Here is a 114,800-nt window from a genome sequence, read left to right on the forward strand (position 1 = left end):
GACGGGCTGGTTTCCGGCCAGGTCGAGAAGCTGGCCGAAGGCCGCGACATCCTCAGACGTGCGCTGGAAGCAGACCTCAACACCATCAAGGGTGTCGTCGCCGACCAGTCTCAGCAGCTGACCGACAATCGCGCAGAGTTTGCGCGGGCGCTGGAGGCCGACCTCGGCAGCGTCAACGGTCTTGTGAACAGCCACGCCGAGAAGCTCATCCAGGACCGCTCGATCCTGTCCAAGGCGCTCGAGGACGATCTCGCCAAGCTGGCGGAAAGCCGGTCGAGCATCGACGGGCTGGTTTCCGGCCAGGTCGAGAAGCTGGCCGAAGGCCGCGACATCCTCAGACGTGCGCTGGAAGCAGACCTGCAGAAAATTGCAGCGAGCCGCAGCGACATAGACGACATCATCGCCGGGCACGTCGGCAAGCTGACCGAAGGCCGCGACGCGCTGACCCGTGCGCTGGAGGACGACCTCTCCAAGCTCGCCGACACGCGCAAGGAAGTCGACCGTTCCCTGTCCGGCCATATCGACCAGATCGCCGCCAGGAGCACCGACATCTCGGACGCCATTGCCGCCGACGTCGAAAAGATCGAGCAGGCGTTCAGCCGCCAGACCGGCATCATCGAGGAGCGTGCCGGGACCATGGAGCGCGCGCTGTCGACCGGCGTCGACAACGTCCGCAACGTGCTCGAAAAGAGCGCCGTCTTCGTTGCCGGAGCGCTGCGCGAAAAGGTCATGGAAGTCACCAGCGCACTGCATGAGCAGGCAGGCGCGGCTTTCAGTGACGCCGATCGCAAGATCGCCGAACGGGCGGAGCAGACCTCTGCTGCCCTGCTCGCCAGGGCGGAGGATATCGCACGCACCTTCGAGGAAGCGGATCGCCGCCTCGCCGCACGTGCCGAAGACACGTCAAGCGCGCTCGTTGCCCGGGCGGAGGGTGCATCGAGCGCAATCATGGCCCGCGTCGACGACACCTCGAACTCGTTGCTGGCGCGCGCCCAGGAGACGGCCGACCAGCTGGCTGCCCGTGCCAGCGAGATCGCCGGTACATTCGATGCGGCGGACCAGAAGCTGGTTGCCCGCGCGGTCGAAACGGCGCAGTCGCTGGCGGAACGCGCCGGCGACATCCTGCGCAATTTCGAAGGCGCCGACGAACGGCTCAGCGTGCGCATCGGCGAATCGGCCGAAGCGCTCGCAACGCGCGCATCGGACCTCGGCCGCATTTTCGATGCCGCCGACCAGCAGCTGATCTCGCGCATCGCGGAAGGTTCGGAAGCGCTGTCGGCCCGCGCGTCCGAGATCGGCCGCATCTTCGATGAGGCGGATCACCGCCTGGTGTCGCGTATCGCCGACAGCACGTCGACGATCGGAGAACATGCCGACAACATCGTCGGGGCCTTCGCCAGCACCGAGCAGCGGGTTGCCGAACGTGCAAAGCAGACCGGGCAGGACCTGGCCGTCCACGCCCGTGAGATCGAGCAGGCGCTCGCCGGCGCCGACGAGCGCCTGGCCTCCAGCGCGGCGGCCGCGGCGGCTCGCGTCGAGGAACAGGTTGCCGGCGTCGAAAACCGTCTGGTCAACACCACCGAAACGATAGGCCAGAAGCTCAACGAGCAGGTTTCGACCGCTGAGGCGCAGCTCATTTCGCGCGCCAACTCGATCGCCGAAACCTTCACTGCGGTCGGCCAGCATATCGGCCAGAGCACCAACGACGCCGCCAAGACCATCGGCACCAACACCCGCGAACTCAACACCATGCTTGCGGCACGTTCGGCCGAGATCTCGAAAATCCTCGATGAAACGGCTCGGCCCCTGGTCGAGCGCTTCGCCCACGGCGGCTCGGAACTGCAAAAGAGCATGGAAGAGGTGACCGAACGCGCCACCGAGAAGCTGCGCAGCGAAAACGCCGCCTTGGTCGACGCGCTCGCCAGCCGCACGGCCGAAACATTGTCGGCCGTCGAAGGGGCGCGCTCGACGCTCGCCGACAGCGTCGCCGACCTCATCGGCCGCATGAGCACCTCGAGCGCACAGCTCGGCCAGCTGATCGAACAGGCGGCGGCCAATCTCGGCCAGGTCGACGAACGCCTGACCGGCAGCACGCAAAGCTTTGCGGCGACAACGGAAAAAGCCGCGCAGACTTTCGCCAGCTCGGCGCGTCTGGTCGATTCGAATACGACACGGCTTACCGAGCTGTCGTCCTCGACCTTGCGCGAGGTTGCCTCGATCGCCACCAAGTTCGACGAGCACAGCCGATTGCTGTCGAGTGCTTCGGACCTGTTGAGTTCGGCCCAGAGCAACCTCGAACACACGCTGGAAAGGCAGTCGTCGCTGGAGGACCTCGCCGTCGGCCTGGTCAAGAAGTCGGAGGATCTCGAAAAAGTCATGCGCTCGTTCGAGGGTCTGGTCGGCCAGACGTTGCAGAACGCCGAAGGCAAGACGCTGGAGTCGGCGGACAAGATCCGTACCTCCATTGCCGACGTCGTCGATTCGGCAACCAAGCGCTTTGCCGACGCGACCGAGGAGATGCGACGCACCGCCAGCTCGATCAAGAGCGAGCTCGACCTTACCCGCGCCGAGCTCAAGAAGGGTGTCATCGAGATGCCGGAAGAGGCAAAGGAATCGACCACGGCCATCCGCCGTGCCGTTTCCGAGCAGATCAACGCCCTAAAGGAACTCTCTGATATCGTTGCGAAATCTGGCCGCAGCACCGACTCCTCGGAGCCGCGCAACCTGCGCCCGGCACAACAGGCGCCTGCCCAGCGCGCGACTGAGCCGCTGCGCCGGCCTCCGGCCCCGGAACCTCTTGCCCCGCAGGCGCCGTCGGGTGACACCGCACTGCGCGGCGACCTGGAACGGCCGCCGGAGACGGCGCCGCGCCAGCGCGACCCGAATGGCCGCGCGCCGCAGGGCGGCTGGGTGCGCGATCTCCTGACCGGGGCATCGCGCGAAGAGGCCGCCAAGCCCGCGGCACCTTCGGAAGCGCCACGCTCGGCAGCCCCTGCCCAGCGCTCGCCGCTTCATGTCGTGGAGTCGCTCAACTCGCTTTCCGTCGACATCGCCCGCGCCATCGATCACGACGCCTCGATCGAACTGTGGAACCGCTACCGGAGCGGCGAGCGTGACGTGTTTACCCGACGTCTCTACACGCTGAAGGGACAGCAGACGTTCGACGAGATCCGCCGCAAATATCAGATGGAGGCGGAATTCCGCGCCGCCGTCGACCGTTACTGCGATGACTTCGAAAAGCTGCTCAAGGACGTCTCGCGCAACGACCGCGACAACATGATGGCGCAGACCTACCTGACCTCGGACACCGGCAAGGTCTATACGATGCTTGCCCACGCCAGTGGCCGCCTGCATTGATCAGACGATAAGCGAACAGAAAAAGGCGGGAAACTCCGCCTTTTAGGGCAATCGCTTCGGATTTGAATTTCACACCGTTACCGGCGTGGGGGGGGGGGCCCCGCCCCCCCCCCCCCCCGCCCAAGAATGGCCCGCGGGGGGGGGCTTCCCCCCCTCGGCGCCCCCCCCCGGGGGCCGCGTGACTGCATCACACCAAACCCAAACCCAAAACGCCGGCAACCACCCCATTTTAGGCCAAGCGCGGCGTAGTACATTTCCCCCCCGTCACCGCCGGCGGCGCGCCCCCGGGGGGGGCCCCGACTGCGACAATTGAGTGCCCGGCTGAGGTCAGATCACCGCATCGGTCCAGCGGACGATGTCCTTGGCGGCATCGCCGAACGCCCTGTCGAGCGCGTCGACATAGGCCTGGTTGCCGCTGCCCGAGACGGGCGCGGTCGCGTTGAAGCTCTTGGAGGCACGCACCTCGCCATTGCGGTCGTTCAATATCCGCACGAACAGCTCGACCTCGGCATGTTGGCCGCCGTCGACGCGGACTTCGAAGGAACGAACCTCGACGATCACCTGATAGTCGATCGCCAGGCCCTCGCCCGGCTTTCCGACGCCGGCGAAACTGCCCGAGCGCTGGAATGTCTCGGCTAGCCGCGCCTGCACGATCAGCGGCAGCCGGTCGGCCCATTGCGCTCCCTTGAGGTACTGGATCGAGCGCACCGACGGCTTGATGACGATGTTCTGGCTGTCCAGCGCCTTGAGCGCGGAAGGCTGGGCGATGAGGATCTGTTGGCGGCCGCGGCCGCGCGCATCGAGCGACGGCGCCGACAGTTCGAATGTGTCCAGGGGCGTCGGCCCGCCGCCCGGCAAAAACGCGCAGCCGGCCAGCGAAAGCGCAAGCAATGCCACACCCGCAGTGGGCCCGCCCGCTTTGACCTCGCCCAATCTAAGCACGCCCAATTTAAGCACGACCGACTTCACACGCGATCCCCGTTGTCCCCGAATCGAATGAGCAAATCGCATCCGCAGCGTACTTGCCTGCCGTTCTTGGGGCCGGCGAAAGCCGAAGTCAACGCCGCGCCCTGCCATCGAATTGCCGAACCTCGCCTTCGCCGCCTGACAGGATTCGCTGCGGATTGCGGCTGAGATCCGTCACCGCCTCTTCGATGCGGTTGATCGAACGACGGCTGTCCTGGACCAGCGCTTCGACGTCCTGCAGGCCCTGGCCGGAGAATCGCGCCAGATTGTTGGTGATGGTGCCGAGGCGGGCGTTCAGCGTGTCGGCAACCTGCTTGAACGATTTCAGCGTGTTCCTGGCATCGGCTATCATGCCGTCGGCCTGGCCTGAGCCGAGCAATGTATCGACCTTGACGAGAATGCCGTCGACACGCACCGAAGCGTCGTTGAGGCGCTCCGCGAGCTGCTGCGCGTCCTTGATCGTCTGGTCGATATCGTCGGCCCGGTTGGCGAATTTGTTGGTCACCTTGGCGATGTCTGCGGCAGCCTCGTTGGCGTTTTCGCTGGCCTTCTGGATGTTGGCCAGCGCGGTGCGGACCTGTGCCGGATCGATGCCGTCGAGAACGCCGTCGACCTTGGCCAGCGTGCCTTGCGTCCTTTGGGCGAAATCGTTGATCGACCCCACCGCGGTGTCGACATTCCTGACGACTGTATCGAACTGCTTGCTGGTTTCCTTCAGGTTCTCGGTCACCGTATCGACGTTGGCGACAATACTCTTGATCTGATCCTTGTCGACGGCGTTGAGCAGCCCTTCCGCCGCCTTCAGCGTGCCGTCAAGCTTGCCCGAGACGCCCCTCAGTTCCTCCGACAGCGAACTGACGCTGGCGAGGAATTTGTCGATGCCGTCAGAGTTCTTGGCCAGCGCATCGGAGAAGGTCTGCACATTGTTGACGGTCTGCGTCAGCGGCCCGCGAACGTCGCTGGTGAAGCCTTCGAGCTGGGAGAGAACCGTATCGGCGCGGGTGAAGATGTTCTGCGCCGTCTGCAACAGGTTGGTGACCGCCGACGGGTTGGCGACGATCTCGGCGACGCGGCCCTCCTGCTCCGCCTGGTCGAGAAGGTTGACCTCCTTGGGGTCAGCGCCCCTGAGCTCGATACTCGCTTGGCCGGCGAGGCTGACGATCCCGATATCGGCCTGCGTCGATTTGGTGATCGGCGTCGTGCGGCCTACTTCGGCTTCGGCTATGGCGTCGTTCGGATTAGCGGGGTCGATATAGACGCGCCTGACATCCCCGACCCTGACGCCGTTGAACAGCACGAAACTGCCGCGGCCGAGGCCGGAAGCCGATCCCGGAATGCGCACCCGCAGCATCGCCGTCTCACCCCTGTCGCCGATCGCGGCCGTCCAATAGACGAACGCGAATGCCGCCAGGATCGCGGCTAGCGTGAAAATGCCGACAATGACGTAGTTGGCTCTGGTTTCCATTTATCCACTTATGGCTACGCGCGGGCCGCAAGATCAAGTTGCCGCGCACGTTTTCCGCGAAAATAGGATTTCACCCAGGGTTCCTCGCTCTTAAGCATGTCGTCGATCGTGCCTTCGACCAGCACTTTCTTGTTGCCGAGCACGGCCACCCGATCACAAGCGGTGAACAGCGTGTCGAGATCGTGCGTGACCATGTATACGGTCAGATCCATGGTATCGCGCAGCTTGACGACCAGTTCGTCGAACTCAGCCGCGCTGATCGGATCGAGGCCGGATGTCGGCTCGTCCAGGAACACGATCTCGGGGTCGAGCGCCAGCGCGCGCGCCAGCGCCGCACGCTTGATCATGCCGCCGGAAAGCTCGGACGGGAATTTCTGCGCCGCATCCGGCGGCAACCCGACCAGTTCGACCTTGAGCATCGCCAACTCGTCCATCAGCTTTTTCGGCAGATCGAGATATTCGCGCATCGGCACCTGCACGTTTTCGAGCACCGTGAGCGCCGAAAACAGCGCGCCGTGCTGAAAGAGGACGCCAAGGCGCATGTCGATGCGAAGGCGCTCCCTCTCGCTCGCCTTTTCGACATCGACGCCGAACAGCTTGATCGTTCCCGACTGCTTGTGCACCAGGCCGAGAATGGTGCGCAGCAGAACCGACTTGCCGGCGCCCGGGGCGCCGCCGCACCCGAGAAATTAGCCCCGCCGGATATGGAGCGACAATTTGTCGAGAATGACCTTGTCGCCGAAGGAGACGGTGACGTCGTGCACAGAAAGCACGATCTCGTCCTCGTCGGCCCTTTGCGTAGTCGTGGTCGGCTTTGTGCCAAGCAGCGCCATGTCAGAACTCGATCGCTGCGTAGAACATGGCGAAAAGCCCGTCGAGGATAATCACCACGAAGATCGACTTCACCACCGAAGCAGTCACGTGCTGCCCGAGCGATTCGGCGCTGCCGCCGACCTTCATGCCTTCGACCGAGGCGATCGTGCCGATGATCATGGCCATGAACGGCGCCTTGATCAGCCCGGCAAAGATGGTGCTGAGATCGATGGCAACGCGCAGCCGGTCGATGAAGGCGGCCGGTGCGATGTCGGAGTAGAGCCATGCCGCCAGTATGCCGCCGCCGAGTGCGGCGAAATTGGCAATGATCGTCAGGCAAGGCAGTGCGATCACCAGCGCGACCAGCCGCGGAAACACCAGAACGCCGATCGGATTGAGCCCGATGACCTTCAGCGCGTCGACCTCCTCGCGCATTTTCATCGAGCCGATTTCAGCCGTGATGGCGCTGCCCGAACGGCCGGCGATCATGATCGCAGTCATCAGCACGCCGAGCTCGCGCAGGATCAGCACGCCGACAAGGTCGACGACGAAGATATCGGCGCCGAAATAGCTGAGCTGATAGGCGCCTTGCTGGGCGACGATCGCCCCGACGATGGCCGACATCAGCACAACCACCGGGATGGCGCCGACGCCCATGCGGTCCATCTGGTTGAAGATCGCCGCCGGATTGACCGCATGGCCGCGGCCAAGCTTCATCTGCGCGCCGCGTATCGTGGCGCCCAGTATGTTCATCGCGGCCAGGAAATCGTCACGCATCTCATAGACGCGGCGGCCAACCGCCTCGAGCGCGCGAATGACGATGTTCGGCGGCCCAACGATGCCGGAATCAGGTTCGCGTCGAACGGCGTCGCCGACGGCGCCGAGCAGGATCGAGGCAACCTCGCTTTGCCCCTGCATCGTGATTTTCACACCCTGCTTTTCGAAGGCGCTAACCAGACGGTCGATCACCCAAGCCCCGGCGGTGTCCATCTTCTCGATATGCGAGAGGTCGAGCGCCAATGTCTGAAAGCCGCTGCGTTGCTCGATCTTGCGCATCTCGGCATCGACGAGCGCCACGGTGCGTGTCGTCCAGGTCCCGGAGAAAGCGCAGCCGAGGACGCCGCCGTCCTCGCCGACCACAACGCGCGGCTGGTGGTCGGCCTCCTTGGCGGTCGTGCCGCTTGCGTCGCGTTTGCGGATCGTCAACATGGCGTCCTGTTTAGCCTGGCGGGCCGATCTGTTTAACCTGACAGAACCCACCTGTCGATTTGCCGACAAGCTTGTTGTCGCACAGCCGGAGCAGAAAAATATGGCGCGTGTCATTTCGGTCGAGTCCGAGCGCTTTCCTATCGCCGGGACCTTCACCATCTCGCGCGGTTCGAAAACCGAAGCCGAGGTCGTCACAGTGACGATCCGCGAGGACGGCCAGAACGGGCGCGGCGAATGCGTCCCCTACAAACGCTATGGCGAAACCATCGAGGGTGTGCGCGATGCGATCGAGGCGATGCGGGAGCAGATTGCGGGCGGCGTCAGCCGGGCCGCGCTGCTCGACGTCATGCCGGCCGGCGCGGCGCGCAACGCCGTCGACTGCGCGCTATGGGACCTGGAGGCGAAGATCGCAGGCAAGCCGGTGGCTTCCAGCATCTGCACGGCGCCGCCGAGGGCGCTCGAAACGGCTTACACGCTGTCGCTCGGCGAGCCCGAAGCCATGGCAGCCCAGGCCCGCGCCAATGCCCTGCGCCCGCTTCTCAAGGTCAAGATCGGCGGCGACAACGACATGGCCCGCATCCGCGCGGTCAGGGAGGCGGCACCGGCGAGCCGCATCATCCTGGACGCCAATGAGGGCTGGAGCGACGGCAACATCGTTGCAAACCTGGCCTTTGCCGCCGAGCACGACATCGCGCTGATCGAACAGCCGCTGCCGGCGGGCCGTGACGGCATCCTTCGCCACATCGCCCATCCGGTGCCGATCTGCGCCGATGAAAGCCTGCATGAGGCCAAAAACCTTGCCTCACTGGTCGGCCTTTACGATACGGTCAACATCAAGCTCGACAAGTCGGGCGGCTTGACCGCTGCCCTCGTCCTTCGCGATCGCGCCCGCGAACTGGGTTTTGGCGTCATGGTCGGTTGCATGGTCGGCACGTCACTGGCCATGGCGCCGGCCGTGCTGTTGGCCCAGGATGCCGATTTCGTCGATCTCGACGGTCCGCTGCTGCTGGCCCGCGACCGTGCGCCTGGCCTTGTCTACCAAGGTTCGCTGGTGTCACCGCCCGATCCGGCGCTGTGGGGCTGAACGCGCCGCAAGCCCGATCAGCACAAGGCCGACCAGGGCGATCGGGATCATGGCAAAAAAGCCGTCGACGCCGAGGCGGTCGTAAAGCGGGCCGCACAGGAGCGTCACCACAGCGGTGAAAAAGCCGTTGGAGAAATAGGCGATGCCTTGCGCGGCCCCGGTGCGCTCCTCCGCGACCGTCTCGCCGATCATTTTCTGCAGGCCGATCAGCACCAGCGCCACCGAAACCGCGTGCAGCGTCTGGACTGCGAAGAACCCGCCTACGCCAAGGCCAAGCGGCCAGATCAAGGGAAAGGCAATCCAGCGCACGATCGCGCCTATTCCCGCCATCACCATGATCGATACGACCGAGAAGGAACCGAAAACCCGAGTAAAGATCATGAACATGCCGATCTCGGCCAGGACACCCCAACCCCAAAGCAGCCCGACAACAGAATCGCCGATGCCGACCGATTTCCAGTAGATCGAGACGAAGCCGTAGAAAAACGCGTGGCTGGCGGTGATGACGCCGACGCCGACGGAGAAATACAGGAAATAGCCGTTGAGGAGTTTTGGCGCCGACTGCTGGATGTCGGCAGCCGAAAGCGGCGAGGCACGGCGGGGACGGCCGAGCCGCGGCGCGATCAGTGCGACGACAAGTGCGGCGCCAAACGCCACGAAAATGATCACCGGAACTGCCTGGGCGCCGGTCGCCGACAGGATAAAACCGCCGGCAAGATTTGCGCACAGATAGGAGATCGATCCCCATTTGCGCATGTTGGCATAATTCGAGCCGAAGCGGCGCACCCCCGACAGCGCCAGCGAATCGGCGATCGGCGAATGCGGCGTCCAGGCGACAGTGAGCGCCAGCGAAACGGCCAGCACCATGGCATAGCTCGGCGTCAGGAAATAACCGGCGGACAGCGCCAACGATGCGGCCGTCAGCGCGACATAGACATGGGCGCGGTCGCTCGCCCTGTCGGCCAGTGCCGTAAGCAATGGCGTCGTCACCACGCGCAGGAACATCGGTGCCGCGAGAATGATCGCTATCTGCTCGGCATCAAAACCATTTGCCTGTAGCCACAGCGGAAAGTACGGCAAATGTATCCCGAGCGGCACGAAAAGCGTGAAGAAGATCAGGCCCATGCGCAGCTCGAACTGACGCGGCTTGACGAGTTGTTCGGGTGAAAGCGGCGGCAGGGAGGACATCAACAGGCAATCCGTCGGCGCAGCATTCGACCGGCCGGCCAAACAACGCAAGCCGATCCCATAACATGGCGAAAAAAGCGATGAAACCGCTGCGCTAAAGCGCGTCGCGTTTGACCGGCCTCATGCGACGCGCTTTAGGTTCTTGTTTATGCATGTCGTTATCGCAAAACCGCTGCACAGCCTCGTGTCAGGCCCGAGGGCATGCTTTTGCGCGACATGCATGAACGCATCATCGCGTCAGGCAGCCTGGACTGCCCTGCCCTTGATGGCGACGATGTCGATCGGCACCAGCACTTCGCCGCCGACCGGAACCTCCGGCAGGACATGCGCCCAGTGCAGGATCTCCATCTGGCCGTCGAAATGCTCGACCACCGCGGTGCAGCTCTCCACCCAGTCGCCGGTGTTGATGTACTGCACGTCCTCATAATTTTCGATCGCGGCATGGTGAATGTGGCCGCAGATCACGCCGTCGACATGCGAGCGGCGCGCTTCCTCGGTCAGCATGGTCTGGAACGAGCCGATGAAATTCACCGCCTTCTTGACGTTGACCTTGGCCCAGGACGAAAACGACCAGTATGGCAGGCCAAGCAGTTGGCGAAGCCGCGTCACCACGCGGTTGACCAGCATTGCCGCGTCATAGGCGTAGTCGCCGAGATAGGCCAGCCAGCGCGCATTGTGGACGACGGTGTCGAACTGGTCGCCATGGATGACGAGAAAGCGTTTGCCGTTGGCGGTCTCGTGGACGACGCGGTCGGCGACGACGATGCCGCCGAAATGCACGCCCTGGAACTGGCGCGCGAATTCGTCGTGATTGCCGGCGATGTAGGTGATACTGGCGCCCTTGCGCGCCTTGCGCAGCAATTTCTGGACGACGTCATTGTGGCTTTGCGGCCAGTGCCAGTTCCGTCTCAGCCGCCAGCCGTCGACGATGTCGCCGACGAGATAGATGATATCGGCGTCGTGATGGCGCAGGAAATCGATCAGGAACTCGGCCTTCGCCGCCTTCGATCCGAGATGGACGTCGGAGATGAACATGCTGCGGAATGTGCGGGGCTCTGCGCCAGGCATTGGATTCTCACCGTTGCTTCCGAACAGGCTATGCCTCGATTCATGCAACAACCGTATGACGGTTGCGATTGGTCCAGCCCCAAGAGTAGGTTGCGACCCCAATCAGAGGAGAAATCGCCATGGATCTCGGTATTCGCGGAAAAAGGGCCATCGTCTGTGCTTCGAGCAAGGGTCTTGGGCGCGGTTGCGCCATGGCGCTGGCCGAAGCCGGCTGCGACCTCGTCGTCAACGGGCGCAACGCCGACCAACTGGCCAAGACCGCCGCCGAACTGCGCGAAAGATTTGGCGTTGAGGTGACCGAGATCGTCGGCGACGTATCGAAGCTCGAGGTGCAGAAGGCGCTGCTTGCCGCCTGTCCCGATCCCGATATCCTCGTCAACAACAATGGCGGACCGCCGCTTCGCGATTTCCGCGAGCTCGACCGCGAAAAGATCCTCGAAGGCGTCACCCAGAACATGGTGACCCCGGTCGAGCTTGTTCAGGCTGTGATCGACGGCATGGCCGAGCGCGGCTTCGGCCGCATCGTCAACATCACCTCGCTGTCGGTCTATGTTCCCATTCCAGGCCTCGATCTGTCGTCCGGCGCGCGCGCCGGCCTGACTTCGTTCCTGGCCGGCGTCGCGCGGACGGTGATCGACCGCAATGTGACGATCAACAACATGCTGCCGGGCAAGCTCGACACCGACCGGCTGCGTCCCCCGCAGGAAGCCGGCACCCCGGAAGATCCGGCTGCCGCCGCCGCACGCAAGGCCCAGGCAGCAGTCAACGTTCCGGCCAAGCGGCTCGGCACGCCGGAGGAATTCGGCCAGATCTGCGCCTTCCTGTGCTCGGTTCATGCCGGCTACCTGACCGGGCAGAACATACCGGTCGATGGCGGCCTCTACGTCAGCGCGTTTTAGTGGCAGAATCCAAGGTTGATAGCGGCTGGGAGCGGCGAGAAAAGGATGTTTTTCCGACCGTCTTTCACGACGGATCCCGAGGCTTGCTGCGGCCGCCCCTGATCCGCCTCCACGCTCTGATGAGAGTGCGACTAGTCTCGCCCCATCAGCGTTTTGATCAGCGTCTCGGCGAGCCAGCTTTCATATTCGTCCGAAGACCAACCCCGCTCCAACACGAGCATGCGATATACGTCGCGGCCGGTATACATCCATAGGATGTCGCGCACGCGGGCCAAGCCGAGTTGGCGCGCGACAGTGACGGATGCGACGAGAAGGTTGGCACGCGCTTCCTGGAGTTTGAAGCGGACGGTCTCCAACTCCGTCTCGATCGCCTTCAGCTCGGGAGACAGGGCCGAGACGCCTCGCATAAGGCCGATCTCCTCGCGTTCAGCATCAAGGATGACCCGAGAGATCGAGGCAGTAATACGCAGAATTTCCTCGGGGTCTCTCGCGTTCTCGACCTGCTTAGCTATCTCCGCATAGCGCGGGCCGAAGAAGGAACGCTCGACCACGGCTCTTAGAATGCCGATCTTCGACTGGAACAGGGCATAGACGGTCGGTGCCGAAACACCGGCGGCTGATGAGATGTCATTAATCGTGACCTTTTCCACTCCGCGCGCAGTAAAAAGCTCTTTCGCCACATCGAGAATGCGTTGGCGCGTGCCGGAAGCGCGCTCCGACCGCAACCGTGCGTCGTAGCGCCTGCGGGTCTTTGAATTGTCATTCATATTGGATATAGTAAGCTATACCCAATATAACCGCCAGATCATTGAATCAGTAGGCTGGAAGGAGGAGCAGCATGATCGAGTTTGTGCCGATAAACCTCTGGGGGATCGGAACTGCGGTACTCGCAGCCTGGGTCGTCGCTGGGCTTTGGTATTCGCCGCTGCTCTTCATCCGACCGTGGGCCGAGATGTCGGGCGTCGACGGCGTGAAATTCGCCGCCGGCCTGCGGCGGGCGATTGCGGTCGACCTTGCCTCGTTTGCGGTCATGGCGTTTATCCTCGATCAGGTACTTCAAGCCTGGGGCGCGCTGACGATCGTCTCGACCGTCCTCTGCACTTTCTTGCTCTGGCTCGGCTTCGTCGCTGTCACGCTGCTGCATTCGGTGACCTATGAGCACCGGCCTCTGCGCTATTATGCGATCAATGCCGGCTATCGCTTGGTCAGCATGGTGGCAATGGGTGTGATCCTGACCGTGTTACGGTAACAAAGGCGCTGTTGTCGACCTGTTCCAGGCATCCGGATTTGCTCGCACTGCGGCGCAAGTTGATCCAAAGGCGACCTTCCGGAACCGATTTTCCTTCCCGAAACCGGACTTTGAACGCAACCAGCGCTCATGACCCGAAGCGGCCAAATATCAGATGGAATATTCGACCATGTGCGGGGCAGCGCTAAAAGGTGACGAGCGGGTTTACGGCCGTGTCGCGATTCTAACGAAAAATTCCAAGCGCTGGCATTGGCACTTTATGGATGACGTGTGGCTGTTGCTGTCCGCCGGTTTTCTAGGCTTGATGAGAGGCTAGGTAAGCAAAATGAGCGATGTGGACGAACACCTCGATCTGACCATAAGGAGCCGATTTATCGTCCGAAAGTCTCAAAGACATCGGCTGCGCTGGCGAGGGGCCGGGTGTGGTGTTGAGCAGCGGGGCTATGATGGCCCCATCCTGCGCCGGCCGCCGCTACAGTGCATAGGGCCATTCGTCCGGCACGAAGCGATAGGCGTCGCCATCGCGCGCCACATGGCCGATGCCGGGGAACGGCAAATGCATGCCGGCGATCAGCATCCGGTCAGCAGCGACCCGGTCGAGCGTCCGCTTGCGCGTTTCGGTAGCCAGCTTGGAATCGACATCGAAGGCGATGCTCCAGTCCGGGCGCGCGAACTGGTAGGTCGCCATGTGCACGACATCGCCCCAGATGAACAGCGCCTCGCCGTCCGATTCCACGATGAAGCCGGCATGGCCCGGAGTGTGGCCGGGCAGCGGCACGGTGCGAATCGCGCCGACCGCCTCGCCCTCGCCACCCACCTGCCGCACGCGGTTCGCATAGGCGGCGGCGGCCTGGCGGGCGCCGATGAAGAACGGCCTTGCCCCATCCGGCGCCTGGTTCATGTTCGCGTCGTCATGCCAGAAAGCGTAATCGGCGGCGGTGACGACGAGCTCGGCATTGGGAAACAGCGCCTGGCCGGCGGGAGTCAGAACGCCGTTGATATGGTCGGGATGCATGTGGGTAATCAGCAATGTATCGATCTGGTCCGGAGAGACGCCGGCCGCCTCGATAGCGGCCGGAAGTCGGCCGAGTGACGGGCCCATGCTGTCCGACGTACCGGCGTCGACGAGCACCAGACGGTCGCCCAGATTGATAAGATAGGCATTGACCGGTGCGCGGCGCGGTCCGGGCTTCTGGAAGCTGGCCTCAGCCAGCCGCTCCGCATCGGCCTCAGCGAGCCCGATGACCAGCTCGGAACCAAGGTCGATATAGCCATCTAGTAGCGCCGTAACCTGGACCGATCCCACGTTGCGGCGCAGCGCGCCAAGCGTTGCGGCGTCGACCAGCGGCGCGCGGGCCACCGCCGGAACGGAGACATTGGCTAGGAGAGTGCCGCCGGTTAGGCCGGCACCGGCGAGAAAATGACGGCGGGAAAGCGGCATTGCATCGTCTTCAGTTGGGGATCTAGAGCTCCAGGCGGAGCAAGGCGGGTCTATGCCATAGGTTCAGCTTTTTGAACTTGCCAATTCCTTATATGTCTTATTACTCTTGTTTATTAATCACGACGGAGAGTTGCCATCATGGACCGCTTGACCGAGCTGACCAGCTTCGTACGCGCCTGCGATACCGCCAGCTTCTCGGCGGCAGCGCGCGAGTTGGGCTTGAGCCAGCCGGCCGTCAGCCAGCAGATCCGTGCACTGGAAACGCGTCTAGGCGTCCGGCTCTTTGACCGTACGACCCGCCATGTTTCGCCGACGGAAGCCGGCCGGCGTTATCTGGAGCGCGCCCGCGACATCATTGAGCGCCTCGAGGAGGCGGACCGCAGCGTCGGCTGCCTCGAATCGAAGATGTGCGGACGTCTTGCCGTCGGCGCGCCGGCCAGCTTCGGCGCCGGCGTGCTTGGCAGCTATCTGATCGAGTTCAAGCGCGCCTATCCGGAACTGTTGCTCGATGTGGCGCTGACCGACAGTTTCGTCGATGTGATCGCAGAGGGGCTCGACGTGGCGATCCGTATGGGGACCATCGATGACGACCGGCTGATCGTGCGCAAGCTCGGCGTGATCGGGCGCTGCCTCGCGGCGACGCCAGAGTATCTCGACCGCAGGGGCCGGCCGCGACGCCCGGAAGATCTCGCCGACCATGATTATCTGCTTTACGCCCACATCAGGAAGCGCGATGTCGTGCCGCTCACCGGCCCGGGCGGCGAAAAGGCCGAGGTGCGAATCCGGCCGGCCATGCGCTCCGACAATTCGCTGCTCAATCATCAGGCGTTGCTGTCCGGCGTCGGCATCGGCCTCGGGCACAGGGTGACACTCGATCCGCTCATCGCCGAAGGCTTGCTCGAACATGTGCTGCCGGACTGGCACTATGCGCCGCACCATGTGCATGCGGTCTATCCATCGAACCGCTTCATTCCGTTGAAGGTTAGGCGGTTCGTTGCCGGCTTCGCCGACCACCTCGCCGCGATGGGTGCGTTCATCGATGACAAAAAAGCATGTACATCCAAGGAAACGGCGCCGGCCCAGTGAAGTCTGACGTTTGTACGTGCAGGGAAATGGCGGAGACGGGGGAGTCGAGATGTGGCGCGGCGGAGATAGGCGTAGCCCCCGCAACCGCGCAGTGAGTAGCTGTCGGGTGGACGGTAGCCGCAAAAGCCTGGAGGCGGTCGACCTGACACCGTTGCGGCTGCTGCTCCCGCAGGACACATGAACTGCCCTTCATGGTCATTCCTCCTGCCGATCGAGAAACCGCTTCACGGCGCCGAGGAACACACCGCGCCCTGCCGCGTCGCGATCGAGATGCACGAAGTGGGTAGCGTCCGGGATGTTCAGGCGTTCCGCTTTTGGTGCTTCGTCCACAATTGCCTTCGCATCCTCCGGTCGGCTCCAGAAATCCCGTCCGGAACGGATGACGAGCACCGGCATGGTGAGCGCCGCCGCCGACCATTGCCGGCGATCGAAAGCGAGTTCGAAGCTGTCGGCCATGGCGCCGCTCGGTGACCGGAAACTCGGCGGCTGGCGCGTCGACGCCGTCTCGTCGGAGGCGAGTGCCGCATCACCATAGGCCGCGGCCACCGCGGGATCGCGCCACCGAGCCTTGTCCGCGACCGGGATGCTGTCGTCCCAGGCGGTGAACAGGCTCGGACGTGTATTCAGCCGATAACCGCCGAACGCATGCACATTGAACGTCCCAGGCCGATCCGGATTTTCGAGCGGCGAGCCGGTGCCAAGAGTGGGATGCTGGTCTGAGCCTCCATACAGGGTGTTGTAGAGGACGAGCCGATCAACCGTCTGCGGAAACCGGCTGGCATAGGCGCCGGCCCAATGCCCGCCGGTGGCCCAGCCGACGAGCCTGATCCTCGAAACGTCGCTCCATTTCGCGATGCCGTCGACCGCTGCGGAAATATCCGCCACGACGTCTTCGGTGCGCATCAGGGGAGCGGACTTGTCCGGCGGCCTGTCCATGGCCGCAGGACGGCTCGATGCGCCGTAGCCGCGAATATCCAGGACATAGACAAGGTGCCCGTCCGCCGCGAGGTCGGCGGCAAGCGATCCGCCCGCAACAGGCAGATCGAAGGACGCGACGCCGGGCACGCGTGCGCCATGGATGAGGAGGACGGCGGACTTGGGTTCGGACGCTGCGCCAGGACGGCGCACCTCCCGGACGAAGAGGCGCTCGCCCGTCGGCAGTTCGACGAACCTGTCGGCCCTGACGAGATCCGGCTCGCCTGCCGGGACTGGAGCCGCAGCCATCATGGCTGCGGCGAGCACAAGGGGAAAGGCGGTGAAATGGGACATGATGATATCTCCGATCGCAATCGCGTTTCGCAAAGATTGCCAGCTATTCGATATCTTATCGATGACGTATTTGAGCGCGTTTGATATCGTCAAGATATGGAACTTCGGCACTTGCGACATTTCCTCGCCGTTGCGGAGGAATTGCATATGGGGCGTGCCGCGCTGCGGCTGGCCATGGCGCAGCCTCCGCTTAGTCAATCGATCGGTCGCCTGGAGAAAGAACTCGGCGTCAAACTGTTCGAGCGGGCCAACCGCCGCCTGACCTTGACGCGCGCCGGCGCGGCCTTCGTGGAGGAGGCGCGGGCATCGGTACTGCACGCCGATGCGGCGCTTCACGTCGCCCGCGCAGCGCATGACGGCGAAGCTGGCGAGATCAGGATCGGCTTCGTGTCGGCGGCTCTGTACGAACATCTGCCGCATCTCCTATCCCGGCTTCGCGAGACATATCCGGACATCCATCCAAAGCTCATCGAGGTGTCCACCAATGAGCAGATTGCGGCGCTGTCGCGGAATGAGATCGACATCGGTTTCGTGCATCCACCGCTCGGTACTGACGAACGTCTCGACGTCCATGGCTATCCTGCTGAAGATCTTATCGCGGTTCTGCCTGATGACCGGCACACGCACGGGGTGACGCTGATGGACATCGCCCGCCACGGCCTCATCATGTTTCCGGCTGCACAAGGCCCGGCACTCCACGCCCGCATCATGGACACGTTCACCAAGGCCGGTCTCGAGGTGCGGATCGTCCAGGAGGCAGCGCGGGCACTGACCATGCTCTCGCTCGTAGCCGCCGGCTTTGGAGCGGCGCTGCTGCCACGATCGACCCAGCGCCTTGTGTTTCAGGGCGTCCGCTATGCAGCGATCGCAGACGTATCGCTGCCCGCCTGGCCACTTGCCGTGATCGCGAAACGGCGGCCACGGCCGGCGATTGTCGATAGCGTCTGGAAACTGCTTGAGGCTCGTTCAGACGTGAGTTGACCGCCCGCGACTGGACACGCCCGGCCGCGCGACGCGCTCGATGACATCCGCGCCGGCCGCGACAAGCAGGTGAGGATTTCAGCGCAGACAATCTGACATGGTATGGTTTTCCACGATCCTTCCCCCTAATGGCGGCTGCGTCATTTGGCATCGTGAAAAACCTGCGCTGCATGCTAAACCTCGACGCAGCCGCACTTTATTTCCACAAGCATCCACGCCCTGGAAAGCTTGAAATCCAGGCCAAAGCCGCTCGGCAACCAGCGCGACCTGGCGCTCGCCTATTCGCCCGGCGTGGCGGTGCCCTGTCTCGAAATCCGAGACTAGACGGCTGCCGTAAGTTCCTTGCATTGGCCCTCATTGCGTCTTACGTTTGGCGCATCGATCAAGTGAGGGTATGATAATGCCGGAGACTGCAACCCTGTCCTCGAAGTTCCAGATATCGATCCCCAAGGCGATCCGGACCGCCCAGCATTGGGAAGCGGGTTTGACCTTGGCCTTCATCCCGAAGGGAACGGGCGTGCTACTCGTCCCTGTGCCGAAGCGGGAAGCGCTGAAGGGGCTGGCGAAGGGCGCTTCGGCGACGGAATATCGCGACCGGTCGGACCGTTTCTGATGGTGCTCGTCGATACCTCGGCTTGGATCGAATGGCTGATAGGCTCTCCGACTGGAGAGCAGGTGGCAGAGCATCTGCCCGAGCGAGCCGACTGGCTCGTTCCGACCATTGTGCAGTTGGAACTCGCAAAATGGCTCACTCGCGAAGTAGGCGAAGACAAAGCCGATCAGACCATCGCCTTTACGCAGGTCTGTACGGTGGTCCCGCTTGACACGGAAATCGCCCTAGCGGCCGCCGAAGCCTGCCGGAAGCACAAATTGGCGACCGCAGATGCGATCATTTTCGCGACCGCTCGGGCGCATGACGCGACGCTCCTGACTTGCGACAAGCATTTCGAGAGCCTGCCAGTCGTCACCCTCATCGAAAAGATCTAGCGCTGACATTGTTGGGCCGCGGGGTGATGTCGGCTCCGGCAGTTCACGACCGAGGGCGTGTGAAAACTCGGCACGTCGGTCAAGACGTAGAATTTTCTCCTTTGCCCAAGCGAACAGAAGCGCGCTCGTATTCGATGCGGCTCGCGCGTGAAGGTCGTTTTCCACCCATTGCAGACATTCAAACTGGGATGTCGGCGTAGCTCGTCACAGCACCCCGCCCGTCATCCCAACATTCAATGGCAGACCACACAGGCCGGACCGGCGATGCGAAGCCAAAGGCCGCACTTTGCGACATATCACCTCTCGAAAAGCCTCGGCTGCATGCTAAGAGACTCAAAACAGCAAACGGACTGAGGAGCGGCCGGCATGCAAGGCGAAAACAAAAAAGCAGCCCGGTCGGACCTCGACGAAGCCGCACTTTATTTCCACAAGCATCCACGCCCTGGAAAGCTTGAAATCCAGGCAACAAAACCGCTCGGCAACCAGCGCGATCTGGCGCTTGCCTATTCGCCGGGCGTCGCGGCGCCCTGTCTGGAAATCCGCGACAATCCGGCAGCCGCCGCCGACTACACGGCGCGCGCCAATCTGGTTGGTGTCGTCTCCAACGGTACGGCGGTGCTCGGCTTGGGCAATATCGGCCCGCTGGCCTCCAAGCCGGTGATGGAAGGCAAGGCGGTGCTGTTCAAGAAATTCGCCGGCATCGACGTCTTCGACATCGAGATCGACGCGCCTGACATCGAGCGGATGGTCGAGACGATCTCGGCGCTGGAGCCGACCTTCGGCGGCATCAACCTCGAGGACATCAAGGCGCCCGAATGCTTTGAGGTCGAGGAACGGCTGAAGGCGCGCATGGCCATACCGGTCTTCCACGACGACCAGCACGGCACCGCGATCATCGTCGCCGCCGCCGTGCTCAACGGGCTGGAATTTGCCGGCAAGACGATCTCCGACATCAAGATCGTCACCTCTGGCGCCGGGGCAGCGGCACTCGCCTGCCTCAACTTGCTGGTTTTGCTCGGCGCGCGCATCGAAAACATCTGGGTCACCGACCGTTTCGGCGTCGCCTACAAGGGCCGCGTCGACGAAATGGACCGCTGGAAGGACCCCTATGTGAAGGACACCGAGGCGCGCACGCTGGCCGATGTGCTGCCGGGCGCCGACGTGTTCCTGGGCCTTTCGGCCGCCGGCGTGCTGAAACCGGAATTGCTCCAGCACATGGCGCCAAAACCACTGATCCTGGCCTTGGCCAACCCCAACCCCGAGATCATGCCGGAAGCGGCGCGGGCGGCGCGACCCGACGCGATGATCTGCACTGGCCGTTCTGATTTTCCCAACCAGGTCAACAACGTACTCTGCTTTCCTTACATTTTCCGTGGCGCCCTGGACTGCGGCGCCAGCGCCATCAACGAAGAGATGAAGATGGCTGCGGTGCGGGCGATCGCAGCCCTTGCCCGCGAGGAACCGTCTGACGTCGCCGCCCGCGCCTATTCCGGCGAAACGCCGATCTTCGGGCCCGATTTCCTGATCCCCTCGCCGTTCGATCCCAGACTGATCCTGCGCATCGCGCCGGCGGTGGCCAAGGCCGCCTGCGACACCGGCGTCGCGACACGGCCGATCACCGACTTTGCCGCCTATATCGACACGCTCAACCGCTTCGTCTTCCGCTCCGGCCTGGTCATGAAGCCGGTGTTCACGATGGCCAAGACGTCGAGCGCCAAGCGCGTCATCTATGCCGACGGCGAGGACGAACGCGTGCTGCGCGCCGCCCAGGTGGTGCTGGAGGAAGGCATCGCCGAGCCGATCCTGATCGGCCGCCCGCATGTCATCGAAGTCAGGCTGAAACGCTACGGGCTGCGCATCAAGCCGGGCGTCGATTTCGGCCTGATCAATCCCGAGGACGATCCGCGTTATCGCCACTATGTCGACCTTTTGATCGAGCTCGCCGGCCGGCGTGGCGTCACGACGGAGGCCGCGCGCACCATGGTGCGCACCGACAACACGGTGATCGCCGCACTGGCCCTCAAGCGTGGCGACGCCGACGCCATGGTCTGCGGCCTGGAAGGACGGTTTGAGCGGCATTTGCGCAATGTCACCCTGATCATCGGCCCGCGCGCCGGCATCAAGGATCACGACCTGTCGACGCTTTCCATGCTGATCTCGCAGCGCGGAATCATTTTCCTCACCGACACCCATGTCACCGTCGATCCGACCGCCGAGGAGATCGCCGAGATGACGGTGCTGGCGGCCGAAGAAATCCAGCGCTTCGGCATCGAGCCCAAGGCCGCCCTGCTGTCGCATTCGGATTTCGGCTCGCGCGATTCGCCAAGTGCGCTCAAGATGCGGCAGGCAGCGGCGATCCTGGCGCGCATCGCGCCGGACCTGCAATGCGACGGCGAGATGCATGCCGACTCGGCTCTGTCGGAGCCGCTGCGCCAGCGGGTCTATCCGCATTCGCGGCTGAAGGGCGAAGCCAATCTGCTGGTCTTCCCCAATCTCGATTCGGCCAACATCACGCTCACTGCGCTGCGCGCGATGATGGACGCGCTGCATGTCGGCCCGATCCTGCTCGGCACCGACAGGCCGGCGCATATATTGACGCCGTCGGTGACATCGCGCGGCGTCGTCAACATGACGGCGCTCGCGGTGGTCGAAGCGGCCCACAAGGCGCAGGCGGTCGTAACTCTGGGCTAAGGCAATCGCTTCAGGTCTGCGCTGCCCCTCATTGCCCTGCCGGGCATTTCTCCCCGTATAGTGACGGGGAGAAAGACGCCTTCGCAAACGATTTCGCCAATCTCCAGCGTTGCAAAAAGTGTGCCGAGGTTGCGGCCAGCCCCCTTCTCCCCGTCACTATCCGGGGAGATGATGCCGGCAGGCAGATGCGGGGCGGCGCCGACGTTGCATTGGTCACGCCCAACAAAACCCAATTTGACGGGTAAGCTAAATAAACAGTTAACCGCGGACGCGGTAACCTTCGCAACGGACGAGGCAAGCGGAGTTCCGTATGGGCGGAGGGTGGAAGCTGACGCGCGCCGCAGCACTGCTCGGTGCCCTGGCATTGTCAGGCTTTGCCGCCACCGAACTGCAGGCCGCCTCCGGTGTTTGCCGGCAGCTGGAAGCCGATCTCGCGGCCGCTTCGCGCGGTGGCGGCACCAAGCCAGCCCTGCTCAGGAAATATGACGATGCAATCGTGCGGCAGCGCCAGCAGATTTCAAAGGCCGTCAGCCAATCCAGCCGCGCCGGCTGCGGCTTTTCGCCGTCGCGCCGCAACGCCAACGCATGCGCCACACTCGACGCCACCATCGATCGCATGGCAGCCAATCTCGACGGCTTGCAAGCCACGCGCGCTGAACTCGCCGGCGACGGCTCGCACCGCAATCGCGCACGCATATTGGCTTCGCTCGACGCCAATGGCTGCCGCGATGATGCGGCGCCGCCAAAGCCGGCACCGGGCCGCGACGCCAGCCGTGGAACCGGCGAGAAAAACTTGCTCGACCAGCTTTTGGGCAGCGACGCAATTGGACCCGGCGCGTCCGACCGGCCTGAAGAGCCCGATCAAGCCGTGGGTCCGCGCGACATCCGCACCATGCTCGATAATGCCGACGACATGGGCCAGCCGCACGGCGAGTTCCGCACCATGTGCGTGCGCACCTGCGACGGCTATTTCTTCCCGATGTCGAACGCCGCCTCGCTGGGCGATTTCGAGCGCGACCAGAAGAACTGCGATTCGAGTTGCCCCGGCACCGAGATGCAGGTGTTTTATGCGCGCGGCTTCGGCGACGACTCGGGTGGCATGACGTCTTCGGTAACCGGCAGGCCATACAGCGAACTGCCGACCGCCTATCTCTACAAGCAGCCCGCGCGTCCGCCGGCCTGCGGCTGCAACGCCGCGCGAAATTTCGAGATCATTGCCGGCAACCCGCCAAGCCCGAAACAGGCTGCCCCCGCCGACCCCGAGAGTTTGGCCAATGTCGAAGGCCGGCTCGATCGCGAAGCCATCGAGCGCCCCGCCGCAAAACCCTCGCCGACGACCTTGCCGCCGCCGGAACAGCGCAAGGTCAGGGTCGTCGGGCCAACGTTCCTTCCCGACCCAGCAGCGGCAACAGATCTGCAAGCTCCGGCCCCGAGGGCTGGCCCGTAAGCGCCAGCCTGAGCGGCGTGAACAGCGCTTTGCCCTTGCGGCCGGTTGCTTCCCTGATCCTGCCGGTCCACTCCTTCCAGACCGACCCGTTCCAGGGGTCTTCCGGCAAAAGGTCGAAGGCCTGGCGAAGGAACTCGCGGTCGGGGTCGGAAAAGTCCGGCTGCTCCTGCGGGCCGTCGCGAAGTGTGCGCCACCAGATTGCTGCATCGGCCAGCCTGTCGAGATTGCCGCGCACCGCCAGCCAGAACGGCTCCGCCTGTTCGCCGGAAATGCCGAGCACGATCAGCCGGTCGCGCGCCTCGGAAAACGGCATATGGTGCAGCAGCGTGCGATTGAGCACGAAAAGCTCGTCCGGATCGAATTTGGCCGGGGATTTCGATGTCGCCGCCGGATCGAAGCGCTCGGCAAGCTCAGCCATCGTCTGCACCGCGACGACGTTTTCCGAGGTGCCGACGAGCACCGCCAGCGAGGCGACCGCCATCGGCTCGATGCCGGTCTCGCGCAGGCTTTCGATGGACAGCCCGCCGCTCCGCTTCGACAGGCCCTCGCCCGACGCGGTGGTCAAAAGATTGTGGTGGCCAAACACCGGCGGCTCGGCACCCAGCGCCTGGAACAAGGCCAACTGCACGCCGGTATTGGTGACGTGGTCGTCGCCGCGGATGACATGGCTGATCCCCATCTCGATGTCGTCGACCACCGAAGGGAGAGTATAGAGATAGGTGCCGTCCTCGCGCATCAGAACCGGGTCGGAAAGCGAGGCTAGGTCGACGGTTTCCTCGCCGCGCACCAGATCGTTCCAGTGGATTTCGGTGCGCTCCGGCTGCAGCGGATCGCTGGTGAAATTAGGCAGCAGAAAGCGCCAATGCGGCCGGCGGCCGTCGGCCTGGTATTCGGCGACCTGCTCAGCCGTCAGCGTCAGCGCCTCGCGGCCGTAGACCGGCGGCAGGCCGCGCGTGCGGCGCACCTTTCGCCTGAGATCGAGCTCTTCCGGTGTTTCGTAGCAAGCATAGAGAAGGCGCGCCGCCTTCAATTTCTCCACCGCCGCATCGTAAAACTCGAAGCGCCGTGACTGGTATTCCGTGGCGTCGGGAAAGATGCCCAGCCAATGCAGGTCGTAGAGGATGGCGTCGGAGAATTCCTGCGTCGAGCGCGCGACGTCGGTGTCGTCGAAGCGCTGGATGAAGCGGCCCTTGTTGTTCATGGCGAACAGCCAGTTGAACAGCGCAGTGCGGGCATTGCCGATATGAATGCGGCCGGTGGGTGATGGGGCGAAACGGACGGTAACTGTCATGAATGGGGCGTACCGGATGGTTTTGCTGTTGACAAGACACGCCCCCGCGCTTGGCCGCAGACATAAGACATGACGAAGGCGATGAAAAGGCGGCAGCGACGCGCGTTTTAGCGCATCGGCCCGAAAATCGGAACCGATTTGCGGAAAGCACTATCCGCAGATTCAAAGTTGTTGGACGCGCGCGGCGCTGCAAGTCGTCAGATCGCCAGCCCCTTGGTCAATTCGAGCGCCTGGCGCTCGAACAGCCGGCGGTAGATGCCGCCTTGCAGCCGGATCAGTTGATCATGCGAGCCCTCCTCGACAATGCGGCCGCGATCGAACACCAGGAGCCTGTCGAGCGCTCGCACCGTCGAAAGCCGGTGCGCGATGACCAGCGTCGTGCGGCCGACCATCAACCGCTCCATCGCCTGCTGGATCAGCACCTCCGATTCCGAATCGAGGCTCGACGTCGCCTCATCCAGGATGAGGATCCGCGCGTCGGCAAGGAAAGCCCGCGCGATCGCCACCCGCTGGCGCTCGCCGCCCGACAATTTCACGCCGCGCTCGCCGACCAGCGTGCCATAGCCTTTCGGCAGATCGACGATGAAGTCGTGCGCGCTTGCCAGCCGTGCGGCATGCTCGATCTCGGCCTGCGTCGCGCTCGGCCGGGCATAAGCGATGTTTTCGGCCAGCGACCGGTGGAACAGGATCGGCTCCTGCTGGACGATAGCGATCTGCCCGCGCAGCGACGCCTGCGCCACCCCGGAAATATCCTGGCCGTCGATCAGGATCGTTCCCGCGTTCACGTCGTAAAGCCGCTGGATCAGCTTGACGAAGGTCGTCTTGCCCGAACCCGAATGGCCGACCAGCCCGACGCGCTCGCCCGGCGCGATGTCCACCGAAAAGTCGCGATACAGCGGCAGTCGGTGGCTGCCATAATGGAAGGTGACGTTGTCGAAGCTGATGCGGCCGTCGGTGATGCGGATCGGCCTGGCGCCGGGCACATCCTCGATGCCGAGCGGCTCGAACTGGAAGTCGACCAGTTCCTCCATGTCGTTGATCGAGCGCTGCAGATTGCGGATATGCGTGCCGATATCGCGCAAATAGCCTTGCAGCACGAAGAACGAGGTCAGCACGAAGGTGACATCGCCGGCGCTCGCCTGCCCCCACGACCACAAAAGCAGCGAGAAACCGATCACCGCTGTTCGCAGAAGCAGCAGCATCGATCCTTGCGTGGTGCCGTTGATGGTGCCGCGCACCCAGGTGCGGCGCGTGCGGGCGCGCCATCTGGCGACGACCTTGGCGAGGCGTGTTTCCTCGCGTTCCTCGGCGCCAAAGCCCTTGACCACGGCGTTGCAGCTCACCGCATCGGCCAGAGAGCCGCCAAGGCGCGTGTCCCATGCATTGGCAAGCCTTGCCGCGGGCGCGACATAGCCAAGCGACAGCAGCGCCGTCACCGCGATGAACAGCACCGAGCCTGCGGCGACGACAGCACCCATCAGCGGCCAGAACCAGCCGAGCAGCAGCGTCGAGCCGACGAGCATGACGACGGACGGCAGCAGCGCGATCAGGATCGTGTCGTTGAGCAGGTCGAGCGCCCACATGCCGCGGGTTATCTTGCGCACGGTCGATCCGGCGAAGCTGTTGGCGTGCCAGTCGGTGGAGAAACGCTGGACCCGGTGGAAGGCGTCGGCGGCGATATCCGCCATCATCTTCAGGGTCAATTCGACGATGGCCATGAAGGCGAGGTTGCGCAGCACGACACCGGTGAGCGCCAGCGCCACCAGCATCGAAAAGGCCGCCATCGCCGCGTCCCAGGCGACATCGTCGGCCGCAGCACTGCTGGCGACGGCGTCGACCAGCCGGCCGGAATAGAGCGGCGTCAGCACGTCGGCCAAGGTCGACAGCAGGAATGTGCCCATGATGAGCGAAAGCCGCCACGGCTGGCGCCGCCAATGACTGAGCGTGAAGCCAAGGACGCTGCGAAAGGCGCCGGCGCGCAAATCGATCTGAAAACGAGCCATGATGTCATTCGGGCGCAAACGAGCCCGGTCCCGGTAAGGTCGAAATTGAGAAAACCGCGTTGGGCGCGTGAGAGCCCGGGAATGCGGAAGGTTCGGCATATTGGCGGCTCGCCCGAATACGGGCGGCGACCGGCATCGACGAATGCCTGTTGTCAGATTGCCTGGCCATGAAGGTGAAAACCTTCCGGCGCCCTCTGAAACCTAAGCTTCGCGGCCTCGCATAACGATGTCAAATCCTGGCATTCGGTCCTCCCGCAAGGGGATCGCGGAGACGCCTTTATAGAGACGCGTCAACGCCGCGCCAAGCCAGCAGGTTGCCGAAAGCGCATCTGGTCCAACTGGTGAGGCGATTTGCAACAATCGCGGGTTGTGCACTTCCTCGCGGCAGCCATTTTCACAGAGCAAAAAACGGCGATCTATCCGCCGTCCCTGAACCGGTTGGTGATGGGATAACGGCGGTCGCGGCCGAAATTCTTTTTGGTGATCTTCACGCCCGGCGCTGCCTGCCGGCGCTTGTATTCGGCAATGTAGAGCAGGTGCTCGATGCGCGTCACCGTTGCCCGGTCGTGGCCGCGGGCGACGATCTCGTCGACACCCATCTCGTTCTCGACCAGACACTCCAATATGTCGTCCAGCACAGGATAGGGCGGCAGCGAATCCTGATCCGTCTGGTTCTCGCGCAGTTCCGCCGACGGCGCCTTGTCGATGATGTTGTTCGGGATCACCTCGCCGGAAGGGCCCAGCGCACCCGGCGGCACATGCGTATTGCGCCAGCGCGCCAGCGCATAGACCTGCATCTTGTAGAGGTCTTTTATCGGGTTGAAGCCGCCATTCATGTCGCCGTAGAGCGTGGCGTAGCCGACCGACATCTCGCTCTTGTTGCCGGTGGTGACCACCATCGAGCCGAACTTGTTGGAGATCGCCATCAAAATGGTGCCGCGCGCGCGGCTCTGCAGGTTTTCCTCGGTGATGCCTTGCTTGGTGCCCTCGAAAAGCTGCGTCAGCGTATGCAGGAATCCGTCGACCGGCTCGAAGATCGGCACGATGTCGTAACGGCAGCCGAGCGCGCGGGCGCAATCCTCGGCGTCTTTAAGCGAGTCCTTAGAAGTGTAGCGGTAGGGCATCATCACGGCGCGCAGCCGCTCCTCGCCGAGCGCATCGACGGCAAGTGCGGCGCAGATCGCCGAATCGATGCCGCCGGAAAGCCCGAGCACGACATTCCTGAAACCGTTCTTGTTGACGTAGTCGCGCAGGCCCAGCATGCAGGCGCGGTAATCGGCCTCCTCCTTTTCCGGGATTTTTGACATCGGTCCTTCGGAGCAGACCCAGCCATCAGGACCATTTCCAAGTTGCGCGCCCGCCGCGGCGTTATTTCTATTTTGCGCGCCTGCGGCGGCGCGGTTGCGCTTCCAGGTGGTGACGTTGACCGTTTCCTCGAACTGGCTCATCTGGAAGGCCAGCGTCTTGTCGGCGCCGATGGCAAACGACGCGCCGTCGAAGATCAGTTCGTCCTGGCCGCCAAGCTGATTGGCGTAGATGATCGGCAACCCGCATTCGATGACCTGGCGGATGACAATCTGGTGGCGAACATCGACCTTGCCGCGATAATAGGGCGAGCCGTTCGGCACCAGCAGGATTTCCGCGCCGCTTTCGGCCAGCGTCTCGCAGACGCCGACATCGCCCCAAATATCTTCGCAGATCGGAATTCCCAGGCGCACGCCGCGAAAATTGACCGGCCCCTGGATTTCAGGGCCGGCCTGGAAGACGCGCTTCTCGTCGAATTCGCCGTAGTTCGGCAGATCGAGCTTGTAGCGCTCGGCAAGGATCTTGCCGCCATCGGCAAAGATGATCGAATTGTGCGTGCCGCTCTTGCGCTTCAGCGGCGTGCCGATGATGACGCCCGGCCCGCCATCGGCAGTGTCGCCAGCGAAATCCTGCGCCGCCTGCTCGCAGGCCTTCAGGAACGCCGGCTTCAGCACCAGATCCTCGGGCGGATAACCGGCGAGGAAAAGCTCGGTGAACAGCACGAGGTCGGCGCCTTGTCGAGCGGCATCCGCCCTCGCCTCGCGCGCCTTGGCGAGGTTGCCGGCGACATCGCCAACCGTTGGATTGAGTTGGGCGACGGCGATGCGCAATATGTCGGAAGCGGTCTTGTCGATCATGCCTGCTGACTTAGCGCGACGGAATTGGCCGGGCAATGGCGTTTGCTTGGACCACCCCGGACCGAATGACCTATGTCATTCGTGTCCAGACCGAATGACCTAGGTCATTCGTAAGACCGATCGGACCGCCGGATACCGATCGCGTCCTATTCGCCCATATATTCGCGCAATGCCTGCGGCGAATGGTTTTCGCCGATCGACATCGCCAGGATGCGCGAAATATGCCGGCGCGGCAGCCCGGTGTCCGCCGCCCAGGCATTGATCTGGTTCTGGATCTTGTCGAGATCGCGCTTCGAGGTCGGGTGTTCGGCGATGTCCAGGCCGGCGTCGCGCAGTGCGGCCGCCATGTCGCCTGAGATGATGAAGGCGTCCCACTCCAGCCACCTCAAAAAATACTGGCCGGTATTGCCGCCGAGCCGGCTGCCATGCTTGCCGAGATAGGCCATCAGTCCAGCCTGGTCGTCTTCTGGCCAGTCGGCGAGGAACCTGCCAAAGCCGCCGTGCTCCTTCGACACACGCTCGACGAAAGCCGCGTTGTCGCGAACCGACTTGATCTTCTGCGGATTGCGCACGATGCGCTCGTCGGCCGTCAGTTCGTGCCAGAAATCGTCAGGCTGGAACAACAGCCGCTTCGGCTCGAAGCCGAGGAACGCTTGTTCGAAACCCGGCCATTTCTGCTCGATGACGCGCCAGACGAATCCGGCGGCGAAAACACGCTCGGCCATCGTCGACAGGATGCGATCATCGGAAATGTCAGCCACCGCGGCATTGTCGGGCATCGGCCCCAGCAGCGATGCCAGCACCGCTTCCCCGCCCTTGCGTTTGGCCGCGCGGGCGCGGATTTTCTGAAAATCCATCATTGTTTCCTCACCCTGTCGCGTCAATCTACCACTTCCCGCACGAACCGGCAGCCTCTAGGTCTATGCGGACGCTGACGACGGAGGCGACAATGAACAAGACGATCGAAGATCTGGCAAACCGCTGGCTGCGGCGAAGGCCGGATGGCCTAAGCCAGGTCGAGAGCCAGGTGCTGCAAAGCACGCTCGAACGCACCACGATCGCGAAGGACACCAACAAGGCCGTCGCTTTTCACCAGACGTTTGGCGACCGCCTCGCCGATACCATCGCCCGGATCGGCGGTTCGTGGTCCTTCATCCTGGTCTTCATCGCCTTCCTGATCCTGTGGACGTCAGGCAATGCCTGGCTTTTGTCGCGCGACGCCTTCGATCCCTATCCCTTCATTTTCCTCAACCTTATCCTGTCGATGGTCGCTGCGCTGCAGGCGCCGGTGATCATGATGGCGCAGAACCGCCAGGCCGAGCGCGACCGCATCGACGCCGCCCACGACTACGAGGTCAATCTCAAGGCCGAGATCGAGATCATGGCGCTGCATGAGAAGCTGGACGAACTGCGCCACAGCCAGATCGTTGGCATGCGCGACGAGATCGCGCAGCTGGCCGAACAGGTGAAGCGGATCGACGATATCTTGTCGAAGCAGCGGACGCCTTCATGACGGATGCCATCCATAATCTCATCGAGCAATACGGGCTGATTGCCGTCTTTCTGGGCTGTGTCGCCGAGGGCGAAAGTGCCGCCCTCCTCGGCGGGTTTTTCGCGCATCAGCATGTTTTCGTCCTGTGGCAGGCGTTCCTGGCGGCGGCCATCGGCGCCTTTGCCGGCGACAGCTGTTTCTTTATCCTCGGACGAAGCTTCGCCGACCATCCGTTCGTGGTCAAACTGAAGGGCCGGCCGGGTTTCAGCCACGCCTATCGTCTTGTCTCCACCCATCCCGACATTTTCGTGCTGACGAACCGCTTTATCTATGGCCTGCGCCTTGTCGGCGGCATCGCGGCCGGATTGTCCGGCATGGCCGTGACGCGCTTTGTCATTCTCAACGCCATTTCGTCGATGGTCTGGGCCGGATTGTTCACCACCGTCGGCTATGTGTTCGGGCTGGGCGCGGAGCGCATCGTCGGCCAGGCGCTGGTCCGTCACGAGCGATTGTTGATCGCCCTGGCGATTGGCCTGGCAGCAGCGATCCTCGCCTGGTTCATCGCTCATACCATTGCCAAGAAGGAGCGTAGCAAGGAGACGTGATGATCAGTCGATGCCGAGCGCCCGGTCGCCGCGATCAAGGATCAGCGGGATGATCAGGTCTTCCTCGTCGGCAAGGTGCCGGGTCAGCATGGCGATCAGCCGGCTGTTCTCGTCGGCATAGGCATCGGCGGTAAAGCGCTGCTTGTCCTCGCTCTCGCTTAGCGTGCGGATGAAAGCGTTTGCCGCTTCGGCATTGCGCTCCAGCCCTTCATGGATCGTATGATGATCGGCATCGAGAATCTCGAAGCCGCGCTTCAGCCGGGTCTCGGCCTTGGCGAAGACCGGAAAATAATGGATATCCTCGACATTATGGTGGCCGTCGAGGTGCCCAAGAAAATGGTTGAGCCGCGGCGCGAACCAGCCCGCGAACTCCGGCGCCGTCAGCCTGCCCTCGCGATAGTCGTCAGTGCCGTTGGTCAGCATGCCGCCGAGCTCGCGGAACATGTCGTGCCGCTGCAGCCACATAGTGGCGATGCCATGGATATTGGCGTGGCCCTGCCATACCTCGCGCGGGTATTTTTCAGCCAGCCAGCGCAAATCGTCCGGCAGGCCTGCGCGTTCGAGCAGCAGGGAATCGGCGGTCATGTCGGTCTCCTCAGACCATGATCCCGGAAAGTGGATACCGGTTTTCGGAACAGATCATGGGATCAGGTTGTGGTGACCGGCATGTAGGGGTTTGATGGCTAGATCGGTAGCCCCATGATTCGCTCGATGATGGCGATGCCCCAGACGCCGGCAACGATCACCACCGAAATCAGCACCGCCAGCGAACCGCAGTCCTTGGCGAGCTGGATATCGACGTTGAACTCCCGGCTGAACGCATCGCATGCGGCCTCGATGCCGGTGTTCAGCACTTCGACCATGATCAGCAGCAGCACCGCGCCGATCAGCAGCGCATAGCCGCGCCACGACACCGAAACAAACCAGCCGAGCGGCAGCGCCAGCACGAGCAGCATCAGCTCCTGCTGGAAGGCTTTTTCGCTGGAAGCCAATTTGCGAAATGCCCGCACTGAATTGTAGAAAGCATCGATCAGCCGCTGCATGCCAAACCTTTCCGAACCACCGGCAGGGGATAGCGCAATGGCCGGATCAAGGGAATAAGGCGATCGCTGCAAAAATCGTTTGCCGGCGAGCTTGTCACTCATCGGCGACCTTGATCGACGACGTCGACTTTTCGAACTGCGGCAGCCCATCGTCGATCATGTAGTAGTCGCCCTTGTCGCCGACGAATATGTGGCATTGGCCCTGAAGTCCGGTGGGCTTGTCGAACAGTCCGGCGAGAACCGAGACATATTCATCATCCTGCGGCTTCCAGAACAGCAACGAGCCGCATGTCTTGCAGAAACCGCGCCTGGCAAACGACGATGCTTGGTACCAGGTGATGCTTTCCGCGCCCATAATCGTGATGTCTGCGTTGGCAACATTGGTTGCAGCGTAGAAATGCCCGCTCTGCTTCCGGCATTGCGAGCAGTGGCAGTAGATGACGCCGCGCAAGGCCCCTCGCGTCTTGAACCGCACAGCCCCGCACAGGCAAGAGCCGCTATGTGTGTTGTCCATCTCGGGCCTCCCGACGCAGCCGTGATCCTCGGCGTCCCTTGCCAGGATTCCAGTTTTGCAGCGGCCGTGCTCAAGCGAATGCGACATTCGACGGGCGTGTTCCGCACAGCACGGTTTGGACAAAGCGGCAGGCCGCGCCAACAGCCTCTCGACGGTCCGCCAATTGTTAAAGCAACACCTTTCCATATGAATTTTTGTGCGATATATTTTCATCAGAAAGGAGACGCTGCCGACAATGCAACCCAATCTCGCCGCCAACACGGCCGAAAATGCAGTGCTGACCAAGGCGACGCTGCGCGCCGCCGACCTGCTGGACATTACCGCCAGGATGCTGGCCTCCATCATCGGGGTTTCGGAAGCCACGGTTTCGCGCATGCGCAGGCAGGAATTCCTGCTGGAGCGTGGAACCAAGCCGTTCGAGCTTGCCGTGCTGTTCGTCCGCCTGTTCCGCTCGCTCGACGCCATTGTCGGCGGCGACGAGACCGTCGCCCGGGCATGGCTGAAGAATGCCAACACGGCCTTCGATGGCACCCCGCTCGAAAAAATCGTGACGATATCAGGGCTTGTCGATGTCATCGCCTATCTGGACTCCCGACGCGCTCTCGTCTGAAGCCGCCAAACGAGGTGGCAAGCATGGGCTCGATGGCAAATACTGGCGCATCGTCGAGGCGCAGCACCGCGTCTCGACATTGAAAGTCGTTGACACGCTCGACGAGCAGGCCGTCCTCGAAGACCTGATCGAGGAAACCAAGCCGCAAATCCCCTTGGAATGCCGGCATCTGCATTATCTCCTGGCAACGCCCTTCCGCTACGGCTCGATCTATCCGCACGGTTCGCGCTTCCGCCGCGCCGGCAGGACCAAGGGCGTCTACTATGCGGCGGAAACCATTATGACCGCCGTCTCTGAGATGGCTTTTTACCGCCTGCTGTTCTTCGCCGAATCGCCGGCTACGCCGTGGCCACGCGACGCCGCCGAATACACCGCCTTCGCCGCAGCGATACGCAGCACAAAGGTGATCGACCTGACGCGGCCGCCGCTCGACCGCGACGCAGCGGCGTGGACGCACCCGACCGACTATGCGGCCTGCCAAAATATTGCCGATGTCGCGCGCGAAGCCGGGCTGGAGGCGATCCGCTATCGCTCCGTGCGCGACCCGAAAGGCGCTAACGTGGCGCTGCTGGCATGCAGCGGCTTTGCCAAGCCGAAACCGCTGGAACCCCACACCTGGCGCATCCGGCTGGGCGCCTTCGGCGTGCAGGCGATCTGCGAGTTCCCGCAAAACCGGATCGAGTTTTCCAGGACGGCGTTTGCCGCCGATCCCCGGCTCAACGGACTGCGCTGGGAGCGCGGCCGCTAGCCGGATCCTGACTAAAAACCGACGGGTGCGTAGCGCAGCAGCGTCACGCCCTGGGTTAGGCTTTCCTTACCAAGCGGCTTCAAGCTCAGCGACAGGCCGGACTTGAAATACGGCTTGCCGCCGCCAAGCACGACCGGGTGGATGTAGAGCCGGTACTCGTCGATCAGACCGGAGCGTGCGAGATGCAAGACCTAATCGATGACGACTGAAATCAGCCGTTGACGGCCTGCTTGTGCTGGACCGGGTGGCTTTTCTTGAGCAGGTCCGAGACCAGGAACGCCAGTTCGATCGCCTGGTCGGCGTTGAGGCGCGGGTCGCAATGGGTGTGGTAGCGGTCCTGCAATTCCTCGGCGGTGATGGCGCGGGCGCCACCGGTGCATTCGGTGACGTTCTTGCCGGTCATCTCGATATGGATGCCGCCCGGATGCGTGCCTTCGGCGCGATGCACCTCGAAGAAGCTCTGCACCTCCTTCAGGATGCGGTCGAACGGCCGTGTCTTGTAGCCGGCGGCCTCGATCGTGTTGCCATGCATCGGGTCCGACGACCACACCACGCTGCGACCTTCCTTCTGCACTGCGCGCACCAGCTTCGGCAGATGCTCGGCGACCTTGTCGGAGCCGAAGCGCGCGATCAGCGTCAGCCGGCCGGGCTCGTTTTCCGGATTGAGCAGGTCGATGAGCTGCAACAAGCCGTCCGGCGTCAGCGACGGGCCGCATTTCAGGCCCAGCGGGTTCTTGATGCCACGGCAGTATTCGACATGGGCATGGTCGGGCTGGCGGGTGCGATCGCCGATCCAGATCATGTGGCCGGAGGTTGCATACCAGTCGCCCGAGGTCGAATCGACGCGGGTCAGCGCCTCCTCGTAGCCGAGCAGCAGCGCCTCGTGGCTGGTGTAGAAGTCGGTCTCGCGCAGCGCGTAATTGGTCTCCGAGGTGATGCCGACAGCCTTCATGAAGTCCATCGTCTCGGTGATGCGGTTGGCGAGCGACTCGTATTTCTCGCCCTGCGGGCTGTCGGACACGAAGCCGAGCATCCATTGATGCACGTTCTCCAGGCTGGCGTAGCCGCCCTGCGCAAAAGCGCGCAACAGGTTGAGCGTCGCCGCCGACTGGCGGTAGGCCATCTCCTGGCGTGCGGGATCGGGAATGCGTGACTTGGCGTCGAACTCGATGCCGTTGATGATGTCGCCGCGATAGCTGGGCAGTGTCACGCCGCCCTTGGTCTCGGCGTCCGACGAGCGCGGCTTGGCGAACTGGCCGGCAACACGGCCGACCTTCACCACCGGCTGCGCGCCGGCGAAGGTCAGCACCACGGACATCTGCAGGAAGACGCGGAAGAAGTCGCGGATGTTGTCCGCGCCATGTTCGGCAAAACTCTCGGCGCAATCGCCGCCCTGCAGAAGGAATGCGTCACCGGCAGCGACGGTCGCAAGCTGCTTCTTCAGCTTGCGTGCCTCACCTGCAAAAACCAGCGGTGGAAAGGTGGCGAGTTGGGCTTCCGTGTTCTTCAGCGCGGCAAGATCCGGATAGGCAGGAACCTGCTGGATCGGCTTTGCTCTCCACGAATTCGGCGACCATTTCGTCATCGTTGCACCCAAAATTCTTTCCAGCGGGTGCTGTCGCCCGCCATTTCGCCCCAATATGGGGATCGCGGCTCCATACACGAAGCCGATTTCCTATTCTAGACCGGAATTTCGGTGGTGGCGAATGGCACAAGCTCGCCGCCTGTCTTTCCTTCTCCCCTTGTGGGAGAAGGTGGATTGGCGCGCAGCGCCAAGACGGATGAGGGGTGTTGGCCGGAGCGCGGTTTTGCCAAGCTGGAACACCCCTCATCCGACCGCTTCGCGGCCACCTTCTCCCACAAGGGGAGAAGGGGGAGCCGGCCGAGCCGCGCTAAGCCGCCTTCTCCACCAGCCTTGCCAGCTGCGTCATGACGACCGCTGAACCGGCCAGCCGCTTTTCAGGTGTCGGCCAGTCGCGGACGAAAACGACGCTGTGGTCCGGCCGGATCTTGGCCAGCGAACCCTGCTCGCCGATGAAGGTGACCAGCCCGACGGGGTTGGAGAACTCGCGCTTGCGGAAATGGATGACGACGCCCTTTGGTCCGGCATCGAGCTTTTCGACATTGGCCTTGCGGCACAGCGCCTTGATGAAGACGATCTTCAAGAGATGCTTCACTTCCTCCGGCAGCGGTCCGAACCGGTCGATCAGCTCGGCGCCGAAAGCGTCGATCTCCTCGGTGTTTTCGAGATCGCCGAGGCGGCGGTAGAGCGCCAGCCGCAGCTGCAGGTCCGGAACATAGTTTTCGGGGATCATCACCGCCGTGCCGACGGCGATCTGCGGCGACCAGCCGCCATCCTGCACCTCGCCGGAATCCTTGACCTCGGCGACGGCCTCTTCCAGCATCTGCTGGTAGAGCTCGAAGCCGACCTCCTTGATATGGCCGGACTGCTCCTCGCCGAGAAGATTGCCGGCACCTCGGATGTCGAGATCGTGGCTGGCGAGCTGGAAACCGGCGCCGAGCGTGTCGAGCGACTGCAGCACTTTCAGCCGGCGCTCGGCGGTATCGGTCAGCTTGCGGTTGGCCGGCAGCGTGAACAGCGCATAGGCGCGCACCTTCGAGCGGCCGACGCGGCCGCGCAGCTGGTAGAGCTGCGACAGGCCGAACATGTCGGCGCGATGCACGATCAGCGTGTTGGCGGTCGGGATATCGAGGCCGGATTCGACGATGGTGGTCGACAACAGCACGTCGTACTGGCCGTCGTAGAAGGCGTTCATGATGTCGTCGAGCTCGCCGGGCGGCATCTGGCCGTGAGCGACAGCCACCTTTAGTTCGGGCACGGATTCACGAAGGAAATCATGAATTTCCGCCAGATCGCTGATGCGTGGCACGACATAGAAGGAATGACCGCCGCGGTAGCGTTCCCGCAGCAGGGTCTCGCGAATGACCAGCGGGTCGAAAGGCGAGATGAAGGTGCGCACCGCCAGGCGGTCGACCGGCGGCGTGGCGATCAGCGACAGTTCGCGCACCCCGGTCAATGCCAGTTGCAGCGTGCGCGGGATCGGCGTTGCCGACAGCGTCAGCACATGCACGTCGCTCTTCAGGTCCTTCAGCCGTTCCTTGTGCTTGACGCCAAAATGCTGTTCCTCGTCGATGATCAACAGGCCGAGATTCTTGAACGAGATCGACGAGCCGAGCAGCGCGTGAGTGCCGATGACGATGTCGACGGTGCCGTCGGCGATGCCTTTCTTGGCCTCCGCCAGTTCCTTGGCGCCGACCAGCCGCGAGGCCTGGGCGACGCGGATCGGCACGCCGGAGAAGCGCTGCGAGAAGGTCTTGAAATGCTGGCGCGACAGCAGCGTCGTCGGCACCACCACCGCGACCTGAAAGCCTTCCATCGCCGCAATGAAGGCGGCACGAAGTGCCACCTCGGTCTTGCCGAAGCCGACATCGCCGCAGATCAGCCGATCCATCGGCTTGCCGGCGCCCAGGTCGCCCATGACCGAATCGATCGCCGTCTGCTGGTCGTCGGTCTCCTCATAGGGAAACCGCGCGGCGAATTCGTCATAGAGACCGTCTGCCGGCACCAGCGAAGGGGCAGCGCGCATCTGCCGCTCGGCGGCGATGCGGATCAACTGTCCGGCCATGTCGAGCAGGCGTTTCTTCAGCCGCGCTTTTCTGGACTGCCAGGCGCCGCCGCCAAGCTTGTCCAATGTCGCCTCAGTCGAATCCGAGCCATAGCGCGACAAAAGCTCGATGTTCTCCACCGGCAGGAACAGCCGGTCGTCGCCGGCGTAATGGATTTCGAGGCAATCATGCGGCGCGCCGACCGCCTCGATGGTGCGCAGCCCGATGAAGCGGCCAATACCGTGGTCGCTATGGACGACGATGTCGCCGGAGGACAAAGCCGAGGCCTCGGCGATGAAATCGGAAGGGCGCTTCTTGCGCTTCGAGCGACGGATGAGCCGGTCGCCCAGAATGTCCTGCTCGGCGACGACGACCAGTTTCTCGGTCTCGAAGCCGGATTCGAGCGGCAGCACGGCAAGTCCCGCCTGTCCCGGTTCGAGCTTTTCCGCCTCGGCCAGCGTAGCCACCGGCTCGAGGCTGCCGAGATGATGCTCGGCCAGGATCTGGCCGAGCCGGTCGAGCGAACCTTCGGTCCAGCCGGCGACGACGACGCGGCGGCGGGCGGCGCGCTCGTCGCCAATGTGTTTTACAACGACGTCGAAGACGTTGACGTTGGGGTCGGCGCGTTCCTCGACGAAGCTGCGGCCGTGCCGCGACCCGGCATGGTAGATTTTCCTGGCGCCGGCGTCGGGCGCGTCGAACGGCGTGAAGTCGATCGCCTCGCGCGGGCCAAGCGAGGCGATGAGGTTTTCCGGCGACAGATAAAGCAGGTCGGGCGGCACCGGCTTGTAGGGGACGGCGTCCTTCAGCGCGCCGTCGGCCTGCTTCCTGCGCGCCTCGTAATGGTCGAGGATCAGCGCATGGCGCTCGGCCAGTGCCTCATGTGCCAGATGGTCGAACACGACAGCCGTGTCCGGCAGATAGTCGAACACCGTCTCCAGCCGCTCGTAGAAGAACGGCAGCCAGTGCTCCATGCCGGCAAAACGCCGTCCCTCGCTGACCGCCGCATAGAGCCCATCGTCACGCGAGGGCGCGCCAAAAGCGTCGATGTAGGAGCGGCGGAAGCGGCTGATGGTCTCCGGCGTCAGCGCCACTTCGCTCATCGCCTGCAGCGCCATCGACTTGCGCTGGCCGGTGGTGCGCTGCGTGGCGGCGTCGAAGACGCGGATCGATTCCAGCGTATCGCCGAAGAAATCGAGCCGCAGCGCTTCCGTCCAGCCCGGCGCCAACAGGTCCAGAATGCCGCCGCGCACGGCGAACTCGCCGACGCCGCGCACGGTCGGCACCCGCTCGAAGCCTGATATCTCCAACCGCGACGCCAGTGCGTTCATGTCGATCTGGTTGCCGGGTTTGGCGTGAAATGTCTGCGCCTCGACAAGGCTTGCCGGCGGAATGCGCTGCAGCAGCGCGTTGGCAGTGGTCAGGATGACGGCGCGGTGCGGATTTTTTGCCAACGCGATCATCGCGGTGAGCGCGTCCAGTCGCCGCGCGGCTGCATCCGGGCCGGGCGAAACGCGGTCATAGGGCAGACAATCCCAGGCCGGCAGTTCGAGCACCGGCAGGCCAGGCGCGGCGAAGGAAAGCGCCTCGACGATCGAAGGCAGGCGCTGGCCGTCGCGTGCCACGAACAGCACCGGCTTGTCGGGCGCGATCTCGTGCGCGGCCTGCACCAGCGCGAAGGCTTCGTAACCGTCGGCGACGCCGTCGACGATGAACTGGCCGGCGCGGCCTTTCGGCAGGCCGATTGTGGGGATCAGGCTCATGAAATCACGTATTTCAGAATGTCATCGCCTGGCGCGACGCCAGGATTTTTTGCAGGACGGCACAGTCGATGTCAGCCGGAATCGGCCGCTCGCCGGTGATCACGGGCAGGAATTCGGTATCGGCAATTTCGAGGAGCCTCTCATATTGGTCGAGTTCGTCGCCGGTCAAGGCGCCGATCTCGGCGTCGGCGAAACTGCCGAGAATAAGGTCCATTTCGCGCATGCCGCGATGCCAGGATCGAAACAGAAGCTTGCGGCGGCGGGCGTCGAGCCCCTCGCTTGATCGTCTCGTTCCGGTCATTGTCCAGCATCCTTGCCTGAAGCGGCGCATATAGCGTGGATAGAGCGCGGTGTCAGCCTTGCAACGGTCCGGTGGGTGTCTAACATCCCGGTGTGACATACACTCCTGACACCGTCGGCGCTAAGACCCCCCTCTGTCCTGCCGGACATCTCCCCCTCAAGGGGGGAGATTTGCCGTCGCGACTGATTTCGCCAATCTCCACCGCTGCAGGATGGGCGATGAGGCCAAAGCTGCCGATCTCCCCCCTTGAGGGGGAGATCGCCGGCAGGCCAGAGGGGGGTGAGCGCCGACACCCATGAGACCTTCCCTCCTCGATCCGCTGTTTGTCCCGATCACCTCGCTTGCCGGCGTCGGGCCGAAGGTCGGCGCACTGATCGAGAAAATCGTGCCGGCCGATCTCGGCGACCGCCGCCCCGCACGTGCCGGCGATCTTCTGTTCGTGCTGCCGCATTCGGTGATCGACCGCCGCAACCGGCCGGGCATCGCCGGTTCGGCCGAAGGCGCGATCGTCACCCTGGAAGTGCGCATCGATCGCCACCAGCCGCCGCCGCGCGGCAACAGATCGGTGCCGTACCGGGTTTACGCCCATGACGACACCGGCGAGATCGCGCTGACCTTCTTCCATGCGCACGCTGCCTATCTCGAAAAAGCAATGCCCGAGGGCGAGCATGTCGTGGTCTCCGGCCGCATGGAATGGTTCAACGGCCGCCCGACCATGGTTCATCCCGACCACATCGCGCTGGCCAGCGAAGCGGAAAACCTGCCGCTGGTCGAGCCGGTCTATCCGCTCACCGCCGGGCTCTCGGGAAAAGTGCTGCGCCGGGCAATCGGCCAGGCGCTCGCTCGCTTGCCGGTGCTGCCGGAATGGCAGGAGGATGAGTTTCTGCGCCGCCGCAGCTTTCCCGCCTTCGGCGATGCGCTCGCCCGCATCCACAATCCCGCCGACCCGGTCGACGTGTCGGTCGACGGCGCGGCCTGGCGGCGTCTCGCCTATGACGAGTTTCTGGCAGGCCAGGTGTCGCTGGCGCTGGTGCGCGCAAAAGTCCGCCGCCTGTCCGGCCGGCCGCTGGTCGGGGACGGCCGCTTCGTCGAAAAGCTGCGCGCCGCGCTTCCCTATTCGCTGACCAATTCGCAGGAAATGGCGCTTGCCGAAATCAATGCCGATCTCGGTGACCCCGAACGCATGCTGCGCCTGCTGCAGGGCGATGTCGGGTCAGGCAAGACGGTTGTCGGGCTGCTCGCCATGGCGCGCGCTGTCGAGGCCGGCGGCCAGGCGGCATTGATGGCGCCGACCGAAATCCTGGCACGCCAGCATCTTGCGACGATTGCGCCGTTGGCCGAACAAGCCGGCCTGCGCATCGCCATCCTCACCGGGCGCGAAAAGGGCCGCGAGCGCACCGAGACGCTGACCAGTCTGGCCAGTGGCGAGATCGACATCGTCGTCGGCACCCACGCGCTGTTCCAGCAAACGGTGACGTTCCACGACCTGGTCCTTGCCGTCATCGACGAGCAGCACCGGTTTGGCGTCCACCAGCGGCTCGCCATCACCGCCAAGGGCGACGCGCCCGACATGCTGGTAATGACGGCGACGCCGATCCCGCGCACGCTGGTGCTGACCGCCTTCGGCGACATGGATGTGTCGAAGCTGACGGAAAAGCCGGCCGGTCGCCAGCCGATCCGCACCGTCACCGTGTCGCTCGAGCGGCTCGACGAACTTGTCGGCCGCATGCGCGACGCCGTCGCCGACGGCCAGAAGATCTATTGGATCTGTCCTCTGGTCGAAGAATCCGAAGAGATCAAGCTGATGTCGGCGGAGGACCGTTTTGCCTCCTTGAAGCCGCTGTTCGGCGACCGGATCGGCCTGGTGCACGGCCGCATGAAGGGCGCCGAAAAAGACGAGGCGATGCGCGCCTTCAAGGCCGGCGAGACACGCATCCTGATCGCCACCACGGTCATCGAGGTCGGCGTCGATGTGCCGGATGCGACGATCATGGTCATCGAGCATGCCGAGCGCTTCGGCCTCGCCCAGCTGCACCAGTTGCGCGGCCGGGTCGGTCGCGGCGAAAAACCGTCGTCCTGCGTGCTGCTCTACAAGGACCCGCTCGGCGAGACGGCAACGCGCCGGCTGTCAGTGATGCGCGAGACCGAGGACGGGTTTCGCATCGCCGAGGAAGATCTGAAACTGCGTGGCGAAGGCGAGTTGCTCGGCACCCGCCAGTCCGGCACACCTGGCTTCCAGGTGGCGCGCATCGAGGCGCATGCCGACCTGCTCGAAGCCGCCCGCGACGACGCGCGGCTGATCCTGTCGCGCGATCCGGAACTGCAATCCGAACGCGGCGCCGCCCTTCGCATGCTGCTTTATTTGTTCGGCCGCGACGAGGCGGTGCGGCTCTTGCGCGCCGGCTGAGGCCCGGCGTCGACCGGCGGATTGCCGACCTGAACGCCGATCGGCTTGCCGTTCAACGTCACCATGTTCGTCTTGACCGCCGGCGCCACCAGCCCTGCCGAAACGATCAGCTTGGCGCCGTCCTCGATCGTCATGTCGAGCAGCACGATATCGGATTTCGGCACATACATCAGGAAGCCGGTGGTCGGGTTGGGCGTGCACGGCATGAACACCGCGATCAGCGGATCACCCTCCTGGTCGAGCTTCTGGTTGATCTCGGTTTCCTTCTCGCTGGCAACGAAGACCAGCGACCAGACGCCCTTGCGCGGGTATTCGACCAGCCCGACCTGGCGAAACATGTCGCCCTTGTTCGACAGCACGGTCTCGAAGATCTGCTTCAGCGACCCATAGATGCCGCGCACCAGCGGCATGCGGCCGAGCAGCCGCTCACCGAACAAGACGATAGCCCGGCCAACGATATTGGCGGTCAGGAACCCGATCAGGGTGATCAGGATCAAGGCGACGATCAGCCCGAATCCCGGAACCGGCGCCGGCAGATAGCTATCGGGGTTGTAACGCGCCGGAATATAGGGTTTCACCCAGGAATCGACCCAGCCGATGAACGACCAGGCGATGTAGGCGGTGATCGCCAGCGGCGCGCAGACGACAAAGCCTGTCAGAAAGTAATTCCGCAGCCGGGTCATGCCTGAGGTCTTGGAAGCATCGGACATGGTTCACCGCAGCGCTGATTGCGGCGCGACATTAATGAACCGCATCCGGCTTTGGAACTGCGAATTTTTTAAATGATCAACTATGCCGCGACTTCCAGCGGCTCGATCTTCTCGAGCTCAGGCGCGAGTTTCCGTGCCTCGGTTTCGAGCTCATAGGCCTGCTGAAAATTCATCCAGAATTCCGGCGTGGTGTTGAAGAACCTGGCGAGGCGAAGCGCGGTATCGGGAGTCAAGCCGATCTCTTGCTTGGCAATGCGTTCGATACGAGTGCGCGGAAGATTAAGCTTCTTCGCCAGCGCGCCAGCGCTCATGCCAAGCGGGAGGAGATATTCCTCGCGCAGGAATCCTCCGGGGTGAATTGGACGTGCGAACTTGAGCATGGTTCAGGGACCTCGAAGGATTAGGGCAAGTGCCCACTCAATGGTAGTCGACGATCTCCACATCCTCGGCGCCAGCATCAGTGAAATATGTATCAATAACTGATACTAACCGTCACCGGACCTATCGGCAGCTGGTCGAAACTTGCCAGCCCTTACTCCACCGTCACCGATTTCGCCAGGTTGCGCGGCTGGTCGACGTCGGTGCCCATGAACACCGCGGTGAAATAGGCCAGCATCTGGATTGGCAGCGCGTAGATGATCGGCGAGATGATTTCCGGCACGTCCGGCAGCACGATCGTCTCCATCGTCTTCACCGTGGCGTGCGCGGCACCCTTGCTGTCGGTGATCAGGATGATCTTGCCGCCGCGCGCCGCCACTTCCTGCATGTTCGACACGGTTTTTTCAAAAATCCGGTCATGCGGGGCAATGACGATCACCGGCATGTTCTCGTCGATCAGCGCGATCGGCCCGTGCTTCAGCTCGCCGGCAGCATAGCCCTCGGCATGGATATAGGAGATTTCCTTGAGCTTCAGCGCGCCTTCCATGGCCAGCGGGAAATTGGTATCGCGGCCAAGATAGAGCACGTTCTTGTAGTGCGAGAGGTCGCGCGCGACCTTTTCGATCTGGCCGTCGAGTTTCAGGACCTGGTTGGCATAGCGCGGCGCTTCCGACAGTTGGCGGACCAGCGTCGTTTCCTGTTCTTGCGAAATCGTACCGCGCGCCACGCCGGCCCGCACGGCAAGCGAGGCCAGCACCGACAATTGACAGGTGAAGGCCTTGGTCGAGGCGACGCCGATCTCCGGTCCGGCCAGCGTCGGCAGAATAACGTCGGATTCGCGCGCCATCGTCGATTCGCGGACATTGACGACTGCGCCGATCTTCATGCCCGCTTTGCGGCAATAGCGCAGCGAGGCCAGCGTGTCGGCGGTCTCGCCCGATTGCGAGATGAAGAAGGCGGCGTCTGTCTTCGACAGCGGCATTTCACGGTAACGGAATTCCGAAGCGACATCGATGTCGACCGGCAGCCGCGCATAGCGCTCGAACCAGTATTTGCTGATCAGGCCGGCCAGATAGGCAGTGCCGCAGGCCGAAATCGCCAGCCGGTCGATTTTGGCGAAATCGAACGGCAGGTCGAGCGGCTTCGAGACACCGCCAACGAAATCCACATAATGCGCCAGCGTGTGCGAGATCACCTCGGGCTGCTCATGGATTTCCTTCTCCATGAAATGGCGCCGGTTGCCCTTGTCGACCATGAAGCTGGTGCTAAGCGACTGCTGGCGCTTGCGCTCGACCTTGTTGCCGTCCATGTCGAAGATGGCGACGTCGTTACGGCGCACCACCGCCCAGTCGCCGTCCTCCAGATAGGTGATCGAATTGGTGAAGGGGGCAAGCGCGATAGCGTCGGAGCCCAAAAACATCTCGCCATCGCCATGGCCGACGGCCAGCGGCGGGCCGTTGCGCGCGCCAACGATGAGATCCTCGTCTCCCCTGAACATGATTGCCAGCGCAAAGGCGCCTTCCAGCCGCTTCAGCGCCTGGTGCGCGGCCTCGACCGGCTGCAGGCCCCTGGTCAGTTCGCGCCCCACCAAGTGTGCGACGACCTCGGTATCGGTCTGCGATGAAAATGTGTAGCCGTCGCGCATCAGCTCGTCGCGCAATTCGGCGAAATTCTCGATGATCCCGTTGTGGACGATGGCGACGCCATCGGAAAAATGCGGATGCGCATTGGTCTCGTTGGGCACGCCATGCGTCGCCCAGCGCGTGTGGCCGATGCCGATCATGCCGTCGAGCGGTTCGTCCTTCAGCCGGCGTTCGAGATTGATCAGCTTGCCCTCGGCGCGGCGACGCGCCAGCTGGCCGTGCTCGACGGTGGCGACTCCGGCCGAATCATAGCCGCGATATTCGAGCCTTTTCAGCGCATCGACGATCAGTGGCGCGACCGGCGAGTGACTGACAATTCCGACGATACCGCACATAGACGTTGCCCCCGATTCCGGCATGAAAACCCGGCGCCATTTAGGGTTGGCCGGGCTGCCGCGAAAATCACATTGCGCTTCGTTCCGTATCAGCCGGAACGGTTCTGCACAAATGCACCATGACCGAGTGCGCTTGCAATCCGGTTACAGCAGCCAGGCTAGCCTTTTTTCCGGGCCGCCGCAGCCGCAGCAAAACGCTCGCGCAATTCCTTGCCTTTGCCAGGCAGCGTCTTCTGGCGGGCGCGGCCGAAGGCGAGCGCATCGTCGGGCACGCTTTCGGTGATCACGCTGCCCGAAGCGACGTAGCCGCCCTTGCCGATTGTGACAGGCGCCACCAGCGACGAATTCGAGCCGACGAAGGCGCCTTCGCCGATGTCGGTGAAGAATTTCGAGTAGCCGTCATAATTGCAGGTGATGGTTCCAGCGCCAATATTGGCGCCGGCGCCGACGCGGGCATCGCCGATATAGGTCAGGTGATTGACCTTGGCGCCCTCCTCGACCGTCGCCTGCTTGACCTCGCAGAAATTGCCGACCTTGGCTTTTTGCTTGAGATCGGAACCCGGCCGCAGCCGCGCAAACGGACCAACAGCGCAATTCGAAGCGATCGTGGCGCCTTCAATATGGCTGAAGGCATGGATCCTGGCACCGGTGGCGATTGTCACGCTCGGCCCGAACCAGACATTGGGCTCGACGATCGTGTCGGCGCCGATCTCGGTATCGTGCGAAAAGAAGACGGTTTCGGGCGCGATCAGCGAAACCCCGGAGAGCATGGCTTCGCGCCGCCGGCGCGCCTGCCAGATGCCTTCCGCCGCAGCGAGTTCGGCGCGGTTGTTGATGCCGAGCACATTTTCAAAGCCAGCTTCTGCGGCGATGACATTAAGGCCTTGCCCGCCTGCGATCTCGACGATGTCGGTGAGATAATATTCGCCCTTGGCGTTGTCGTTGCCGACCTGGTCGAGCAGCTGCAGCGCGTGCTTGCCTGCAACCGCCATCAGCCCGCCATTGCAGAAGGTGATTTTCTTCTCCTCGTCGGTGCAGTCCTTTTCCTCGCGGATGGCGATGAGCTTGCCGCCTTTTTCGATCAGTCGGCCATAGCCGGACGGATTTGACGTGCGGAAGCCGACCACAACGACGGCAGCGCCTCCGGCCAGTTTCAGACGCGCAGCACTCAGCACCTCCGGGTCGATCAGCGGCGTGTCGCCGAACATGACGAGGATGTCGTCGTAACCCTTTGAGATCGCGTCGCGAGCCGCCAGAACGGCATGCGCCGTGCCGAGCCGCTTGTCCTGGACGAAGATCTCCGCCTTCGGCGCGAATTTTTGCGTGGCCTTGCGCATCTCGTCCGCGCCATGGCCGATCACCAGCGCCAGATCACCGCTGCCTGCGGCTTCCGCAGCCTTGACGACATGGGCGACCATCGGCAGGCCGGCGATCGGGTGCAGCACTTTTGGCACAGCGCTTTTCATGCGCGTGCCCTCGCCGGCGGCGAGGATGACGGACAGGCAGGTTCTCTGGCTCATGGAATGCGACCATATAAAGAGGGTTGGGAATCAAGGCATGGATTGGCGCCATGCTGCACCAATGCGGTTAAATTCCGGTGAGATTTGCGGCAGTCCAATTTTCGAACTCGGCGCTGCCCCTCATCCGCCTGCCGGCACCTTCTCCCCGTATAGTGACGGGGAGAAGAGGGCTGGCCGCAACCTTGGCGCTCTTTCTGCAGCGTTGGAGATTGGCGAAATCCTCTGCGAAGGCGTCCCTTCTCCCCGTCACTATACGGGGAGAAGTGCCCGGCAGGGCGATGAGGGGCAGCGCAGACCTGAAGCGATTGCGGGCCGGCAACACCAATTTGCGACAGCATTGATCCAATTTCACCCCAACTGCCCCAGCACCGGGAAATTCTCCAGCAGCCAGTAGGATGCGGCCTGCACGCCGCCGGTCAGGAAAAACACGCCGGCGACGACCAGCAGCGCGCCCATCGCCTTTTCGACGCGGCCGAGATGGACGCGGAATTTTGCGAGAAAGCGCATGAAGGCGCCGGAAAACAGCGCCGCGACCAGGAACGGTATGCCGAGGCCGAGCGAATAGGCGGCAAGCAGAGCCGCGCCCTCGCCCACCGTCTCGCGGCCGCCGGCCAGCGTCAGGATCGGACCCAGCACCGGTCCGATGCAGGGTGTCCAGCCGAAGGCGAAGGCCAGTCCCATGACATAAGCGGCAACGATACTGGCCGGCTTGCCCTGTGACTGGAAGCGCGCCTCACGCGACAGCAGCGGGATGCGCAATATGCCGAGAAAATTCAGCCCCATCAGGATGATGAGCACGCCAGCCGCCATCGCCAGCGGCTCCTGCCAGACGCGCAGCAGCCGGCCGATGGTCGAGGCGCCGGCGCCCAGCGCCACGAACACGGTCGAGAAGCCGAGAACGAAGGCGATCGAGGCAAAAAGCAGCGCGCTGCGTGCGTCGGCCCTGGCGGTGGCGCCGGCATTGCCGCGGAAATCATCGACCGACACGCCGGCCATATAGCAGAGATAGGGCGGCACCAGCGGCAGCACGCAAGGCGACAGGAACGAGATCGCCCCCGCCCCGACCGCGCTGACATAGCCGATATCCAACGCCATTCCCGAACTCCTGATGGTTTGCGCTGCCATATAGCCGCGACCGCGCCGATCCGCCAATCACCATCGCGTGGCAAGTCGCACGGCCGCTTGCCACGCCCGTCTCGCCCGTCAACGTCGCATCATGCCTGCCGTCTCTTCAAACCAGGGCTGGCGCGTGATCGATGTTTCTCTTATATCGGCGCAAGTATTTGTCCCGTTCTCCCGGATTCATTGCCGGTTTGTCCAACGATCAGGGCAGCCGCTCTCCCTATCCAGGATTGCGGATATCACATGACGCACCCCTCAATGCAGGACTGCATTTTGGGCGCTTGCCCTTGACCGGATGCAAAAGCACGGCCATGTGAGCGACAATTATACGAGATTTCGTCGCGCGCAGCGGAATTCTTCTGCCGCACCACAGCTGATATGAGACCTCATGGACGTCGTCGTCGTCGAATCGCCGGCCAAAGCGAAGACAATCAACAAGTACCTCGGAAAGAACTACAAGGTCCTGGCCTCGTTCGGCCACGTCCGCGATCTGCCGGCCAAGGATGGCTCGGTGCGTCCGGACGAGGATTTTGCCATGTCCTGGGCTGTCGACACCGCCTCGAGCAAACGTCTTGCCGACATCGCCAAGGCGGTCAAAGACGCCGACGGCCTGATCCTCGCCACCGATCCGGACCGTGAGGGCGAAGCCATTTCCTGGCATGTCCTTGAAGTGCTGAAGCAGAAGCGTGCGCTGAAGGACAAGCCGGTCAGCCGCGTCGTCTTCAACGCCATCACCAAATCGTCGGTGCTGGAAGCGATGGCCAATCCGCGCCAGATCGATGCGCCGCTGGTCGACGCCTATCTCGCCCGCCGCGCGCTCGACTATCTCGTCGGATTCACGCTGTCGCCCGTGCTGTGGCGCAAGCTGCCGGGCGCCCGCTCCGCCGGCCGCGTCCAGTCGGTGGCACTGCGCCTCGTCTGCGACCGCGAATTGGAAATCGAGCGCTTCATCCGCGAGGAATACTGGCAGATCGCCGCCATTCTCGGCACGCCGCGCAAGGATAATTTCGAGGCGCGGCTGACTGCCTTCGATCGCAAGAGACTGCAAAAGCTCGACATTTCGAACAAGGCGCAGGCCGACGACATCAAGGCGATGCTGGATGGCGCGACCTTCAAGGCGCTGTCGGTCGAAGCCAAGCCGACCAGGCGCAATCCAGGCCCGCCCTTCACCACCTCGACGCTGCAGCAGGCCGCCTCCTCGCGCCTCGGTTTTTCGGCAAGCCGCACCATGCAGGTGGCGCAGCGGCTCTATGAAGGCATGGACATCGGCGGCGAGACCACCGGCCTGATCACCTATATGCGAACCGACGGCGTGCAGATGGCGCCCGAGGCGATATCAGCCGCGCGCGATGCGATCGCAAAAGAGTTCGGCCCAAAATACCTGCCCGAAAAGCCGCGCAACTACACGACCAAGGCCAAGAACGCCCAGGAAGCGCACGAAGCGATCCGCCCGACCGATTTCATGCGCACGCCGGCTTCGGTCAGGCAATATCTCGATGCCGACCAGGCGCGGCTTTACGAGATTGTCTGGAAACGCGCCATCGCCAGCCAGATGCAGCCGGCCGAGATCGAGCGCACCACCGTCGAGATCGAGGCGGTCAACGGCGCCCGCAGCGCGGAGCTTCGCGCCGTCGGTTCGGTCGTTCGCTTCGATGGCTTCATTGCCGCCTACACCGACCAGAAGGACGAGGATGCGGAAGACGAGGAAGACCGCCGTCTGCCCGAGATCCGTGCCGGCGAACAGCTCGAGCGCGAGGCGATCAACGCCACCCAGCACACCACCGAACCGCCGCCGCGCTATTCGGAAGCCTCGCTGATCAAGAAGCTGGAAGAGCTCGGCATCGGCCGGCCGTCGACCTACACGGCGATCCTGAAGACGCTGGAGGACCGCGACTACGTCAGCATGGACAAGCGCAAGCTGTTGCCGCAGGCCAAGGGCCGGCTGTTGTCGGCCTTCCTCGAAAGCTTCTTCGAGCGCTATGTCGAATATGATTTCACCGCCTCGCTCGAGGAAAAACTCGACGAGATTTCCGACGGCAAGCTCGCCTGGAAGGATGTGCTGCGCGATTTCTGGAAGGATTTTTCAGGCGCCGTCGCCGATATCAAGGAATTGCGCGTCACCGATGTGCTCGACGCCCTCAACGAGGAACTGGCGCCGCTGGTGTTTCCGGCGCGGGAAGACGGTTCGAACCCGCGGATCTGCCCGAAATGCGGTACCGGCAACCTGTCGCTGAAGCTCGGCAAATTCGGCGCCTTTGTCGGCTGCTCGAACTATCCCGAATGCTCCTTCACCCGCCAGCTCGGCGACGCCGCCAACCCCAATGCCGAAAACGGCAATGGCGAGGACGGCACCAAGGTGCTGGGCAAGGATCCCTATACGGCGGAGGAAATCACGCTGCGCAGTGGTCGTTTCGGGCCCTATGTCCAGCGCGGCGACGGCAAGGAAGCCAAGCGCTCCAGCCTGCCCAAGGGCTGGACCGCCGATTCGATCGACCACGAAAAAGCCCTCGCCCTGCTGTCGCTGCCGCGCGACGTCGGCAAGCATCCGGAATCCGGCAAGATGATCTCGGCCGGGCTGGGGCGCTACGGCCCGTTCGTGCTGCATGACGGCACCTACGCCAATCTCGACAATATCGAGGACGTGTTCTCGATCGGTCTCAACCGCGCCGTGTCGGTGATCGCCGAGAAGCAATTGAAGGGCCCCGGCGGTCGCAATGGCGGCACGCCCGCCGGCTTGAAGGAACTTGGCGAGCATCCGGCGGGCGGCGGCAAGATCGTCGTGCGTGATGGCAAATACGGGCCCTATGTCAATTTCGGCAAGGTCAATGCGACGCTGCCGAAGGGCAAGGACCCGCAGTCGGTGACGATCGAGGACGCGGTGGCGCTCATTGCCGAGAAGGAAGCCAAGGGCGGCAATGGCGGCAGAAAGCCCTTCCGCAAAGCGGCCGCACCTGCCAAAAAGCCTGCGGCCAAAAAACCGGCGGCCCAAAAAATGGCGGCCAAGAAAGTGGCCAACAAGAAGGGATAGTGCATCGTGGCGCGCAGGGAATCCGGAAGAAGTCATGGCGATCTGCGCACCGCCGACACCCGGGCCAAAGTCAAGGATGATTACCGGCCGTCCCGCGACGAAATCCTGCGCTATATCGCCGAAAATCCGGATCGCTCAGGCAAACGCGACATCGCCAAGGCGTTCGCGCTGCGCGGCGAGGACCGTATCTGGCTGAAGGACGTATTGCGCGACTTGCAGGATGAAGGCCTGCTGACCAAGGAGCGCAAGCGGCTCGCCCGCGTCGGCTCCCTCGCCCATGTCGCCGTGCTCGACATCTTTGGCCGCGATGCCGACGGCGTGCTTTTGGCGCACCCAACCGAAGCGGTGGGCAACGGCGAGCCTCCTGTCATAGCGATCCGGGTGTCGCGTGGCGGCGGCGGCCCGACCCCGGGCATTGGCGACCGCGTGCTGGCCAAGACCTTTCCAACCGATGATGCGACCGGCCCTGCCTATACCGGGCGGGTGATGAAGATCTTCGAGAAGCGCACCGATGCTGTTCTCGGCGTTTTTCGCGTGCTGCAGGACGGTACCTTCCGCATCGAGCCTGTCGAAAGGCGCCAGCCGGAGTTGGTCGTCGACAAGGAATTCCAGAACGGCGCCAAGAACGGCGATCTGGTCGAGGTCGAGCCGGCGCGGGCCTCCCGCTACGGGCTGCCCAGGGCCAAGGTGCTGGCGGTGCTGGGTTCGCTGACCAGCGAAAAGGCGGTCTCGATGATCGCCATCCACGCGCACGACATTCCGCATATTTTCCCGGCAGACGTCACCGCCGAGGCGGAGGCGGTCAAACCGGCGACGCTGGCCGGCCGCGAAGACTGGCGCGAGCTGCCGCTGGTCACCATCGATCCGGCCGACGCCAAGGACCATGACGACGCCGTGTTCGCGACAGCAGATCCGGACGAGAAGAACCCCGGCGGCGTGGTCGTTACCGTGGCGATTGCCGATGTCGCCGCTTATGTGCGCTATGGCACCGCGCTCGACCGCGAGGCGCTGAAGCGTGGCAACTCGGTCTATTTCCCGGATCGCGTCGTGCCGATGCTGCCGGAGCGCATCTCCAACGACCTTTGTTCGCTGCGCGAAGGCCAGGACCGCCCGGCGCTGGCGGTCCGCATGACCTTCTCGGCCGATGGCCGCAAGCTCAGGCATTCGTTCCACCGCATCATGATGAAATCGGCGGCAAAACTCGCCTATCGCCAGGCGCAGACCGCGATCGACGGCGCGCCGGACGACAAGACCGGCCCGATTCTCGACACGGTGATGAAGCCGCTGTGGGACGCCTATGCCGTGGTGAAGCGCGGTCGTGAGACGCGCCAGCCGCTCGAGCTCGAACTGCCGGAGCGGAAGATCCTGCTCAAGGAGGACGGCACCGTTGACCGCGTCGTCGTGCCGGAGCGGCTTGACGCGCACAAGCTGATCGAAGAATTCATGATCCAGGCCAATGTCGCGGCGGCCGAGACGCTGGAGGCGAAACGACAGGCGCTGGTCTACCGCATCCATGACGCACCTTCGCTCGCCAAGCAGGAATCGCTGCGTGAATTCCTGCAGACGCTTGGCCTTTCGCTGGCGCGCGGCGCCCAGATGCGGCCAAACCAGTTCAACGGCATCCTGGATCGCGTCCGCGGCGCCGACCATGAGGGGCTGGTCAACGAGGTGGTGCTGCGCACGCAGATGCAGGCCGAATATTCGCCAAGCAATATCGGCCATTTCGGCCTCAACCTGAAACGCTATGCGCACTTCACCTCGCCGATCCGCAGATATGCCGACCTGATCGTGCATCGCGGGCTGATTGCCGCGCTCGGCTTCGGTGCAGGCGGACTGACGCAGGATGAAGCGGAGCGGCTGGAAGAAGTTTCTGCGCTGATCTCAGCCACCGAGCGCCGCGCCATGGCCGCCGAGCGCGACACGGTCGACCGGCTGATCGCCGCCTATCTGGCAGAGCGTGTCGACGATTGCTTCGATGCACGCATTTCGGGCGTCACCAAATCGGGACTATTTGTCCAATTGCCGCAGTATGGCGCAGATGGTTTCATTCCGGTGTCAAGTCTGGGCGGCGATTACTATATATGCGACGAAACTGCCCGATCGCTTTTCGGAGAACGCACCGGCAAGGGCTATCAGCTTGCCGACCGCGTCGAGGTTCGCCTGATCGAGGTGGCGCCTATGGCCGGCGCGATGCGTTTCGAGATGCTGACCGACCCAAAGCCGCTGCCCGGCTCCAAACGGTCGTTTCACAAGGCCAAGGGCCGCGCCCGTGCGTCGCAATCGCGTCCAGGCTCGCGCGGCAGGAGACGGTAATGCCAAGCGATCTGAAAATGAACGAACAGGTTTTCGGCGGCGAACAGCACACGGGACGGATCGCCCGCCCGCTGTGGACGGCGATGAAGCGTGGCGCGTTTGGCCGCTGCCCACATTGCGGCGAGGGAAAGCTGTTTCGTGCCTTCGTCAAGACCGTCGATACATGCGATCATTGCGGTGAGGCGCTTCATCACCACCGCGCCGACGACCTGCCGGCCTATCTGGTGGTGGCCATCGTCGGCCACATCGTGCTCGGCGCCTTCATGGGTGTCGAAGCGGCCTCCACTCTGTCCACATGGCAGCACGTCGCCATCTGGGTGCCGCTGACCATCCTCATGGCGATCGTCTTGCTGCAGCCGGTCAAGGGCGCCGTCATCGGCCTGCAATGGGCGTTCTATATGCACGGCTTCGGCGGGGAAGAAGATCTGATCGAGTCGCATCCCGAGGCTTGAAATCGAGGCTGGCGCAAATCGGCATGGCTGGACGCCACTTTCGCATCGAAGAAGATTCCGCTAGGTCGTGCGCATGGACGTTATGACCAAGGCGGAAGTCGACAAGGTTGAGCCGATCGCGCTCGACGCCAGGCCTATACGCCCCCGCGACGCCGCGACGCTGATCCTGCTCGACCGCAGGGGCGCCGAGTTCCTGGTGCTGATGGGCAGGCGCCACGCCCGTCACGCCTTCATGCCGGGGAAATTCGTCTTTCCCGGTGGCCGCACCGATCCGGCCGACAGCCGAATTCCCGTTGCCACAGCGCTGCACCCTGAGGAACAGGCGAGGCTGACCGCCGGCGTCGGCCGCACCAGCCCGGCCCGTGCCCGCGCCATCGCCCTGTCGGCGATTCGCGAGACCTATGAAGAAGCCGGCCTGCTGATCGGCCAGAAGGGCGCCTTCGCCACGACCAGACGCGATTGGCAGGGTTTTGCCGAGCACGGCGTAAGACCGTCGCTGGAAGCGCTGCGCTTCATCGCGCGCGCCATCACCCCGCCAAACCGGGTGCGGCGCTTCGACACGCGCTTCTTCAGCGCCTGGCGCGAAGACGTCGCCGTGGAGCTGCTGGACGGCGGCCCGACCAACGAGCTGGAGGAACTGGTCTGGCTGCCGCTCGCCAAGGCCAGAGAAGCTGATGTGCCCGACATCACCAGGGCCATCCTGGGGGAGCTGGAAAAGCGGCTCGTCGACGATCCGCTGCTGCGCCCCGGTGGTTCCGTGCCATTCTACCGGCTTGTCGGCAATCGCTTCGTTCGCGAAATTCTTTAGAGCATAGAGCATTCACATCCCATGACAGTCGATACCCAGCAAGAGGTCGAAGAACGCGTCCATTGGCTGCCGATGATCGCGGCGATCTCGTCGATCAGCGTCGTCGGCATCGCCATCGGCCTCGGCATGCCGCTGCTCAGCGTCATTCTCGAAACGCGTGGCCATTCGGCGTCGATGATCGGCTTCAACACCGCTGTCGCCGGCCTCGCCTCGATCGCCGGCGCACCGCTCGCCACCCCGCTGGCGATGCGGTTCGGCGTCGCCAGGACGATGCTCGCCATGATCGCCACCGGAGTGCTGGCCTTTGTCGGCTTCCATTTCGCACCGGACTTCTGGATGTGGTTTCCGCTGCGCGTCCTGCTGCACATCGCGCTGACGGTGCTTTTCATCCTGTCGGAATTCTGGATCAGCACATCGGCGCCGCCGCACCGGCGCGGTCTCGTCCTCGGCATCTACGCCACCGTGCTGTCGCTCGGCTTTGCCGCCGGGCCGTGGCTGTTCGCCCAACTCGGCAGCGCTGGCTTCCTGCCCTTCGGCGTCATCATGGCGCTAGTGACGCTGGCCGCCATTCCAGTTCTGGCGGCCCGCAACGAGAGCCCGACGATCGTCTCCAACGGCGAAACCAGCAACTTCCTGCGCTACATCTGGCTGGTGCCGACAGCGACAGCTGCGGTGCTGGTGTTCGGCGCGGTCGAGACCGGTGGCTTTGCGCTGTTCCCCGTCTATGGCAATCGTATCGGCTACTCCGAGGCCGATGCCGCCCTGCTGCTCACCATGATCGGCCTCGGCAACGTGCTGTTGCAGATCCCGCTCGGCATGATCAGCGACCGGGTCAACGACCGCCGTTATCTGCTTCTGGCCTGTGCAACCATCGGGCTTGCCGGCACCATCTTCATGCCGCACTTCGCGCAGAACTGGCATCTGATGGCGGCGCTTCTGTTCGTCTGGGGCGGCGTCGTCGCGGCCATGTACACGATCGGCCTGGCCCATCTCGGCTCGCAGCTTTCCGGCCACGACCTGGCCTCGGCCAACGCTGCATTCGTGCTCTGCTACGGTGTCGGCATGGTGCTCGGCCCGCAGGCGATCGGCATCGGCATGGACCTTTTCGGCCCCTCCGGTTTCGGCTGGGCGCTCGGCTTGTTCTTCGCCTTCTATATCGCGCTGGTCGGCGCCAGGCTCATCCGAAAAATCCTGTAAAAGACCCGATCGATGCCTCAGGTGGCGCAAGGCTGCTGACATAACCGTGTCAGCAGCACCTGGGTAGATTGTCAGCAACACGCCACGAATTTGAGGATGCCGCCATGATCGACTCCGGGTTTGAAACGAAATCGCTGCGGATGGAATTGCTGCTGCTTGTGACCTTCCAGGCGCCGGCTTCCGATGTCGACCGTATCATGGAAGCGGTGGTCGCGATCGCCCCGCTCACCACGGGCAAATACGACAGCAATGCCTACCAGTCGGCGCACGGCATCGAGCGCTACCGGGCGCTCGAAGGTGCTGCCGCCGGCGCCGAGACCGAATTGCGCCGACGGCATGGCACGGTGGAAGTGTCGTTCGAGCTGCCCGACGACCAGGCGTTGGCCGCCCGCATCGTCGAGGCGATCTTCCAGGTCCACACCTATCAGGAGCCGGTGATCCGCATCCAGCCGATCCTCGCCAGCCGATCCAAGGGATTGGACGACCGCTCGAACCCGAACCGCTGGTGGAACACCACGGGAGACTGGAAGAAGGCCGCTCCAGTTAAAGAAGATGCGTAGAATCGGAACGCGGCCGGATGAGGGGAGCTCCGGCTTGGCACCGACAGCACTCCGTCCAACACCCCTCTTCCGTCTCGGCGCTACGCGCCGATCCACCTTCTCCCACAAGGGGAGAAGGAAGAGGTCGCCTCACAGGGTTGACTTTCCGGGCGCGTTGTTTATGTGTCGCGCCAAGTTTCCCGCGTCCGGGTGTTTTCCCGTGCTCCAGCGGCCAAGACTCCACGAACATAATGGACTGATACAATGGCCAAAGCCGCAAACATCAAGATCAAGCTTCTGTCGACCGCCGACACCGGTTTCTTCTACGTCACCAGCAAGAACAGCCGCACCAAGACCGACAAGCTGTCGTTCCGCAAATACGATCCGGTCGCCAAGAAGCACGTCGAGTTCAAGGAAACCAAGATCAAGTAATCTAATCTGCTTTCCTGCCTAGACAAAAACGCCGCCCCGTGGGCGGCTTTTTTGTTTTCAAAGCTCGAAAAGTCCAGAATTTCCAATGCTTGGCGCAGAGACTTGATGTTATTTTGAGAATGGGGGCCGGCCGGCGTTTGGCAGCGGTACGAGGAGGCCACTATGTGCCAGCGCCGGCCGGCCGACCCCACGGACCCAGGAGATGCGGCGGACCTGAATCATGGGGTATTCTTCGGATCGATCCGGCGATCTGCCCTCGCGCCGGTCCCGTCATCGGCCTGCACATTTGCGCAACAGCCTGCGAAAATCAACAATTTCTTAACCAAGCCCGGCGAATCGCTTGCGTTAAGGTAAATTCGTAACCCTGTCACATTGACAGGATAATCGGACTTTTACGCCGCCTTGGCGACGACCCGGTTGCGGCCGGCGCTCTTGGCTTCGTAGAGCGCGAGGTCGGCCCGCTTCATCAGCCCGGCAACCGAGTCGACACCCTTCAGCACCGACGACACGCCGACGCTGACGGTAACCTCGATCGTCTTGCCGTCCTGACCGACGGCAAACGGCATCTGGGCGATTTCGGCGCGAATCCGCTCCGCCACCTTTTCGGCGACGGCGCCGTCCGTGTCCGGCATCACCACGACGAACTCCTCGCCACCGAAGCGGCAGGCGAGATCGATGCCGCGCACATTCTTGCGCAGCCGCCGCGCGAATTCGCGCAGCACCTCGTCGCCGCCGTCATGGCCATGCGTGTCGTTGACGGTCTTGAAGCGGTCGAGATCGGTGATCATCACCGACAGCGGCCGCCGCCGCGCCACGGCGCGGTCGAACAGTGTCTGCAGATGGCTGTCGAGGTAACGGCGATTGTGCAATCCCGTCAGCGGGTCGGTCACCGCCATCTCGATGGTCTGGGTGACGCTGGCGCGCAACTGGTCGTTGTAGCGCTTGCGGCGCACCTGCGTGCGCAGCCGCGCGGTCAATTCATGCTGGTCGATCGGACGCATCAGATAATCGTTGATGCCAAGCTCGAGGCCGCGGACGATGCGTCCCTCCTCACCCTGCTCCGCCAAAAGGATGATCGGCACGAAACGGGTGCGATCGAGCGAACGCAGTTGCGAGCAGAGCCTGAGCGGATCGAAATCGGCAAAACCCGTCGAGATCATCACGCATTCATAGGGCGTCTCGGCGGCCTGGAAGAAGCCGGCATGCGGATCGGTGGCGATGTCGAGGTCGGCGCTGCTGCGCAGCATCTTCTGGACGCGCTCAATGGAGGATTTGCGCTCGTCGATCAGCAGAACCTTCGGCGTGGTGTCCGCGGACGCGAAGTTGCGGCTCAACAGCTCCTCGATGCCGATATTGCGCGTGGTCGAGGCGCGCAGGCGCAGCTCATCGGTCAAAGTCTTCAGCCGGACCAGGCTTTTGACGCGGGTCATCAACTGCAGATCGTTGACCGGCTTGGTCAGAAAATCGTCCGCACCGGCCTCGAGGCCGCGCACCCGGTCCGAAACCTGGTCGAGCGCGGTGATCATAACAACCGGGATGTGCGACGTCGCCGGATCGCTCTTCAGCCGGCGGCAGACTTCGAACCCGTCCATGTCAGGCATCATCACGTCGAGCAATACGACATCGACCTTGCCGTTTTCACAGGTCTCGATCGCGTCCGGCCCGTTGGTGGCGGTCAGCACCTCGAAATATTCGGCAAGCAGCCGGACCTCGAGCAACCTGACATTGGCAGGGATGTCGTCGACGACGAGGATCCGTGCAGTCATCTCATAAAGCTCCGGCTCGGCTGGAAGGGCGCATCAGGCGTCGCCCAGGTAGGATTTGATGGTTTCGATGAAACGCGGCACCGAGATCGGCTTGGAAATATAGGCTTCGCAGCCACCCTGGCGGATACGCTCCTCATCGCCTTTCATCGCGAATGCGGTGACGGCAATGACCGGGATGACATGGAGGTCGTCGTCCTCCTTCAGCCATTTGGTCACTTCCAGCCCCGACACTTCGGGCAGCTGGATGTCCATCAAAATGAGGTCCGGCTTGTGCAGTCGCGCCAGATCCAGCGCTTCCAGACCGTTGCGCGTGCGTACCGTCTCGTAACCGCTCGCTTCAATGAGGTCGCGAAAGAGCTTCATGTTGAGCTCGTTGTCCTCGACGATCATGACCTTCTTAGGCATCAAATTCCCGTCCCGGCCTGCCTTCCGCTCGAAGGATGCCGCCATGCGCCCTCGCCGGTACGCACCAAACCCTGCTCAACTCTACCGCGAGATAATTGACGAAACGGAAACCGGCTGCCGGAAAAGCTTCGGATTTCACCGCGAACTCCGCATTGCAGAGACAGATGGCTTGCCGCAGGCGACGCTTGCGATTACTGCCAAAAACAGACTCATTCAACCCACAAGAAGGTAGTGATGGCAAACCCAGGGTCAATGCGCGAGGAAGCGGAAACCATTGCCGTCAAGGCATTGGGCTTCGTCGCCGCCGATCCGGAACTTCTGCCCCGCTTCCTGGCGATCACCGGCATCGAGGCGCATTCGATCCGCCAGGCCGCCGGCGAGCCGGGATTCCTGGCCGGCGTGCTGCAGTTCATCCTCGCCCACGAGCCGACGCTCATGCGGTTCGCGGCGGAAACCAGCACGCCGCCGGCTTCCGTCGGCAAGGCGCTACGGGCGCTGCCGCTTGGCGACGACGACCATGAGCATTCGATATAAGCGACGATCGGATCGCCAAAACGCCTACGGCGTCGCTTCTTCTTCGCCGTCGTCGCCTTCATCATTCGCAACCGGATCGGCCGGCTTCACCATGACACCATTGACGGTGACCGAACCGTCCGGCTTGCCGTTGACGACCCATTCGATGCGGCCGTCCGGCAGCGTCTTGCCGAATCCCTTGATCGCAAGCGCCACCGGCACATATTGCGCGGCTTCCGGCTCCGACTTCGCCGCCGCCTGCAGGCTTTCCACGATCCTGTCATAGCCTGCGATATCGATGGTCACATTGGCCTCCGGCTTCATGCCGGCGAACGTCATCTCGCCTTCCATCGCGATTTCCATATCGCCGTTTTTCACCGTGCTGTGGCCGATGACAAATTTCGGCATCTTGGCCATGAAATCAGCGGTCAAGGTGTCGCCGAAGTCGGCCGGCAGCGGTGGATTCTTGTTCAGATCAAAGGCTTCGATCGCCTTTTTCGCCATGCTGTCGAGATCGATATTGGCGCCGCCGAAACTCAGATTGACATCGGTCGGCAGCAGCGCCGTGCTCCAGGCGGGCGCGAGATTGTCAGGGATCTTCAGTCCCGCGGCCCTGATCGAGTAGTTGATTGCTCCGTTCTGGGCGATGCCGTCGGTCCCGAAGCCTGTGTCCAGCTCAGTCGCCCCGAAAAGCCCGACTGGGCTTTCGACGGTGAGATCCTTGAACCCGTAGGTTCCGTCGATCCGCTCCCACAGCGGCAGCGCGGCGAGCAGCAGCGATTTGAGCTGCGCCTGGTTGGCCTTCAGTCTGGCCTCGTCTTCATTGGCGACGGCAAATGCCAGCAGATCGAGAAGCGGCCTGGTCCGCACGCCTTTGCCGGTCGCGTTCACCGACAGCTTTGGCGATTTGATCGTGAGCGGGAATTTCAGCCCGCTCTTGGGATCGTCAAAGTCGAGCGCTTCGGCGAAATCGGCGAGCGACTGCGTTGCGGTAAAATCCACGCCGCCATTCACAGCTTTGCTTGCGTTCATGGTGGCCGTACCGGCGCCGGTGCTCACCTTGGCGCGCTGCACGGCGTCCCGGGAATTCATCGTCATCCCGGCTATCGACTGTGTGGCGCTGGTGAAAGCCGCGAGTTCGGGATCGTAGACGCCGGAAAACTTGCCGTTTGTAATCGAGAACTCCATGCTCTGCGGGCCCTCTGGCCCCTTGAACTCGAAGGACCCGCTTTGCGACACGTCCGCCGAGACGCTCCATGTCCCGTTGCTGCCTGGCTTGACGAGCAATGCGTAGGGGCTGAAGTCGAACTTGAAGGAATTCTGCGCCGCCAGCAGGTCGACGACAGGTTTGAAGTCGACGGCGAGTTTATAGGCGTCGCCTTCCACCGAAACCTTCAGGAAGCCGCTGTCGATCGCCTTGCTGCCGAAATAGCGGGACAGATTTTCGGAGAGCTGCTTGGCACCCTCGCCGTCGACGGTCTGGCCGAAGGCAGGCGCGCTGAGCGCGAGGACAAAGACGGCCGGCAGAACACGATTCACGCAGAATCTCCGTTGCTGTTTCTGTGGTAAAAACTCCAGCCGCAACCGTAATCGGAAACCGTTGGGGTGCAATCCCCTCGTTGGGGCTGGAAGCCGGTCTATAACCAGCCTTCGCCCTCCGCGCTATCCTCCGGCATCGACAGTGGAGCTTCAGGTCGCCTTCTTCGACGTGACGAGGCAAGCGGCGCTGGCATTGAGCAGGCCCCAGCCGAAGACGTCGTCCTTGCCCGGCGCGCCGAGATCTTCCGCCGACTTGCCGAGCGCGTCTTGAATGTCGGCTGCGGTGGCGTTGCTGTTTGCCGATTTCATCAAGGCAGCGGCTGCGGTGACGAAGGGCGCCGCGAAGGAGGTGCCGGTCTTCGGCCGTGCGCCGCTGACCGACGCGGCCGTCCACACTTGGACGCCGGGAGCGGCCAGGTCGATATGCTCGCCGCGGCCGGCGCGCCTGTATGGGCGTTTCATGCGGTCGACCGCCGTCACCGCGATCACTTCAGCATAGGCCGCCGGATAGGCAGGCCCGGCTTTTGGGCCGCCATTGCCGGCGGCGGCGACGATCACCATGCCGCGTTCGGAGAGTCTTCGGACAACCTGCTCGAGAAGCGCATTCGCAGGACCCGACAGGCTCATATTCGTCACCTGCACGCCGCGCGCCGAAAGAAGATCGAGCGCGCGAAGCAGATCGTAGGCGTCCGAGCGGTCATCCTGGCGATCGCCCCGATGAAACGCATCGACCGCGATGAGCCTGGCGTGCGGCAGCAGGCCGGGAGTACGGCTGTCGGCGCCGCCGACAAGCAGGGCCGCGACGGCGGTGCCGTGCTGGCGGCCGGACTCGGGAACGCCGTCGTCCGACAGGCGAAGAACTTCGACCCGGCCTTTCGAGAAGGCGTCATGCGCAGGATTGATCGCGGTGTCGATAAGGCCGATCGTGACATTGCCACCGCAGCCGGCTGGCAGTCCGCTACCGGCCGGCCAGCCGATCAGGCCCGCGGCGGCGCAGTGCGGCCCGGCACATTCAGCTTCCTGTCCCGGCCGGTAGTAATGCACGAAATCTGCCGTCGACTGCGGAGCGGCATCGATGACAAGATCGCGCGCAGCCTCCAGCGGCATGTTGGGTGGAATGCGCAGCCGAATCAGCTCCGATCCAAGAAGCTGAATGTCGGCACGGTCCAGTACGGTGAAGCCGGTTGCCTGAAGCCGACCGATCTCAGCCGAACTCAGCCCGGTCGCCACGATCTGGCCCGGTACCCGAGACGGCAAAGGGGCGGCTGGCCGTTGCGCGCGCCTGCCGCTGCGCCTTGGCGGGCGCGGAAGAAACCGATCCGTCAGCGCGCGAAACAGGTTCGGGCCGGTCGATCGGCTGGACGTCGTTCGCGAGCCACCGGGCGAAGCGCCGGACTGACCGCCGTCATCACCACCGCCATCGTCGCCACCATCGTCACCGCCACCGTCGTCATCGGCCAACGCCGATCTTGGTCCGAACTCGCCGAGCGCGAGCTGGCCGCCCGGCGCCTGAGGATCGACGAGCAATGCGACGGCGACCCAGAAAAGCAGCAGGGCTTTTGGTCTCAACCAGGAGGTGGCGCGCATGGTCTCCCTCACATTTCCGGCCATCGCCGATTTTCAACATCGCGAGGCTAGCGGAGCTGTCTGGCAATAAGCTAGCCTTGCGAGGAACGGGCGCGGGGCCGCTTTATTCCAGAACCTGGAGCAACATGCCGGAAAAAGCCGACCGCGTCCAAGATCAGCTTGTCGCTTTTCTGCCGAATCTGCGCCGGTTCGCGATTGCGCTGTGCCGGTCCCGCGACATCGCGGACGATCTTGTCCAGCGCGCCTGCGAACGGGCGCTCGCCAACGAGCAGCGTTTCGAGCCAGGGACGCGCTTCGACGCGTGGATGTTCACGATCCTGAGAAACCTGTGGATCGACGACATCCGCAAGCGCAAGGTCGCCGGCCCGCAGGACGATATCGACGGGCGCCATGACATCGCCGGCGTTTCCGGTGAGCGCGAGATGGAGGCGCGGCTGGCGCTGAACAGCGTGGCGCAAGCCATAGGCGATCTCGCCGCCGACCAGCGCGACGTGCTGCTTCTGGTCTGTGTCGAAGAGCTTTCCTACAAGGAGGCCGCGGAAGTCCTTGCCGTGCCGATCGGGACGGTGATGAGCAGGCTGGCCCGGGCGAGGAGGAATCTGGCGGAGGCGACTGGAATAACTTCGGCGCCCACCCGTTCTCCGGTCACAAAAGGGGCTGCAAAATGACCGAAGAGACTTTTTCGGACGAAATCCTGATGCGGTTCGCCGACGGTGAGCTTGATCCGGACATGGTCGCCAGGATCGAGCAGGCGATGGAAACGGACGACCGTCTGGTGGCCAGGATTGCTGTGTTCATCGAAACCAGAGCGCAGGCGCAGGCCGCGCTGAAGCCGCTGCTCGACGAGCCGGTTCCCGAAAAACTTGTCGCGGCCGTCGAGCAGATGATCGAGGCCAGGCGTGCCGGCGAGAAAGCGGCGACGGCATCGATACTGCCCTTCGGCAACAGGCGCTTGGCAGGGCCTGCTTCGAGGTCTCGATGGATGCTGCCAATTGCCGCCTCTCTCGCGGCGGCAATTGGCGGCGGGCTCGCCGGCTATTGGGCAGCAGGCAGCAACGAACGCACGCAGGGCGGCTTGTGGGTTGCCGGCGTCATCAGGCCGGGCCTGGCCCAGGCCCTTGAAACGGTCGAGTCCGGCAAGGAGATCAAGCTCGCCGGGATCAGCGACCGGTTTCGGGCCATCGCTACGTTCCGTAACGATTCGCAGGATTTGTGCCGCGAATTCGAGGTCGACTCGCAGGACCGCTCCACGGTGATGTCGGTCGCCTGCCGTTCCGGCGACGAATGGCGCGTCAGCTTCGCGGTCGTGGCGCCGGGCGACGCCGGAGGCTATGCCCCGGCCTCGTCGACCGAAGCCCTCGACGCCTATCTTTCGGCGATCGAAGCAGGCGCTCCGATGTCAGCCGAGGAGGAAGTCAAAGCGCTGGACGAGATCCGTCAGAAGGACCGGAAGTGAAACTGCGACGGCCCGGCTGCTCTGACCCCGCTTGCTCTGGCCCGGCTTGCTCTGAAATGGAATCCAACTTTCTTTGAATGGAATAAAGCCGGCGATCGCCCGTTACTCCGCCGGGCCGCAACTGCCGGTCCGGTCTGAAACAAGGAGTAACTACCATGACAAGACACTGGAAGCTCAAGTCGACACTGGTCGCAGGAATGGCAGCGCTCGCGAGCACCACGGCGCAGGCGAAGGAGTCTCCCGCGGGGGCGCCGGAAACCGAGCGTCCGCCGGCGGCAATGTCCAGCCAAAGCGACGGTTCCTTCATCGTCGCTGGCAACAGCTCTTCAAATTCGAGCTCCAATTCGTCGTCCAACGGTTCGTCGAATTCCAGCTCTAATTCGTCGAGCAATTCGAATTCGAACTCGTCTTCGAACTCCAGCTCCAATTCCTCGAGCAACTCGAATTCGAACTCATCGTCGAACAGTTCCTCCAACTCGAACTCGAACGGTTCGGATCGCGGCTGGTCGCGCAACTGGCGGCGTTGACATAGGCCGGACGATAGAGCGGCGGCGCGCTTCGACTTGTGTCCGCCGCTCTAAACTATCGAAAGACAAACGGGGGCCAGCCGGCCCCCGTTTCGCATTCGCTGGCGATTGGCATAGGCCACCACGAGTTCGTAATCTTAGGGTGGAGCAAGGAGCGAAGCGACGCGGTGCAGACCCTGGGATCCATTCCGTGACATCCGCCGAAGAATGCAGAATAAAAGCGCTCTGTAGCGATCCTTCGCGCCCCCCTCTGTCCTGCCGGACATCTCCCCCACTTGGGGGGAGATTGGCAGCTTCGCGGACAGCATTCTTTTTGCAACGCTGGTGGTTGGCGAAATCAGTGATGAAGGCCAATCTCCCTCCTTGTGGGGGAGATGTCCGGCAGGACAGAGGGGGGCGCTGTCCCTCGGCGATCAAAGGTTCTGCACCGCAGCAGCGCTCCAAGGTAACGGTATGTATCCCAGGGGTCTGCGTCGCTTCGCCCTAGGATGACGAGGGAGGGGTGTTTTCGGCCAATCTCAAAAGTCTGCGATTCGGCTGAAAGGGATTGTGCACGTTCGCTGCCGACCGCCCCCGATGCGTCAAGACAGAGCGACGGTTCGCTTCGACTTGAAAATCATCCGCGCTTGGCAATCCACAAGGAAACGGGGCCTAGCGGCCCCGTTTTCGTATTCTTCTCCAGAAAAAGTCTAGCGGGCCGCGCGGGCCCATTTGCGATACCAGCCTTCGCTGGCAATCGTGTTGCGGTAGACCGTTTCGCGCTCGGTCGCCTCGGCTCCGGTCTCCGCCTGGATCTCGGCCTTGAGCGCCGCATCTTCGCGGCGAAACGGTATGACCTGGACCAGCGGCGTTCCCTTTTCGATGACGTAGAGGCCATCCGGCGCCGTCGCAAAGAACGGAAAATGGATGTGGGCTGCGTAGGTGTCGGTATCGACGATGCCGGCGACGCATTCAAAAGGCTGAGCCGGCCGATTGAGCGGCGGCAGGAACAGACAACTCCAGCCCGGCGGGGTACGGATCGACCAGTAATTGTGAAACTTGCATGGCGGTGCCGGTTCCTTCGGATTGCCGGCGACCTGATGGGCGCCATGATTGCTCACCATCACCCTGTCGAACTCCCAGCCGGCATCGACGGCGCTGCCGCCATCCTTGACCTCAAGGCGGACGGTCGCCGCGAGCGGCAGGATCCAGCCGGTTGTCATCGCGTCGAGAAACGGCATGCAGCGCTTGACGGTCAGGCCATTGTTGGTGGCCGAGGCTTGCTGCGCATCGACCGGCGGCAGTTTGCGGAACCAGTCCGGCAGGACCGTCTTGGCCGCCACTGGCGGCGCGATGACGCCATGATCTTCCGGCCGACAGGCAAACCGGATCGAGCGAGAGGTCTTCTGAGAAGTCTGGGAAAAATGAAACATCGATGGCCTCCATGGAAAAATCCGAGGAGGAACGGGCCGCAGCCGGATTTATTCCCGGATGGGCGTCTGATATGCAGGCCGACTACGATAGTTCGGTCGCCGCGGCGCGCACAGCAGCGTTGTCTAAAGCACCAATCGCATCAGCGGCCGGCCCGCCTTGCGCTCGACCAGCCTCTCGAAACCGGCTTTCTCGAAGACCCGCGACGAGCCGACGAACAGCCCGATCGAACGCGAATCTCTCGACAGGTCGATCGGACATGCCTCGACCAGCCGCGCGCCATTCTGGCGAGCAAATTCGATCCCCCCTTCGACCAGCCGGTGCGTCACGCCCCTGCCGCGCGCCTTGACGCGGATGAAGAAGCAGGAAATCGCCCAGACGCCCGGATCGGTGGCGTCGGCGGGATCGACCGGCGCCGACCCCCTGCCCTTGTTGTTCCATTCGGGCACGTCGGCGCGCGGGCCGATCTGCATCCAGCCGACCGCCTTGCCATCCTCGAACGCCAGCACGCCCGGTGGCGGCCCGGCCTCGATCCGCGCCTTGATGTGGTCCTTGTTGCGTTCCCGGTTGCTGGCGCGGCGCGCGGCCGGCGACAGCCGGAAATGCGTGCACCAACAGCCGTAGCAGGCACCCTGCTTACCGAAAAGATCTTCAAAATCCGCCCAAAGCTCGGGCACCAGCGGCGCTATGGTCGTATTCACGAACTCTCTCCCGGCCCACCGCCTTGTCGTGGCGTCCGTCCTGACGTACCATTGCTTTTGTTCTCTTTATGTTCGCAGCGATGGCGGTTCCTGTCAACAATCCCGATCACGGTTTTTGCCGCGACTGCCTGACCTTTCAGCGCGGTGCGGTACGGCGCTGTGAGCGCTGCGGCAGTCCACGGCTGGCCCGCCATCCGGAGCTCTACCGGCTGCATCTCGCCCACATCGACTGCGACGCGTTTTATGCGGCGGTCGAAAAGCGCGACAACCCGGCGCTGAAGGACCGGCCGTTGATCATCGGCGGCGGCAAGCGCGGCGTCGTCTCCACCGCTTGCTACATCGCCCGCATCCACGGGGTGCGCTCGGCGATGCCGATGTTCAAGGCGCTCGAAGCCTGTCCGGAAGCGGTCGTCATCCCGCCTAACATGGAAAAATATGGTCGCGTCGGCCGCGAGGTGCGCGCCATGATGCAGGCGCTGACGCCGCTGGTCGAGCCGATCTCCATCGACGAAGCGTTTCTGGACCTTGCCGGCACCGAGCGCCTGCATGGCTTGCCGCCGGCGGTGGTGCTGGCACGCTTCGCGCTCGAGGTGGAGAAGGAGATCGGCATCACCGTTTCATCAGGCCTTTCCTACTGCAAGTTCCTGGCCAAGGTGGCGTCGGACTTTCGCAAGCCGCGCGGCTTTTCGGTGATCGGCGAGGCCGAGGCGACCGGCTTCCTGGCCGAGCAGCCGGTGACGCTGATCTGGGGGGTGGGAAAAGCCTTCGCCGCCACGCTTGAGCGCGACGGCATCCGCACCATCGGCCAGTTGCAGCGCATGGAGCGCGGCGACCTGATGCGCCGCTACGGCGTGATGGGCGACCGGCTGTACCATCTTTCACGCGGCGAGGACGACCGCCGCGTTCACCCCGACCAGGATGCGAAAAGCGTCTCGGCAGAGACCACTTTCGACACCGACATCGCCTCCCCCGAGCAACTGGTTTCGGTGCTGAGAGCGCTGTCGGAAAAAGTCTCGGGGCGGCTGAAGAAGTCCGGCATTGCCGGGCGCACCGTCGTGCTGAAGCTGAAGACGCAGGATTTCAAGACCCGCACGCGCAACCGGCAGCTCGGCGACCCGACACGGCTGGCCGACCGCATTTTCTCGACCGGGCTCGAGCTGCTGCGCAAGGAGGCGGACGGCACCAGATACCGGCTGCTCGGCATCGGCGTCAGCGACCTCTCGAAGGACGAAAAGGCCGATCCGCCCGACCTCGTCGATATCCAGTCACGCAAGCGTGCCATGGCCGAAGGCGCGATCGACACGCTGCGCGACAAGTTCGGCCGCAGGGCGGTGGAGACCGGCTACACCTTCGGCAAGGGCCGCAATGCCCACCCGCCCGAGCCGATCGAGGACTAGTTTTAGTTTGAGCTAAGCATGACCCCGAACCGAGATTGGCTTCCCCTTCTCCCCTTGTGGGAGAAGGTGGCCGCGAAGCGGCCGGATGAGGGGTGTTCCAGCTTGGCAACGCCGGCACTCCGTCCAACACCCCTCAACCGTCTCGGCGCTGCGCGCCGATCCACCTTCTCCCACAAGGGGAGAAGGCAAGACCGCGCTTCAGGTGCGTCGCAGATCGATCCGGCTGGTCGTCACGCGCTCGCCGGTTTTTGGGTCGACGTCGATAACGGTCAGCCGCATGCCGTCCTCGCCGTTTTTCTCGACGGTCATTTGCGCGGTACGATCGCCGTTGACCTCCTTCGCCCAGCGGATGCCGAGATTGATCGCATTGCCCGAGCGCCTGCCGCTGAGCTGCGCCGGTCCGGTGCGGGATCCGACATAGGTGCCGGTGTACTTCGTCCCGCTGGACCTCAGATCGGCACTGATGGCGCGCGTCACCACGACGAGACCGCGGCAGGTGCCGTCCAGCGACAAGGAACTCGATGTCGCGTCGGAATTGAAGCGGCAGGAGACGTTCACCGTCGGCGCCTCGGTGGTTACCTTGACGGTGCCCTTGCCGGCAAAATTCCCCTCGAACGAGCGAAGAAAATCGGCCTCATCGGCATGAGCCGCGCCGGCGGCAGCCGCCAGGCAGCCGGCAAGTGCAAATCGTGCACATGATTTCATTGGATCTCTCCCCTTGATCTGGCTGTTGGACCAACGCTCGCCGTGACGGCAGGTTCCGCCTTCAGCATGACCGTTTTGCAACGCGCCGCTCTGGCCCAGCCGAATGCGTCGACTAGCGGTTGCGGTGAAAGTCCCGACTTGCGACATAGCGCGCATGGCACCCTCGCCCTCGATCCCCAAGGCTGCGTTCTGGATGGCGCTGTCGATCGCATCGTTTCTGACGATGTCGGTCGCCGGCCGCGCCACGACGGCCGAGCTCAATGTCTTCCAGGTGCTGGAGCTGCGCTCGGTGATCGGCCTGTTCATCCTCCTGCCGCTGGTGATGATGTCAGGCGGTTTTGCGGCGATGCGCAGCATACGCCCCACCGCCCATATCGCCCGCAACGTCGTCCATTTTGTCGGCCAGGCGGCATGGCTCTACGCCTTGACATTGATCCCGCTGGCCGTGCTGATCTCCATCGAATTCACGACGCCGATCTGGACGGCCATTCTGGCGGTCGGCTTTCTTGGTGAAAGACTAAGCCGGCCCAGACTTGCAGCGATCGTGCTCGGGCTGATCGGTGTGCTGATCATCGTCCGCCCGGGCGTCGGCTCGGTCGATCCGGGACATGTTGTCGTGCTGGGTGCCGCGGTCTGCTTCGGCATATCCGTGGTCCTGGTCAAATCGCTGACGCGGACGGACAGCGTCGTGTCCATCATCTTCTGGATGCTGGTCATCCAGTCCGTGCTCGGCCTTGTCCCGGCGCTCTACGAATGGCGCAACCCGCCGCTCGAACTGTGGCCGTGGATCCTGCTGATCGCCTTCACCGGCATGTCGTCGCATTTCTGCATGGCGCGTGCACTCGCCTATGCCGACGCCACCGTCATCTCGCCGATGGACTTTTTGCGCGTGCCGCTGTCGGCGCTGATCGGCTGGCTGCTGTATCAGGAGCAGATCGACGCCTTCACCGCCGGCGGCGCCTTGCTGATCCTGCTGGGCAATCTGCTTAATCTGCAGAAAAAGGCGACCAAACCAGCGGAAGTGGCAGCGTCTTAGCATTTTGCAGCCAAACGGCTTCGTTTGGCGTCCGACAAAATGCGTCAAAGCAAAGAGCTACCGCGCGGTTTTGTTTCCACAAAACCGCGCTTAGCCTCGCATTTCAGTCGCCTTCGTCGGGTATGTTGAGGAGATGCCCGCAGGCCTTGCAGTGGACGGCGTCGGCTTCATGCCGCTGAAGGCCGCATTGCGGGCACGGGAAGAAGACCTTGTTGGGACGGAAGAGCGCCTGTGCCAGCCTGACGAACAGCGATATGCCGATGATCATGGTGACGATCGCGGTGAGCTTGCCGGCTATTCCCGGCAGGACGATGTCGCCGAAGCCGGTCGTGGTCACCGTGGCGACGGTGAAATACAGCGCATCGACATAGCCTTCGAGACCGGCCCCGGTGCGGAAGAAGAAGGTGTAGACGAAACCGGTGACGACAAACAGGAATGTCAGGAGATTGATGACTGCATGGCTTGCCTCGCGCCATTTTTTGAGGCCGCGCATCTCGAAAAACCGCCACAGCGCGCCGCTGCGCGACAGCGACCACAGCCGCAATATGCGAAGAAAACCCAAATTGGCCAGCGCCGAAGGCATCAGCAGCGTCAGCAGGATGAAGCCGTCGACCCACGACGTCGGCTGCTTCATCAGGCGCAGCATGTCGTTTGACGCAAGCAGCCGGGCAATCATGTCGGCGGCGACAAGCGCTGCCACTGAATAATCGAGCCAGAGGAACGAGGACGAGTCCTGGATCACCGGTGTGGCGATGAAGAAGGCGATGATGGCAAGGTCGATGATAACAGCCGCCAGCTGAAACCGGAAAGCCGCAGGCGTGCGCCCGTGATAGAGTTTGCGCAATGTGTCGCGCAGCCGCGTCAAGGCTGAAAAATCCTGCACTCCGTCCCTTTTCGGCGCCTTCATGACAACTGCGATAACGCTCGCTGCGACAGCCGTCCAGTGGGCAGAGCAGGGGGAAGCCACTGTGGCTTGAGAACATCCGCAGCGTTCCAGGCCCGGAAAGCAATCAGACCGGTTCCGCCTCGATGATGCTGATGCGAGGTCCGGCTTCAACGATATTGGCGACCCGAAAATCCGACGCCGCAAGCAGCAACCTGAATTCTTCCGCCGTGCGCTCCTGCCCGCCCGGCATGACCAGCATGTTCAGATCGCCGAATTTTGCGACGGCGCCTTCATTGGGCGGCCCCAGAATGCTCTCGAGCACCAGCAGTTTGCCTTCCGGGCGAATCGCCCGGCGGCAGGTTTTCAGGATCCGGGTGTTTGTGTCGTCGTCCCAGTCATGCAAGATCCATTTAAGCACAATCGCATCGGCTCCTTCGGGCACCGAGACGAAGAAATCGCCGGCGACGATGTCGTAGCGATCAGCCACAGCCGCAGCGTCAAAGACCGGGCCGGCCTTCGCCACGACCTGCGGCTGATCGAATAGAATGCCGCGCTGGCCGGGATTGCGGCGGAGGATTTCGGCAAGCAGCGCGCCCTGCCCGCCGCCTACATCCATAACGACAGAGAACCGCCGGAAGTCATAGGCCGCGAGCACCGCGCCGGCGACGCCACGCGACATCGCCGTCATCGCCCGGTCGAAAACGACGGACTCTTCCGGATGCTCTGCCCGGTATTCCCAAACGCCCTTGCCATAAGCGTGGCGAAAGGCGTTTTCGCCGGTGCTGACACTGTGCAGCAGATCGCTCCATGCCTGACGGAAATACGGCCGTCCGGCCAGAATTGCCCACGACGCGACCGAATGCTGAACGTCGGATCGCAACGCGCCGCCAACCGGGGTCAGCGAGAAGGACCGGTCTTCCGCTTCATGGAACACGCCGGCCGACGCAAGGGCGCGCAGCAGCCGGTAGAGCGCCTGCGGATGGGTATTGGTCAGCACGGCCAGTTCGCCGCTGGTGCGTTTTCCGTCCTTGAGATGGTCTGCAATGCCCAGCGTGGCGGCGACGCATATCGCCTGAGATACCTGGAAGCCATTGACCATTTTCTGGAGTTCGGCAGCGGCATCCCGCTCATCCATGACGCACTCCCCCCGGCCGCCAAAAGACCCAGGCCGCCGAGCCCACAATACCAGCGGCATCGTCACCGGGCAATGCGACCGGGCTGGCGGAATACGGTCGTTAGCTCACACCAACTCCACCTCCACCACGCCCGGCACCGCCCGCATGGCCGAGGCGATCTGTGGCGAGACGCGGTAACGGTTGGGCAGTTCGATCTCGACCTCACCCTGCCCCTCGTCCTTGATGACGATAATGCTCACCAGGCTGTCGCCGCGCTGGGTAAGCTGCGATTGAATCGCCGACGCCGGCCGGTCATCCCTGACAAAGATGCGCAAGGCTTTTTGGATGCGGCTTGCCTCGTCCTCCAGCGACTGCACCGTCTGGATGCGCAGATTGACGCCTTCGGGCCTGTCCTCGGCCGAAACTGTGACCACCACCGAACGGCCGGGCTCGAGCAGGTCGCGATATTGCGCCAGACCTTCGGAAAACAGCACGGCTTCATACTGGCCCGACGTGTCGGAGAACTGCACGACGCCCATCTTGTTGCCGGTGCGCGTCTTGCGCTCCTGCTTGGTGGTGACCGTCCCGGCAAGCCGCCCGGCGGCAGCGCCGCGTTTGACGGCGCCCGAGAACTCGGCCCAGGTCTGCACCCGCATCTTCTGCAGCGCCGCCTTGTATTCGTCCAGCGGGTGCGCCGAGAGATAGAAGCCGACCACCTGGAATTCACGGTGCAGGCGGTCGGCGGCAAGCCACGGGTCGGTCGCCGGCAGGTTGAGCGCCTGCGACTGCGCGCCGAGCGAGGCGCCGAAAATGTCGTGCTGGCCCGACATTGCATTCTGCTGCGCAAGCGACGCCAGCCCCATCATCCGCTCGACGCCCGCCATCATCGCGGCGCGGTCGTGACCGAAGCAGTCGAGCGCGCCGGCCATGATCAGGCTTTCGAAGACGCGCTTGCCGACGATCTTCGGGTCGACCCTTTCGCAAAAATCGGCGAGGTTCTTGAACGGTTTTTCGCCGCGCATGGCGACGATATGCTCGACCGCCGCGTCGCCGACGCCCTTGAGCGCGGCCAGCGAATAGAAGATCCGGTTCTCCGCGACTTCGAAGGCGCGGAAGCTTGATATCACCGACGGCGCCACGACATCGATACCGAGGCGCAGCGCATCCTGGCGGAAATCGGCGAGTTTATCGGTGTTGCCCATGTCGAGCGTCATCGACGCGGCCAGGAATTCGACCGGGTAGTGCGCCTTCAGATAGGCCGTCTGGTAGGAAACGACCGCATAGGCGGCGGCATGCGACTTGTTGAAACCATAGTCGGCGAACTTAGCCAGCAGGTCGAAGATGAAGTCGGCTTGCGGCTTGCCGACGCCGCGCTCGATCGCGCCCGAGACGAAGCGCTCGCGCTGCTTGTCCATTTCGGCGCGGATCTTCTTGCCCATGGCGCGGCGCAGCAGGTCGGCTTCGCCCAGCGAATAGCCGGCAAGCTCCTGCGCGATCTGCATCACCTGTTCCTGGTAGACGATGACGCCTTGCGTCTCCTTCACCAGATGGTCGATCTTCGGATGGATCGACGCCATCTCCTCCTCGCCGTGCTTTCTGGCGTTGTAGGTCGGGATGTTCTCCATCGGGCCCGGCCGATAAAGCGCGACCAGCGCAATGATGTCCTCGATGCAGTCGGGCCGCATGCCGATCAGCGCCTTGCGCATGCCGGCACTTTCCACCTGGAACACGCCGACCACTTCGCCGCGTGACAGCATGGCATAGGTGTCGGGGTCGTCGAGCGGAATGTGGGCAAGATCGATCTCGATGCCGCGGCGGCGGATCAGCTTGACCGCGGTCTCCAGCACCGTCAGCGTCTTCAGGCCGAGGAAGTCGAACTTCACCAGGCCGGCCTGCTCGACATACTTCATGTTGAACTGGGTGACCGGCATGTCCGAGCGCGGATCGCGGTACATCGGCACCAGCTCCCACAGCGGCCGGTCGCCGATGACGATGCCGGCGGCATGCGTCGAGGCGTGGCGGTAGAGCCCTTCCAGCTTCTGCGCCATGTCGAGCAGCGTCTGCACGATCGGCTCGCGCTCGGCCTCCTCGGCAAAGCGCGGCTCGTTGGCGATGGCGTCGGCGAGCTTGACCGGATTGGCCGGGTTCGACGGCACCATTTTGCTGAGCTTGTCGACTTGGCCATAGGGCATCTGCAGCACGCGGCCGACATCGCGCAGCACCGCGCGGGCCTGCAGCGTGCCGAAGGTGATAATCTGGCCGACCTGGTCGCGTCCGTATTTCTGCTGGACGTAGCGGATGACCTCCTCGCGCCGGTCCTGGCAGAAATCGATGTCGAAGTCGGGCATCGACACGCGGTCGGGATTGAGGAAGCGCTCGAACAGCAGCGAGAAGCGCAGCGGATCGATGTCGGTGATGGTCGTCGAATAGGCGACCAGCGAGCCGGCGCCCGAGCCGCGCCCCGGCCCGACCGGAATGCCCTGCGCCTTCGCCCATTTGATGAAGTCGGCGACGATCAGGAAGTAGCCGGGGAATTTCATCTTCTCGATGATGCCGAGCTCGAATTCCAGCCGTTCGCGATATTGCTCGACCGTATAGCCAGGGGCCAGGCCGTGCGCGGCGAGCCGCGCCTCCAGTCCTTCATGCGCCTGTCTGGCAAGCTCCTGCGCCTCCGCCTTCACCGCCGCGTCGGCGTCGGCGACATCGCCGCCGGCAAAGCGCGGCAGGATCGGGTTGCGGGTCTTGGGATAGTAGGAGCAGCGCAGCGCGATCTCGACGGTGTTGTCGATCGCCTCCGGCAGATCGGCGAACAGCCTCGCCATCTCGGCCTGGCTTCTCAGAAAATTGTCGGGCGACAGCCGCCGGCGATTGTCGACGGCGACGACCGACCCTTCGGCGATGGCGATCAGCGCATCATGCGCCTCATAGTCGTCGCGCGAGGAGAAAAACGCCTCGTTGGTGGCAACCAGCGGCAAGTCATTGATATAGGCGAGGTCGACTGACGATTTCTCGATGGCCCGGTCATAGCCGGAAACCCGTTCCAGCTCGACATAGAGCCGGTCGCCGAACAGCGCCTTGAGCGCCAGAAGCCGCGTCTCGGCGAGGTCGCGGCGGTCCTCTTTCAGCGCGTTGCCGATCGGGCCGCGCGGGCCGCCGCTGAGACAGATCAGGCCGTCGCAATGGCCTTGCAGCATGTCGGTCGTCAGATGCACGGCCTCGCCGGGCGGCGTTTCCAGATAGACCCGGCTGACCAGCCTGACCAGATTGCTGTAGCCGGCCTCGGTCGCCGCGATCAAAACCACCGGCCGCATTTCCGGACCTTGCCGCCTGCGGTCGCGCTGGCTGTCGCTGGCTTCACCGGAAAAAGCGAGAGCGGTCTGGCAGCCGATGATCGGCTGGATGCCCTCCTTCACCGCCTTTTGCGCAAATTCGAGCGCGCCGAACAGATTGTTGGTGTCGGTGACGGCAATGGCCGGGGCGTCATCTTTGACCGCATGGCCGACAACCGTGCCCAGTTGCAAGGCGCCTTCGAGCAGCGAATAGGCCGAATGCACGCGCAGATGAATGAACGGCCGCGCCGGCGCTTCCGGCCGCGACGCCTTCACAAAGGCCTCGCGCCGCAACGGATCGCGGGGAAGTGTCTCATTCGCCATTTTTTTATCGCCGTTTGAGAGGACTCAGTCGATGAGGATGTATTGTCCGGCACCGGACGATGCGAGTCCAGCGACAGGCGCCGTCGGCGAAGCTGCCGATCTCCCCCCTTGCGGGGGAGATGCCCGGCAGGGCAGAGGGGGGTGCTGTCCCTCCGGCCTGTCAACCAAGCGGTATCACGCCCCCAGGCTCGTTCCAGTGGGAATGAACTAAATCGAGAGTTCGCGATCCTTCACACCCCCCTCTGTCCTGCCGGACATCTCCCCCGCAAGGGGGGAGATTGGCCGTCATCGCGGCTTTCGCCAATCTCCAAAGTCCCAGACCGGCGTCGAGCATGATTTTTCAGCCTCACGCAAATTCCATGATCACCGCGTCGACGGCGAGACTGTCGCCCGGTTTTGCCTTGAGTTTCGACACGGTGAGATCGCGCTCGGCGCGCAGCACGTTTTCCATCTTCATCGCCTCGACGACCGCCAGCGTCTCGCCGGCCTTGACCTCCTGCCCTTCGGCAACGGCGATCGACACGACAAGGCCGGGCATCGGGCAGAGCAACATCTTCGACGTATCCGGCGCCACTTTTTCCGGCATCAGCCTTTCGAGTTCGGCGGTGCGCGGCAGCATGGCGCGTGCGCTCACCGACATGCCTTTCCAGGCGACGCGAAGCCCGTTCAGCACCGGCCTGACCTGCGCAGCGATCCTTCGGTCGCCGACCATGCCGCGCCAGACGAGATCGCCCGGACGCCAGTCGGAGGCTACCGTCAGCGCCTTGCCGCCGTCGATCGACAGACCGAGCTCCATCGGAATGGAGATCATGCCTTCGAGCACCGAGGCTGAAAGATAGTCCTTGCCGATCTTGATCACCCAGTCGCGTTTCAGGACACCCGAATGCGGCGCCAGCCGCCCGCCGAGCCGGTCGAGCCGGTCGCGGCGCAGCAGTTCGACCGCGGCGGCGATCGCTGCGAGAACGGCCTTTTCCTCGCTGTCAGGCACGATCGGCGCGAAGCCGTCGGGATATTCCTCTGATATGAAGGCGGTCGATATCCGCCCTTCCCGCCAGCGCGGATGCTGCATAAGTGCTGCCAGGAACGGCATGTTGTGCTCGATGCCGTCGACGACAAAACTGTCGAGCGCTTCCGACATGGCGTCTATTGCCGCGAGCCGAGTCGGCGCCCAGGTGCACAGCTTGGCGACCATCGGGTCATAGAACATCGAGATTTCCGAACCCTCGGTAACCCCGGTATCGTTGCGGACGACGACGTCGCCGAACTGTCCCTCTTGCGGTGGCCGGTATCTCGTCAGCCGGCCGATCGACGGCAGGAAATTGCGATACGGGTCCTCGGCGTAGAGCCGGCTTTCCACCGCCCAGCCGTTCAGCTTGACGTCGCTTTGCTTGATGGCGAGCTTTTCGCCGGCTGCTATGCGGATCATCTGCTCGACCAGGTCAATGCCGGTGACGAGCTCGGTCACCGGATGCTCGACCTGCAATCGTGTATTCATTTCAAGGAAATAGAAGTTCTTTTCACTATCTACGATGAACTCGACCGTGCCGGCGCTCTGGTAGTCGACCGCGCTGGCCAGCGCCACCGCCTGCTCGCCCATGGCTTTCCGGGTCCTGGCGTCGAGGAAAGGTGAAGGCGCCTCTTCGACGACCTTCTGGTTGCGGCGCTGGATCGAGCATTCGCGCTCGCCGAGATAAAGCGCATTGCCATGCGCGTCGGCCAGCACCTGGATCTCGATGTGGCGCGGATCGACCACGAACTTTTCGATGAAGACGCGGTCGTCACCGAACGAGCTTTTGGCCTCCGACCGCGCCCGGTCGAACCCGTCGCGCACCTCGGCCTTGCTCCAGGCGATGCGCATGCCCTTGCCGCCGCCGCCGGCCGAGGCCTTGATCATCACGGGATAGCCGATCTCGCCGGCTATTTTCTCGGCATGACCGGCATTCTCGATGACGCCGAGCCAGCCGGGCACCGTGCTGACCCTGGCTGCATTGGCGAATTTCTTCGATTCGATCTTGTCGCCCATCGCCCTGATCGCTCCGGGTTTCGGGCCGATGAAGACGATGCCTTCGTTCTCCAGCGCTTCACAGAAGGAGGCGCGTTCGGATAAAAACCCGTAGCCGGGGTGCACGGCTTCAGCACCCGTCGCCTTGCAGGCGGCGATGATCTTCTCCGGCACCAGATAGCTTTGTGAGGCCGGCGAAGGCCCGATATGGACAGCCTCGTCGGCCATCTCGACATGCACGGCGTCACGATCGGCGTCCGAAAAGACCGCGACGGTGGCGATGCCCATCTTGCGCGCCGTCTTGATGACGCGGCAGGCGATCTCGCCACGATTGGCGATCAGGATTTTTGTGAACATGCGGGTTTTGTTCCCTCGGCTGCCTTTCTTTTATGGGCTTGGCCCGGCCGGTCAAGGCACGTAGGCGCATATCCGGGCGCAAGTCGCCTGGTGACGACCAAAACCCGGCACCGAACTGTCAATTCGTCCCATAGTCCAGAACCTGCAGATACGCTAAAGCTCGCCTCGATTGCCGATTTGGCTTGAGAGGAGAGCCCCGATGAAAACCCGTGCCGCTGTCGCTGTCGCCGCCGGAAAGCCGCTGGAAATCCTGGAGGTCGACCTCGACGGCCCGCGAGCCGGCGAGGTGCTGGTCGAGATCAAGGCGACCGGCATCTGCCACACCGACGAGTTCACGCTGTCGGGCGCCGATCCCGAAGGGATTTTTCCGGCGATCCTCGGCCATGAGGGCGCCGGCATCGTCGTCGATGTCGGCAAGGGCGTCACCTCGGTCAAGAAGGGCGACCACGTCATCCCGCTCTACACGCCGGAATGCCGGCAATGCCCGTCCTGCCTGTCCAGAAAGACCAATCTGTGCACCGCGATCCGTGCCACGCAGGGGCAAGGCCTGATGCCGGACGGCTCGTCGCGCTTCTCGATCGGCAAGGACAAGATCTTCCACTATATGGGCTGCTCGACCTTCTCCAACTTCACCGTGCTGCCCGAGATTGCGGTGGCCAAGGTCAATCCCGACGCGCCCTTCGACAAGATCTGCTACATCGGCTGCGGCGTCACCACCGGCATCGGCGCGGTGATCAACACCGCAAAAGTCGAGATCGGCGCCACGGCCGCCGTCTTCGGCCTCGGCGGCATCGGCCTCAACGTCATCCAGGGGCTGCGCCTTGCCGGCGCCGACATGATCATCGGCGTCGACCTGAACAACGACAAGAAGGAATGGGGCGAGAAATTCGGCATGACGCATTTCGTCAATCCGAAGGAGATCGACGGCGATATCGTGCCCTATCTCGTCAACATGACCAAGCGCGGCGCCGACCAGATCGGCGGCGCCGACTATACGTTCGACTGCACCGGCAGCACCAAGGTGATGCGCCAGGCGCTTGAGGCATCGCACCGCGGCTGGGGCAAGTCGGTGGTCATCGGCGTTGCCGGCGCCGGCCAGGAGATCTCGACGCGGCCGTTCCAGCTGGTCACCGGACGCACCTGGATGGGCACCGCGTTCGGCGGCGCGCGCGGCCGCACCGACGTGCCGAAGATCGTCGACTGGTACATGGACGGCAAGATCGAGATCGACCCGATGATCACCCACACGCTGAAGCTGGAGGACATCAACAAGGGTTTTGACCTGATGCATGAGGGCAAGAGCATCAGGAGCGTGGTGGTCTATTGAGAATTTGCGACGTGGCCGGGAGGAAGCAAGGCAATCGCTTTAGGTCTGCGCCGCCCCTCATTGCCCTGCCGGGCATTTCTCCCCGTATAGTGACGGGGAGAAAGACGCCTTCGCAAAGGGATTTCGCCAACCTGCAGCGTGGCAGAAAGCGTGCCGAGGCTGCGGCAAGCTCCCTTCGCCCCGTCACTATACGGGGAGAAGGTGCCGGCAGGCGGATGAGGGGCAGCGCCGACCTTTGACCGCTCGAACATCAATCCAGGCACAATCGCCCGGCTTCATAGGCTTGGAACGAACCATGCCCGCACCCGCCATTTACGTCGATGCCGATGCCTGTCCGGTGAAGGCCGAGGTCGAGAAGGTCGCCGAGCGCCATGGCGTCGTCGTCACCTTTGTCTCCAATGGCGGGCTGCGTCCGTCGCGCGACCCTATGATCCGCAACGTCGTCGTGTCCAAGGGCGCCGACGCGGCGGACGACTGGATCGTCGACAATGCCAAGCCCAACGACATCGTCGTGACATCAGACATCCCGCTTGCCGCCCGCACGGTGGCGCTCGGCGCCCATGTGCTTGGGCCGACCGGACGCCCGTTCACTCCGGAAACGATCGGCATGGCGGTAGCGATGCGCGACCTCAAGCAGCATCTGCGCGAGACTGGCGAAAGCAAGGGCTACAATGCCAGTTTCGCGCCGCAGGACCGCTCGCGGTTTCTTGGCGAGCTCGACCGCATCTTGCGGCGTGCGCTGAAATCCGCCGCACTGGGCTAGCGCTTGACCCCGAACCGGAGGTCAGCGCAGCAAAACCGGAATCGATCTTCGGCATCATGCGCACAGTCAAAAGTGCTATAATGTTCGAGCCCTAAGAGACGAGCGGCGGTAAGACGGACCGCCATCAGAGGCCGGGCCATGACGACCGAGACTCCCCTGAAGACGCCACTGCACCGCCACATGCAGTTCGCGGTGTCGGCCTGCATCGGTGTAGTGGCACTGGCGATCGCGCTGGTCTTGCGCACTCCGCTCGCCTTTTCGATCGGCGCCAATGCGTTTTTCGCCGCCTACACCGTCATCGTCCTCGCCCAGATGCCGCTGCTCACCGGCCGCTTTTTAAGCAAGAACGCGCGGGCCACCGACCAGCCGGTGCTAGTCATCTTTGCGGTGACGCTGATTGTCGTCACCATTGCCATCATCTCGCTGTTCCAATTGATCAATCGCGAGGGCAGCGCGCATCCTGTCGAACTCACCTTCGCGCTGCTGTCGATCCCCCTCGGCTGGTTCACCATCCACGCCATGACGGCGCTGCACTACGCCCATGTTTACTGGGTCAACGATGAAGAGACCGACCCCGGCAGCAAAGCGAAACAGAAAAAGCCGGTCGGCGGCCTCGTATTTGCCGGTAAGGAGCGGCCGGACGGCTGGGATTTTCTCTATTTCTCGACCACCGTCGGCATGACCTCGCAGACCTCCGATACCGCGGTCTCGACCACGCAAATGCGTCACATCGTGCTTTTGCATTCGATCCTGTCGTTCTTTTTTAATACAGTGATCGTCGCCGCCGCGGTCAACCTCGCCGTCAGTCTCGGGAGCCGGTAGCACCGGGCAGTCTGTAATAATTCCGTGATCGGATGAAACATCGCTTTGGCTGGCAACGTATTGGGAGGAGAACGATCGGAAAGGCCGACTGAGCGGCCGGAAGGACGCGAAAAAATGCAATCGGTTGCCAGGAGCCAATCCACTGTCGGGCCAGATACTGCCGCGCCGAAAGATGCAACGCTGATCTACCGGCAGTCGCGCTGGACGCGGCTGACGCACTGGCTTTGGGCCATTTCGCTGTTCTTCATGCTGCTTTCCGGCCTGCAGATCTTCAATGCCCGCCCCCAGCTTTATATCGGCAAGGAATCGGGATTCGCATATAACAACACCATCTTCGCCATCGGCGCCGAGAACACCGCAAACGGCCCGCGCGGCTACACCGAAATCTTCGGCAAGCGCTTCGACACAACCGGTGTGCTCGGCTGGTCGGGGCCGGCGGGTCGGGAGACGTCCCGCGCCTTCCCGTCCTGGGCGACAATCCCCTCCTATTACGACCTCGGCACCGCCCGCGTGGTCCATTTCTTCTTCGCCTGGATACTGTCCACGACCCTGGTCGTGTGGCTGGTCGCCAGCCTGGTCAACGGTCATCTGCGCCGCGATCTTGTCCCGCGCATCGACGATCTCAGGCGTTTGCCGCGAGACATCATCGATCATGCCAAATTCAAGTTTCATCACACGCGCGAATACAACACGCTGCAGAAGATGGCCTATGGCGGCGTGATGTTCGTGCTGCTGCCGCTGATGATCATCACAGGCCTTGCCATGTCGCCGAGCATGAACGCGGCGCTGCCATTCCTCAACGATTTGCTTGGCGGCAGGCAGACGGCGCGGACAATCCATTTCGTCGTGATGCTGCTGCTCGTCGCCTTCTTCATCATCCATATGGTGATGATCTTCGCTGCCGGCCCGATCAACGAGCTGCGTTCCATCATCACCGGCTGGTACCGAACCGATCCGCCGGCGCATGGCAGCAAGACGCCGCAGAGGGGTGCGTGAGATGGCGAAGTTTGTGATCAGCCGCAGAAAATTCCTGACCTCGGCCAGCCTCGGCGTCACCGGCATCATGCTGTCGGGTTGCGATGCATTCGACAGCCAGCTTCGTGTCGGCGACGGACTGCGCAGTTTCCTCGAAGGCGCCAACGGCCTGACCTGGCGCGCGCAGCGCCTGCTCGGCGGCGATTCGCTGGCGCCGGAATTCACCGAAGCCGACATTCGCCAGCCGCAGCGGCCGAACGGCGTCACCGCGCCGGACGACGATGTCTACAAAAGCCTGCTCGCCAACAATTTCGCCGACTGGCGGCTCGACGTCTCAGGCCTCGTCGAAAAGCCGCTGTCGCTGACCCGCGAGCAATTGATGAACATGCCAAGCCGCACCCAGATCACCCGCCACGACTGCGTCGAAGGCTGGAGTTGCATCGCCAAATGGACCGGCACGCCGCTGTCGCTGGTGCTTGATCAGGCGGTGGTCAAGCCACAGGCGCGCTACGTCGTGTTCCATTGCCTCGACACGATCGACCGCAGCCTGTCCGGCGACATCAAATATTACGGCTCGATCGACCTGATCGATGCCCGTCACCCGCAGACGATCCTTGCCTATGGCCTGAACGGCAAGCCGCTGCCGGTCGAGAACGGCGCGCCGCTGCGCGTCCGCGTCGAGCGCCAGATCGGCTACAAGATGCCAAAGTATCTCCGCCGGATCGAACTGGTCGACAGTTTCGCCGCTATCGGCGGCGGCAGGGGCGGCTACTGGGAGGACAATGGCTACGACTGGTACGGCGGCATTTGACGCCATAGCTCCGCCATTTCCGATCAGTGTTTGGTGCTTTGCTCAGGCGACCTTGTCGATCAGCGGCTTGAGCACCGGATGGATTTCCGGCGAGGCGTGCTTGATCAGTGTCAGCAGCGCGCGCTCGTTCTCATGCAGCGGCCGGTCGCTGCCGATGCGCTCGGCCAGCCATTTCGCCTCGCACGCGTCGATCGTTTCGGCGCGGCGTGCCAGTGCTTCGGCTGCCTTGTTCTTCGACCCCATTCGGATTCGATATCGCCCGGCGCGCAGTAGGCTTTCATGATGCCGGCGAGGCCACCCGAAACCATGCGGCCGAAGAAACCGCCGATCTCTGGATCGGCCTGCTCCAGGAAAGCATCTTGCCGCAGCGCCACGTCGCGCACCGGAGCTTCGTAGCCGGCCGAGCACATGACGTAATTGGCGAGCGCCTTGACGAACAGATCATTCCACGATGGATCGTTGTTGGCTGCCGCGGTCCGCTCGTTGATCTTGAACAGCACCTCTGCCTCGGCGCGGGTGATGGCAATGTTGCCGTCGCCGCCATAGGCATAGAGAATGCGGCGCAGAAGCTCGACTTCAGCCTTGGCGATCAGCCCGGGAACCAGCTTACCGCCGTGCATCAGCGGCCCTTTGCCGTCGATGATGGCATGGGCGACCTGCTCCAGCGCATAGGCGCAAAGCCCGTTCGGCGAGGATTTCGCCTTTTCCAGCACATGCACGAGCAGTTCGAGTTCGGTCAGGCTGTCGACCATGCCGTCACGCGAAATCGCTTGGACCAGCCAGTCGGCATTGTCCTGCGAGATATAGCCCGCCGGCTTTTCCTGATGAACGATGAGGTCGGTGATGGCTTCGATGAAAAAATCCGGCCATTCCGCGCATTTGTCCCCTTCTATCGCGTCGAGCGCAAACAGCGCCTCGGCCTCGCTCCGCGTCACCACCCCGTCGCCGAATACCTCGCGGCGCAGCATGACCACGTCTTCCGCTGTGACCCGATTTTTCGAGGCCAGTTCGGCCACCGGAACGCACTTCAATTCGCCCATTTCGTTTCCCCTCCATACGTCACTTGGACCCAACATATCGGCAGTTCCTTGAGAAACCGGCAAACCGCGTGGTTAGCGAAGACTTGTCGGTAAGCTGTCGCTAGCAGGTGACAAGGTGTTGCCGACAGGCTATGGATGACGAGTCGAGGGCTCAAATTGAGTCCTACCTGTTTGCGGGAGAGAGCAGCGAGAGCTGCCGCCGAAGGGGAAATCGCCCGAAATCTCTCAGGCAAAAAGAACCGTAGACGGGAAAGACACTCTGGAAAGTCGGGGCTTTTTTCGCCCCGCGCCGAAGGTGTAAGCGCTGCCGACAGAGTTACGGGGCGCGAGTCTCTCAGGCTTCAGACAGAGGGGCACGGACTGGTCGCCATTCGCGGCCGATTGCGTGCGACTCTGGAGACGACATGACGGGCGACGACACCAAACACCTTCCCCTCGAAGACCTGCACGTGGCCGCCAATGCGCGCTTTGGCGCGTTCGCCGGCTGGTCGATGCCGCTCACCTATCCGGCCGGCGTGATGAAGGAGCACCTTCATACCCGCGAACATGCCGGCCTGTTCGACATCTCACACATGAAGCTGTTCGAGATCAGTGGCTTGGGCGCTGAAGCACTGCTCAATCGTGCCTGCCCGTTCGACGCCGGCGCGCTTGAGATTTCCCAGTCCAAATACACGTTCTTTCTCAATGAAGCCGCCGGCATCATCGACGATCTGATCGTCACTAGGCTCGGCCGGCAACGCTTCATGGTCGTCGCCAATGCCGGCAATGCTGAAGCCGACGAAAAACACCTTCGTGAGCTTGCCGACTTTGATGCCAAGGCGGACTTTGACGCCAAGATTGAAGCACTCGACCGCGTCTTCCTGGCAATCCAGGGTCCCGAAGCCTGGGCCGCCCTGTCGCGCGCCGGCATCGAAACCGGATCGCTGCTGTTCATGCACGGCTTCGAGCCGCGCGAAAACTGGTTCATGAGCCGCTCGGGCTATACCGGCGAGGACGGCTTCGAGGTCGGCCTGCCGGAAGCGGATGCGCGAAATCTCGTCGCCAAACTGCTCGAGGACGAGCGAGTGATGTGGGTTGGGCTGGCCGCCCGCGACAGCCTGCGGCTCGAAGCAGGGCTGTGCCTGCACGGACTGGACATCACGCCTGAGATGGACCCGGCCGGCGCCGGGCTGATGTGGGCGATCCCGAAGGAGGTTCGCGCCTCTGGCGCTTTCATCGGTGCCGACGCCTTGCGTTCAATCCTGGAGCGCGGCCCAACGCAGAAACGCGTCGGCCTGAAGCCGGAAGGCCGCCAGCCGGTGCGTCCCGGTGCTGCCCTTTTCGATGCCGACGGCAATCCCGCCGGCCACGTCACCTCCGGCGGCTTCGGCCCCTCGGCCGGCCATCCGGTCGCCATGGGCTACGTCCAGGCGTCGCTGGCCAAACCCGGCGCAAAACTCTTCGCCGACGTTCGCGGGACCAAAATCCCGGTCGATATCAATCCCCTGCCCTTCACACCGCATCGCTACCGCAAAGGATGAACTTCATGGCAAAGACCTATTTCACTGAAGATCACGAATGGCTCCGCGTCGAAGGCGGTATCGCCACCATCGGCATCACCGACTACGCGCAGGAACAACTCGGCGATCTCGTCTTCGTCGAATTGCCGGAGCCTGGGAAAAAGCTGGCCAAGGGCGATACCGCCGTCGTGGTCGAATCGGTCAAGGCGGCATCGGACGTCTATGCGCCGGTCGACGGCGAGATCACCGAGGCCAACACCGCGCTTTCGTCTGATCCGTCCCTGGTCAATTCGGCGGCGGCCAGCGACGGCTGGCTGTGGAAGATGAAGCTGGCCGATGAAAGCCAACTCGAAGGTCTCCTGGATGAGGCCGCCTACAAAGCCCATATTGGTTGAGAGAGCAGGACCAGGAAAGATGACCGCAGCACCCTACTCCTTCTCGGCCCGCCATATCGGCCCCGGCCTCAATGATGTCAGAGCCATGCTGGCGACGATCGGCGTTCCGTCGGTCGAGACGCTGATCAGCCAGGCTGTGCCGAAATCGATCCGGCTCGACCGGCCGCTGGCCTTGCCGGCCCCGGCGAGCGAAGCCGAGGCGCTGGCCGAGCTGTCAGCGACAATGGCGAAAAATACAGTTTTGAAGAGCTTCATCGGCGCCGGCTATCACGGCGTCCACGTGCCACCGGTCATCCAGCGCAACCTGTTCGAGAACCCGGCCTGGTATACGGCTTACACGCCCTACCAGGCCGAGATCAGCCAGGGCCGGCTCGAAATGCTGTTCAATTTCCAGACCTTGGTCACCGAACTGACCGGGCTGCCGGTCGCGTCGGCCTCGTTGCTCGACGAGGCGACGGCGGTGGCCGAAGCAGTCGGCATCGCGTTACGCCACCACCGCGACAAGCGGACCAAAGTGGCGCTGGCCGGCACGCCGCATCCGCAGACGCTTGACGTCGTGCGCACCCGCGCCGAGCCGCTCGGCATCGAGGTCGACGGTGACACGATCGACGACAACACAGCCGCTCTGCTGGTCTCCTGGCCCGATACGTTTGGCGTCTATGGCGACCACAGGGCGGCAATCGAGAAAGCTCGCGCCACCGGCGCGCTGGTCGTCTTCATTGCCGATCCGCTCGCCCTGACGCTGACCGACGCGCCGGCTGCGCTTGGCGCCGACATCGCCGTCGGCCCGATGCAGCGCTTCGGCGTGCCGATGGGCTTTGGCGGGCCGCATGCCGCTTATTGCGCCGTTTCCGACAGGCTGACGCGGCTGATGCCCGGCCGCCTGGTCGGCCAGTCCACCGACAGCAAGGGCCGGCCCGGCTATCGCCTCGCCTTGCAGACGCGTGAACAACATATCCGCCGCGACAAGGCGACCTCCAACATCTGCACCGCGCAGGCGCTGCTCGCCAACATGGCGACCGCCTATGCGATCTGGCACGGCCCTGCCGGGCTGCAGGCGATTGCCGGCCGAATCCATGCATTGGCCAACCGGCTGGCTGCCGGTCTCGACGCAGCAGGAATTTCGGTGCTTGGCGCAAGCCGCTTCGACACCGTGGCGGTGGAAGTGAAAGGCAGAGCCGGGGCGATTGGCGCCGCAGCCGAAAAGACCGGCCGATTGCTGCGCGTCATCGACGCCGACCGCATCGGCATCAGCTTCGACGAAACCTCGACCGAGGCCGATCTGGAGGCGATCGCGGCGCTGTTCGGCGCCAAGCCGGGCGCAGCCGTCGGCAGCACCATGCCCGGAAAACCGCGCGGCAAGGCGTTTCTCACGCAGCCTGTCTTCCGCGAAAACCACTCGGAAACCGACATGATGCGCTTCCTGCGCCGGCTGGCCGACAAGGACCTGGCGCTCGACCGCGCCATGATCCCGCTCGGCTCCTGCACGATGAAACTCAATGCCGCCGCCGAGATGATGCCGGTAAGCTGGCCTGATATCGCCAATTTGCATCCCTTCGCCCCGGCAAGCCATTCGGCCGGCTACCGCGCCATGATCGACGAACTGGAAGCCTGGCTGGCGGAGATCACCGGGTTCGACGCGGTGACCCTGCAGCCCAACGCCGGCAGCCAGGGCGAGTATGCCGGGCTGCTCGCCATTCGCGGCTATCACCGCTCACGCGGCGAAGCTCACCGCACGGTCTGCCTGATCCCGTCATCGGCGCATGGCACCAATCCGGCGAGTGCGGCGATGGCCGGCATGAACGTCGTCGTCGTGCGCTGCACCGAAGACGGCAACATCGACGTCGATGACCTGAAAGCCAAGGCGGACGAGCATGCGCAAGACCTTGCGGCGCTGATGTTCACCTATCCCTCGACGCACGGCGTTTTCGAGGAAGGCGCGCGCGACCTCTGCGCCCTTGTCCATGAGCATGGCGGCCAGGTCTATTTCGACGGCGCCAACCTCAACGCGCTGGTCGGTCTTGCCCGCCCCGGCGACATCGGCGCCGACGTCTGCCACATGAACCTGCACAAGACGTTCTGCATCCCGCATGGCGGCGGCGGTCCCGGCGTCGGCCCGATCGGCGTCAAGGCGCATCTGCAACCCTATCTGCCCGGCCACGTCGTCGAAGGCTCGGGCCATGCCGTGTCGGCTGCACCGTTCGGCAGCGCTTCGATCCTGCCGATCACCTGGATGTATATCCGGATGATGGGCGCTTCGGGCCTGAAGCAGGCGACCGAGACGGCGATCATTTCCGCCAATTATGTGGCGACGCGGCTCGGAGCGCATTTCCCGGTGCTCTACAAGGGCAGGCACGAGCGCGTCGCGCATGAATGCATCCTCGATACCCGCGTGCTCAAGGACAGTGCCGGCATCAGCGTCGACGACGTCGCCAAGCGGCTGATCGACTTCGGTTTCCATGCGCCGACAATGTCGTTTCCGGTCGCCGGCACGCTGATGGTCGAGCCGACCGAGTCCGAGCCCAAGCGCGAGCTCGATCGCTTCTGCGAGGCGATGATCGCGATATCAGGCGAGGCAGCCAAGGTGGCGAAAGGCGAATGGCCCCTGGCCGACAATCCGCTGGTCAATGCGCCGCATACCGCCGCCGAGGCGCTGGCCGGCCAGTGGACCCATCCCTATTCGCGCCTGGAGGCGGCCTACCCCGCCGGCGATGCCGACACGTCAGCCAAATACTGGCCGCCGGTGTCGCGCATCGACAATGTCGCCGGCGACCGCAACCTCGTCTGCTCCTGCCCGCCGCTGTCGGAATATCTGGGGGCGGCGGAGTAGACCATGATCCCGAAAAGTGGAATCCGGTTTTCGGACAAGATCATGGTCTAACAAGAAGATAGAAGCCTCAATCAGGCAGAACGCAAGGCCGGCGCGTCGGCCTTGCTCGCCTTGTTCTGGGCGACGACGCGATTTCGCCCGGCGCGCTTTGCCGCATAGAGTGCGGCGTCGGCTTCGGCCAGCACATTGTCGAGACTGGTGCCATCCGTCCCGCCAAAGCCGATGCCGCCACTGACTGTGCTGCGCAACGGACCAAGCTGGGTGGCGACGACTTCCGTGCCGAAGGCGACGCTGATCTTGCTCGCAATGTCGTAAGCCTTCTCTTCAGTCATCCGCGACATGACGAGGACGAATTCCTCGCCGCCCAGCCGGAAGGCGTCGACGCCGGTCCTGGAGTATTTTCTGACGACAGCGGCGAAGCGGCGCAGAACCTGATCGCCGACCGGATGACCGAATACATCGTTCGTCTTCTTGAAATGGTCGAGGTCGAACATGGCGACAGACATGAACGGGCCGAAAATCCGCTCGCCGTAGAATGCCGTCAACGCCCGCCGGTTCATCAGCCCGGTCAATGGGTCGGTCATGGTCTCGGCCTTCAGTTCGATCTGCGCCTGCAAATGGTGCAGGGAGAGCGTCAATGCGCCGAGCCCCGTCATGCAGGCGACCGCCACGGCGGAATTCAACCGTTCGGCCCAGTTGTCGGGCGCAACGCCGAGCACCCATTGGCCCTTGACCAGCAGGACCGCGCCGCAAAGTCCGAAGGACAGCGCACAGACGCCGCTCAGGAACGAAACGACCAGCAATATCCGGCGATCATGACCACCTTTGATCCAGAACATCACCCCGATAAGCGAGAGCAGCGCCGTTACCGTCGCGTAGGTGACGATGAAGCCGATGCCGTCAAAGCCCAGCGACGTCGCGCCTGCGCAAACCGCCATCGCAGCCAGGGTCGGCAAGATGGCGCGCCTATAGTCGTGGACGCCGAGATATTGCATGGCCGATAGGCAGAGGGTCAGAAGGCCCAGGCTGAGAAGCGCAAGTACAATCTGGCAAAGCCAGGGGCTGGGATGCTTGGCATAGTGCCAGAACAAGACCACATGTGCGACGAGCACGAAAATGCCGCACGCCACCGTCAGCACAAAGCGTGCCTGTGGCGCGGTGCACCAGATCGCAAACAGGGTGATGCTGAGGCACGTGCCCGACAGCGCTGCCGCAAGCAGGAGCGAACTGTAATCCAACATGCGTAAGCGACAGCCTCTTCTCGGGTTCTGCCGCATTCTAGGTCAGCAGCAATCCGCGAATACCCTTTTTCGGCCAACCTTCCGGCGTAACCTCCGGACAAGGTTTACAAAGCGTCGATGCCCTCGGCCCATTTCCGCCGCTTGGTTGTCGAATGGTTTTGCAGTAAGAGGCTCTATCCTCGAACGTAACGGGAACCTCCGTCGCCTGCCCGCAAAAAGCGTGGCAGTATCGGGTGGTGATTCGCAGCATCGCAATCCAGGACCAGCATGAACGACAGCAACGATCTTTTCGGCAATTTGGACAAGCAGCCGCAACCGGTTCGCGCCACCGCGCGCCCGGCCGACCCGCTGGTGCAGGCGGCGAAGCGCCCGGCATCCCGCGACGGCAGCGAGAGCTACAGTGCCGCCGACATCGAGGTTCTGGAAGGGCTGGAGCCGGTGCGGCGGCGGCCCGGCATGTATATCGGCGGCACCGACGACAAGGCGATGCACCATTTGTTCGCCGAGGTCATCGACAATTCGATGGACGAGGCGGTCGCCGGCCACGCGACTTTCATCGATGTCGAGCTTTCGGCCGACGGATATCTGGCGGTGACCGACAATGGCCGCGGCATTCCGGTCGATCCGCATCCGAAATTCAAGAAGCCTGCGCTCGAAGTCATCATGACGACGCTGCATTCCGGCGGCAAGTTCGACAGCAAGGTCTACGAGACCTCGGGCGGCCTGCACGGCGTCGGCGTCTCCGTCGTCAACGCGCTGTCGGACCATCTCGAGGTCGAGGTCGCGCGCGGCCGCCAGCTCTATCGCCAGCGCTTTTCGCGCGGCGTTCCGGTGACCGGCCTGGAGCAGCTCGGCGAGGTGCATAACCGCCGCGGCACCAGAATACGCTTCCATCCCGATGAGCAGATCTTCGGCAAGGGTGCGGCATTCGAGCCGGCGCGGCTCTATCGGATGACGCGCTCGAAGGCCTATCTGTTCGGCGGCGTCGAGATCCGCTGGACCTGCGACCCCTCGCTGATCAAGGAGAAGGACACGACGCCCGCCAAGGCCGAGTTCCATTTTCCCGGCGGCCTCAAGGACTATCTGAAAGCCTCGCTCGGCGACGAATTCCAGGTCACCCGCGAAATCTTTGCCGGCAAAAGCGACAGGCAAGGCGGCCACGGCTCGCTCGAATGGGCGGTGACCTGGTTCGGCGGCGACGGGTTCCTCAACTCCTACTGCAACACCATCCCGACCGGCGAAGGCGGCACCCATGAGGCTGGCTTCCGCAACGTCTTGACGCGCGGCCTGCGCGCCTATGCCGAGCTGGTCGGCAACAAGCGCGCGTCGATCGTCACCTCGGAAGACGTCATGATCTCGGCGGCGGGCATGCTGTCAGTGTTCATCCGCGAGCCGGAATTCGTCGGCCAGACCAAGGACCGGCTGGCGACGATCGAGGCGATCAGGATCGTCGAGGCCGCGATCCGCGACCCCTTCGACCACTGGCTGGCCGACAACCCCCAGGAAGCTTCGAAGCTGCTCGAATGGGTGATCGCGCGTGCTGACGAGCGGGTGCGCCGCCGCCAGGAAAAGGAAGTCTCGCGCAAGAGCGCGGTGCGCAAGCTGCGCCTGCCCGGCAAGCTCGCCGACTGCACGCAGAATGCAGCGGCCGGCGCCGAGCTCTTCATCGTCGAGGGCGATTCGGCCGGCGGCTCGGCGAAACAGGCGCGCGACCGCGCCAGCCAGGCAGTGCTGCCGCTGCGCGGCAAGATTCTCAACGTCGCCAGCGCCGGCAACGACAAGCTGGCTGGCAACCAGCAGATTTCCGACCTGATCCAGGCGCTTGGCTGTGGCACGCGGTCAAAATACCGCGATCAGGATCTGCGCTACGACCGGGTCATCATCATGACCGACGCCGACGTCGACGGCGCCCACATCGCTTCGCTGCTGATCACCTTCTTCTATCAGGAGATGCCGAGCCTGGTCCGCGACGGCCATCTCTACCTGGCGGTGCCGCCGCTCTACTCGATCCGCCAAGGCGGCAAGGTCGCCTATGCCCGCGACGATGCGCACAAGGACGAACTGCTGCGCACCGAGTTCACCGGGCGCGGCAAGGTCGAAATCGGCCGCTTCAAGGGGTTGGGCGAAATGATGGCCGCCCAGCTCAAGGAAACCACCATGGACCCGAGAAAGCGCACGCTGCTCAGGGTCGATGTGATCGACGCCGAGGCGGCGACCAAGGATGCGGTCGACGCGCTGATGGGTACCAAGCCGGAAGCCCGCTTCCGCTTCATCCAGGAACGCGCGGAATTCGCCGAGACGGAAGTGCTGGATATCTGAATTTCTTCGGCTCGGCGAACCGCAACGGCAGGTAGTGTCTCAGTTTGAAATTTCAAAGGCGATAGTCGAACTCCCAGCGCCCTAGTCTGGTGAGTTGCGCGCCGATGGCCTGCCAAGTTTCCCCCTCGGTCGCAGCACAACGATCCCTGAGAAACTTTTCGAGCTCGACGTGGTCGAAACGCGGCATGAAAATCACACTTTCCGCCGCAAATACCTTGCTGCCCTGAGATCGAAGGAACCAATTGGGAGAGCAGACAGTCGCTGTAAATGCGTCGGCGCTGTTATCTCCTTCTGGACCGGCATAGAAATCAATAGTGACGGAGAAGTCAGTGGGATCGCGCGGGTTCCACGTATCGAGGGCAAAAGCTCCGGCATCGGTATCTAGAATTCGGTGGCCCTTGTACTGTGCTCTCATGGCAGCAATTTTTCTTGCTTCTTGTACGGGCCGCGCTTGCCGGGCTTCGGTGCAACAGCGTCCATCTTCTCGCAAAGGTCATCCATTGACCAGAGAGTTTGCGACACGCCAGCGGCCATTGCCGGGGTCATTTTCAGCGCCCTATGCACTTTGGTCTTGGTCGCGCCAGTGCAAACGGCGGGGCTGTAGCGGCGCTCTGGCGAGGTCCTCTTGCCTTCTGTGGAGCGCATCGAAGAACCCTCGCAAAGCACGGTGAGGATTTGGACACGGGTTTCAGGGGCAGCTTGTGCCAAGCATGAAAGTTCATCACACCTTCCGTAGACCTACCCGGCCGGTTGGCTTGGGCGGCGTCGGATCGCCCGTCAACCCAAACACTAGGTTTTCAAGCTCCTCGGGAGGCAAATGAAGGTCTGCCGCGATGCGATTTTTTGGGACCTTCTCGCTCCATAGCGTCGTGAAGACAGCCTTCCACACGACCGATTCTTCACGAGGCACGCTATTCGGCTCATTGTGTCGATAGCCGCGCTCATTCATCTGAATGCAGAACGTGCGATACTGCCAATCGCTAAGTATCCCAAGCTTGTGCAACCGGTAAGCTAGCGCCGCTGTAGAGACTCCCCAACGCTTCTTTGCGATAACGAGATCGTCCAGTCGAGCGACCGAAGGAACCCGAGATTTGATGTCGGCTGCCGGCATCAAAAACGAGGAGGCGAAGCTGTTGGCCTCGATTTCGGCTTCCCGCCCTTGCTGAGGCCCGCCATGCCGATGCAGTACCAAATGTGCCAGCTCATGAGCAGCATCTAGCCGACTGCGGTCCGCCGACTTGAAGGTGTTCAGGAAGATGTAGGGAACATCGTTCCGCCAGCACGAAAAAGCATCCACGTTCTTGGTGTTCTCAGCCAGAGAGAACACGCGCACGCCTTTCGACTCCAACAACTTGATCATGTTGCTGAGAGGTTGTTCGCCCAATCCCCAAACTTCACGAAGCGTTCGTGCCGCCGCCGCTGGGTCGCGCTCGTGCGCCAAGTCTATCAAGACTGGTTCGGGTAGGTTGAATCTCTCTGAGATGTAGTCCGAAAGGAGATACGCGAACGACCCCGATGCAAGCGCTGCGTCGCGCTCGCGGGCTGTCATAGTCGTCAGGCTGCGAAAGCTGGCCGCGTCCTTGGTGACTTCGTCAACGTCGTCGCCGAAAAAGAACTCGCGCGGAAACCGCAACACCGCCGCGATGGCATCGACCGTCTCGGAAGACGGTTCATTCTTCTCTCCCTCAAGGCGCGTAATGGTAACTGGCGACATGCCAAGCAGTTGAGCGAATCCTCTGCTGGTGAGCCTCCGCCGTTTCCGAGCGAGGCTCATTCTCTGACCACTGAACATGGCTGCTACTTCTTGCGTGTGACGTTGATTTCGAAATCCTGGGCAGGGGTTTCGTCGTCATCCTTCTTGGGCATGATGCTAGCCCACTCGCCTGGCTTGATGATGTAAATTCGTTCGTTGAACTCTTTGAACTGCTTTTCCTCGATGCTCTTGGGGAACGAAAGTTCCGCCCGAACATCATCGCCGTTGATATAGACGCAGAAATACCAGAGCGAGGCGTTCTCGCGCGACTTGCGCTGCTCGTCTTCCGCATCAAACTCTGGGAATAAGTTTTTCTGCCCGAGATCGACCGCACGCGTCGCCGCCGGCCCTTTGTCGGAAATAGCCTTGGGGTCGCGTGCGTCTTCGCAGGCGCTGTCCGCATTCTGGAAAACGATCTTCATCCCGGTCTTGGGATTATAAACCGCTTCAATATTTCCGGTGCGGTCGATTTCCCAACCTTTGAGCCGCAGGGTATCGCGCAAGGCACCTGTGCCGTGGATGTAGGAAAGTTGACCGGCTGCATTGAGCGGGAAATTGAGCACGAAGCTCGCCTTGGCCGCGACCGCGCGCTTTGCCACCTCGATAAACTCGCCAGCCGTCAGGCCGAAGTGATCGAGGCGGGAGCCGACTTCATAGTCCTGAGAAACAATGCGGGTTGGCACGAATCGACCTCATGTTAATTTTTTCTTCCTCATTTGTGGAGGAGAAAATTAACATGGTCAAGCGCCATCTACTTTCTCCAGCGACTTTCCGCCGCCTACTTGGCGGTCTCGGCTCGCCGCTCTGGCGTCACGTTGACGGCGCGTTTCTTACCACCCTTGGAACCAAGCTCTTGGCGGCGGCGCTCTTGCCGTCGTCCTGCACGTCATCGGCTTCCTCGCCGGTGGCAATGCGCGTGACGCGGACGGCATTGCCGAGCACGTCAGCGGGGCGCTTTCTGGCCTTTAGGACCTCTAGGCATTGTTCATTCGCTTTTTCAACGCAATAGCGTTGGTAAGGTGACCGACGGCTTCCTCCATATCGGCCAGTTGCTTAGCGGTGAACTTGGGGCCAATCTTGCCTACCATCCGCGCGCATTCTTTTGCGGCGGAAATCGTCTCTTTTGCATCATCGCCGCAGCGAACAGTGTGACGCCAACGCCACCGAATTGCCAGAGAGCTAGCGATTCATTGAATAGCGTCCGATATGTTGGGAAATCGGGGAGCGCGACCGCGATTTGCGCGGCTGGATTCGCCAACTGCATGCGTAGCGCATGAGGCTGCGCCAATAGGGAAGGATTGGTGGGCTTCGGCTAGGCGCATGGATCCGCGCAAATCTTTGAACCCCACGCAGCTTGGCTACGGACATCCCGTTACGAGGGCACTTACTTCCAGAAAGCCATCTATAGTCCTGTATTTGTATTCTAACTCACCGCCTTTCTGAATGAAGTCGGTCATTCCCTCTGGGCTACACACCCTTCCCTTTGTCGCCACAAGCAGCCCATCGTTGTAGTTTGCCTGCGAGACGCCAAGAGACTGCACATATGCATCCATCTGGGCTTTTGTCTCGGACCACACCGCATAGACGATCAGCCTCCTGCCTGTTGCCGCAACGGCGTTGATCGTGAGCGTCGAATTTATTGCTTTCGGCAGCGTGGGTGCCAATGTCTCCTGAAGGCTAGCGGCGAATTTACAAAGATCGTTCGTTTTGTCCTTAGATTGGCAATCGTCGTCTGCCATTGCTGAACTGGGCAGCGTTAGCGCGTTTAGCACCATAAACGAGGTCAACAGCAAACTGCTCACACTGTACTTCAACCCGTCCTCCTGCGCATTGGCACACCTTATCGAGTCGCCGGAACGTTAGCTATGCACCCAACAGATGCCTACCGCCTCGGCGTCAGGCGACCCGATGACCCGTCACTTCACAGCGACAGGAATGGAGCTGGTGGGCGTCGTGACGCTCGATGTGAATGGCCTCTTAAATCGCCAGCGCCCGGATAACCTGCTCGCTCAAATAGGTCGCGTTTTCGGGACCCGGATTCTGCCCGAAGGCGTGCGTCCCTGATGCACGATCGCCAACCGAAGGGCACTAGCGATGGTCCGGTGGTCAGACATCCAGTTGGCGCCCGTCCCGCGCGACGTCATACGCGATCGTATACCGCGAACCCCAGCTTGCCGCCAATTCACTCGACGTGGTCGAGAGGATTGTGGCAGGAATTCCGACTTCATGCTGAATCGTCCAACCGACGAGCGGATCGAGCAGTTCCGGCGTGGCGTCGTTGGGCAAAGCAACGAGAACATCCCAGTCGCTGTCAGGTCGATTGTCGCCCCGCGCTCGGCTGCCGAACAGCCATATAGAATCGGGGCTCAACCGAAGCCTGATCTCATCGATCAACGGCTTGATCTCTGCCGGAACCTTAAGGCGTTTCGAAGCAAAATCGTGCATGGCCCTAAAATAGTAGCAGTTTTTTGCGCCTACAACGCAACGCAATCGCGGCTACCAAACCCAAGCTAGTGGTGAAGACCTGACGCTTGTACCCATGTAGAAGGACGCGAGACGACCTTGCCGGTCAGCGCATAAGCTCGGTCGATAAGAAGTCTGAGGGACTGGAGCCGAGATGCACGCCCGCTGGATCGAGACCTTTGGCCTACCAGCCTTCCTTCGAAAGGCAGCCAGACTACTCTTGTGCGGTATCATTGGTTGTCTTGGAGTTTTTCATTCGCATGCCGGCCAGTTGGTGAAGTTCAAAAGCGCCACATCCCAGCTGACACCGTTTCAGACGCGCATGGCGCGGCAGCGAGGCGAAGAACCAAAGATTTTTCCCGGCGTGCCGATACAAGGATTCCTGGGACGCCCAGCGGGGGATGGACCGTTCCCGGCTGTCGTCCTGCTTCACGGCTGTGCCGGCCTTGGCCTCCGAGAAAGAGAGGCCTGGTCAAGAAGATTGTCGTCCTGGGGGTATGTCGTATTAGCCGTCGACAGTTTCACGACGCGCGGCATCCGGCATACCTGCGACCGGCTGTTTTACGATCGGGTCAACGACGCCTACGGCGCCTTGGAATTCCTCACCACGCTCGGCTTCGTCGACTCTCGACGCGTCGCGGTAATGGGGTTGTCCGCTGGCGGAATCGCTGTGCTGCAAGCCGTCCAGCTTGGCGCTGCGGAAGCGCTTATGAAGCAGAAATTCCAAGCTGCGATTGCCTACTACCCCTCATGCTCGGTGACGAGTGGTGAGATGGCCGTTCCGACCTTGATCCTAGTCGGCGAACGCGACGATTGGACCCCGGCGGCGGCCTGCCGGAAAATGATGGAGCAACGCAGCGGCAAAGGGAGCCCCGTCAAACTTATCGTCTACCCGGACGCCACGCACTCATTCGACGCCGAGAACCTGAAAACGGGCATCTCGTCCTTCGGCCACTTCCTGCAATACAATGAACTCGCCGCCAATCGCTCGTTTCAGGATTCACACGTTTTCCTGAGTGAAACGCTTGGACACTGATCCAGACAGACACTTGTGCCGCAAGGCCGCTTTCCGTCACCCCGTTGCGGACCTTAGACGTTGTCGCGATGCGCCACTTCTGCGACGGTACAAAATCGATACGAAACCGTCGATTTTAATCTGGATGTTGCTAAGGGAAGAACATTGGTGCCTGCTATTAGAATCGCTGTCGCTGGCGCGCAGGGCCACATGGGCAGAGCATTACTCGCTGCAGTGGCCGCAGCACCTGCCTTTTCGCTCGTAGGAGGCTTCGGACGCCCCGAAAAAGTCGTCGACGGATTGATTGATGTTGACGCAGCGCTCCGCGCTGCGGATGTCGTCGTGGATTTCACGACCGGCCAAGCATCGGCGGCGCTTGCAGAAAAGTGCGCCGCGATGGGTCGACCAGCAATGGTGATCGGCGCAACAGGGTTTGAGGACACTCACCTCGCTCGGATCGCCGAGGCGGCACGTAAAATAGCGATCGTGCGTTCAGGCAACTTCTCCCTTGGCGTGAACATGCTGGTGGGCCTAGTTGAGCGCGCCGCGCGCTCTTTCCCAGCTGAAGTTTGGGATATCGAGGTCCATGAAGCTCACCATCGCCGGAAGATCGATGCACCATCTGGAACGGCGCTGATGCTAGGCGAAGCAGCAGCCAGTGGTCGGGGCGTTCCGCTTGCTCCCGTCGAACGGCGCGGGCGCGATGGTATTATTGGCGAGCGAGCGCTTGGTGAAATCGGGTTTTCCGTATTGCGAGGCGGCGGCATCATTGGAGAGCATAGTGTGGTATTTGCCGCCGACGAAGAGATTCTGACACTGTCGCATTCCGCTTTGGATCGCGGCATGTTCGCGCGCGGTGCGTTGACTGCCGCACGCTGGGTTTCAGACCATGAACCCGGCGAATACGACATGCAGGACGTTCTCGGGTTGTCGCCAATCTCCCGCTGAGTTTGCAACTGCCGCAAGGACTGCTCTTCATCCATTGCTGCAATTCGATTTGGGTATCAACCGTCAGATTTTCACCACTAGGCCGCCGCGATCGCCAGCGCGTGACCGCGCGCGTTTTCGCGCAGCGCATCGAGGTGGATCGATTTGACCAATCCGGCGAGATCGCCTTCGGCGGACTGCCCGCCCAATTCCTTCAGCATCAGCCAGCTGACTTCCTGGACGCCGGCGAGGCGCTTGCCATTGGCGACCTCGCGCCAGACCTTCAGCGCGCGCAGGATGATGGCGTGCGTGGCCGCGGCCAGGCCAGCGCTGCGGAGCAGCGCCTGCAGCGCCACGTCGTGCCCGCCGGCCAGCAGCGCCCTCACCCGTTGTTCGGATTGCTGGCTGAGCGCGACCAGCGCCGAGCCGAAGAAATCGACCTTGCCGTGCGCGATGGTGCGAATGATGAAGCTTGCGGTCAGGTCGCCGCGCAGGCGCAGATGCTCGATGAGCGCCGCATGTTCTTCCTGGCGCGTGCCTTCGATCAGCGTCAGGGAAGCCTTGACGCAGGCGTCGCGCATGACGCGCTCGGTTCTGGCACGGCCCATCAGCGCCAGGACCAGCGGCGAACCCTTGAGCGTTTCACCAAGTTTTATCAGCAGCATATGCCGGCAGTCAGCGGGCAGACGCGCATCCGATATCAGCGCTTCGCGCAGCGAAGGCAGATGGCCATGGCGTTCGGCGATACGGCGGAAGCTGAGCGAAGCGATGTCGGCGCCGCTGTTGGCGAGAAGCGTGGCGCAGGCTTCCGGCTCGCCGATTTCGGCGATCGCGGCGGCGACCGCCATGGAGACGCGCGGACGACCGGCGATCAGTTTCTGGATCGCCTTCTGGCCGCCGGCAACCCGGTCGGTCAGATCGGCATCGGTAAGCAGCGGCGAACGTGCCAGCACCAGGCTGGCGACTTCCGGCTGATCGGACGCCAGCGCGCTGATGATCTGCAGCGGCGCGTGATGGCTCATCGACAGCGCCTCTGCCATCGCCAGCCGCACTTTCGACGAGGCATCGTCGAGCAGCAGCGTCAGCGCCGCCTCCGCCGCGCAGCGATCCTCGAAAGGCAGTTCGGCATTGATGTAGGCGCGAGCCAATGCGCTTGCTGCCGCGGCGCGCTCAGAGACCCTTGCCGTATGAATCCATTTCAGGAAATGCGAAACAACCATGCCGTCCGCTATGCCCCTAGCCCGAGTCCGTTCCCGCCCCAGTGAAGACCGTAGGCAGAAATAGTTTACGAACGGTTCACCATCTTTGTTAACTGCCCCTCTTTGTTAACTGGCTTGCGAGCGCGGTAGGCAGCGCCTATCAACCCTTAGAGCGACTTGCGCGCTTTCGGACGCACAAAGCACGCTAACACTTTGAAGCATCGTGCTTTCCAAAAATCGATTCCGATTTTCGGGGCGATGGGGCAGCGGAGGAGATCGACCATGGCCGGGCTTTATCTGGAAGAGTTCGTCGTCGGCCACGTCTTTCGGCACACGCTGCGGAAAACCGTCACCGAAAGCGACAACATGCTGTTCTCGGTAATGACGCTGAACCCGCAGCCGCTTCACATCGATTTCGACTTCGCCGCCAAAAGCGAATGGGGCAAGCCGCTGGTCAATTCGCTGTTCACGCTGGGCCTGATGATCGGTATTTCGGTGAACGACATCACCGTCGGCACCACCGTCGCCAATCTCGGCATGAAGGAGACGGTGTTTCCGCATCCGGTCTTCCACGGCGACACCATCCGAGTCGAGACGACGGTGGTGTCGGTGCGCGACTCCAGGTCGAAGCCGGATCGCGGCATCGTCGAATTCGAGCACCGCGCCTACAACCAGGACGACGTGCTCGTCGCCAAATGCGCGAGGCAGGCGATGATGATGAAGAAGGCCTGACCGATGCGCTCGCTGCTGTTCGTTCCCGGCGATTCGGAAAAGAAGCTGGAAAAGGCGATTGGCGCCGGCGCCGACGTGATCATCGTCGATCTCGAGGATTCGGTCGCGCCACAAAACAAAACCTTGGCCCGCGATATCGCCGCACGCTTCATCACCGGACACGGGCATCAAACCAGTTCCGCAATCTATGTCCGCATCAACGATCTCTCGACCGGCCTGGCGGATGACGATCTGGCGGCACTCGTGCCAGTGAAACCCGACGGCATCATGCTGCCGAAGTCGAACAGCGGACAGGATGTCCAGCAGCTCTCGGCCAAGCTCAGGGTGCACGAGGCCGAAAGCGGGGTGCCGGACAGTGCGATAAAAATCCTGCCGATCATCACCGAAACAGCTGCCGGCGTGCTGGCGGCCGCGAGCTACGCCAAGGCAAGTGCGCGGCTTGTCGGCGTGACCTGGGGTGCGGAAGATCTCTCGGCAGCAATCGGTGCGCGCACGGCCCGCGACGAGAATGGCCGCTACACCGATGTGTTCCGCTTCGCCCGCACCATGACCATCCTCGCCGCCGGTGCCGCGGAAGTCGCGGCGATCGACACGGTTTTCCCAGATTTTCGCGACATGGCCGGCTTCGCGGCGGAATGCGCCGAGGCCGAGCGCGACGGCTTCACCGGCAAGATGGCGATCCATCCAGCGCAGGTGCCTGTCATCAACGCCGCCTTCACGCCGTCGACCGAGGCGGTGAAACACTCCCTGGCGATCGTCCAGGCATTCGAGGCGGCTGGAAATCCCGGCGTCGTCGGCATCGGCGGCAAGATGTACGACCGGCCGCATCTCAAGCTGGCCGAGAGGCTTCTGGCACGCGCCAGGGCGGCAGGGATATAACTCCCTGCCAGGTCATTCGGGCAATTTTCTCGGCAGCCAGAGCCACGCGATGACGCCAGTTGCAAGGGTCAGCAGACCGCCGGCGCCGACTGCGACATGTAAACCGGTGAGGAAGGCTTCGTTGGCCCGTACGATAATTTCAGGGTCCGACTGATCAAGTGTTTCGTTGAGCGTGCCGGCCACGCCGGGACCCAACAGCCGGAAGCTCAGCGCGGCCAACGATCCGAGCAGGGAAATTCCCAGTGCATTGCCCAGTTCGTTGCTGGTCTCGGCGATCGAACTCGCCGCACCGGCTCGTTCGGCAGGAACGGCCGACACCGCTATCTCGGCCACCAGGCTAAAGGACAACCCATATCCGACGCCAGCGATCATGGTCGAGGCGATGAAGGCCGCGATTCCGACCTCGGTGGTCGTGAACAGCAGCAGGAGGACGCCGACGCCGATGAGCAGATGTGTGGCAACAAGGGCAGTTTTGCGGCCGATCCGCTCGACGATGCGCGCGGTGCCCACGCAAGTCGCCGTCAGCACGATCGCGCCTGGCAACGTCAGCAGCGCTGCGTTGAAAACATCAAAGCCCAACACCGATTGCAGATAGATGCCCGACAGATATCCGGTGGCCGACCAGACAACCAGCGTAAGAAGGCCGGTCAGGATGGCGATGGAGAAAATGGGGTCTCGGAACAGGTCCAGGTCGAGCAGCGGGTAGTCAATCCTGCTCTGTCTGCGCACGAACAGCTCAAGGGCAAGGATGCCGACGATGCCGATGGTCAACAGTGTCGGCGTGAAGCCATGCGCCGCCGCGCTCTTGAGCGAATATGTGAACAACAGGATACCTGCGAAGGACAATATGAGGCTCACCAGATCGATTCGTCCGTAGGCAGTCGAACGCACCTCCTGCAGCTGTACCGGTGCAGAGATCAGGAAGCCGATCACGACGGGGACATTGATCAAAAACACGGCGCCCCATTCGAATTGCCGCAACAGCAGGCCGCCCATGACAGGCCCGATGGCGAATCCAGCCGCAAAAGTCGCCGCGAACATCCCGATCGCCTGAGCGCGCGTTCGCGGATCGGGGAACAGCGAGCTCACGATCGCCAGCCCGGAGGGCAACAGTGTCGCGCCGCCCAATCCCATTAGGGCGCGTGAGGCGATCAGGCTTTCAGACGTTTGCGAATAGGCTGCGCCGAGCGATCCAGCACCGAAGACCACTGCGCCGATCATGATCAGCTTCAGCCGCCCAAAACGGTCGCCGATATTGCCGAAGACGATCAGCAGCGATCCAACCACGAAACCGTAGATGTCGAGAATCCAGAGTGCTTGGTCGGCGGTCGGCGTGATGGCCGAGGTCACACGCGGCATGGCGAGATAGAGTATCGAGCCGTCCATGGCTACGAGCAGGACCAGGGGCAAGACAGCCATGAGGCCCAACCATGACCTGCGGTCCGTCGGGCGTACAAGTGAAGTATCGGTCATAAGGCACACAAATCCTTTGCGTGCGGCATGCGAAGGCGTGCCGCTTCGGCCGCCGGAGCCAAGGCTGGCGGATGGTTGCGATCGAAGAGTGAACTCTATATACTTAAGGTAAGTTACCTTTGGTATATAGGCATGTCAAGCATACCGAACAAAAGCCAAGCCACGGAGAAACGCGTTCGTCTCAGTCGCGAGCAGCGGCTAAGCCAGCTCCTTGAGGTGGCAAGGTGGCTGGTTCGCGAAGAAGGCACCGACGCGTTGACGCTGCCGCGCCTGGCCGAACAGGCCGGTGTCGCCAAGCCGGTGGTCTATGACCATTTCCGGACGCGCAACGGTTTGCTGACCGCCCTCTATCAGGATTTCGACGCGCGCCAGACGGCGCTGATCGACGCCGCCCTTGAAGGAAGCGCTCCGGGTTTGGAGGAGAAAGCTTCTGTCATCGCATCGTCCTACGTCGAATGCGTGCTGGCCCAGGGCCGTGAGATCCCCGGCGTGCTGGCCGCGCTGGCAGGCTCGCCCGAACTGGAGACCGTCAAGCGGGATTACCAACTGGATTTTATCGAGAGGTGCCGTACGGCGTTGGCCCCGTTTATCGGGCCAAGGGGGGTTATGCAGGCCGGTTTTTGGGCGATGCTGGGCGCGGCCGACACCTTGTCCAATGCTGCCGCGACGGGAGAAATCACCGCTCAACAGGCGCAGGACGAACTTCACGAGACGATCGTTGCTATGATCGAGAGAAGCAATCGTTGACGCATGCATCCTGGCCAAAGGGTTGGAGTTCCACCCGATCCATCGGAGATCAGGTTCTAATCCTTTCCCCAATGAGGCCGGCGCATCGAGAAGATTTCGTTGACGCTGGCATAATCCATATAGCCGAGACGGCCGACATTGCCGGCCCTGACGATATCGAAGATGCCGTCTATCAGGAAGGCATCGTCGACATGCACACCGACGACTTCGCCGGCGACGACGATGGCGCCGGTCGGTGTCCCGTCCAGCGCCTTTGGACGCATGATCTCCGTCACCCGGCATTCAAGCGCCGCGGGCGCCGCCGCCACGCGGGGTGGCGCAACCAGCCGCGACGGCGCCATGGCGAGATCGGCATAGTCGAATTCGGTGACGCCGCGCGGCGCATCGACTGCGGTGCGGACCATTTTTTCAGCGAGATCGCGGCTGACGAGATTGGCGACGAACTCGCCCGTTTCTTCGGCGAAGGTGGCGCTGTCCTTCTCGCCTTCGGACGAAAACCAGACGATGAAGGGCCGCGTCGAAAAAGCATTGAAGAACGAATAGGGGGCGAGGTTGACCTCGCCGGCCTTGTTCACCGTCGAGATCCAGCCGATCGGCCGTGGCGCCACGATCGCCTTGGACGGATCATGCGGCAGCCCATGCCCCTTTGCCGGCTCGTAGAACATTCAGCCCACCCATGGCCCTGCATAATCGGCATAGAGTTTTGCCGGATCCGGCCGCGGCCGCTCCGGCGCCGGCCCTTGGTAGGTGCCGATATGGATGAAGCCGACCACCCGCTCATGTGGCGCCAGCCCCAGGATCGCCCTGCCCTCCGGCACGTCGGAATACCAGTTGCTGATCATGTTGGTGCCATAGCCCAGCGCATTGGCTGATAGCATCAGGTTCATCGCCGCCATGCCGCCGGACAGGAACATCTCCCATTGCGGGATTTTTGGGTTCTCCTTCGGGCTCGACACCACCCCGATCACCAGCGGCGCGCGCGAAAAACGCGCCAGTTCCTGGTTATGGCGGCCTTCCGGCAGCGGCCCTTCGCGCTGTGCGGCAAGTGCCGCCAGCTTCTTGCCGATCTCGACGCGCGCCTCGCCCCGGTAGAGGATGAAGCGCCAGGGCTCGAGCCGGCCGTGGTCCGGCACCCGCGAGGCGGCTGCAATCATCGTCGCGATGTCAGCGTCGCTGGGCGCCGGTTCCTTCAACTCCGGGATCGGCGCGGAATTTCGGGTCAGCAGAAAGTCGATGATCGGCGACGCCATGGGCGCAAGACTCCTTGGAATTTAAGCTGAAGCGCACCATCGGGGCATCGGGCGGCTCGGGCATTGGCGCGGCGCGCCGACAAAGAGCCTCTAGCAGAAGCTGATCAGACTCTTAAGCCTTGAAATTGCCACCGCCTTGGGCTTCAACGCAAGCCATGTTTGAGGGGACATTGCGACTTTTCCTGATCTGGCTCGCAGCCGCACTGTTGATGGTGCCGGTGTCGCTTGCCGTCGCGCAGGATGCGGACGGCCTCGGTGATCTGAAACTTCCCGGAATGTCGAACTATGCGCCCCCGAAAAGCGATGCACCGCTGGCAGCGGCGAGCAGCGGGGCGATCACGCTGTCGGCGCAATTGACCGACAAGGGCGCCGACATCACACGCGGCATCGTCTGGCGCGTCTTCAAGCCTGACGCCACCGGCGACGGCAAGCTGCCGATGGTCGCTTCCGCCCATGGCGGCAGCGCGGTGTTCCAGCTCGAGCCCGGCAGCTATCTGGTCCACGCCTCTTACGGCCGGGCCGGAGCCACCAAGCGCATCACCGTCGGCAAAGACGCCAAGCGCGAAAGCCTCGTGCTCGATGCCGGCGGACTCAAGCTCGACGCCGTGCTGTCAGGCGGGGTGCGCATACCGCCGAAGAAATTGCGCTTTTCGATCTATGAAGGTCAGGCCGAGGCCAATCACGATCGCGCCCTGATCATACCCGACGTCGAGCCGAACAGCGTCGTGCGGCTGAACGCGGGCGTCTATCACGTCGTCTCGACTTATGGCTCGGTGAATGCGGTCATCCGCTCAGACATCCGCGTCGAGGCCGGCAAGCTGACCGAAGCGGCCGTCGAGCATCGTGCGGCGGAGATGACCATGAAGCTGGTGCGCGAGCCGGGTGGAGAGGCGATCGCCGACACCTCCTGGTCGTTGCTCAACGAATCCGGCGACCCCATCCAGGAAACCGTCGGCGCCTTTGCTTCGATGGTGCTTGCCGAGGGCGACTACACCATCATCGCCAAGAACCGCGACCGCATCTACCAGAAAGATTTTACGGTCGTGGCCGGGCAGAACCAGGAAATCCAGGTTTTGGCCACGGAGGCCTCGGCGATCGATCCTCAGGAAGGCGCGGACTAGACGTCCGAACCCTGTGCGGGAACCGGTCCAGCAGCGTATGATTGCCGATCAAGCCGCGTTACGCATGCGTTGCGGCAGAAACTGGCCGCGGCCGCGCGGTTCGGCCGGAGCCAGATCGAAGACAGCCCGGTAAAGCCGCTCGAGCAAAGCCTTGCGGTCGCCCACCTGCTCCAGTTCGTTCCATCCCAGCACGTCGCCGACGCGCACGTCGATCGATTTGCCGGACAGCCGACCGAATTCGTGGATGAGCAGCGAAGTACGCAGCGTCAGCGAAGCCCTGCCGACGAACTTCGCGACGCGCCCGTCACGCTCGGTCAGGTTCATGGGTCCGCTGACCAGGTGGAACAGCCGCCCGTTCTGGCCGGAAAAGTGCATTGGGACAACCGACGCCTTGGCATCCCTAACGAGACGGGCCGGAAACATCTTCCACGGCAGGTCGCGCGCCCGGCCAAAACCTTTCGGCGCGGTGGCGACGCCGCCCGCGGGGAAGACGACGATGATGACGCCGTCTTTCAGCAGCCGCACCGCCTCATGGCGCACCGCCATGTTGTTCCTGAGCGCGTCCTTGGTCTCGGAAAAGTCGATCGGCAGCGAATAGGGCTCCATCTCGCGGATCTTGAGCAGATCCTTGTGGATCATGACACGGAACGGGCGCTGAAGCTGCTCGGCCAGCGACAGCACCGCAATGCCGTCGCCGATGCCGAACGGGTGGTTGGCGACGATCACCAGCGGCGTGTCAGGCAATTTTTCCGGCGGCCATTGGCCGGTGGTCCGCACCCTGACATCGATCAGCTCCAGCATGCGGCTGAACACGCGCTCGCCGCTCGGCGCCACATGGCGGCGCCAAAAGTCATAGAGCGCCGCGAAGCGATCGCGGCCGGACAGGCCTTCGATGGAGTGGATGAACCAGCGCGTCAATGCCGGCTGATGCGGGCTGGCATAGGAAAGCTCGGGAAACGGTCTTTCGCGCATCTTCAGCTTGAGCATGAGGCTCGTTACTAGGCTGGCGTGACAAGCGTATGAATTGGCGGGTATCTGAAAATGGCGGTGGATCGCTCCACCGCCATTTCGTCGACAATCCGGCTGAACTCAGGCCACTCGCTTGCGCCTGCGGTCGGGCGTCACCGCCTCTTCGGCAAGCATTGCCACTGCCTGGCCAAGGCCGAGCGACTCCTGGTCGCGCGAGCCGAGCCGACGGATGTTGACCGTCTCTTCCTCCGCCTCGCGCTTTCCGCAGACGAGGATGACCGGAACCTTGGCCAGGCTGTGCTCGCGGACCTTGTAGTTGATCTTCTCGTTGCGAAGATCGGCTTCGGCCAACAGTCCGGCCGCCTTCAGCTGCGCGACGACCTTTTGCGCGTAGTCGTCGGCATCGGAGGTGATCGTTGCAACCACCACTTGCAGCGGCGCGAACCACAGCGGGAAATGGCCGGAATAGTTCTCGATCAGGATGCCGAGGAAGCGCTCCATCGAACCGCAGATGGCGCGATGCACCATTACCGGCTGCTTTTTTTCCGAATCCGAGCCGATGTAGAAGGCGCCGAACCGTTCCGGCAGGTTGAAGTCGACCTGCGTGGTCCCGCATTGCCAATCGCGGCCGATGGCGTCCTTCAGCACATATTCGAATTTTGGCCCGTAGAACGTGCCCTCGCCCGGATTGACGCCGGTCTTGATCCGGTTGCCCGACCGCGCTGCGATCTTGTCGAGCACGTCCTGCAGCACGCCCTCGGCATGATCCCACATAGCGTCGGTGCCGACCCGTTTTTCGGGACGCGTCGCCAGCTTGACGGTGATTTCGTCGAAGCCGAAATCGGCATAGGTCGACAGGATCAGGTCGTTGATCTTGATGCACTCGTCGGCGAGCTGTTCCTCGGTGCAGAAGATGTGGGCATCGTCCTGGGTAAAGCCGCGCACGCGCATCAGCCCATGCAGCGCGCCGGACGGCTCATAGCGATGCACATTGCCGAATTCCGCAAGTTTTACCGGCAGATCGCGGTAGGACTTCAGACCGTGCTTGAAGATCTGGACGTGGCCGGGGCAGTTCATCGGCTTCAGTGCAAACATCCGGTCGTCGTCGGTGTCGTCGCCGGCAACCGTCACCTTGAACATATTGTCCCGGTACCAGCCCCAGTGACCTGACGTCTCCCACAGACTCTTGTCGAGCACTTGCGGCGCGTTGACTTCCTGATAGCCCTGCTCGTCGAGGCGGCGGCGCATGTAGTTGACCAGGTTCTGGAACAGTCTCCAGCCCTTGGCATGCCAAAAGACGACGCCCGGCCCCTCCTCCTGGAAATGGAACAGGTCCATCTCGCGGCCGAGCTTCCTGTGGTCGCGCTTTTCGGCTTCCTCCAGCATCGTCTGATAGGCATCGAGCTGCGCCTGATCGGCCCAGGCCGTGCCGTAGATGCGGGTCAGCATCGGGTTGTTCGAATCGCCGCGCCAATAGGCACCGGCCACCTTCATCAGCTTGAAGGCGCTGCCGATCTGTCCGGTCGAGACCATATGCGGGCCGCGGCAGAGGTCGAACCAATCGCCCTGCGCATAGATTTTTAGGTCCTGATCTTCGGGAATGGCGTCGATCAGTTCCAGCTTGTAGCGCTCGCCCTTGTCGGCAAAGATCTTCTTCGCCTTCTCGCGCGACCAGACCTCTTTGGTGAACGGCTTGTTACGCGCGATGATCTCGCGCATCTTCTTCTCGATCACCGGGAAATCGTCGGGCGTGAACGGCTCGTTGCGGGCAAAATCATAGTAGAACCCATTCTCGATCACCGGGCCGATGGTCACCTGCGTGCCCGGCCACAATTCCTGCACGGCTTCGGCCAGCACGTGCGCTGCGTCATGTCGGATGAACTCCAGTGCGCGCGGGTCTTCGCGGGTGATGATCTCGACCTTGCCGGACTTGCCGAGCGGGTCGGAAAGATCGCGCACCACGCCATCGATCGAGTAGGCGACCGCCTTCCTGGCCAGCGACTTCGAGATCGATTCCGCCAGGCCGGCGCCGGTCATCGCCGCTTCGTAGTCGCGGACGGAGCCATCGGGAAATGTCAGGGAAACGGAATTCAGCATAAAATTCTCCTATCCAGTCCCGCAAACGAGCGCGGGTGGTGAAATGCATGTCGCCCAAAAGTGTGCAGCGGTTTTTGGCCGACGCATGCATAAAGTAAAAAGCCGGATGCGTCCGGCGGCAGTCTTTTATGGGCAGATTTTCGCGCCGTAAAGGCGAATGGCCGATCACTTGCTCTTGTTGACGAGATTCGGCAGCTCTTTCAGGAACATCGTCCGCGCCTGAGGCCCCTTCGGCGTATCGGAACGTTTCGTATCGATTACCAGGCGGGCAAAGACGATGCTGCGCGCATCCTTGTTCGCCCAGCCGACAAACCAGCCAAGCGAGCGCCAGCCAAGCGGGCCCTTGTCGGCGCTTTCGCCAAGCCTGGTGGTCCCGGTCTTGCCCTGAACCGTCCAGCCACCTGACCGGAAGGTCGGCAAGATCGCTTTGGTCATCGCGTGGGCTTTGGCCGAAACCGGCAGTTCGCCGGCAAGCAGCCGGCGCATGAAATTCACCTGTTCGACCGGCGATATCTCAAGCGAAGAATTCACCCAGGACCGGGTGAGGCCATCATTCTTGCCGGCATTGCCGGCAACATCGGTGTTGCCGTAGTCGAATTTCGAGACATAGCCGGCAAACCGCTCGTTGCCGAGCCGGCGGGTGATTTCCTGCGAAAACCACAGCACCGAGTCTTTTTCCCAGATCGTCGGGTCGACGGTTTTCTGATCCCGCTTTGCCGCCTTGAACTCGGGCTTGTAGTCCCAGGCCGGCGTGTGCTCGTCGCTCAGGATTCCCGCGTCATAGCCGATCAGGGCCAAGGGGACCTTGAAAGTCGAGGCGGGACTGAAGCGCTGGTCGCAGACCCCGTCCCGATACAGCGTTTCACCGCTTGCAGCATCCAGGATCAGCGTGCATTCGACCTCCCCCAGCGGCGCCGATTGTGCGCGGATCGGAAAACCAAGAAGCCATGCCAGAAGGTAGATAACCAAGGCGAAAACGAATGGACGGCGGTCTATCTGGCGCATTGGCAATCTCTCCTGATGGCTATCAGGAGCGGCTTAGCGAGGCGTCTTGTCTCGATTTTGTCTTAAATGCGCAACGTGCGGTTAACCCTAGCAAATCGTAAAGATCCTGCTCTGGTTGCAGAGCTTACGCCCCACCGGCATCGGTTTCCGGATCACTGCGCTTTTTCCCAATCCGCCAGTACCGCCAGGGTGTGAACCAGACATAGCGCTCGGCCAGCACCTCCGGCACCCGGTCGATGCCATGCGTTCCGCCCGGCCCGCAGCGCAGCACGCGGAAAAAACCCAGCCAGCCGCCGGCCCATAGCCCATGGCGGGCGATCGCTTCGTGCGCGTATTCGGAACAGGTCGGCAAATGCCGGCAGGAATTGCCGACAAAGCCGGACAGCGTCAGCTGATAAAAACGCACGAGCGAGGTGCCCAAAATTCGGCCGGGCGTCTTGCGCCAGGGGCCCGGCCAGTTGCGTGTATATCGCGGCCTCTGATGCGTGTGATCCGTCGCCATTTGACGGCTACGCCGCCTGTTCGGCGCGCTTCTTCTCGATCTGGCCGATCGCGTCGACCACCGCATCGAAGGTCAGCATGGTCGAGGCATGGCGCGCCTTGTAGTCCCGCACCGGCTCGAGATATCTGAGATCGGCGAAGCGGCCTTGCGGCGGTGCACCGTTTTCCTTCAGCATCTTCAGCATCGTCTCGCGAACGCTGCGCAACTCATCCGCGCTGGCGCCGACGACATGCTGCGCCATGATCGAGGACGACGCCTGGCCAAGCGCGCAGGCTTTGACGTCATGGGCGAAATCGGTGACGATACCGTCATCCATCTTCAGATCGACGGTCACCGTCGAGCCGCACAGCTTGGAATGCGCGCGCGCGGTTGCATCGGGATGGTCGAGCCGGCCGATCCGCGCGATATTCCCGGCAAATCCCAGAATTTTCGCATTGTAGACGTCGTCGATCATATTTTTCCAATCCGTCGCCGCCGAGCGAACAGCGATTGCCGCAGACGGCCTTCCTTTCGCTCGCAACGATCATATATAATGCTGGTACTCGGGTATGGACAAGGCGACCAACGACCGCGTCCCTGCTCAATTCACTTCACGCCGCTTACGGGCTGGAAACAGGGCACGTTTCTAACACCCGAAAGGTCGTGGTCCGTTCAACTCGTTCCTCCTGAGAGGGGAACTACGGGAGACGCCTTTATGGATGCCGTCATCAAGAAATTCATGCCCCCTTCCGCCTATATGGAAAAGCCGGTCACCGATCGGCCGACCGAAGCCGAAGCCGAGGCCGCGGTGCGCACGCTGTTGCGCTGGACCGGCGACAATCCGGACCGGGAGGGCCTGGTCGATACGCCAAAGCGTGTGGTGAAGGCCTATCGTGAAATGTTCGGCGGCTACGACAAGTGCCCGGCCGAAGAACTCGGCCGCACCTTCGAGGAGGTCGCCGGCTATGACGATCTTGTTCTCGTCAAGGATATAACGTTCCATTCGCATTGCGAGCACCACATGGTGCCGATCATCGGCAAGGCGCATGTCGGCTATCTGCCGGAGGGCAAGGTCGTCGGCCTGTCCAAGATCGCCCGCGTCGTCGATATCTTTGCCCAGCGCCTGCAGACCCAGGAAGCGATGACCGCACAGATCGCCGGCGTCATCCAGGATGTGCTCAATCCGCGCGGCGTCGCCGTCATGCTCGAAGCCGAGCATATGTGCATGGCCATGCGCGGCATCCGCAAGGAAGGCTCGACGACACTGACCTCGACCTTCACCGGCGTCTTCAAGGACACGCCCGAGGAACAGGTCCGTTTCGTCACCATGGTGCGCGGCGGCAGGGGCTGAACGAGCCTCGCCGGCCGCCAGCCATGGTCGCGAGAAAATGAGAACCGGTTCTCGGATCAGATCATGGCCAAACAACAAGACAGAGCCTCGCCCGTTCCGGTCCGATCGTGCTCGGCGAGGCTCTGAACAAGGACCGGCGATGTCGGCAGTGGAATTTCCGAAAGCTCCATCAGACAAGAAAGCACTGGAAGAAAGCACGGTCTTTTCGCCGCGCTTCGATGCCGGCGGCCTGGTCACCGTCGTCGTCACCGATGCCGAAGACGGCATGCTGCTGATGGTCGCGCATATGAACGCCGCGGCGCTGGCGCTGACGCTGGAAACCGGCATCGCCCACTACTGGTCGCGCTCGCGCAGCGCTCTGTGGAAGAAGGGCGAAACATCCGGGAATGTCCAGAAAATCGTCGAGATGCTCACGGATTGTGACCAGGACGCAATATGGCTGCGCGTCAAAGTGATGGGCCACGACGCAACCTGCCACACCGGCCGGCGTTCCTGCTTTTATCGGACGGTGGGACTGATCGACGGCAAGGGGACGCTTGCCAACGATGGCAGCAAGCCGCTGTTCGATACGCAAGAAACGTATCGAAAGCCTCATGAACCATCTGTTTGAACCATTCGCCGAACTGCAATCACGTATATTCATGATTTCGATACGGCCTGCCGATAATTTAGCCGCGGGACAAGGGAGATTGTGATGCTCGAATGGGCGTCATTGCATAACAGACCAGACGTTCGGGAGGCGAATGGCCTGTCATCGTCCGCCGGTGCATCCGAAAAGAGCCCCGCCAGGAAAACAGGCATTTCGCTGGCGCTGGGCGGCGGCTGCGCGCGTGGCTGGGCCCATATCGGCGTGCTGCGCGCGCTCGACGAAGCCGGCATCGAAGTGTCGATGATCGCCGGCACCTCGATCGGCGCGCTGGTCGGCGGCTGCTACCTTGCCGGCAAGCTGGATGAGCTGGAAGAATTCGCCAGAAGCCTGACCAAGCGGCGCATTTTTGGTCTTCTCGATCTCAACCTGCGCGGCAGCGGACTGTTCGGTGGCATGAAGCTCGATGCACGGCTGCGCGAGCACATGGCCGGCATCCGTTTCGAGGATCTGCCAAAACCTTTCGTCTGCGTCACCACGGAGATCCGCACCGGCCATGAAATCTGGCTGTCGGGCGGCTCGCTGATCACCGCCATGCGCGCCTCCTACGCCCTGCCCGGCGTATTCGAACCGGTCAGTTGCAACGGGCGCGTTCTGGTCGACGGTGCGCTGGTCAATCCGGTCCCGGTCTCGGTCTGCCGCGCCTACGAGCAGCCGCTCGTGGTCGCGGTGAACCTTCACTACGATCTGTTCGGCCGCGCCGCCGTCATCAAGCACAGCGCCGGCGAACTGGTCGTCGAGAAGGACGCGCCAAGGCCCGGCCTGATCGACACAGGGCACCAGTACCAGACACGGCTCGGCATCACCGGGGTTATGGTCGAAGCCTTCAACATCATCCAGGATCGCATTTCGCGGGCGCGTCTTGCCGGCGACCCGCCTGATATGTCGCTGCAGCCAAAACTCAGCCATATCGGCCTGACCGAATTCCATCGCGCCGACGAGGCGATCCGCATCGGCTATCAGGTGACGATGGCGCAGATCGACGAGTTGGCCCGCCTGCAGGCGGTTCTCGCCTGAAGCGCGACCCGAACTGAAGGTCCGCGCAAAAACGGAAGCTATCCTCAGGCGCGCGCGGCATCGACGATGCGGAACTGCACCGTGCGGTTGCCGTTCCAGTGATTGCCCGACAGCGAACCGGCGACATGCACCGGCTTGCCCCTGTTCTTGAACAGGAATTCGCCGAGCGCCGTATCGACGGCGCGAAACGCGATCGCCTGGATGCGGCCGCCGCTTTCCGACTGCAACTCGGCGCGGATGTGATTGGTGCCGACCGGCCTCGCATCGGCAAGGCGATGGCGCGGCAGCGCGAAGACCGGTGCGACATGCCCGGCGCCGAACGGGCCGGCTTTCTCCAGTGCATCGAGCAGGCCAAGCGTCGCGCCTTCGGCGGCCAGCGCGCCGTCGATCGCCAGGCTTTCCTCGCCTTGCAGCCGGAACACCTCGGCCGCCGCTCGTTCCTCGAAGAAGGCCCTGAGCGCGCCAAGTTTCGCCCGCTCCACCGTGATGCCGGCCGCCATGCCATGGCCGCCACCCTTGACGATCAGCCCGGCAATGGCCGCTTCGCGCACCAGCCGGCCAAGATCGAAGCCCGACACCGAACGGCCGGACCCGGTGCCGACACCATTGGCGTTGAAGGCGATGGCGAAAGCCGGCCGGCGCGCATGGTCCTTGAGCCGCGAGGCCAGCAGGCCGACGATGCCCGGATGCCAGTTGGAGCTGGCGGTGACGACGATGGCCGGGCCATTGCCGCCGGCAAGCTCGGCATCGGCCTCGACGCGCGCCGCGGCCAGCATTTCCAGTTCCATCTGCTGCCGCTCCTGATTGAGCCGGTCCAGCGTCTCGGCGATGGTGCGGGCCTCGACGGGATCGTCGGTGGCGAGCAGGCGGCTGCCGAGTGCTGCGTCGCCGATGCGCCCACCGGCATTGATGCGCGGGCCGATCAGATAGGCCAGATGAAAGGTGCTGACCGGCTCGCCGATGCGCGAGACCCGCGCCAACGCCGCCAATCCTTCGTTCCTCTGCTGGCGTGCGATCTGCAGTCCCTTGACCACGAAGGCGCGGTTGACGCCGGTCAGCGGCACCACGTCGCAAACGGTGGCCAGCGCAACGAGGTCGAGCAAACCGAGCAGGTCCGGCGGTGCGGCATCGGGCAACCGGCCGCGCAGGATCCTCGCCGTCTGCACCAGCGCCAGGAAGACGACGCCGGCGGCACAAAGATGGCCCTGCCCCGAAAGGTCGTCCTCGCGATTGGGATTGACGACCGCAACCGCTGCCGGCAACGGACCGCCGAGCTGGTGGTGGTCGAGCACCACGACATCGGCGCCGGCAGCGTTCGCCGCGTCGATGGATACGGCGCTGTTGGTACCGCAATCGACGGTGACGATCAGCGTCGCGCCGCGCGAGACGAGTTCGCGCATCGCTTCCGGATTGGGGCCGTACCCTTCGAAGATACGGTCCGGTATGTAGATCTCCGCAGGCACCGAGAAATGCGTGAGGAACCGCTTGAGCAGCGCCGACGAGGCGGCGCCGTCGACATCGTAGTCGCCGAAGATCGCCACCTTTTCCCTGGCAACGACTGCCCCGGCGATGCGGGCGGCGGCCTTGTCCATGTCGGTCAGCGACGCCGGGTCCGGCAAAAGATCGCGGATGGTCGGATCCAGGAACCGCTCGGTCTGCTCGGCGGTCACGCCGCGCCCGGCAAGCACGCGCGCAACGATGTCCGGCACGCCATAGCCTTGCGCTATGGCAAGCGCGGTCATGTCCTGCCGCTCGGTCAACCGGTGCTCCCAGGAAACACCTGATGCCGACTGCCTGACATCGAGGAAGATACGGTTTTCGCCCGTCATGCGACGCGCCGTCTGCGGATTGTCATTTCTCACAATATGCGACGGCCAGCCGAGTCGGGAATCAAAACTTTTCCAGATCCTGGTGCCTGGCCTTGATCTCGCGCACGGTGCGCGACGACGAGCGCAGCACGATCGTATGCGTGGTGATAAAATTGCGGCCGAACTTGACGCCGGCCAGCATGTTGCCGTCGGTCACGCCGGTTGCCGCGAACAGCACGTCGCCGCGCGCCATGTCTTGCGCGCGGTAGACGCGCTTCGGATCGAGGATGCCCATCTTCGCCGCGCGCGCCAGCTTTTGCGGCGTGTCGAGGATCAGCCTTCCCTGCATCTGGCCGCCGGTGCAACGCAACGCTGCCGCCGCCAGCACACCCTCCGGCGCGCCGCCGGTGCCGAGATAGATGTCGATGCCGGTTTCGTCCGGATCGGTGGTATGGATGACGCCGGCGACGTCACCATCGCCGATCAGCCGGATCGCAGCGCCCGTGGCGCGCACCGCCTCGATCAGCGCGCCATGGCGCGGCCGGTC

The 114,800-nt window shown here is 62.9% G+C and carries 97 protein-coding genes, 5 pseudogenes and 1 riboswitch (1 of these 103 cut by a window edge); of the genes and pseudogenes, 46 read left to right on the top strand and 56 right to left on the bottom strand.

Going from position 1 to position 114,800, the window contains the following annotated elements; translation table 11 throughout:
* Positions 1-3,357, top strand: a 3,357-nt coding sequence (locus tag AC0L2V_RS15020) for a coiled-coil domain-containing protein (protein WP_473520506.1), incomplete at its 5' end; no start/stop codon positions are given.
* 327 nt (positions 3,358-3,684) lie between these two features.
* Here the strand turns inward: AC0L2V_RS15020 and AC0L2V_RS15025 are convergent.
* From AC0L2V_RS15025 to AC0L2V_RS15040, 4 genes and pseudogenes are all read right to left on the bottom strand, one after another.
* Complete coding sequence (locus AC0L2V_RS15025; RefSeq protein ID WP_473520507.1) at positions 3,685-4,368, bottom strand: ABC-type transport auxiliary lipoprotein family protein; 684 nt, start codon at positions 4,366-4,368, stop codon at positions 3,685-3,687.
* A 46-nt stretch (positions 4,369-4,414) separates the two neighbouring features.
* The gene (locus AC0L2V_RS15030) at positions 4,415-5,788 is read right to left on the bottom strand and encodes an MlaD family protein (RefSeq protein ID WP_473520508.1); all 1,374 of its coding nucleotides are present in this window, start codon (positions 5,786-5,788) and stop codon (positions 4,415-4,417) included.
* Positions 5,789-5,802: 14 nt separating this feature from the next.
* Positions 5,803-6,621, bottom strand: a pseudogene (locus AC0L2V_RS15035) (ABC transporter ATP-binding protein).
* A 1-nt stretch (position 6,622) separates the two neighbouring features.
* Positions 6,623-7,810, bottom strand: coding sequence for an ABC transporter permease (locus tag AC0L2V_RS15040; protein ID WP_027155114.1), 1,188 nt, complete (start codon positions 7,808-7,810; stop codon positions 6,623-6,625).
* A gap of 100 nt (positions 7,811-7,910) precedes the next feature.
* Here AC0L2V_RS15040 and dgcA point away from each other — a divergent pair, with 100 nt between their 5' ends.
* On the top strand, positions 7,911-8,894 hold the full coding sequence (gene dgcA / locus AC0L2V_RS15045; protein ID WP_473520509.1) for an N-acetyl-D-Glu racemase DgcA: 984 nt from the start codon (positions 7,911-7,913) through the stop codon (positions 8,892-8,894).
* Here dgcA and AC0L2V_RS15050 read toward each other — a convergent pair.
* On the bottom strand, positions 8,865-10,082 hold the full coding sequence (locus tag AC0L2V_RS15050; protein WP_473520510.1) for an MFS transporter: 1,218 nt from the start codon (positions 10,080-10,082) through the stop codon (positions 8,865-8,867). The two genes, dgcA and AC0L2V_RS15050, sit on opposite strands and share 30 nt — an antisense overlap.
* A 237-nt stretch (positions 10,083-10,319) precedes the next feature.
* A complete protein-coding gene (locus AC0L2V_RS15055) occupies positions 10,320-11,150 on the bottom strand; it encodes a UDP-2,3-diacylglucosamine diphosphatase (protein ID WP_473520511.1) in 831 nt (276 codons plus the stop codon).
* 119 nt (positions 11,151-11,269) lie between these two features.
* Between AC0L2V_RS15055 and AC0L2V_RS15060 the strand changes: the two genes are divergently transcribed.
* On the top strand, positions 11,270-12,049 hold the full coding sequence (locus AC0L2V_RS15060) for an SDR family oxidoreductase (RefSeq protein WP_473520512.1): 780 nt from the start codon (positions 11,270-11,272) through the stop codon (positions 12,047-12,049).
* 131 nt (positions 12,050-12,180) lie between these two features.
* Here AC0L2V_RS15060 and AC0L2V_RS15065 read toward each other — a convergent pair whose 3' ends face one another.
* On the bottom strand, positions 12,181-12,816 hold the full coding sequence (locus AC0L2V_RS15065) for a TetR/AcrR family transcriptional regulator (protein WP_473520513.1): 636 nt from the start codon (positions 12,814-12,816) through the stop codon (positions 12,181-12,183).
* Positions 12,817-12,887: 71 nt separating this feature from the next.
* Here AC0L2V_RS15065 and AC0L2V_RS15070 point away from each other — a divergent pair, with 71 nt between their 5' ends.
* Positions 12,888-13,298: a DUF1761 domain-containing protein gene (locus AC0L2V_RS15070; RefSeq protein ID WP_473520514.1), complete on the top strand. Its 411-nt coding sequence runs from the start codon at positions 12,888-12,890 to the stop codon at positions 13,296-13,298.
* A 472-nt stretch (positions 13,299-13,770) separates the two neighbouring features.
* Here the strand turns inward: AC0L2V_RS15070 and AC0L2V_RS15075 are convergent, their stop codons facing one another.
* Positions 13,771-14,739: an MBL fold metallo-hydrolase gene (locus AC0L2V_RS15075; protein WP_473520515.1), complete on the bottom strand. Its 969-nt coding sequence runs from the start codon at positions 14,737-14,739 to the stop codon at positions 13,771-13,773.
* A 138-nt stretch (positions 14,740-14,877) separates the two neighbouring features.
* Between AC0L2V_RS15075 and AC0L2V_RS15080 the strand changes: the two genes are divergently transcribed.
* Positions 14,878-15,825 carry a LysR family transcriptional regulator gene (locus AC0L2V_RS15080; protein WP_473520516.1) on the top strand — a complete coding sequence of 316 codons (948 nt, stop codon included), beginning with the start codon at positions 14,878-14,880 and terminating at the stop codon, positions 15,823-15,825.
* A gap of 195 nt (positions 15,826-16,020) precedes the next feature.
* Here the strand turns inward: AC0L2V_RS15080 and AC0L2V_RS15085 are convergent, their stop codons facing one another.
* A complete protein-coding gene (locus AC0L2V_RS15085) occupies positions 16,021-17,094 on the bottom strand; it encodes an alpha/beta fold hydrolase (protein ID WP_473520517.1) in 1,074 nt (357 codons plus the stop codon).
* 96 nt (positions 17,095-17,190) lie between these two features.
* On the opposite strand from AC0L2V_RS15085, the gene AC0L2V_RS15090 reads away from it, so the two are divergent.
* From AC0L2V_RS15090 to AC0L2V_RS15115, 6 genes and pseudogenes are all read left to right on the top strand, one after another.
* A complete protein-coding gene (locus AC0L2V_RS15090) occupies positions 17,191-18,075 on the top strand; it encodes a LysR substrate-binding domain-containing protein (protein WP_473520518.1) in 885 nt (294 codons plus the stop codon).
* A gap of 128 nt (positions 18,076-18,203) precedes the next feature.
* Positions 18,204-18,396, top strand: a pseudogene (locus AC0L2V_RS15095) (hypothetical protein); the annotation flags it as partial.
* Between the two features lie 73 nt (positions 18,397-18,469).
* Entirely contained in the window at positions 18,470-18,688 is a 219-nt protein-coding gene (locus AC0L2V_RS15100) for an AbrB/MazE/SpoVT family DNA-binding domain-containing protein (RefSeq protein WP_268929459.1), read from the top strand.
* On the top strand, positions 18,688-19,062 hold the full coding sequence (locus AC0L2V_RS15105; RefSeq protein WP_023801114.1) for a type II toxin-antitoxin system VapC family toxin: 375 nt from the start codon (positions 18,688-18,690) through the stop codon (positions 19,060-19,062). Before AC0L2V_RS15100 ends, AC0L2V_RS15105 begins: the two co-directional genes overlap by 1 nt.
* Before the next feature lie 366 nt (positions 19,063-19,428).
* Complete coding sequence (locus tag AC0L2V_RS15110) at positions 19,429-21,753, top strand: NADP-dependent malic enzyme (protein WP_027155125.1); 2,325 nt, start codon at positions 19,429-19,431, stop codon at positions 21,751-21,753.
* A gap of 310 nt (positions 21,754-22,063) precedes the next feature.
* The gene (locus tag AC0L2V_RS15115; RefSeq protein ID WP_473508543.1) at positions 22,064-23,200 is read left to right on the top strand and encodes a DUF2865 domain-containing protein; all 1,137 of its coding nucleotides are present in this window, start codon (positions 22,064-22,066) and stop codon (positions 23,198-23,200) included.
* Here AC0L2V_RS15115 and gltX read toward each other — a convergent pair.
* The 4 genes from gltX to AC0L2V_RS15135 all read right to left on the bottom strand — a co-directional run bounded on the left by gltX (position 23,118) and on the right by AC0L2V_RS15135 (position 29,516).
* Complete coding sequence (gene gltX / locus AC0L2V_RS15120; protein WP_287319591.1) at positions 23,118-24,491, bottom strand: glutamate--tRNA ligase; 1,374 nt, start codon at positions 24,489-24,491, stop codon at positions 23,118-23,120. The two genes, AC0L2V_RS15115 and gltX, sit on opposite strands and share 83 nt — an antisense overlap.
* 197 nt (positions 24,492-24,688) lie before the next feature.
* On the bottom strand, positions 24,689-26,494 hold the full coding sequence (locus tag AC0L2V_RS15125) for an ABC transporter ATP-binding protein (RefSeq protein ID WP_236392356.1): 1,806 nt from the start codon (positions 26,492-26,494) through the stop codon (positions 24,689-24,691).
* 416 nt (positions 26,495-26,910) lie between these two features.
* Positions 26,911-28,656, bottom strand: coding sequence for an NAD+ synthase (locus AC0L2V_RS15130; RefSeq protein WP_473508544.1), 1,746 nt, complete (start codon positions 28,654-28,656; stop codon positions 26,911-26,913).
* A gap of 146 nt (positions 28,657-28,802) precedes the next feature.
* On the bottom strand, positions 28,803-29,516 hold the full coding sequence (locus AC0L2V_RS15135; RefSeq protein WP_473508545.1) for a DNA-3-methyladenine glycosylase I: 714 nt from the start codon (positions 29,514-29,516) through the stop codon (positions 28,803-28,805).
* An 89-nt stretch (positions 29,517-29,605) separates the two neighbouring features.
* Between AC0L2V_RS15135 and AC0L2V_RS15140 the strand changes: the two genes are divergently transcribed.
* The gene (locus AC0L2V_RS15140) at positions 29,606-30,169 is read left to right on the top strand and encodes a DUF1003 domain-containing protein (RefSeq protein ID WP_091593994.1); all 564 of its coding nucleotides are present in this window, start codon (positions 29,606-29,608) and stop codon (positions 30,167-30,169) included.
* Complete coding sequence (locus tag AC0L2V_RS15145; protein ID WP_473508546.1) at positions 30,166-30,753, top strand: DedA family protein; 588 nt, start codon at positions 30,166-30,168, stop codon at positions 30,751-30,753. Before AC0L2V_RS15140 ends, AC0L2V_RS15145 begins: the two co-directional genes overlap by 4 nt.
* Before the next feature lie 3 nt (positions 30,754-30,756).
* On the opposite strand, the gene AC0L2V_RS15150 is transcribed toward AC0L2V_RS15145, so the two are convergent.
* The 3 genes from AC0L2V_RS15150 to AC0L2V_RS15160 all read right to left on the bottom strand — a co-directional run bounded on the left by AC0L2V_RS15150 (position 30,757) and on the right by AC0L2V_RS15160 (position 32,310).
* A complete protein-coding gene (locus AC0L2V_RS15150; RefSeq protein ID WP_473508547.1) occupies positions 30,757-31,338 on the bottom strand; it encodes a hemerythrin domain-containing protein in 582 nt (193 codons plus the stop codon).
* Between the two features lie 98 nt (positions 31,339-31,436).
* Positions 31,437-31,796 (bottom strand): diacylglycerol kinase, encoded by a 360-nt coding sequence (locus tag AC0L2V_RS15155; RefSeq protein WP_091593617.1) that lies wholly within the window; start codon positions 31,794-31,796, stop codon positions 31,437-31,439.
* Positions 31,797-31,890: 94 nt separating this feature from the next.
* A complete protein-coding gene (locus AC0L2V_RS15160; RefSeq protein WP_473517097.1) occupies positions 31,891-32,310 on the bottom strand; it encodes a GFA family protein in 420 nt (139 codons plus the stop codon).
* Positions 32,311-32,545: 235 nt separating this feature from the next.
* On the opposite strand from AC0L2V_RS15160, the gene AC0L2V_RS15165 reads away from it, so the two are divergent.
* Together AC0L2V_RS15165 and AC0L2V_RS15170 are read left to right on the top strand one after the other, a co-directional pair.
* Positions 32,546-32,920 (top strand): MbcA/ParS/Xre antitoxin family protein, encoded by a 375-nt coding sequence (locus AC0L2V_RS15165; RefSeq protein ID WP_091593990.1) that lies wholly within the window; start codon positions 32,546-32,548, stop codon positions 32,918-32,920.
* Positions 32,880-33,668, top strand: a complete 789-nt coding sequence (locus AC0L2V_RS15170) for an RES family NAD+ phosphorylase (protein ID WP_473508549.1) — start codon at positions 32,880-32,882, stop codon at positions 33,666-33,668. Before AC0L2V_RS15165 ends, AC0L2V_RS15170 begins: the two co-directional genes overlap by 41 nt.
* 11 nt (positions 33,669-33,679) lie before the next feature.
* Here the strand turns inward: AC0L2V_RS15170 and AC0L2V_RS15175 are convergent.
* From AC0L2V_RS15175 to AC0L2V_RS15190, 4 genes and pseudogenes are all read right to left on the bottom strand, one after another.
* Positions 33,680-33,850 (bottom strand): annotated as a pseudogene (locus tag AC0L2V_RS15175) (dihydrofolate reductase family protein); the annotation flags it as partial.
* A gap of 29 nt (positions 33,851-33,879) precedes the next feature.
* A complete protein-coding gene (locus tag AC0L2V_RS15180; protein ID WP_091593609.1) occupies positions 33,880-35,253 on the bottom strand; it encodes a class II 3-deoxy-7-phosphoheptulonate synthase in 1,374 nt (457 codons plus the stop codon).
* Positions 35,254-35,560: 307 nt separating this feature from the next.
* The gene (mfd, locus tag AC0L2V_RS15185) at positions 35,561-39,058 is read right to left on the bottom strand and encodes a transcription-repair coupling factor (protein ID WP_473520519.1); all 3,498 of its coding nucleotides are present in this window, start codon (positions 39,056-39,058) and stop codon (positions 35,561-35,563) included.
* A 13-nt stretch (positions 39,059-39,071) separates the two neighbouring features.
* Entirely contained in the window at positions 39,072-39,359 is a 288-nt protein-coding gene (locus AC0L2V_RS15190) for an FAD assembly factor SdhE (protein WP_128169001.1), read from the bottom strand.
* 295 nt (positions 39,360-39,654) lie between these two features.
* Here AC0L2V_RS15190 and recG point away from each other — a divergent pair, with 295 nt between their 5' ends.
* Positions 39,655-41,766, top strand: coding sequence for an ATP-dependent DNA helicase RecG (gene recG / locus AC0L2V_RS15195; protein ID WP_473520520.1), 2,112 nt, complete (start codon positions 39,655-39,657; stop codon positions 41,764-41,766).
* On the opposite strand, the gene AC0L2V_RS15200 is transcribed toward recG, so the two are convergent.
* The 5 genes from AC0L2V_RS15200 to AC0L2V_RS15220 form a co-directional block, all read right to left on the bottom strand.
* On the bottom strand, positions 41,718-42,476 hold the full coding sequence (locus AC0L2V_RS15200; protein WP_473508552.1) for a DUF502 domain-containing protein: 759 nt from the start codon (positions 42,474-42,476) through the stop codon (positions 41,718-41,720). The two genes, recG and AC0L2V_RS15200, sit on opposite strands and share 49 nt — an antisense overlap.
* Positions 42,477-42,556: 80 nt before the next feature.
* Complete coding sequence (locus AC0L2V_RS15205) at positions 42,557-42,856, bottom strand: HigA family addiction module antitoxin (RefSeq protein ID WP_473508553.1); 300 nt, start codon at positions 42,854-42,856, stop codon at positions 42,557-42,559.
* A 152-nt stretch (positions 42,857-43,008) separates the two neighbouring features.
* Positions 43,009-44,832 carry a glutamine--fructose-6-phosphate transaminase (isomerizing) gene (glmS, locus tag AC0L2V_RS15210; protein WP_473520521.1) on the bottom strand — a complete coding sequence of 608 codons (1,824 nt, stop codon included), beginning with the start codon at positions 44,830-44,832 and terminating at the stop codon, positions 43,009-43,011.
* A 158-nt stretch (positions 44,833-44,990) separates the two neighbouring features.
* On the bottom strand, positions 44,991-46,352 hold the full coding sequence (gene glmU, locus AC0L2V_RS15215) for a bifunctional UDP-N-acetylglucosamine diphosphorylase/glucosamine-1-phosphate N-acetyltransferase GlmU (RefSeq protein WP_473520522.1): 1,362 nt from the start codon (positions 46,350-46,352) through the stop codon (positions 44,991-44,993).
* 348 nt (positions 46,353-46,700) lie between these two features.
* On the bottom strand, positions 46,701-47,447 hold the full coding sequence (locus AC0L2V_RS15220; protein ID WP_091593984.1) for a cytochrome c biogenesis CcdA family protein: 747 nt from the start codon (positions 47,445-47,447) through the stop codon (positions 46,701-46,703).
* Positions 47,448-47,862: 415 nt separating this feature from the next.
* On the opposite strand from AC0L2V_RS15220, the gene topA reads away from it, so the two are divergent.
* The 7 genes from topA to rpmG all read left to right on the top strand — a co-directional run bounded on the left by topA (position 47,863) and on the right by rpmG (position 56,243).
* On the top strand, positions 47,863-50,502 hold the full coding sequence (gene topA, locus AC0L2V_RS15225; protein ID WP_473520523.1) for a type I DNA topoisomerase: 2,640 nt from the start codon (positions 47,863-47,865) through the stop codon (positions 50,500-50,502).
* Positions 50,503-50,508: 6 nt separating this feature from the next.
* Entirely contained in the window at positions 50,509-52,815 is a 2,307-nt protein-coding gene (rnr, locus tag AC0L2V_RS15230) for a ribonuclease R (protein ID WP_473520524.1), read from the top strand.
* Complete coding sequence (locus AC0L2V_RS15235; protein WP_091593591.1) at positions 52,815-53,267, top strand: DUF983 domain-containing protein; 453 nt, start codon at positions 52,815-52,817, stop codon at positions 53,265-53,267. Before rnr ends, AC0L2V_RS15235 begins: the two co-directional genes overlap by 1 nt.
* A gap of 73 nt (positions 53,268-53,340) precedes the next feature.
* A complete protein-coding gene (locus tag AC0L2V_RS15240; RefSeq protein ID WP_091593589.1) occupies positions 53,341-54,075 on the top strand; it encodes an NUDIX hydrolase in 735 nt (244 codons plus the stop codon).
* A 21-nt stretch (positions 54,076-54,096) separates the two neighbouring features.
* Positions 54,097-55,272: an MFS transporter gene (locus tag AC0L2V_RS15245; protein WP_091593587.1), complete on the top strand. Its 1,176-nt coding sequence runs from the start codon at positions 54,097-54,099 to the stop codon at positions 55,270-55,272.
* Between the two features lie 104 nt (positions 55,273-55,376).
* A complete protein-coding gene (locus tag AC0L2V_RS15250; RefSeq protein WP_473520525.1) occupies positions 55,377-55,832 on the top strand; it encodes a YqfO family protein in 456 nt (151 codons plus the stop codon).
* 243 nt (positions 55,833-56,075) lie between these two features.
* On the top strand, positions 56,076-56,243 hold the full coding sequence (rpmG, locus tag AC0L2V_RS15255) for a 50S ribosomal protein L33 (RefSeq protein ID WP_006201775.1): 168 nt from the start codon (positions 56,076-56,078) through the stop codon (positions 56,241-56,243).
* A 392-nt stretch (positions 56,244-56,635) separates the two neighbouring features.
* Here rpmG and AC0L2V_RS15260 read toward each other — a convergent pair whose 3' ends face one another.
* Both AC0L2V_RS15260 and AC0L2V_RS15265 read right to left on the bottom strand, forming a co-directional pair.
* Positions 56,636-58,009 (bottom strand): PleD family two-component system response regulator, encoded by a 1,374-nt coding sequence (locus tag AC0L2V_RS15260; RefSeq protein WP_023801084.1) that lies wholly within the window; start codon positions 58,007-58,009, stop codon positions 56,636-56,638.
* A 33-nt stretch (positions 58,010-58,042) separates the two neighbouring features.
* Positions 58,043-58,399, bottom strand: a complete 357-nt coding sequence (locus AC0L2V_RS15265) for a response regulator (protein ID WP_287247952.1) — start codon at positions 58,397-58,399, stop codon at positions 58,043-58,045.
* A 249-nt stretch (positions 58,400-58,648) separates the two neighbouring features.
* Here AC0L2V_RS15265 and AC0L2V_RS15270 point away from each other — a divergent pair, with 249 nt between their 5' ends.
* Positions 58,649-58,948, top strand: coding sequence for a DUF3572 domain-containing protein (locus tag AC0L2V_RS15270; RefSeq protein WP_091593580.1), 300 nt, complete (start codon positions 58,649-58,651; stop codon positions 58,946-58,948).
* A gap of 24 nt (positions 58,949-58,972) precedes the next feature.
* On the opposite strand, the gene AC0L2V_RS15275 is transcribed toward AC0L2V_RS15270, so the two are convergent.
* Both AC0L2V_RS15275 and AC0L2V_RS15280 read right to left on the bottom strand, forming a co-directional pair.
* On the bottom strand, positions 58,973-60,466 hold the full coding sequence (locus AC0L2V_RS15275; RefSeq protein ID WP_091593578.1) for a hypothetical protein: 1,494 nt from the start codon (positions 60,464-60,466) through the stop codon (positions 58,973-58,975).
* A gap of 150 nt (positions 60,467-60,616) precedes the next feature.
* Positions 60,617-62,077: a S8 family serine peptidase gene (locus AC0L2V_RS15280; RefSeq protein ID WP_236473603.1), complete on the bottom strand. Its 1,461-nt coding sequence runs from the start codon at positions 62,075-62,077 to the stop codon at positions 60,617-60,619.
* A 101-nt stretch (positions 62,078-62,178) separates the two neighbouring features.
* On the opposite strand from AC0L2V_RS15280, the gene AC0L2V_RS15285 reads away from it, so the two are divergent.
* Complete coding sequence (locus AC0L2V_RS15285) at positions 62,179-62,721, top strand: RNA polymerase sigma factor (protein ID WP_091593575.1); 543 nt, start codon at positions 62,179-62,181, stop codon at positions 62,719-62,721.
* On the top strand, positions 62,718-63,509 hold the full coding sequence (locus tag AC0L2V_RS15290; protein ID WP_091593572.1) for an anti-sigma factor family protein: 792 nt from the start codon (positions 62,718-62,720) through the stop codon (positions 63,507-63,509). Before AC0L2V_RS15285 ends, AC0L2V_RS15290 begins: the two co-directional genes overlap by 4 nt.
* Here AC0L2V_RS15290 and AC0L2V_RS15295 read toward each other — a convergent pair.
* From AC0L2V_RS15295 to AC0L2V_RS15305, 3 genes are all read right to left on the bottom strand, one after another.
* Entirely contained in the window at positions 63,469-63,984 is a 516-nt protein-coding gene (locus AC0L2V_RS15295; protein ID WP_167366420.1) for a hypothetical protein, read from the bottom strand. The two genes, AC0L2V_RS15290 and AC0L2V_RS15295, sit on opposite strands and share 41 nt — an antisense overlap.
* A gap of 741 nt (positions 63,985-64,725) precedes the next feature.
* The gene (locus tag AC0L2V_RS15300) at positions 64,726-65,448 is read right to left on the bottom strand and encodes a DUF6065 family protein (protein ID WP_091593569.1); all 723 of its coding nucleotides are present in this window, start codon (positions 65,446-65,448) and stop codon (positions 64,726-64,728) included.
* A 123-nt stretch (positions 65,449-65,571) separates the two neighbouring features.
* On the bottom strand, positions 65,572-66,147 hold the full coding sequence (locus AC0L2V_RS15305; protein WP_473515708.1) for a GNAT family N-acetyltransferase: 576 nt from the start codon (positions 66,145-66,147) through the stop codon (positions 65,572-65,574).
* Positions 66,148-66,215: 68 nt separating this feature from the next.
* Between AC0L2V_RS15305 and AC0L2V_RS15310 the strand changes: the two genes are divergently transcribed.
* Complete coding sequence (locus tag AC0L2V_RS15310; RefSeq protein ID WP_091593567.1) at positions 66,216-67,544, top strand: DNA polymerase IV; 1,329 nt, start codon at positions 66,216-66,218, stop codon at positions 67,542-67,544.
* A gap of 198 nt (positions 67,545-67,742) precedes the next feature.
* On the opposite strand, the gene AC0L2V_RS15315 is transcribed toward AC0L2V_RS15310, so the two are convergent.
* Positions 67,743-68,249 carry a hypothetical protein gene (locus AC0L2V_RS15315; RefSeq protein WP_091597193.1) on the bottom strand — a complete coding sequence of 169 codons (507 nt, stop codon included), beginning with the start codon at positions 68,247-68,249 and terminating at the stop codon, positions 67,743-67,745.
* A gap of 154 nt (positions 68,250-68,403) precedes the next feature.
* Here AC0L2V_RS15315 and AC0L2V_RS15320 point away from each other — a divergent pair, with 154 nt between their 5' ends.
* Positions 68,404-69,285 (top strand): DMT family transporter, encoded by an 882-nt coding sequence (locus AC0L2V_RS15320; RefSeq protein ID WP_091597190.1) that lies wholly within the window; start codon positions 68,404-68,406, stop codon positions 69,283-69,285.
* A gap of 103 nt (positions 69,286-69,388) precedes the next feature.
* On the opposite strand, the gene AC0L2V_RS15325 is transcribed toward AC0L2V_RS15320, so the two are convergent.
* The 4 genes from AC0L2V_RS15325 to AC0L2V_RS15340 all read right to left on the bottom strand — a co-directional run bounded on the left by AC0L2V_RS15325 (position 69,389) and on the right by AC0L2V_RS15340 (position 77,298).
* A complete protein-coding gene (locus AC0L2V_RS15325; protein ID WP_091597187.1) occupies positions 69,389-70,192 on the bottom strand; it encodes a potassium channel family protein in 804 nt (267 codons plus the stop codon).
* 103 nt (positions 70,193-70,295) lie between these two features.
* Complete coding sequence (locus AC0L2V_RS15330) at positions 70,296-71,306, bottom strand: methyltransferase (RefSeq protein ID WP_473520526.1); 1,011 nt, start codon at positions 71,304-71,306, stop codon at positions 70,296-70,298.
* A gap of 105 nt (positions 71,307-71,411) precedes the next feature.
* On the bottom strand, positions 71,412-74,939 hold the full coding sequence (dnaE, locus tag AC0L2V_RS15335; RefSeq protein WP_091597181.1) for a DNA polymerase III subunit alpha: 3,528 nt from the start codon (positions 74,937-74,939) through the stop codon (positions 71,412-71,414).
* 346 nt (positions 74,940-75,285) lie between these two features.
* A complete protein-coding gene (locus AC0L2V_RS15340) occupies positions 75,286-77,298 on the bottom strand; it encodes an acetyl-CoA carboxylase biotin carboxylase subunit (RefSeq protein WP_091597179.1) in 2,013 nt (670 codons plus the stop codon).
* A gap of 199 nt (positions 77,299-77,497) precedes the next feature.
* Here AC0L2V_RS15340 and AC0L2V_RS15345 point away from each other — a divergent pair, with 199 nt between their 5' ends.
* The 5 genes from AC0L2V_RS15345 to AC0L2V_RS15365 all read left to right on the top strand — a co-directional run bounded on the left by AC0L2V_RS15345 (position 77,498) and on the right by AC0L2V_RS15365 (position 81,996).
* The gene (locus AC0L2V_RS15345; RefSeq protein WP_091597176.1) at positions 77,498-78,625 is read left to right on the top strand and encodes an S-(hydroxymethyl)glutathione dehydrogenase/class III alcohol dehydrogenase; all 1,128 of its coding nucleotides are present in this window, start codon (positions 77,498-77,500) and stop codon (positions 78,623-78,625) included.
* A 295-nt stretch (positions 78,626-78,920) separates the two neighbouring features.
* On the top strand, positions 78,921-79,388 hold the full coding sequence (locus AC0L2V_RS15350; protein ID WP_091597173.1) for a YaiI/YqxD family protein: 468 nt from the start codon (positions 78,921-78,923) through the stop codon (positions 79,386-79,388).
* Between the two features lie 138 nt (positions 79,389-79,526).
* Entirely contained in the window at positions 79,527-80,210 is a 684-nt protein-coding gene (locus tag AC0L2V_RS15355) for a DUF1345 domain-containing protein (protein ID WP_091597170.1), read from the top strand.
* A 114-nt stretch (positions 80,211-80,324) separates the two neighbouring features.
* On the top strand, positions 80,325-81,206 hold the full coding sequence (locus AC0L2V_RS15360) for a cytochrome b/b6 domain-containing protein (RefSeq protein ID WP_091597167.1): 882 nt from the start codon (positions 80,325-80,327) through the stop codon (positions 81,204-81,206).
* A gap of 1 nt (position 81,207) precedes the next feature.
* Positions 81,208-81,996, top strand: coding sequence for a molybdopterin-binding protein (locus tag AC0L2V_RS15365; protein ID WP_473520527.1), 789 nt, complete (start codon positions 81,208-81,210; stop codon positions 81,994-81,996).
* A gap of 42 nt (positions 81,997-82,038) precedes the next feature.
* On the opposite strand, the pseudogene AC0L2V_RS15370 reads toward AC0L2V_RS15365, so the two are convergent.
* A pseudogene (locus AC0L2V_RS15370) lies at positions 82,039-83,036 on the bottom strand (hypothetical protein).
* A gap of 164 nt (positions 83,037-83,200) precedes the next feature.
* Positions 83,201-83,288, top strand: a riboswitch (glycine riboswitch).
* A 152-nt stretch (positions 83,289-83,440) separates the two neighbouring features.
* On the opposite strand from AC0L2V_RS15370, the gene gcvT reads away from it, so the two are divergent.
* Genes gcvT through gcvP form a run of 3 tightly spaced genes read left to right on the top strand, consistent with a single transcriptional unit; the run spans position 83,441 to position 87,760 of the window.
* Positions 83,441-84,556 (top strand): glycine cleavage system aminomethyltransferase GcvT, encoded by a 1,116-nt coding sequence (gcvT, locus tag AC0L2V_RS15375; RefSeq protein ID WP_091597158.1) that lies wholly within the window; start codon positions 83,441-83,443, stop codon positions 84,554-84,556.
* A gap of 5 nt (positions 84,557-84,561) precedes the next feature.
* Complete coding sequence (gcvH, locus tag AC0L2V_RS15380) at positions 84,562-84,930, top strand: glycine cleavage system protein GcvH (RefSeq protein WP_027156276.1); 369 nt, start codon at positions 84,562-84,564, stop codon at positions 84,928-84,930.
* A 19-nt stretch (positions 84,931-84,949) separates the two neighbouring features.
* A complete protein-coding gene (gene gcvP, locus AC0L2V_RS15385) occupies positions 84,950-87,760 on the top strand; it encodes an aminomethyl-transferring glycine dehydrogenase (protein ID WP_473520528.1) in 2,811 nt (936 codons plus the stop codon).
* Between the two features lie 71 nt (positions 87,761-87,831).
* On the opposite strand, the gene AC0L2V_RS15390 is transcribed toward gcvP, so the two are convergent.
* Positions 87,832-89,001, bottom strand: coding sequence for a GGDEF domain-containing protein (locus tag AC0L2V_RS15390; RefSeq protein WP_473520529.1), 1,170 nt, complete (start codon positions 88,999-89,001; stop codon positions 87,832-87,834).
* 267 nt (positions 89,002-89,268) lie between these two features.
* On the opposite strand from AC0L2V_RS15390, the gene parE reads away from it, so the two are divergent.
* A complete protein-coding gene (gene parE, locus AC0L2V_RS15395) occupies positions 89,269-91,320 on the top strand; it encodes a DNA topoisomerase IV subunit B (protein WP_023801056.1) in 2,052 nt (683 codons plus the stop codon).
* A gap of 52 nt (positions 91,321-91,372) precedes the next feature.
* On the opposite strand, the gene AC0L2V_RS15400 is transcribed toward parE, so the two are convergent.
* The 6 genes and pseudogenes from AC0L2V_RS15400 to AC0L2V_RS15425 all read right to left on the bottom strand — a co-directional run bounded on the left by AC0L2V_RS15400 (position 91,373) and on the right by AC0L2V_RS15425 (position 95,467).
* Entirely contained in the window at positions 91,373-91,735 is a 363-nt protein-coding gene (locus AC0L2V_RS15400) for an Imm8 family immunity protein (protein WP_473508584.1), read from the bottom strand.
* A pseudogene (locus AC0L2V_RS15405) lies at positions 91,732-91,887 on the bottom strand (IS1 family transposase); the annotation flags it as partial. The gene AC0L2V_RS15400 and the pseudogene AC0L2V_RS15405, both read right to left, overlap by 4 nt.
* Before the next feature lie 154 nt (positions 91,888-92,041).
* Positions 92,042-93,112 (bottom strand): helix-turn-helix domain-containing protein, encoded by a 1,071-nt coding sequence (locus tag AC0L2V_RS15410; protein WP_473508585.1) that lies wholly within the window; start codon positions 93,110-93,112, stop codon positions 92,042-92,044.
* A 5-nt stretch (positions 93,113-93,117) separates the two neighbouring features.
* On the bottom strand, positions 93,118-93,756 hold the full coding sequence (locus tag AC0L2V_RS15415) for a hypothetical protein (protein ID WP_473508586.1): 639 nt from the start codon (positions 93,754-93,756) through the stop codon (positions 93,118-93,120).
* Between the two features lie 675 nt (positions 93,757-94,431).
* Positions 94,432-94,887: a hypothetical protein gene (locus tag AC0L2V_RS15420; protein WP_473508587.1), complete on the bottom strand. Its 456-nt coding sequence runs from the start codon at positions 94,885-94,887 to the stop codon at positions 94,432-94,434.
* A 292-nt stretch (positions 94,888-95,179) separates the two neighbouring features.
* The gene (locus tag AC0L2V_RS15425; RefSeq protein WP_473508589.1) at positions 95,180-95,467 is read right to left on the bottom strand and encodes a nucleotidyltransferase family protein; all 288 of its coding nucleotides are present in this window, start codon (positions 95,465-95,467) and stop codon (positions 95,180-95,182) included.
* Between the two features lie 223 nt (positions 95,468-95,690).
* Here AC0L2V_RS15425 and AC0L2V_RS15430 point away from each other — a divergent pair, with 223 nt between their 5' ends.
* Positions 95,691-96,572: a dienelactone hydrolase family protein gene (locus AC0L2V_RS15430; RefSeq protein WP_473508590.1), complete on the top strand. Its 882-nt coding sequence runs from the start codon at positions 95,691-95,693 to the stop codon at positions 96,570-96,572.
* Between the two features lie 144 nt (positions 96,573-96,716).
* Positions 96,717-97,499: a 4-hydroxy-tetrahydrodipicolinate reductase gene (dapB, locus tag AC0L2V_RS15435; protein ID WP_027156273.1), complete on the top strand. Its 783-nt coding sequence runs from the start codon at positions 96,717-96,719 to the stop codon at positions 97,497-97,499.
* 77 nt (positions 97,500-97,576) lie between these two features.
* Here dapB and AC0L2V_RS15440 read toward each other — a convergent pair whose 3' ends face one another.
* Positions 97,577-98,698 carry a DUF2336 domain-containing protein gene (locus tag AC0L2V_RS15440; protein ID WP_473508591.1) on the bottom strand — a complete coding sequence of 374 codons (1,122 nt, stop codon included), beginning with the start codon at positions 98,696-98,698 and terminating at the stop codon, positions 97,577-97,579.
* 237 nt (positions 98,699-98,935) lie between these two features.
* Here AC0L2V_RS15440 and AC0L2V_RS15445 point away from each other — a divergent pair, with 237 nt between their 5' ends.
* Together AC0L2V_RS15445 and AC0L2V_RS15450 are read left to right on the top strand one after the other, a co-directional pair.
* Positions 98,936-99,409, top strand: coding sequence for a MaoC family dehydratase (locus tag AC0L2V_RS15445; protein ID WP_473520530.1), 474 nt, complete (start codon positions 98,936-98,938; stop codon positions 99,407-99,409).
* Positions 99,410-99,412: 3 nt separating this feature from the next.
* Entirely contained in the window at positions 99,413-100,288 is an 876-nt protein-coding gene (locus tag AC0L2V_RS15450; protein WP_473508593.1) for an HpcH/HpaI aldolase/citrate lyase family protein, read from the top strand.
* Between the two features lie 12 nt (positions 100,289-100,300).
* Here the strand turns inward: AC0L2V_RS15450 and AC0L2V_RS15455 are convergent, their stop codons facing one another.
* Entirely contained in the window at positions 100,301-101,761 is a 1,461-nt protein-coding gene (locus tag AC0L2V_RS15455; RefSeq protein ID WP_473508594.1) for an MFS transporter, read from the bottom strand.
* 132 nt (positions 101,762-101,893) lie between these two features.
* Here AC0L2V_RS15455 and AC0L2V_RS15460 point away from each other — a divergent pair, with 132 nt between their 5' ends.
* Complete coding sequence (locus AC0L2V_RS15460; RefSeq protein ID WP_473490439.1) at positions 101,894-102,508, top strand: TetR/AcrR family transcriptional regulator; 615 nt, start codon at positions 101,894-101,896, stop codon at positions 102,506-102,508.
* A gap of 56 nt (positions 102,509-102,564) precedes the next feature.
* Here the strand turns inward: AC0L2V_RS15460 and AC0L2V_RS15465 are convergent, their stop codons facing one another.
* Complete coding sequence (locus AC0L2V_RS15465) at positions 102,565-103,173, bottom strand: flavin reductase family protein (RefSeq protein WP_473508595.1); 609 nt, start codon at positions 103,171-103,173, stop codon at positions 102,565-102,567.
* Positions 103,174-103,758, bottom strand: a complete 585-nt coding sequence (locus AC0L2V_RS15470) for a nitroreductase family protein (protein ID WP_027156268.1) — start codon at positions 103,756-103,758, stop codon at positions 103,174-103,176.
* Positions 103,759-103,913: 155 nt separating this feature from the next.
* Between AC0L2V_RS15470 and AC0L2V_RS15475 the strand changes: the two genes are divergently transcribed.
* Complete coding sequence (locus AC0L2V_RS15475; RefSeq protein ID WP_128168969.1) at positions 103,914-104,879, top strand: hypothetical protein; 966 nt, start codon at positions 103,914-103,916, stop codon at positions 104,877-104,879.
* 48 nt (positions 104,880-104,927) lie between these two features.
* Here AC0L2V_RS15475 and AC0L2V_RS15480 read toward each other — a convergent pair whose 3' ends face one another.
* The 5 genes from AC0L2V_RS15480 to AC0L2V_RS15500 all read right to left on the bottom strand — a co-directional run bounded on the left by AC0L2V_RS15480 (position 104,928) and on the right by AC0L2V_RS15500 (position 109,906).
* Positions 104,928-105,866 carry a lysophospholipid acyltransferase family protein gene (locus tag AC0L2V_RS15480; RefSeq protein WP_473520531.1) on the bottom strand — a complete coding sequence of 313 codons (939 nt, stop codon included), beginning with the start codon at positions 105,864-105,866 and terminating at the stop codon, positions 104,928-104,930.
* A 102-nt stretch (positions 105,867-105,968) separates the two neighbouring features.
* Positions 105,969-107,945, bottom strand: a complete 1,977-nt coding sequence (thrS, locus tag AC0L2V_RS15485; protein WP_473520532.1) for a threonine--tRNA ligase — start codon at positions 107,943-107,945, stop codon at positions 105,969-105,971.
* Positions 107,946-108,110: 165 nt separating this feature from the next.
* Entirely contained in the window at positions 108,111-108,950 is an 840-nt protein-coding gene (blaOXA, locus tag AC0L2V_RS15490) for a class D beta-lactamase (protein WP_473520533.1), read from the bottom strand.
* Positions 108,951-109,074: 124 nt separating this feature from the next.
* The gene (gene yidD, locus AC0L2V_RS15495; protein ID WP_023801045.1) at positions 109,075-109,452 is read right to left on the bottom strand and encodes a membrane protein insertion efficiency factor YidD; all 378 of its coding nucleotides are present in this window, start codon (positions 109,450-109,452) and stop codon (positions 109,075-109,077) included.
* Between the two features lie 7 nt (positions 109,453-109,459).
* The gene (locus AC0L2V_RS15500) at positions 109,460-109,906 is read right to left on the bottom strand and encodes an iron-sulfur cluster assembly scaffold protein (RefSeq protein WP_023801044.1); all 447 of its coding nucleotides are present in this window, start codon (positions 109,904-109,906) and stop codon (positions 109,460-109,462) included.
* 240 nt (positions 109,907-110,146) lie between these two features.
* On the opposite strand from AC0L2V_RS15500, the gene folE reads away from it, so the two are divergent.
* From folE to AC0L2V_RS15515, 3 genes are all read left to right on the top strand, one after another.
* The gene (gene folE, locus AC0L2V_RS15505) at positions 110,147-110,782 is read left to right on the top strand and encodes a GTP cyclohydrolase I FolE (protein ID WP_473520534.1); all 636 of its coding nucleotides are present in this window, start codon (positions 110,147-110,149) and stop codon (positions 110,780-110,782) included.
* A 139-nt stretch (positions 110,783-110,921) separates the two neighbouring features.
* On the top strand, positions 110,922-111,392 hold the full coding sequence (gene hisI / locus AC0L2V_RS15510; protein ID WP_473520535.1) for a phosphoribosyl-AMP cyclohydrolase: 471 nt from the start codon (positions 110,922-110,924) through the stop codon (positions 111,390-111,392).
* 84 nt (positions 111,393-111,476) lie between these two features.
* Entirely contained in the window at positions 111,477-112,445 is a 969-nt protein-coding gene (locus AC0L2V_RS15515; RefSeq protein WP_023801041.1) for a patatin family protein, read from the top strand.
* A gap of 44 nt (positions 112,446-112,489) precedes the next feature.
* On the opposite strand, the gene recJ is transcribed toward AC0L2V_RS15515, so the two are convergent.
* Positions 112,490-114,274: a single-stranded-DNA-specific exonuclease RecJ gene (gene recJ, locus AC0L2V_RS15520; protein ID WP_023801040.1), complete on the bottom strand. Its 1,785-nt coding sequence runs from the start codon at positions 114,272-114,274 to the stop codon at positions 112,490-112,492.
* A gap of 61 nt (positions 114,275-114,335) precedes the next feature.
* Positions 114,336-114,800, bottom strand: partial view of a class II fructose-bisphosphatase gene (gene glpX, locus AC0L2V_RS15525; RefSeq protein WP_473520536.1) — the 3' portion only. It continues 519 nt past the right edge of the window; 465 of the gene's 984 nt are visible here — the last part of the coding sequence; its start codon lies beyond the right edge, outside the window — the gene reads right to left on this strand; its stop codon occupies positions 114,336-114,338.

Source organism: Mesorhizobium sp. WSM4814 (assembly GCF_055811595.1).

Bases quoted from the DNA above. Each gene is read 5' to 3' on its own strand.
- AC0L2V_RS15025 (WP_473520507.1), bottom strand. From the start codon at position 4,368: ATGCGATTTGCTCATTCGATTCGGGGACAACGGGGATCGCGTGTGAAG.
- AC0L2V_RS15030 (WP_473520508.1), bottom strand. From the start codon at position 5,788: ATGGAAACCAGAGCCAACTACGTCATTGTCGGCATTTTCACGCTAGCC.
- AC0L2V_RS15040 (WP_027155114.1), bottom strand. From the start codon at position 7,810: ATGTTGACGATCCGCAAACGCGACGCAAGCGGCACGACCGCCAAGGAG.
- dgcA (WP_473520509.1), top strand. From the start codon at position 7,911: ATGGCGCGTGTCATTTCGGTCGAGTCCGAGCGCTTTCCTATCGCCGGG.
- AC0L2V_RS15050 (WP_473520510.1), bottom strand. From the start codon at position 10,082: ATGTCCTCCCTGCCGCCGCTTTCACCCGAACAACTCGTCAAGCCGCGT.
- AC0L2V_RS15055 (WP_473520511.1), bottom strand. From the start codon at position 11,150: ATGCCTGGCGCAGAGCCCCGCACATTCCGCAGCATGTTCATCTCCGAC.
- AC0L2V_RS15060 (WP_473520512.1), top strand. From the start codon at position 11,270: ATGGATCTCGGTATTCGCGGAAAAAGGGCCATCGTCTGTGCTTCGAGC.
- AC0L2V_RS15065 (WP_473520513.1), bottom strand. From the start codon at position 12,816: ATGAATGACAATTCAAAGACCCGCAGGCGCTACGACGCACGGTTGCGG.
- AC0L2V_RS15070 (WP_473520514.1), top strand. From the start codon at position 12,888: ATGATCGAGTTTGTGCCGATAAACCTCTGGGGGATCGGAACTGCGGTA.
- AC0L2V_RS15075 (WP_473520515.1), bottom strand. From the start codon at position 14,739: ATGCCGCTTTCCCGCCGTCATTTTCTCGCCGGTGCCGGCCTAACCGGC.
- AC0L2V_RS15080 (WP_473520516.1), top strand. From the start codon at position 14,878: ATGGACCGCTTGACCGAGCTGACCAGCTTCGTACGCGCCTGCGATACC.
- AC0L2V_RS15085 (WP_473520517.1), bottom strand. From the start codon at position 17,094: ATGTCCCATTTCACCGCCTTTCCCCTTGTGCTCGCCGCAGCCATGATG.
- AC0L2V_RS15090 (WP_473520518.1), top strand. From the start codon at position 17,191: ATGGAACTTCGGCACTTGCGACATTTCCTCGCCGTTGCGGAGGAATTG.
- AC0L2V_RS15100 (WP_268929459.1), top strand. From the start codon at position 18,470: ATGATAATGCCGGAGACTGCAACCCTGTCCTCGAAGTTCCAGATATCG.
- AC0L2V_RS15105 (WP_023801114.1), top strand. From the start codon at position 18,688: ATGGTGCTCGTCGATACCTCGGCTTGGATCGAATGGCTGATAGGCTCT.
- AC0L2V_RS15110 (WP_027155125.1), top strand. From the start codon at position 19,429: ATGCAAGGCGAAAACAAAAAAGCAGCCCGGTCGGACCTCGACGAAGCC.
- AC0L2V_RS15115 (WP_473508543.1), top strand. From the start codon at position 22,064: ATGGGCGGAGGGTGGAAGCTGACGCGCGCCGCAGCACTGCTCGGTGCC.
- gltX (WP_287319591.1), bottom strand. From the start codon at position 24,491: ATGACAGTTACCGTCCGTTTCGCCCCATCACCCACCGGCCGCATTCAT.
- AC0L2V_RS15125 (WP_236392356.1), bottom strand. From the start codon at position 26,494: ATGGCTCGTTTTCAGATCGATTTGCGCGCCGGCGCCTTTCGCAGCGTC.
- AC0L2V_RS15130 (WP_473508544.1), bottom strand. From the start codon at position 28,656: ATGATCGACAAGACCGCTTCCGACATATTGCGCATCGCCGTCGCCCAA.
- AC0L2V_RS15135 (WP_473508545.1), bottom strand. From the start codon at position 29,516: ATGATGGATTTTCAGAAAATCCGCGCCCGCGCGGCCAAACGCAAGGGC.
- AC0L2V_RS15140 (WP_091593994.1), top strand. From the start codon at position 29,606: ATGAACAAGACGATCGAAGATCTGGCAAACCGCTGGCTGCGGCGAAGG.
- AC0L2V_RS15145 (WP_473508546.1), top strand. From the start codon at position 30,166: ATGACGGATGCCATCCATAATCTCATCGAGCAATACGGGCTGATTGCC.
- AC0L2V_RS15150 (WP_473508547.1), bottom strand. From the start codon at position 31,338: ATGACCGCCGATTCCCTGCTGCTCGAACGCGCAGGCCTGCCGGACGAT.
- AC0L2V_RS15155 (WP_091593617.1), bottom strand. From the start codon at position 31,796: ATGCAGCGGCTGATCGATGCTTTCTACAATTCAGTGCGGGCATTTCGC.
- AC0L2V_RS15160 (WP_473517097.1), bottom strand. From the start codon at position 32,310: ATGGACAACACACATAGCGGCTCTTGCCTGTGCGGGGCTGTGCGGTTC.
- AC0L2V_RS15165 (WP_091593990.1), top strand. From the start codon at position 32,546: ATGCAACCCAATCTCGCCGCCAACACGGCCGAAAATGCAGTGCTGACC.
- AC0L2V_RS15170 (WP_473508549.1), top strand. From the start codon at position 32,880: ATGTCATCGCCTATCTGGACTCCCGACGCGCTCTCGTCTGAAGCCGCC.
- AC0L2V_RS15180 (WP_091593609.1), bottom strand. From the start codon at position 35,253: ATGACGAAATGGTCGCCGAATTCGTGGAGAGCAAAGCCGATCCAGCAG.
- mfd (WP_473520519.1), bottom strand. From the start codon at position 39,058: ATGAGCCTGATCCCCACAATCGGCCTGCCGAAAGGCCGCGCCGGCCAG.
- AC0L2V_RS15190 (WP_128169001.1), bottom strand. From the start codon at position 39,359: ATGACCGGAACGAGACGATCAAGCGAGGGGCTCGACGCCCGCCGCCGC.
- recG (WP_473520520.1), top strand. From the start codon at position 39,655: ATGAGACCTTCCCTCCTCGATCCGCTGTTTGTCCCGATCACCTCGCTT.
- AC0L2V_RS15200 (WP_473508552.1), bottom strand. From the start codon at position 42,476: ATGTCCGATGCTTCCAAGACCTCAGGCATGACCCGGCTGCGGAATTAC.
- AC0L2V_RS15205 (WP_473508553.1), bottom strand. From the start codon at position 42,856: ATGCTCAAGTTCGCACGTCCAATTCACCCCGGAGGATTCCTGCGCGAG.
- glmS (WP_473520521.1), bottom strand. From the start codon at position 44,832: ATGTGCGGTATCGTCGGAATTGTCAGTCACTCGCCGGTCGCGCCACTG.
- glmU (WP_473520522.1), bottom strand. From the start codon at position 46,352: ATGAGCCAGAGAACCTGCCTGTCCGTCATCCTCGCCGCCGGCGAGGGC.
- AC0L2V_RS15220 (WP_091593984.1), bottom strand. From the start codon at position 47,447: ATGGCGTTGGATATCGGCTATGTCAGCGCGGTCGGGGCGGGGGCGATC.
- topA (WP_473520523.1), top strand. From the start codon at position 47,863: ATGGACGTCGTCGTCGTCGAATCGCCGGCCAAAGCGAAGACAATCAAC.
- AC0L2V_RS15235 (WP_091593591.1), top strand. From the start codon at position 52,815: ATGCCAAGCGATCTGAAAATGAACGAACAGGTTTTCGGCGGCGAACAG.
- AC0L2V_RS15240 (WP_091593589.1), top strand. From the start codon at position 53,341: ATGGACGTTATGACCAAGGCGGAAGTCGACAAGGTTGAGCCGATCGCG.
- AC0L2V_RS15245 (WP_091593587.1), top strand. From the start codon at position 54,097: ATGACAGTCGATACCCAGCAAGAGGTCGAAGAACGCGTCCATTGGCTG.
- AC0L2V_RS15250 (WP_473520525.1), top strand. From the start codon at position 55,377: ATGATCGACTCCGGGTTTGAAACGAAATCGCTGCGGATGGAATTGCTG.
- rpmG (WP_006201775.1), top strand. From the start codon at position 56,076: ATGGCCAAAGCCGCAAACATCAAGATCAAGCTTCTGTCGACCGCCGAC.
- AC0L2V_RS15260 (WP_023801084.1), bottom strand. From the start codon at position 58,009: ATGACTGCACGGATCCTCGTCGTCGACGACATCCCTGCCAATGTCAGG.
- AC0L2V_RS15265 (WP_287247952.1), bottom strand. From the start codon at position 58,399: ATGATCGTCGAGGACAACGAGCTCAACATGAAGCTCTTTCGCGACCTC.
- AC0L2V_RS15270 (WP_091593580.1), top strand. From the start codon at position 58,649: ATGGCAAACCCAGGGTCAATGCGCGAGGAAGCGGAAACCATTGCCGTC.
- AC0L2V_RS15280 (WP_236473603.1), bottom strand. From the start codon at position 62,077: ATGGCCGGAAATGTGAGGGAGACCATGCGCGCCACCTCCTGGTTGAGA.
- AC0L2V_RS15285 (WP_091593575.1), top strand. From the start codon at position 62,179: ATGCCGGAAAAAGCCGACCGCGTCCAAGATCAGCTTGTCGCTTTTCTG.
- AC0L2V_RS15290 (WP_091593572.1), top strand. From the start codon at position 62,718: ATGACCGAAGAGACTTTTTCGGACGAAATCCTGATGCGGTTCGCCGAC.
- AC0L2V_RS15300 (WP_091593569.1), bottom strand. From the start codon at position 65,448: ATGTTTCATTTTTCCCAGACTTCTCAGAAGACCTCTCGCTCGATCCGG.
- AC0L2V_RS15310 (WP_091593567.1), top strand. From the start codon at position 66,216: ATGTTCGCAGCGATGGCGGTTCCTGTCAACAATCCCGATCACGGTTTT.
- AC0L2V_RS15315 (WP_091597193.1), bottom strand. From the start codon at position 68,249: ATGAAATCATGTGCACGATTTGCACTTGCCGGCTGCCTGGCGGCTGCC.
- AC0L2V_RS15320 (WP_091597190.1), top strand. From the start codon at position 68,404: ATGGCACCCTCGCCCTCGATCCCCAAGGCTGCGTTCTGGATGGCGCTG.
- AC0L2V_RS15325 (WP_091597187.1), bottom strand. From the start codon at position 70,192: ATGAAGGCGCCGAAAAGGGACGGAGTGCAGGATTTTTCAGCCTTGACG.
- AC0L2V_RS15330 (WP_473520526.1), bottom strand. From the start codon at position 71,306: ATGGATGAGCGGGATGCCGCTGCCGAACTCCAGAAAATGGTCAATGGC.
- dnaE (WP_091597181.1), bottom strand. From the start codon at position 74,939: ATGGCGAATGAGACACTTCCCCGCGATCCGTTGCGGCGCGAGGCCTTT.
- AC0L2V_RS15340 (WP_091597179.1), bottom strand. From the start codon at position 77,298: ATGTTCACAAAAATCCTGATCGCCAATCGTGGCGAGATCGCCTGCCGC.
- AC0L2V_RS15345 (WP_091597176.1), top strand. From the start codon at position 77,498: ATGAAAACCCGTGCCGCTGTCGCTGTCGCCGCCGGAAAGCCGCTGGAA.
- AC0L2V_RS15350 (WP_091597173.1), top strand. From the start codon at position 78,921: ATGCCCGCACCCGCCATTTACGTCGATGCCGATGCCTGTCCGGTGAAG.
- AC0L2V_RS15355 (WP_091597170.1), top strand. From the start codon at position 79,527: ATGACGACCGAGACTCCCCTGAAGACGCCACTGCACCGCCACATGCAG.
- AC0L2V_RS15360 (WP_091597167.1), top strand. From the start codon at position 80,325: ATGCAATCGGTTGCCAGGAGCCAATCCACTGTCGGGCCAGATACTGCC.
- AC0L2V_RS15365 (WP_473520527.1), top strand. From the start codon at position 81,208: ATGGCGAAGTTTGTGATCAGCCGCAGAAAATTCCTGACCTCGGCCAGC.
- gcvT (WP_091597158.1), top strand. From the start codon at position 83,441: ATGACGGGCGACGACACCAAACACCTTCCCCTCGAAGACCTGCACGTG.
- gcvH (WP_027156276.1), top strand. From the start codon at position 84,562: ATGGCAAAGACCTATTTCACTGAAGATCACGAATGGCTCCGCGTCGAA.
- gcvP (WP_473520528.1), top strand. From the start codon at position 84,950: ATGACCGCAGCACCCTACTCCTTCTCGGCCCGCCATATCGGCCCCGGC.
- AC0L2V_RS15390 (WP_473520529.1), bottom strand. From the start codon at position 89,001: ATGTTGGATTACAGTTCGCTCCTGCTTGCGGCAGCGCTGTCGGGCACG.
- parE (WP_023801056.1), top strand. From the start codon at position 89,269: ATGAACGACAGCAACGATCTTTTCGGCAATTTGGACAAGCAGCCGCAA.
- AC0L2V_RS15400 (WP_473508584.1), bottom strand. From the start codon at position 91,735: ATGAGAGCACAGTACAAGGGCCACCGAATTCTAGATACCGATGCCGGA.
- AC0L2V_RS15410 (WP_473508585.1), bottom strand. From the start codon at position 93,112: ATGTTCAGTGGTCAGAGAATGAGCCTCGCTCGGAAACGGCGGAGGCTC.
- AC0L2V_RS15430 (WP_473508590.1), top strand. From the start codon at position 95,691: ATGCACGCCCGCTGGATCGAGACCTTTGGCCTACCAGCCTTCCTTCGA.
- AC0L2V_RS15440 (WP_473508591.1), bottom strand. From the start codon at position 98,698: ATGGTTGTTTCGCATTTCCTGAAATGGATTCATACGGCAAGGGTCTCT.
- AC0L2V_RS15445 (WP_473520530.1), top strand. From the start codon at position 98,936: ATGGGGCAGCGGAGGAGATCGACCATGGCCGGGCTTTATCTGGAAGAG.
- AC0L2V_RS15450 (WP_473508593.1), top strand. From the start codon at position 99,413: ATGCGCTCGCTGCTGTTCGTTCCCGGCGATTCGGAAAAGAAGCTGGAA.
- AC0L2V_RS15455 (WP_473508594.1), bottom strand. From the start codon at position 101,761: ATGACCGATACTTCACTTGTACGCCCGACGGACCGCAGGTCATGGTTG.
- AC0L2V_RS15460 (WP_473490439.1), top strand. From the start codon at position 101,894: ATGTCAAGCATACCGAACAAAAGCCAAGCCACGGAGAAACGCGTTCGT.
- AC0L2V_RS15465 (WP_473508595.1), bottom strand. From the start codon at position 103,173: ATGTTCTACGAGCCGGCAAAGGGGCATGGGCTGCCGCATGATCCGTCC.
- AC0L2V_RS15470 (WP_027156268.1), bottom strand. From the start codon at position 103,758: ATGGCGTCGCCGATCATCGACTTTCTGCTGACCCGAAATTCCGCGCCG.
- AC0L2V_RS15475 (WP_128168969.1), top strand. From the start codon at position 103,914: ATGTTTGAGGGGACATTGCGACTTTTCCTGATCTGGCTCGCAGCCGCA.
- AC0L2V_RS15480 (WP_473520531.1), bottom strand. From the start codon at position 105,866: ATGCTCAAGCTGAAGATGCGCGAAAGACCGTTTCCCGAGCTTTCCTAT.
- thrS (WP_473520532.1), bottom strand. From the start codon at position 107,945: ATGCTGAATTCCGTTTCCCTGACATTTCCCGATGGCTCCGTCCGCGAC.
- blaOXA (WP_473520533.1), bottom strand. From the start codon at position 108,950: ATGCGCCAGATAGACCGCCGTCCATTCGTTTTCGCCTTGGTTATCTAC.
- yidD (WP_023801045.1), bottom strand. From the start codon at position 109,452: ATGGCGACGGATCACACGCATCAGAGGCCGCGATATACACGCAACTGG.
- AC0L2V_RS15500 (WP_023801044.1), bottom strand. From the start codon at position 109,906: ATGATCGACGACGTCTACAATGCGAAAATTCTGGGATTTGCCGGGAAT.
- folE (WP_473520534.1), top strand. From the start codon at position 110,147: ATGGATGCCGTCATCAAGAAATTCATGCCCCCTTCCGCCTATATGGAA.
- hisI (WP_473520535.1), top strand. From the start codon at position 110,922: ATGTCGGCAGTGGAATTTCCGAAAGCTCCATCAGACAAGAAAGCACTG.
- AC0L2V_RS15515 (WP_023801041.1), top strand. From the start codon at position 111,477: ATGCTCGAATGGGCGTCATTGCATAACAGACCAGACGTTCGGGAGGCG.
- recJ (WP_023801040.1), bottom strand. From the start codon at position 114,274: ATGACGGGCGAAAACCGTATCTTCCTCGATGTCAGGCAGTCGGCATCA.